At 65.6% G+C, this 115343-nt stretch carries 80 protein-coding genes, 1 tRNA gene and 18 pseudogenes (2 of these 99 cut by a window edge); 48 read left to right on the top strand and 51 right to left on the bottom strand.

The window, feature by feature from the left end:
• Positions 1-166: the 5' end (the start) of an AAA family ATPase gene (locus ACICHK_RS43615; RefSeq protein WP_406841878.1), read on the bottom strand. 1109 nt of this gene lie to the left of the window's left edge; only the first 166 of its 1275 coding nucleotides appear in the window; it begins with the start codon at positions 164-166; its stop codon lies off the left edge, out of view.
• A gap of 185 nt (positions 167-351) precedes the next feature.
• On the opposite strand from ACICHK_RS43615, the gene ACICHK_RS43610 reads away from it, so the two are divergent.
• Positions 352-2499 carry a P-loop NTPase fold protein gene (locus ACICHK_RS43610; RefSeq protein ID WP_406841877.1) on the top strand — a complete coding sequence of 716 codons (2148 nt, stop codon included), beginning with the start codon at positions 352-354 and terminating at the stop codon, positions 2497-2499.
• 469 nt (positions 2500-2968) lie between these two features.
• Here the strand turns inward: ACICHK_RS43610 and ACICHK_RS43605 are convergent, their stop codons facing one another.
• The 7 genes from ACICHK_RS43605 to ACICHK_RS43575 form a co-directional block, all read right to left on the bottom strand.
• Positions 2969-4051 carry a hypothetical protein gene (locus ACICHK_RS43605; RefSeq protein ID WP_406841876.1) on the bottom strand — a complete coding sequence of 361 codons (1083 nt, stop codon included), beginning with the start codon at positions 4049-4051 and terminating at the stop codon, positions 2969-2971.
• A gap of 21 nt (positions 4052-4072) precedes the next feature.
• Positions 4073-4333 (bottom strand): hypothetical protein, encoded by a 261-nt coding sequence (locus ACICHK_RS43600; RefSeq protein ID WP_406841875.1) that lies wholly within the window; start codon positions 4331-4333, stop codon positions 4073-4075.
• 167 nt (positions 4334-4500) lie between these two features.
• Positions 4501-6864 (bottom strand): AAA family ATPase, encoded by a 2364-nt coding sequence (locus ACICHK_RS43595; RefSeq protein ID WP_406841874.1) that lies wholly within the window; start codon positions 6862-6864, stop codon positions 4501-4503.
• Positions 6865-7366: 502 nt separating this feature from the next.
• Positions 7367-7732, bottom strand: a complete 366-nt coding sequence (locus ACICHK_RS43590; RefSeq protein WP_406841873.1) for a hypothetical protein — start codon at positions 7730-7732, stop codon at positions 7367-7369.
• Between the two features lie 41 nt (positions 7733-7773).
• A complete protein-coding gene (locus ACICHK_RS43585; RefSeq protein ID WP_406841872.1) occupies positions 7774-9192 on the bottom strand; it encodes a hypothetical protein in 1419 nt (472 codons plus the stop codon).
• Complete coding sequence (locus ACICHK_RS43580) at positions 9189-9716, bottom strand: RNA polymerase sigma factor (protein WP_406841928.1); 528 nt, start codon at positions 9714-9716, stop codon at positions 9189-9191. The genes ACICHK_RS43585 and ACICHK_RS43580 overlap by 4 nt, the downstream gene beginning before the upstream one ends.
• Positions 9717-10859: 1143 nt before the next feature.
• Positions 10860-11021, bottom strand: a complete 162-nt coding sequence (locus ACICHK_RS43575; RefSeq protein ID WP_406841871.1) for a hypothetical protein — start codon at positions 11019-11021, stop codon at positions 10860-10862.
• 104 nt (positions 11022-11125) lie between these two features.
• On the opposite strand from ACICHK_RS43575, the gene ACICHK_RS43570 reads away from it, so the two are divergent.
• Positions 11126-15028 (top strand): tetratricopeptide repeat protein, encoded by a 3903-nt coding sequence (locus ACICHK_RS43570; protein ID WP_406841870.1) that lies wholly within the window; start codon positions 11126-11128, stop codon positions 15026-15028.
• A gap of 384 nt (positions 15029-15412) precedes the next feature.
• Here ACICHK_RS43570 and ACICHK_RS43565 read toward each other — a convergent pair whose 3' ends face one another.
• On the bottom strand, positions 15413-17788 hold the full coding sequence (locus ACICHK_RS43565) for a UvrD-helicase domain-containing protein (protein ID WP_406841869.1): 2376 nt from the start codon (positions 17786-17788) through the stop codon (positions 15413-15415).
• Positions 17789-18012: 224 nt separating this feature from the next.
• Here ACICHK_RS43565 and ACICHK_RS43560 point away from each other — a divergent pair, with 224 nt between their 5' ends.
• From ACICHK_RS43560 to ACICHK_RS43545, 4 genes are all read left to right on the top strand, one after another.
• Positions 18013-18567 carry a DCL family protein gene (locus tag ACICHK_RS43560; RefSeq protein ID WP_406841868.1) on the top strand — a complete coding sequence of 185 codons (555 nt, stop codon included), beginning with the start codon at positions 18013-18015 and terminating at the stop codon, positions 18565-18567.
• A 207-nt stretch (positions 18568-18774) separates the two neighbouring features.
• Positions 18775-19692, top strand: coding sequence for a hypothetical protein (locus ACICHK_RS43555; protein WP_406841867.1), 918 nt, complete (start codon positions 18775-18777; stop codon positions 19690-19692).
• A 171-nt stretch (positions 19693-19863) separates the two neighbouring features.
• The gene (locus ACICHK_RS43550; protein ID WP_406841866.1) at positions 19864-20031 is read left to right on the top strand and encodes a hypothetical protein; all 168 of its coding nucleotides are present in this window, start codon (positions 19864-19866) and stop codon (positions 20029-20031) included.
• A gap of 317 nt (positions 20032-20348) precedes the next feature.
• On the top strand, positions 20349-20795 hold the full coding sequence (locus tag ACICHK_RS43545) for a hypothetical protein (protein WP_406841865.1): 447 nt from the start codon (positions 20349-20351) through the stop codon (positions 20793-20795).
• A 328-nt stretch (positions 20796-21123) separates the two neighbouring features.
• Here the strand turns inward: ACICHK_RS43545 and ACICHK_RS43540 are convergent.
• Positions 21124-21432, bottom strand: a pseudogene (locus ACICHK_RS43540) (transposase); the annotation flags it as partial.
• A gap of 231 nt (positions 21433-21663) precedes the next feature.
• On the opposite strand from ACICHK_RS43540, the pseudogene ACICHK_RS43535 reads away from it, so the two are divergent.
• Positions 21664-22584: pseudogene (locus ACICHK_RS43535) on the top strand (IS110 family transposase); the annotation flags it as partial.
• A 77-nt stretch (positions 22585-22661) separates the two neighbouring features.
• Here the strand turns inward: ACICHK_RS43535 and ACICHK_RS43530 are convergent.
• Together ACICHK_RS43530 and ACICHK_RS43525 are read right to left on the bottom strand one after the other, a co-directional pair.
• Positions 22662-23378 (bottom strand): annotated as a pseudogene (locus ACICHK_RS43530) (IS6 family transposase).
• 321 nt (positions 23379-23699) lie between these two features.
• On the bottom strand, positions 23700-24704 hold the full coding sequence (locus ACICHK_RS43525) for a LacI family DNA-binding transcriptional regulator (protein ID WP_406841864.1): 1005 nt from the start codon (positions 24702-24704) through the stop codon (positions 23700-23702).
• 275 nt (positions 24705-24979) lie between these two features.
• Between ACICHK_RS43525 and ACICHK_RS43520 the strand changes: the two genes are divergently transcribed.
• The 8 genes and pseudogenes from ACICHK_RS43520 to ACICHK_RS43485 form a co-directional block, all read left to right on the top strand.
• Positions 24980-25918, top strand: a complete 939-nt coding sequence (locus ACICHK_RS43520) for a BMP family protein (RefSeq protein ID WP_406841863.1) — start codon at positions 24980-24982, stop codon at positions 25916-25918.
• 22 nt (positions 25919-25940) lie between these two features.
• A complete protein-coding gene (locus ACICHK_RS43515) occupies positions 25941-27593 on the top strand; it encodes an ABC transporter ATP-binding protein (RefSeq protein ID WP_406841862.1) in 1653 nt (550 codons plus the stop codon).
• Entirely contained in the window at positions 27590-30073 is a 2484-nt protein-coding gene (locus ACICHK_RS43510) for an ABC transporter permease subunit (RefSeq protein WP_406841861.1), read from the top strand. Before ACICHK_RS43515 ends, ACICHK_RS43510 begins: the two co-directional genes overlap by 4 nt.
• Positions 30074-30181: 108 nt before the next feature.
• A complete protein-coding gene (locus ACICHK_RS43505; protein WP_406841860.1) occupies positions 30182-30979 on the top strand; it encodes an SDR family NAD(P)-dependent oxidoreductase in 798 nt (265 codons plus the stop codon).
• 23 nt (positions 30980-31002) lie between these two features.
• Positions 31003-31770, top strand: coding sequence for an SDR family NAD(P)-dependent oxidoreductase (locus ACICHK_RS43500; protein WP_406841859.1), 768 nt, complete (start codon positions 31003-31005; stop codon positions 31768-31770).
• 124 nt (positions 31771-31894) lie between these two features.
• Complete coding sequence (locus ACICHK_RS43495; RefSeq protein WP_406841858.1) at positions 31895-32680, top strand: purine-nucleoside phosphorylase; 786 nt, start codon at positions 31895-31897, stop codon at positions 32678-32680.
• A 644-nt stretch (positions 32681-33324) separates the two neighbouring features.
• Positions 33325-33657, top strand: a complete 333-nt coding sequence (locus tag ACICHK_RS43490) for a cupin domain-containing protein (protein ID WP_406841857.1) — start codon at positions 33325-33327, stop codon at positions 33655-33657.
• A 163-nt stretch (positions 33658-33820) separates the two neighbouring features.
• A pseudogene (locus ACICHK_RS43485) lies at positions 33821-34078 on the top strand (IS3 family transposase); the annotation flags it as partial.
• 24 nt (positions 34079-34102) lie between these two features.
• Here ACICHK_RS43485 and ACICHK_RS43480 read toward each other — a convergent pair.
• The 3 genes from ACICHK_RS43480 to ACICHK_RS43470 all read right to left on the bottom strand — a co-directional run bounded on the left by ACICHK_RS43480 (position 34103) and on the right by ACICHK_RS43470 (position 36236).
• Positions 34103-34585: a DUF6924 domain-containing protein gene (locus ACICHK_RS43480; RefSeq protein WP_406841856.1), complete on the bottom strand. Its 483-nt coding sequence runs from the start codon at positions 34583-34585 to the stop codon at positions 34103-34105.
• 70 nt (positions 34586-34655) lie between these two features.
• Complete coding sequence (locus ACICHK_RS43475; protein ID WP_406841855.1) at positions 34656-35525, bottom strand: IS5 family transposase; 870 nt, start codon at positions 35523-35525, stop codon at positions 34656-34658.
• Positions 35526-35999: 474 nt separating this feature from the next.
• Positions 36000-36236 (bottom strand): hypothetical protein, encoded by a 237-nt coding sequence (locus tag ACICHK_RS43470; protein ID WP_406841854.1) that lies wholly within the window; start codon positions 36234-36236, stop codon positions 36000-36002.
• A 1965-nt stretch (positions 36237-38201) separates the two neighbouring features.
• Between ACICHK_RS43470 and ACICHK_RS43465 the strand changes: the two genes are divergently transcribed.
• A complete protein-coding gene (locus ACICHK_RS43465) occupies positions 38202-38636 on the top strand; it encodes an IS30 family transposase (protein ID WP_406841853.1) in 435 nt (144 codons plus the stop codon).
• Between the two features lie 124 nt (positions 38637-38760).
• Here the strand turns inward: ACICHK_RS43465 and ACICHK_RS43460 are convergent.
• Positions 38761-38889, bottom strand: a pseudogene (locus ACICHK_RS43460) (IS5/IS1182 family transposase); the annotation flags it as partial.
• A 254-nt stretch (positions 38890-39143) separates the two neighbouring features.
• On the opposite strand from ACICHK_RS43460, the gene hutU reads away from it, so the two are divergent.
• The gene (gene hutU / locus ACICHK_RS43455) at positions 39144-40820 is read left to right on the top strand and encodes a urocanate hydratase (RefSeq protein WP_406841852.1); all 1677 of its coding nucleotides are present in this window, start codon (positions 39144-39146) and stop codon (positions 40818-40820) included.
• A 2-nt stretch (positions 40821-40822) separates the two neighbouring features.
• Positions 40823-41803, top strand: coding sequence for a formimidoylglutamase (hutG, locus tag ACICHK_RS43450; protein ID WP_406841851.1), 981 nt, complete (start codon positions 40823-40825; stop codon positions 41801-41803).
• Positions 41804-42052: 249 nt separating this feature from the next.
• Here hutG and ACICHK_RS43445 read toward each other — a convergent pair whose 3' ends face one another.
• On the bottom strand, positions 42053-42181 hold the full coding sequence (locus ACICHK_RS43445; RefSeq protein WP_406841850.1) for a hypothetical protein: 129 nt from the start codon (positions 42179-42181) through the stop codon (positions 42053-42055).
• 65 nt (positions 42182-42246) lie between these two features.
• Between ACICHK_RS43445 and ACICHK_RS43440 the strand changes: the two genes are divergently transcribed.
• From ACICHK_RS43440 to ACICHK_RS43430, 3 genes and pseudogenes are all read left to right on the top strand, one after another.
• Positions 42247-45000, top strand: coding sequence for an aminotransferase class I/II-fold pyridoxal phosphate-dependent enzyme (locus ACICHK_RS43440; RefSeq protein ID WP_406841849.1), 2754 nt, complete (start codon positions 42247-42249; stop codon positions 44998-45000).
• Positions 44987-45562, top strand: coding sequence for a HutD family protein (locus ACICHK_RS43435; protein ID WP_406841848.1), 576 nt, complete (start codon positions 44987-44989; stop codon positions 45560-45562). The genes ACICHK_RS43440 and ACICHK_RS43435 overlap by 14 nt, the downstream gene beginning before the upstream one ends.
• Positions 45563-45859: 297 nt before the next feature.
• Positions 45860-46108: pseudogene (locus tag ACICHK_RS43430) on the top strand (MBL fold metallo-hydrolase); the annotation flags it as partial.
• Between the two features lie 104 nt (positions 46109-46212).
• On the opposite strand, the gene ACICHK_RS43425 reads toward ACICHK_RS43430, so the two are convergent.
• Positions 46213-47028: an IclR family transcriptional regulator gene (locus ACICHK_RS43425; RefSeq protein WP_406841847.1), complete on the bottom strand. Its 816-nt coding sequence runs from the start codon at positions 47026-47028 to the stop codon at positions 46213-46215.
• A gap of 415 nt (positions 47029-47443) precedes the next feature.
• Here ACICHK_RS43425 and ACICHK_RS43420 point away from each other — a divergent pair, with 415 nt between their 5' ends.
• From ACICHK_RS43420 to ACICHK_RS43405, 4 genes and pseudogenes are all read left to right on the top strand, one after another.
• Complete coding sequence (locus tag ACICHK_RS43420; protein WP_406841846.1) at positions 47444-48802, top strand: MFS transporter; 1359 nt, start codon at positions 47444-47446, stop codon at positions 48800-48802.
• The gene (locus ACICHK_RS43415; RefSeq protein ID WP_406841845.1) at positions 48802-50295 is read left to right on the top strand and encodes an aromatic amino acid ammonia-lyase; all 1494 of its coding nucleotides are present in this window, start codon (positions 48802-48804) and stop codon (positions 50293-50295) included. Before ACICHK_RS43420 ends, ACICHK_RS43415 begins: the two co-directional genes overlap by 1 nt.
• 703 nt (positions 50296-50998) lie before the next feature.
• Positions 50999-51485 (top strand): annotated as a pseudogene (locus tag ACICHK_RS43410) (transposase).
• Between the two features lie 224 nt (positions 51486-51709).
• Positions 51710-52555, top strand: a pseudogene (locus tag ACICHK_RS43405) (IS5 family transposase).
• Positions 52556-52964: 409 nt separating this feature from the next.
• Here ACICHK_RS43405 and ACICHK_RS43400 read toward each other — a convergent pair.
• From ACICHK_RS43400 to ACICHK_RS43390, 3 genes are all read right to left on the bottom strand, one after another.
• Entirely contained in the window at positions 52965-53294 is a 330-nt protein-coding gene (locus ACICHK_RS43400; protein ID WP_406841927.1) for a putative quinol monooxygenase, read from the bottom strand.
• 49 nt (positions 53295-53343) lie between these two features.
• Positions 53344-54084 carry an IclR family transcriptional regulator gene (locus ACICHK_RS43395; protein WP_406841844.1) on the bottom strand — a complete coding sequence of 247 codons (741 nt, stop codon included), beginning with the start codon at positions 54082-54084 and terminating at the stop codon, positions 53344-53346.
• Between the two features lie 259 nt (positions 54085-54343).
• Complete coding sequence (locus tag ACICHK_RS43390; RefSeq protein ID WP_406841843.1) at positions 54344-54934, bottom strand: TetR/AcrR family transcriptional regulator; 591 nt, start codon at positions 54932-54934, stop codon at positions 54344-54346.
• Between the two features lie 120 nt (positions 54935-55054).
• Here ACICHK_RS43390 and ACICHK_RS43385 point away from each other — a divergent pair, with 120 nt between their 5' ends.
• Together ACICHK_RS43385 and ACICHK_RS43380 are read left to right on the top strand one after the other, a co-directional pair.
• Positions 55055-55528 (top strand): DUF1348 family protein, encoded by a 474-nt coding sequence (locus tag ACICHK_RS43385; protein WP_406841842.1) that lies wholly within the window; start codon positions 55055-55057, stop codon positions 55526-55528.
• 722 nt (positions 55529-56250) lie between these two features.
• On the top strand, positions 56251-56868 hold the full coding sequence (locus ACICHK_RS43380) for a UDP-N-acetylglucosamine 2-epimerase (protein ID WP_406841841.1): 618 nt from the start codon (positions 56251-56253) through the stop codon (positions 56866-56868).
• Between the two features lie 236 nt (positions 56869-57104).
• Here ACICHK_RS43380 and ACICHK_RS43375 read toward each other — a convergent pair whose 3' ends face one another.
• The 3 genes from ACICHK_RS43375 to ACICHK_RS43365 all read right to left on the bottom strand — a co-directional run bounded on the left by ACICHK_RS43375 (position 57105) and on the right by ACICHK_RS43365 (position 59330).
• Positions 57105-57773, bottom strand: coding sequence for an HNH endonuclease family protein (locus tag ACICHK_RS43375; RefSeq protein ID WP_406841840.1), 669 nt, complete (start codon positions 57771-57773; stop codon positions 57105-57107).
• 358 nt (positions 57774-58131) lie between these two features.
• On the bottom strand, positions 58132-58428 hold the full coding sequence (locus ACICHK_RS43370) for a hypothetical protein (protein WP_406841839.1): 297 nt from the start codon (positions 58426-58428) through the stop codon (positions 58132-58134).
• A gap of 434 nt (positions 58429-58862) precedes the next feature.
• Entirely contained in the window at positions 58863-59330 is a 468-nt protein-coding gene (locus ACICHK_RS43365; RefSeq protein ID WP_406841838.1) for a lamin tail domain-containing protein, read from the bottom strand.
• Between the two features lie 796 nt (positions 59331-60126).
• Between ACICHK_RS43365 and ACICHK_RS43360 the strand changes: the two are divergent.
• A pseudogene (locus tag ACICHK_RS43360) lies at positions 60127-61328 on the top strand (IS110 family transposase).
• Here the strand turns inward: ACICHK_RS43360 and ACICHK_RS43355 are convergent.
• The 3 genes from ACICHK_RS43355 to ACICHK_RS43345 all read right to left on the bottom strand — a co-directional run bounded on the left by ACICHK_RS43355 (position 61320) and on the right by ACICHK_RS43345 (position 64703).
• Entirely contained in the window at positions 61320-61643 is a 324-nt protein-coding gene (locus ACICHK_RS43355) for a hypothetical protein (protein ID WP_406841837.1), read from the bottom strand. The pseudogene ACICHK_RS43360 and the gene ACICHK_RS43355 overlap by 9 nt on opposite strands.
• 142 nt (positions 61644-61785) lie before the next feature.
• A complete protein-coding gene (locus tag ACICHK_RS43350) occupies positions 61786-62589 on the bottom strand; it encodes a hypothetical protein (RefSeq protein WP_406841836.1) in 804 nt (267 codons plus the stop codon).
• Positions 62586-64703, bottom strand: coding sequence for a ParA family protein (locus ACICHK_RS43345; protein ID WP_406841835.1), 2118 nt, complete (start codon positions 64701-64703; stop codon positions 62586-62588). The genes ACICHK_RS43350 and ACICHK_RS43345 overlap by 4 nt, the downstream gene beginning before the upstream one ends.
• Positions 64704-65501: 798 nt before the next feature.
• Here ACICHK_RS43345 and ACICHK_RS43340 point away from each other — a divergent pair.
• From ACICHK_RS43340 to ACICHK_RS43325, 4 genes and pseudogenes are all read left to right on the top strand, one after another.
• A pseudogene (locus ACICHK_RS43340) lies at positions 65502-65944 on the top strand (transposase); the annotation flags it as partial.
• A gap of 36 nt (positions 65945-65980) precedes the next feature.
• Positions 65981-66202, top strand: coding sequence for a hypothetical protein (locus tag ACICHK_RS43335; RefSeq protein WP_406841834.1), 222 nt, complete (start codon positions 65981-65983; stop codon positions 66200-66202).
• 127 nt (positions 66203-66329) lie between these two features.
• Positions 66330-66452: a hypothetical protein gene (locus tag ACICHK_RS43330; protein ID WP_406841833.1), complete on the top strand. Its 123-nt coding sequence runs from the start codon at positions 66330-66332 to the stop codon at positions 66450-66452.
• Positions 66453-66740: 288 nt separating this feature from the next.
• Entirely contained in the window at positions 66741-67829 is a 1089-nt protein-coding gene (locus ACICHK_RS43325) for a HEPN-associated N-terminal domain-containing protein (RefSeq protein WP_406841832.1), read from the top strand.
• A 551-nt stretch (positions 67830-68380) separates the two neighbouring features.
• Here ACICHK_RS43325 and ACICHK_RS43320 read toward each other — a convergent pair.
• The 4 genes and pseudogenes from ACICHK_RS43320 to ACICHK_RS43305 form a co-directional block, all read right to left on the bottom strand.
• The gene (locus tag ACICHK_RS43320; protein ID WP_406841926.1) at positions 68381-68950 is read right to left on the bottom strand and encodes an IS5 family transposase; all 570 of its coding nucleotides are present in this window, start codon (positions 68948-68950) and stop codon (positions 68381-68383) included.
• 62 nt (positions 68951-69012) lie between these two features.
• A pseudogene (locus ACICHK_RS43315) lies at positions 69013-69180 on the bottom strand (transposase); the annotation flags it as partial.
• Between the two features lie 4 nt (positions 69181-69184).
• Entirely contained in the window at positions 69185-69757 is a 573-nt protein-coding gene (locus ACICHK_RS43310) for a hypothetical protein (RefSeq protein WP_406841831.1), read from the bottom strand.
• Positions 69757-72282: a DnaB-like helicase C-terminal domain-containing protein gene (locus tag ACICHK_RS43305; protein WP_406841830.1), complete on the bottom strand. Its 2526-nt coding sequence runs from the start codon at positions 72280-72282 to the stop codon at positions 69757-69759. The genes ACICHK_RS43310 and ACICHK_RS43305 overlap by 1 nt, the downstream gene beginning before the upstream one ends.
• A 471-nt stretch (positions 72283-72753) precedes the next feature.
• Between ACICHK_RS43305 and ACICHK_RS43300 the strand changes: the two are divergent.
• A pseudogene (locus ACICHK_RS43300) lies at positions 72754-73345 on the top strand (transposase); the annotation flags it as partial.
• A 182-nt stretch (positions 73346-73527) separates the two neighbouring features.
• On the opposite strand, the gene ACICHK_RS43295 reads toward ACICHK_RS43300, so the two are convergent.
• Together ACICHK_RS43295 and ACICHK_RS43290 are read right to left on the bottom strand one after the other, a co-directional pair.
• A complete protein-coding gene (locus ACICHK_RS43295; protein ID WP_406841829.1) occupies positions 73528-74199 on the bottom strand; it encodes a nucleotidyl transferase AbiEii/AbiGii toxin family protein in 672 nt (223 codons plus the stop codon).
• Positions 74196-74564 carry a hypothetical protein gene (locus tag ACICHK_RS43290; RefSeq protein WP_406841828.1) on the bottom strand — a complete coding sequence of 123 codons (369 nt, stop codon included), beginning with the start codon at positions 74562-74564 and terminating at the stop codon, positions 74196-74198. Before ACICHK_RS43290 ends, ACICHK_RS43295 begins: the two co-directional genes overlap by 4 nt.
• A gap of 690 nt (positions 74565-75254) precedes the next feature.
• Between ACICHK_RS43290 and ACICHK_RS43285 the strand changes: the two genes are divergently transcribed.
• The gene (locus tag ACICHK_RS43285; protein ID WP_406841827.1) at positions 75255-75716 is read left to right on the top strand and encodes a VOC family protein; all 462 of its coding nucleotides are present in this window, start codon (positions 75255-75257) and stop codon (positions 75714-75716) included.
• A gap of 124 nt (positions 75717-75840) precedes the next feature.
• Here ACICHK_RS43285 and ACICHK_RS43280 read toward each other — a convergent pair whose 3' ends face one another.
• Both ACICHK_RS43280 and ACICHK_RS43275 read right to left on the bottom strand, forming a co-directional pair.
• Entirely contained in the window at positions 75841-76086 is a 246-nt protein-coding gene (locus ACICHK_RS43280; protein ID WP_406841925.1) for a DUF2283 domain-containing protein, read from the bottom strand.
• Between the two features lie 45 nt (positions 76087-76131).
• Positions 76132-76386, bottom strand: a pseudogene (locus tag ACICHK_RS43275) (transposase family protein); the annotation flags it as partial.
• Positions 76387-76423: 37 nt separating this feature from the next.
• On the opposite strand from ACICHK_RS43275, the gene ACICHK_RS43270 reads away from it, so the two are divergent.
• From ACICHK_RS43270 to ACICHK_RS43260, 3 genes and pseudogenes are all read left to right on the top strand, one after another.
• Positions 76424-76834: a hypothetical protein gene (locus tag ACICHK_RS43270; protein ID WP_406841932.1), complete on the top strand. Its 411-nt coding sequence runs from the start codon at positions 76424-76426 to the stop codon at positions 76832-76834.
• 172 nt (positions 76835-77006) lie between these two features.
• Positions 77007-78209: pseudogene (locus tag ACICHK_RS43265) on the top strand (RNA-guided endonuclease InsQ/TnpB family protein).
• Positions 78210-78672: 463 nt separating this feature from the next.
• Complete coding sequence (locus ACICHK_RS43260; protein ID WP_406841826.1) at positions 78673-79497, top strand: alpha/beta fold hydrolase; 825 nt, start codon at positions 78673-78675, stop codon at positions 79495-79497.
• Positions 79498-79742: 245 nt separating this feature from the next.
• Here the strand turns inward: ACICHK_RS43260 and ACICHK_RS43255 are convergent, their stop codons facing one another.
• The 3 genes and pseudogenes from ACICHK_RS43255 to ACICHK_RS43245 all read right to left on the bottom strand — a co-directional run bounded on the left by ACICHK_RS43255 (position 79743) and on the right by ACICHK_RS43245 (position 82650).
• Positions 79743-80135 (bottom strand): hypothetical protein, encoded by a 393-nt coding sequence (locus ACICHK_RS43255; protein WP_406841825.1) that lies wholly within the window; start codon positions 80133-80135, stop codon positions 79743-79745.
• A 92-nt stretch (positions 80136-80227) separates the two neighbouring features.
• Positions 80228-81448, bottom strand: coding sequence for an IS110 family transposase (locus ACICHK_RS43250; protein WP_406841824.1), 1221 nt, complete (start codon positions 81446-81448; stop codon positions 80228-80230).
• A 636-nt stretch (positions 81449-82084) separates the two neighbouring features.
• Positions 82085-82650: pseudogene (locus ACICHK_RS43245) on the bottom strand (winged helix-turn-helix domain-containing protein).
• Positions 82651-82949: 299 nt separating this feature from the next.
• On the opposite strand from ACICHK_RS43245, the gene ACICHK_RS43240 reads away from it, so the two are divergent.
• Positions 82950-83036, top strand: a tRNA-Leu gene (locus ACICHK_RS43240).
• A 418-nt stretch (positions 83037-83454) separates the two neighbouring features.
• Here ACICHK_RS43240 and ACICHK_RS43235 read toward each other — a convergent pair.
• Positions 83455-83850 (bottom strand): annotated as a pseudogene (locus tag ACICHK_RS43235) (transposase); the annotation flags it as partial.
• A gap of 396 nt (positions 83851-84246) precedes the next feature.
• On the opposite strand from ACICHK_RS43235, the gene ACICHK_RS43230 reads away from it, so the two are divergent.
• The gene (locus ACICHK_RS43230) at positions 84247-85482 is read left to right on the top strand and encodes an IS110 family transposase (protein WP_406841823.1); all 1236 of its coding nucleotides are present in this window, start codon (positions 84247-84249) and stop codon (positions 85480-85482) included.
• Positions 85483-85515: 33 nt separating this feature from the next.
• Here the strand turns inward: ACICHK_RS43230 and ACICHK_RS43225 are convergent.
• Positions 85516-85887: pseudogene (locus ACICHK_RS43225) on the bottom strand (transposase family protein); the annotation flags it as partial.
• A 27-nt stretch (positions 85888-85914) separates the two neighbouring features.
• Positions 85915-86664: a hypothetical protein gene (locus ACICHK_RS43220; RefSeq protein ID WP_406841822.1), complete on the bottom strand. Its 750-nt coding sequence runs from the start codon at positions 86662-86664 to the stop codon at positions 85915-85917.
• Positions 86665-86798: 134 nt separating this feature from the next.
• Here ACICHK_RS43220 and ACICHK_RS43215 point away from each other — a divergent pair, with 134 nt between their 5' ends.
• On the top strand, positions 86799-87734 hold the full coding sequence (locus tag ACICHK_RS43215; RefSeq protein ID WP_406841821.1) for a transposase family protein: 936 nt from the start codon (positions 86799-86801) through the stop codon (positions 87732-87734).
• A 504-nt stretch (positions 87735-88238) separates the two neighbouring features.
• On the opposite strand, the gene ACICHK_RS43210 is transcribed toward ACICHK_RS43215, so the two are convergent.
• The 5 genes and pseudogenes from ACICHK_RS43210 to ACICHK_RS43190 all read right to left on the bottom strand — a co-directional run bounded on the left by ACICHK_RS43210 (position 88239) and on the right by ACICHK_RS43190 (position 93813).
• Positions 88239-88439, bottom strand: a complete 201-nt coding sequence (locus ACICHK_RS43210; RefSeq protein ID WP_406841820.1) for a hypothetical protein — start codon at positions 88437-88439, stop codon at positions 88239-88241.
• Between the two features lie 425 nt (positions 88440-88864).
• Positions 88865-89026, bottom strand: a pseudogene (locus tag ACICHK_RS43205) (hypothetical protein); the annotation flags it as partial.
• A gap of 358 nt (positions 89027-89384) precedes the next feature.
• Positions 89385-89753 carry a WhiB family transcriptional regulator gene (locus ACICHK_RS43200; RefSeq protein WP_406841924.1) on the bottom strand — a complete coding sequence of 123 codons (369 nt, stop codon included), beginning with the start codon at positions 89751-89753 and terminating at the stop codon, positions 89385-89387.
• A 1084-nt stretch (positions 89754-90837) separates the two neighbouring features.
• Positions 90838-91578 carry an SDR family oxidoreductase gene (locus ACICHK_RS43195; protein WP_406841819.1) on the bottom strand — a complete coding sequence of 247 codons (741 nt, stop codon included), beginning with the start codon at positions 91576-91578 and terminating at the stop codon, positions 90838-90840.
• 1260 nt (positions 91579-92838) lie between these two features.
• Positions 92839-93813 carry an MHYT domain-containing protein gene (locus ACICHK_RS43190; protein ID WP_406841818.1) on the bottom strand — a complete coding sequence of 325 codons (975 nt, stop codon included), beginning with the start codon at positions 93811-93813 and terminating at the stop codon, positions 92839-92841.
• 979 nt (positions 93814-94792) lie between these two features.
• Here ACICHK_RS43190 and ACICHK_RS43185 point away from each other — a divergent pair.
• Genes ACICHK_RS43185 through ACICHK_RS43170 form a run of 4 tightly spaced genes read left to right on the top strand, consistent with a single transcriptional unit; the run spans position 94793 to position 106732 of the window.
• Positions 94793-104107: an amino acid adenylation domain-containing protein gene (locus ACICHK_RS43185; RefSeq protein WP_406841817.1), complete on the top strand. Its 9315-nt coding sequence runs from the start codon at positions 94793-94795 to the stop codon at positions 104105-104107.
• Between the two features lie 14 nt (positions 104108-104121).
• Entirely contained in the window at positions 104122-105162 is a 1041-nt protein-coding gene (locus tag ACICHK_RS43180) for a GSCFA domain-containing protein (RefSeq protein ID WP_406841816.1), read from the top strand.
• Entirely contained in the window at positions 105125-105832 is a 708-nt protein-coding gene (locus ACICHK_RS43175) for a hypothetical protein (protein WP_406841815.1), read from the top strand. The genes ACICHK_RS43180 and ACICHK_RS43175 overlap by 38 nt, the downstream gene beginning before the upstream one ends.
• Before the next feature lie 27 nt (positions 105833-105859).
• Positions 105860-106732 (top strand): TauD/TfdA dioxygenase family protein, encoded by an 873-nt coding sequence (locus tag ACICHK_RS43170; protein WP_406841814.1) that lies wholly within the window; start codon positions 105860-105862, stop codon positions 106730-106732.
• Positions 106733-106828: 96 nt separating this feature from the next.
• Here the strand turns inward: ACICHK_RS43170 and ACICHK_RS43165 are convergent, their stop codons facing one another.
• Positions 106829-107530, bottom strand: a complete 702-nt coding sequence (locus ACICHK_RS43165; protein ID WP_406841813.1) for a SpcZ — start codon at positions 107528-107530, stop codon at positions 106829-106831.
• A 1312-nt stretch (positions 107531-108842) separates the two neighbouring features.
• Here ACICHK_RS43165 and ACICHK_RS43160 point away from each other — a divergent pair.
• From ACICHK_RS43160 to ACICHK_RS43145, 4 genes are all read left to right on the top strand, one after another.
• Positions 108843-109562, top strand: coding sequence for a helix-turn-helix domain-containing protein (locus ACICHK_RS43160; protein ID WP_406841923.1), 720 nt, complete (start codon positions 108843-108845; stop codon positions 109560-109562).
• 97 nt (positions 109563-109659) lie between these two features.
• Positions 109660-110214 carry a dihydrofolate reductase family protein gene (locus ACICHK_RS43155; protein WP_406841812.1) on the top strand — a complete coding sequence of 185 codons (555 nt, stop codon included), beginning with the start codon at positions 109660-109662 and terminating at the stop codon, positions 110212-110214.
• A gap of 123 nt (positions 110215-110337) precedes the next feature.
• The gene (locus ACICHK_RS43150) at positions 110338-111063 is read left to right on the top strand and encodes a helix-turn-helix domain-containing protein (protein ID WP_406841811.1); all 726 of its coding nucleotides are present in this window, start codon (positions 110338-110340) and stop codon (positions 111061-111063) included.
• A 161-nt stretch (positions 111064-111224) separates the two neighbouring features.
• On the top strand, positions 111225-111464 hold the full coding sequence (locus ACICHK_RS43145; RefSeq protein ID WP_406841810.1) for a hypothetical protein: 240 nt from the start codon (positions 111225-111227) through the stop codon (positions 111462-111464).
• Between the two features lie 144 nt (positions 111465-111608).
• Here ACICHK_RS43145 and ACICHK_RS43140 read toward each other — a convergent pair whose 3' ends face one another.
• The 4 genes from ACICHK_RS43140 to ACICHK_RS43125 form a co-directional block, all read right to left on the bottom strand.
• On the bottom strand, positions 111609-111932 hold the full coding sequence (locus tag ACICHK_RS43140) for a winged helix-turn-helix transcriptional regulator (RefSeq protein WP_406841809.1): 324 nt from the start codon (positions 111930-111932) through the stop codon (positions 111609-111611).
• Positions 111933-112355: 423 nt separating this feature from the next.
• Entirely contained in the window at positions 112356-112760 is a 405-nt protein-coding gene (locus ACICHK_RS43135; RefSeq protein WP_406841808.1) for a DUF6009 family protein, read from the bottom strand.
• Entirely contained in the window at positions 112757-114295 is a 1539-nt protein-coding gene (locus ACICHK_RS43130; protein WP_406841807.1) for a phage/plasmid primase, P4 family, read from the bottom strand. The genes ACICHK_RS43135 and ACICHK_RS43130 overlap by 4 nt, the downstream gene beginning before the upstream one ends.
• Positions 114292-115343, bottom strand: partial view of a bifunctional DNA primase/polymerase gene (locus tag ACICHK_RS43125; RefSeq protein ID WP_406841806.1) — the 3' portion only. The gene runs 40 nt beyond the window's last position; the window shows 1052 of its 1092 coding nt (coding positions 41-1092); the start codon falls outside the window, past its right edge; it ends in the stop codon at positions 114292-114294. Before ACICHK_RS43125 ends, ACICHK_RS43130 begins: the two co-directional genes overlap by 4 nt.

Here is a 115343-nt window from a genome sequence, read left to right as displayed (position 1 = left end):
ACCCGCCCTGCCGCGGCCGCGCCTCCACCCGACCCTCGCGTCCCTCGGCCAGCCACCGCCACACCGTCCGCTCCGTCACCCTCGCCAAACCAGCCGCGATCCGCACGTGCAACGACGACAGACCGCCCTCACCCCGGTCCACCGCCAGCAGCCGCCGCACCACCACCGCCCGCTCCACCCGCCCCGGCCACCCACCCGTACAGAAACAGGCAAACCCGACACAGTTGGACCGCGACCTGCTAGCCACACCGTGACAGCCACCCGGTCACCCCGTGACAGCAGTCGACGGGCGTCTCATCTCCGCCCCCATTCAGGCAGCAGCACAGGTGCACAGTCGGGCACGATGGGCCGATGACCGGGGAAAGATTCTTCAACGACGATCCTGTCGACGGGAGCGCCGACGCTCCTGACCTTCTGGGGCGCCAGCAGTACGCCCAGCACGCTGTCGCACTCCTCCACCAGGTGCGCGAGCAGAGCGAGTCCGGAGTCCTCGCGCTCATCGGGCCCTGGGGCTCCGGTAAATCGTCCGTCCTGCAGATGACGATCCAGCGCCTCAAGAACGCGGCTGGCGCCACCGACACCAACCCGTGGTCGGTCGCTGAACTGAACCCGTGGATGTACTCGGACCTCGAGTCGCTGACGCTGGCCCTGTTCAGCGAGATCCGCGCCGCCCTCCCCGACGGGAACCAGTGGTCCGAGTTGCGAAGGAAGATCGGGGCGTTCGGCCAGTCGATCAGTCCGCTGGGCAAGCTCACGGGGCTGCTTGGCCTGGACTCCTCGGAGCTGATCAACCACGTAGCCGACCGGATAGCCGGAGATACCAGCGCCTCGGCCGCCAAACGCACCGCCGAAGCGGCCCTGCGCCAGGCGGCCTTGCCGGTCCTGATGGTCATGGACGACCTGGACCGGCTCACCCCTGAGGAACTGCTGGTCGTCTTCAAGCTCATCCGCCTGGTCGGCCACCTGCCGAACGTGTACTACCTGATCAGCTTCGACGAACAGACCCTGCTGGACGTCCTGCAACGGACCGACCTGGTCGGCTCGAACGACCAGCGCGCCCAGGAATTCCTGGAGAAGCTCATCCAGGTCCGGCTCGACCTCCCGGCCTTCCGCGACCGCGACATCGCCGCCATGACCACACGCCTCCTGAACGCACTACTGGACTCCCACGGGGTGTCCATGACTGCGGACCAGGAGCAGCGTTTCTCCGAGGCGTACTTCCGGCACCTCCAGGACCGGCTAAGGACCCCGCGGTCCATCAAGCGCTACTTCGGCCAGGCCGGCGCGACGCTCGGCTCACTGGCCGGGGAGGTCGACATCGTCGACTTCCTGATCGTCACCTTCCTGCGGACCAGCGAGCCCGGCGCCTACCGGATGCTGGGACGCCACCGCGCCGAACTGACCGGCACCAGCATCGACCCGGCGCTGCAGCGCGACTCCAGCCCCGGTGAACGCGCCGCGCGATGGAAGCAACGCCTACGCCAGGCCGGTGTCGCCCAGGACAACATTGACGGGATGCTCGGGCTGCTTGGCCTGCTGTTCCCCGCAGTCCAGCAGGCCGTCGGCAACGGCGGCGACCCCCGTGCCGCGGCGCGCCGACGCGGGATCGGCAGCCAGGACTACTTCGACCGGTACGTCGTCTTCACCGTCCCCGAAGACGACCTCCCTGAAGCCGTCTTCCGGCAGGCCCTCGCCCAACTGGCATCAGGAGCTGAGGGTGATGAGGCCGCACAGCTGCTGCTCCGGCTCAGAGAAGACACCCACCGCATCGTCCGGCGCATCGACCAACTGCGCGCCGACGGTCTCCCGGTACCAGCGGCCGCGCTGCTCCAGGCCATGGCCGACAACTACGGCCAACTGACGGCGCAGCCCGAAGCGATGGGCCTGCTGGGCGCCGACCGGCGGGTGCGCTCCTTCACCCCGAGCCTCCTTCTCGACCTGCCTCCTGAAGAGCGCCCTTCCGTCGTGGCCGCCATGGCCGCCACCCCTGACGGAGCAGTCCTGGCCACCCGGACCCTCCACAGCGCCACCAACCCCGACGACACCGCCTCCGAACACACGACGACCACCGAACCATGGGCCGCCCAAGCCCGCGACGCCCTCATCGGGCGTCTGGCCGAACACCTCGCACCGGCCGCCGGACGGCCCTCCTCTGACATCACCGAGCAGGACGAAACCCTGATCTGGATGTGGCGCCACACCGACCCCGCCACCATCCGCACCTGGCTACGCGACCGCCTCGACCACGGATGGGAACTCCTCCCGCTCCTGGCCGCACTCATCACGCCCCAGCAGTTCCCCTTCCCCCTCATCGACAACGACACCTGGGCCGGCCTCGACGCCCTGTTCACCCACGACGACCTCTACACCCGCCTCACACCCCACCTCAACAACTCCCCCGACGCCCCAACCCCCACCGACCAACACCAAACCAACATCCTCCAAGCACTCCGCGACCGCCGACCCGACCAACACCAAGCCACCCCCGACACCCCGTGATGGTCCGACCCTGCCCTTCGCGTCCACCCATAAGGGCAGCCACCCCCACAACAGCCAACCCGCCCAGCCCCAGCCGCCAAATGGCAGCCACTTGGTCACCTCATGACAGCAGATCAACCCGCGCCCACAGCGCATGACCAGGCAATCAACAACTGAACACGGCTGACGCACAACCGCTGCCACCAACACGCCCACTCACAGGACGGGACCCGGAAGTGATGCAGCAGTGGATCTTCGCCGCGCGGAGCCCCGTGTCCGCGCGGGCCGCAGATCGTTGGACCAGAGTCGCGTACGTGGGAGTGGACCTGATGCGCGAGCGTTGAGGGCTCTGGGCGCCGCTGCCCGGTCCAGGGCTTTCAGCCGTGGCCCGTCCCGTGCCCGCGCTCTGGCAGGGCCGGGCCACACCCCCCAGAGCGGTCCCTCAATCTGCGCGCCTTGATTTCAGCTGCCCGATCAGGAGGGGTCATCTCTACGCTCCGGCTGCGGTCGGGGCGGAGTGCTCGGTCTCCGGGACGGCGAGCGCGGCTGGTACGGGGGTCGCCGCGGTGGGGTTGAGGCGCCAGGCTGTGGTGAAGGGAAACTCGTTGTTCACCCACAGCACGCCGGCCAGCTCGGGAGGCATGTTCCAGCGCGGCGGATTGGACGGGTCGATCTCGACCGGGTGGTGGATGAACGAGTCGCCGAAGTTGAACTGCATGCTCAGCGTGGATGCGCCGCGCAGCAGGTCGTCGAGGTGCTGGAGCTCGAGGCCGGTGAACTTGTCCGCGCCTGCCGCAATGATCAGCGGGAGACCCGTCTCCTCGGCCAGGGCACGGTATTTGCTGATCTTCTTTTCGATCCCTGTGGCAACCGGCTGGGCGGAGACGACGCCGGCGATATTGCTCGGGGGGAGCAGAATCGTACGCATCCCGGGAGCGCGCATGGTCTGGCCCGTGCTCGGATCGGCCTGGAGCAGGAAGGTGTAGCCCTGGCTCCGGAAGGCGCTCTGGTGCAAAGGGGACAGCAGTACCCGCCGCAGATCCTGGGCGATCCTCTTCGCGGTACCCGCATCGGGAGCCTGGAGCGGGCCCGAGGGGTCACCGGCCACGGTGAGCACGACAGGGACCGGGATCTCCTTCAACCGCTCGACCAGGGCGTGCCACGCTTTGATCTTCGCGGATGTTCCCTTCCGCGGGCTGTGGGTGAGGACCTCGACCAGGGCAAGCGGCGTACCGTCGTCGTCGATGACGGTCCAGTCCGGTGTCAGGTTCCCCCACCGCCGCTCAAATTCGACACCGAAGCCTCCTCGGCGCAGCGCTGCGCCGGCGGCGAGCTCGATGACGTCCGGCCAGAAGTTCTGGTCGCGCCACAGGTTCGCGGCGAAGGTCTTCGCGGTGTTCTGCGGGAGGAGATCGAGTTGCTCGTCCATCCAGATGCGCCAGGGCTCGTACTCGTCCAGAACTGCCAGGTCGTAGGAGAGCATCCGGTTCTCCGGCGGGCGCTTGCTATAGCGCTTCTGCTGCTCGAGGACGAATTGAGGACCAAAGCGCCGAAGAGGCTGCTGGGTGTTCATGGGCTTGGTTCCTCTGCTTTCTTATCGCAGGTACATCGGCAGGACGGTACGCATGAGCTGTTCGCCGCAGGTAGTGATGGCCTCGAAGTCTCTGCGGTTCATGACGGCGGAGTTGGGCGGGTAGTAGGCGACTGCGCTGCGCGGGACGAGGTCGGCGGGTGAGCCTTCCCCGAGACCCTCGCCCTGCGGCTGCCGACGGCACTCGTGGATCAGGTGCGTGCCGGCTGCTGGACCGCTTCCGAGGGGTGCGTCCGCAGGCTCCGGCAATGGCGTGACAACCAAACGGTGACCGTGCTGCGGTCGCAGAGCGCCGTGCCGCAGGAGCACGCCGCAGCAGCGGAGTACCGTCGCCTGGTCGCCGGTATCACCGAGCCGGGAGAGGTCTACCGGGCCGGAATCCTGCGGGGGCGGCACTCAGCCCTGCGTGGTTGTGAAGCCCCCGCCGCAGATCACGGCCCTTGCTCCTGCGCCGCGTTGACGGGCCGGTACGCCAGCGCCTGCAGCGCGTCCTGGAAGGCCGGGAAATCATGGATCGGATCGAGGGGCTCCTCGTCGAGGGTGAAGTCGCGACGCAGGGCACGGAGCTGGCTTCTGAGGTCCTCGGCGTCCACGGAGTTGTCGAGCGATGCGTCGATCTCCTCGAGTAGGAGGGCGGCCTGCTCGCGTGTCGCGGTGACGGGGTGGTCGAGGAGGAAGGACGCCCTGAGCCGCTTGATCTTGGATGTGGTGCGCTCGGTGGAGATCTCGCGCAGCGCCTTGCGCTGTCGGGTGCCCAAGGCGTGGAACAGAGCACGGAAGTTGCGGTCCAGGTCCGCTACGGCGCCGGGGTCGATGTCCTGGTCGTTGGCGAGGACGTCGAGGATGTTGCGTGCCAGTCCCACTTTGTCGAGGTGGAAGCTGTCCAGGAGGCGGATGGCGGCGTTCTCCAGCGCATCGTGCGTTCCTTCGTCGCCGTCGAACACCACGTCGCCGACGGCCAAGCCGTCCAGTTGCTTGGCCTCGGCGGAGGTGAGGAAGGCTGAGGCATAGCGCTTAACCGCGGCAACGCCGATCTCCAGTGGGATGAGGTCCTCGATAGCCAGCACGCCCTTCGGGCGGGGGCTCGTAACCTCCTCGGCCCGGAGGTCTGTGAGCTGGAGGACGAAGGCGTCGTCGATCAGGGGTTTGCCGAGGGGGCCACGGCGGAGCTTCTTGCGTGCTTCGTTGCCGGCGCGGTCGCCGTCGAGCAGAACAATGACAGCTGGCCGGTCGACGTCTCGGCCTTGGGCCAGGTAGACGAGGTAGGGGACGTGTGCTGCGGATCCAGCCGGAACGAGAGTGAGCGCGTTGAGGTCGAGGTGTTCGAGTGAGGAGACCTTCTGGCGGCGCAAACGGGCCGACATGCCGGCGAGGAGAATCTGGTCGGACATGCCTTCGAGCATGAGGTTGCAGTTGCTGATGAACGTCGTCTCGCCGACGAAGCTGCCGAAGGCTGACCGCAGGGGTTCGTAGTGGTTGCGGGCAGCGTTACGGACGACTCGGGTGCCTTCGTCCTCTTCACCTTTCTCGAGGACTCTGATGCGTTCGCTGTGGTTCTTGTCGATGAGGAAGGGCGAATGCGTCACGTAGATGACCTGGCGGGCGGGGCGGGCGGGGTCCGACGGATAGGCGAAGTCCTCGAAGATGCGCAGCAGGTCCTGCTGGCCGCTGCCGGAGAGGTAGGCGTCGGGTTCATCCATCAGGAGCACTTCACGCTGGCCGGACGCGGGCGGTTCGTGCGCCAGGTACTGAATGAAGTAGCTGAGGAAGTACTTCAGTCCGCTGCTGCGCTCGTTGGCGGAATACTGGGTGCCGGTCCGGTCTTTGATGGTGAAGACCAGATCCTGGTCGCGCAGGGTCATCTGCAGCTGGAACTGGTTGTCCTGGGTCCACCAGCGGGGGAAGTTCAGGGACTGAGCCAGTTGCTGGTTCATCTTTTCGACGATGCCGTTGGCGAAGCCCTCTTTGCCTCTGTCGACGGCGGTGAGGAGTTCCTGGAAGGCAGTCCTGTCGATCTTCGCGACCTTCAGAAGAAGCTGGTCGGCCAGGACAAGCTGCTTGTCATGCTCGACGTCGGGTTCGTTCACCGTAGAGAAGGCGGTCACCAGGCTCGGTGCAGCAGCGTTCAGCTTCTCGGTGGAGCGGAAGAACTCGGCGTTGTCCATGATCGTCTGGACCAGGGAGCGCCGAGTGTTGCGGGAACTGGTGCGCAGCGTGGACTGTTTGCCAGCGAGGTATTCGACGGGCACGCTATGCGGCAGCGCGGTGTGCGCGTCGATCTCGAACCAGCGGGGCAGGATGCGGCCGAGCGGTTCGGCGTCCTGGAGTGGGTGCTTGCTCCAGCCTGTGCCGTCGCGCAGGTAGATAACCGGCTCTTGTCCGCCGATGCGGAACATCAGGAAGGTGTCGCACTCGTCTGCGATGTCGATGCCGCAGGCGTTCGCCAGTGCTTCGCGGTCTCTGGGCTGCAGATCGGCGAACTGGAGGCCGAAGTCGGGGTAGGCCATGGCCTTGTGGACGGCGAAGAACTGGGAGTAGCGGCAGAAGTCGCCGCGTTCGATGTTCCGCCCGGTCAGTGCCCTCTGGATGGCGGCCAGTAGCTGGCTTTTCCCTGATTCGTTGGCGCCGACGACGGTGGTGACGCCCTCCTCCAGGGGCACTTTGACGAACGGGTACTTCATGCCGCCGTCGTCCAGCACGTCCCAGGGGTGCGGGGTGAAGCTATCGCTGGCCTTGCGGAGGTAGTCGTAGTTGAACGAGCGGAAGAAGCGGATGTATACGGCGGAAATGAACATTCAGGCCTCGTTCCGGCTCGCGGTGCTCAACGGGCGCAATGCTACGACCAGGGACTGACAACAGGGGGAGAGCAGCTGTGGTCGGACAGTGCGCGGTCGGTCCCCTATGGCCCCGCGCACTGGTGCGTGGGTGTGCCGTGGAGGGTGGCGCCTACCGCCCCTTCAAGGGGTTGGGCCTGCACCAGGCACCGGGCATCTTCCGACTGCAGCCCGGTGTAAGTACTGAGCAAGGCGCATCTCCAACGCCGCTAGAAGAGACGATCAGGGGACAGCGGCATCTCCAGCCGTGGGTGGTGGGAGGCAGATGCTGATGGCTCCATCGCGTGGGTCTCCTGCAGCCAGCACCACAATTGAGGGGCTGACCCATGAAGGATGCGCTGCGCGCCGTGCGGTGCCCGGACATCCCCCAAGGCAGACGAAGCGGGCAGGACCGCGGCCACCGCCGGGGCGGACGGCCCGCCCCGAAGGTCCACAGAGGGCCGGTTCTGCCCAAAAGTGATGGTCAGGGCACTGGTGGTGTGCGGGGTGGGTGGGCGGCGTCCTGGTAGGGCCAGGTGTAGCGGGTGACGGCGTTGTGGGTGAGGCCAAACAGTTCGCACAGGGTGCGCGGGTCGGTGTCCGCCTGGACCTCGTCGACGATTCGGTCGTCGCGCAGGAGCAGGCTGGAGGAGGGGTACTGCAGCCACAGCCAGGGCCGGCTGACGGGCCGGGTGGTCAGGGCGGTGCGGAAGTTGACGAGGAAATAGGGGTTGGCGGTGTGGGGCCAGCGGCGATGGCGGTGGGCGAGGTAAGCGGCCAGACGTGCGCGGACCGGCTCGGCAAGAAGGACGGGCAGCTGCTGTGTGCGCTCCCATCCCTGGCGGCTCATGCACACGACCGGGCCGCCACCAGCGGCCGCGCTCTCCTGGTTCACTTTGTCCCAGTGGTTCCCGGCATGGTGCTTTCGAACTCGACGAGGACGGCGGCTTGGTCCTCGGAGGAAGGGGGCTCGTGCAGGGCGCGGGCGAGGCAGCGTCGTGCCACCTCGGGCATTCCGGCCCGCATGGCCTCGCGGGCGGCCTGGCGGAGCTGGTCGACGACCCAGGGGTCACCGTCGGGGCGGGTCTCCACCAGATGACGGGCGGCTGCGGAGGGCCCGAGCCCGGCGTCGATGATTGCCTGAGCAGCAACACCGTGCAGAACCAAGCGTACGGCGTCGGGCATCGCCCGGTAGACGGCAGTGGCGATGACCGGATGGACAAACTCCAGCACATCGCTGCCGGTGAGGATGCGGGTTTCGCGGAGTCGGTCGGTGGCGTTGGCGGCTTCCTCGGCGCTGAGGCCCGCCACGGTCGCGGCGATGGCCGGGGAGATGGAAGTGCCGAGGACGGCGGCGGCCCACGCCATCCGGACTGTGAAGGAGTCCAGGCGCTCCAGGCGGGTGATGAACGCCCTGCCTCTGCCTGCGGCAGTTTGGTTGCGCAGATTCTCGGATTGCACGCCCTGGACGAGCTTAGAGGTGAGTTCGATGATTTGGGCGGGTCCTGTCCACAGCCACTCGTGCTCCCCGTGCTTTTGCAGCAGGGACTGCAGGTCTTGAATGACGTTCTCAGCGGCGACGATTACCTCGACCTTGGCAGGATCGTCGCCGGTCACGGTTCGGCACCCGTCCCAGGACCCGGGCCGCTGGTGCTGGCCGAAGTGCGAGGCCGCAGGTGCGGCCTCCCCCGTGTCGGGCAGCGAGACCCGCTGCAGAGAGGTGGCGCCCAGGACGCAGGCGAGTGCCAGCGCGGAGCTCTCCTGGGGCGCGCTGCTGTGCAGGCGGCTGACTTCCTCGCGCGCGTCGGCGAGGGTACGGTCGGCTTCCCGGCCATTGGCGGCTAGCAACTCGTCGGCTTCTTTGCGGGTCGCGGCCTTGATCTGCGGCGCCACGTCGTCCTTTGCCGACGTGCCGAGTTCCGAGGCGTCCTGGCATAGCGCCGCAGCCGAGTCCGGCGCCGAGAAGTCGTTCGACGCGGACCTCATGCTGGCATCGAGATTCACGACGTGGCGCCAGTCCGTGTCGCTGTCGGCGCGCAGTTCTGCGTGGTCCAGTGTCTCCTGGGCGCCGGGCACCTGATAGCGGGCAGCAGTGAGCAGCCACTGCTTCGCGGCGGGCAGGTCGCCGCGGTCCAGGTGCTCCAGGCCCCGCAGGTAGGCATCGTGGCCGAGGACGGCACGATCGGCCTCCCGGTCCAGGTCAGCGGCTTCCTGAGGACTGAGGTGATCCAGGCTGTCCATGACCGCAGCGAAGCCTGTGGCCAGTTCGTCTTCGGTGACCTCGAGGTGCTGGTCCTTGTCGGGAGTCACTGGCGCACCTCCTGCGGCACAGTTGCGGGTCGGTAGGAGTCCATGGAAGGCATGGTTCGCAGCATGGCCATTGCCCTCTTCAGCAGCTTCTTCACCGTATTGACACTGATGCCCATCTCGGCGGCGGTCGTAGGGACGGTCAGGTCCTCAAGGTGATGTAGGCGCAGCGCCTGCCGCTGCCGCTCTGGGAGACCGGCCAGCGCTTTTTCCAGGTCCAGGCGTAAAGGGTCTGTTATGTCGGCGAGCAGGGGCCGTACGGCCTCGACCAACCCGGCCAGGTCCTCGTGCTCCACCACGAGCTCCTGCCTTCCCGGCCGCTTCTTCCAGAAGTCGGCGATGCAGGTCCGGGCGATGGCGTACAGGGCCTGACTTGGGTCGTCGTATTCGGTAAGGAACTTCTCGAACTTTCTGAAGAACAGCCGCCAGATGTCCTGGCACACATCTTCTGCTCCTGCCCGTTCCCCGACCCTTCGCATTGCATGCCGTAGCAGCCGCGGGTGCTGAGCTCGATAGAAGGCCTCCATGGCCGTGCGGCGTTCGCTGCCGTCGACCAGACGGCCTGGGCCACCCTCCGCCGAACTCACCGGCGCTGTTCCTCGCCTGCCGATTCGATATTCCGGGTCTCCCCCGCGAACCTGGCGGGCGCGCCGAGATCAAGCGACCATTCCCCGCCCCCGCAGCGATGCCTCGCTCGCACCGCCCGGCCGTCCCCAGCCAGCACACCGGCTACCTCCGCCATTGCCCGACGCTGCTCCCGGGCCAGTTTGACCCGGCTACGGAGCACCACGCTGACCAAGCCACCCAGGCCGGCGATCGCCCCCCAGACGGCCTCGGCACCCACCGAGTGGAGCACCTCGGACCTCCCACCCTTGCTTTCCTGAAACCCTGACACCCCCTATACCGGTCCCAGACCCCATAACCGGGTACCCCGCCCGGAAAAATTCTCTGCGGCGGCAGTGGGATCGCGCTGACGCGCCCCGGCCGTCGACGACGGTCCCGGACCTGCCCGGTCTGACGTCGCATGGCTCCCGCCTTTGCCGGGGCGACTGACGCAGCCGGTACCGGACTCCGGGGACACGCCGGGAGCCGGAGGCCGGGAACGGGAATGGCCTGCGTGGTCCTGGTGCGTGCGAGCAGCAGGAAGTTCAGCAATTGGCCCTGAACAGCGCACAAGCCGGAACCCGGCGCTGCGCCCCAGCCTGCTCACTCTCTGGGCATCCCGGCCCAGGATCGATGGTGCGATGCCACGTGCAGTCCGCACGCCAAAGGCCGCACAGAACCCAGACGCGCATGAGGAACGATTTCCCCAGCCACTGCGGACGAGCACGCTGCGGTCGAGTGACACTGACTGGCACATCCGGCCGGAGCAAAACTGGCGACAAGTGCGACCAGCGCTGGGCGCCACGATCCGTAGGGCAGCCGCGGGTACGCCTTGCTCACGCTTGGCCCCTGTCATCAGGGTAGCCGCGCGGGCCACAAGCCTCGCTAGCGGCGCTGACCTCGTCCTCATTTCGGGTGGTGTCTCGGCGAACGATCTCGAAGCCGCCCTCTCCAGGACAATGACCGAGGCAAACCAGAAAAAGTCGTCCTCGTGGCCAGCACCGTCCGCTATGCAGGGCTGCGCCCGCCAGGAGATCCTGGCGGGCACAGCCCTGCATAGCGGACGGTCAACGCCGTTGCAGCCCGTGCCAATAGCGAACCGCTCGGTGGACGGCTACCGCAAAGCTGATGCCTGCCGCGCCCAGTTTCAACGCGAGGGCAGCTTCGGGGAGCCAGTCCCGAGCGGTATCGGCGTGGGTGAGGATGATGGTCAAAATCGTCGTCAGCATAATCGCTCCTGGGTCGATTCGAGGGACTGGACCGACCGTGCCGCGCTGCCCGTCCAACGTGGTCCAAGATGGAAACTGGACATCTGCGAGCAGGGGAGAGCGAGTTGCAGGAGGGAGAGTTGGCTCCGTCACCGGAATCCTGGAACACGGTCCTCTTCGAGCTGTACAAGCTGGTCGAACGTCCTGGAGTCAGGGCTGTTCAGGATCACGCAGACCGGGCTGGCGCTGGGGGAACGCTGTCGAAGGCCACAGTGGGCAATCTCCTCAACGCGACCACGAATCCCCGTCGTTCCTCGGTCGAGGCCTTCGTCGCCGGGTGCCTGCACTACGCGCGTTCCAGGAAGCCCCCCATCGATCTGCCCGGCGAAAGGGACACGCAGAACTATTGGATGAGGCGTTACGACCGCGCTGCCGAAGGGCGGGTCGGCGCGCGGGGTGCAAGAGCGTCGGCTGTCAGGTCGGCCTACCACGAACTGGTGCTGTGCATCGCGCCTCCCGAACTTCTTGGGCGAAGCGCAGAATTGGCTGCGCTTGCCGAGTTCTGCACTGACCCGGACGGCCGGTCCCATCTGTGGTGGAGGTCGCAGGCCTGGGCGGGCAAGTCAGCGCTGCTGTCCTGGTTCGTGCTCAACCCACCTCCTCGGATCCGTGTCGTCTCGTTCTTCATCACCGCCCGCTTCGCTGGCCAGAGCGACTGGCTCGCGTTCACCGATGTCGTGATGGAGCAGATCGCGGAAGTCCTGCGCCAGCCGCTGCCCGCGTACCTGCCCTACGCCACCCGGGCGGCACACCTGCGGCGCATGCTTGCCGAGGCCGCGCTGTACTGCCGCGAGCGGGGCGAGCGGCTGGTGCTGGTGGTCGACGGCCTGGACGAGGACCGGGGGGTGACCGCCGACCCCGACTCGTACAGCATTGCCGGGCTGCTGCCAGCCGAGCCACCGCACGGCATGCGCGTCGTGGTTTCGGGCCGGCTGAACCCGCCGTTGCCCCGCGACGTTGCAGCCGACCATCCCCTACACGACGTGGGGTCTGTGAGAACGCTGCGGCCTTCCGAACACGCCCGTGTCGCCCGCAACGACATGGAACGTGACCTCAAACGGTTACTCAACGGCACCTTGCTGGAACAGAGCCTCCTCGGGCTGATCACTTCCGCCGGTGGCGGCCTTACCGGCGCCGACCTGTCCGCGTTGACTGGTGAACCCGTCTGGAGGATCAAGGATCACCTGCACGCGATGGCCGGACGAAGCTTCGTAGCCCAGGCCAGCGGCTGGCGACCGGGCACCGAATCCCTCGCATACGTCCTCGGACACGAAGAGATCCAGGAGTCGGCACGCCAGCACCTGGAGGACGCGGGGATGGCACGCTACCGGCAGCGCCTGCTCGCCTGGGCGGATCGCCACCGTTCCGAAGGCTGGCCTACCGGCACGCCCGAGTACCTGCTGCGCGGCTACTTCAGCATGTTGCGCGAGACCAAAGACCTGCGCCGGCTGGTGGCATGCGCGACCGATCGCCGCCGCCACGACCGCCTCGCGGATGTCACCGGTGGGGACACAGCGGCACTCAACGAGGTCAACTCCGCCTACGAAGCACTGCTGGCGCACGACCCCGACAATCTGACCACCCTGGCGGGGCTGGCCCTGTACCGGAGCGGGATCGAGCGGCGGAACGCCAACGTTCCCGTCGGCCTGCCTTCGGTGCGGACGGTGCTCGGCCAGTCACTCCGGGCGCTGGCGTCGGCCCAGTCGATCCCCGACCCGGAGCGGCGTATGCAGGCGCTTCTGGGGATGGCCGAACCCCTCACCGCCGCGGGCAACATGGAGCACGTGGAAGCGCTGGTTGACTCGGTGGAAGACGCCGAGTCGCAACTGCAGTTGCTCTTCTGCGTGATCGCGTGCTTCGGCAAAATGGGCCAGCAGGCCGCAGTCCGGTCCATGTTGGACCGGGCCGCATCACTCATCACGTCGTTCAATGACGTGGAACGTCAGCTCACCTCACTGGTGACGCTGGTGGAAAAGGCCACGGACGCGGGCGAGGACGGTGAGGCGCTCCGATGGGCCGAACATGCTGTCCGCGTGTGCCAGGGCTGCTTGCGGCAGGAGGCGCACCGGGCCGCGTACGCACGTGCGTCGGCGTACGCCGGAGACTGGCACGCCGCCGAAGCGGCGGCGCGGTCGATCGACGATGAGAACGAGCAGGGCACTGTCTTTGTCGCGCTCGTGACCGCCGCAGTCCGGCAGGGCGACATCCCGAAAGCGGAAAGACTCAGCCACGCCGTACAGGTCGAACCAGGGCGGTCCGCTGCGCGTAGCGAGGTCGTGCGCGCCCTGATCGCGAGGGGCGACCTCGTACGCGCGACGCGGGCATGCCAGGCGATCTTCAGGCCTGAGAGGCTGGCGGATTCACTCATCGGCGTGGCCGGGGCGTGGCAGCGGGCCGGCCACACCGATCGAGCGCTGTCGGCCGCCGATGAAGCGCTGGCCGCCGCACGTCAATGCACCGACCGGGCCCAGGTGGTGGGGCTGAACGGTGTCGTGCCGCTCTACACCGAAACCGGCGCGCACGAGCAGGCGCGCGCCGTGTGCGACGAAGCAAGGGCAGTCGCGGAGTCGATCCGGCCCGACGATAACCGGCACGGGGCCATGTCGTCGATCGTGGCAGCCGGTGTCCTCGTCGAAGGAGAAGAGGCAGTCGAGTCATGGTGCAGGACCCGGGCGGAGCCCAGTGAACGTTTGGTGTTGATGACGGCTCTGGCCCGGGAGCTGGCCTCGGCGGGTGAATTCACACGGGCGGGGAAGCTGGCCGACGAGATCGAACGCGACGCACGTGCGGTGTCGGATCCCAGGTCGTCGGCGCTGAGTCTTAGCAGGCTGTCCTGGTGGACCTCAGAGGCTGGCGATCTGCACGCTGCCTGCGCCGTGGCCGAGGAAGCTGCAGCGCAGGCGGTGCGGATCACGGACCCCATCCGCAGAGAGAGCGCACTCAGCGGGGCGATCCAGTGCCTGGCCCGAGCAGGGGCGACCCGACGTGCCGAGTCGCTCGCACGCTCGGCCCCTGGAGGACACACGGCTGTCCCGTTGGCGAGGGGGCTGATTCGGGGAGGCGAGGTGGAACGCGGAGAGTCGGTCGTGCGCATGATCGACGATCCTTGGAAGCTCGCCGACGGGTTGGGCAGGATTGCGTCCGCGCTCGCCGACGTGGGCGAGTACGAGCGTGCCGAGCGCATGGCCAGGTCGGTGGGGGACCGTTTCCTATGTGCCACTGCACTGGTCAGAACGGCATCCGCGCTGGCATTTGCCGGAGAAGAAGGCAGGGCCCGCAGCCTGATCGATGAAGCCGAGGCGGCGATCCGGGTGATGGGGCACAACCTCGGCATGGTCGAGCACTTCAAGATCTTGGCAGGAGCAGCGGTCCGGGTCGGGGATCGGGACCGTGCGCTGGCCATGGCCGACGAGGCCTTGAGAATCATGCCGAAGATCATCAGCGCGGACCGAAGATGCGCCGGGTGGTCATGGATCGCCGAAATCTTCGGTCTCGCGGGAGACCCGTCGGGTGTGGAGCAGGTGGGCACAATGATCGCCGAGGACGACCACACCGAGGAGGTGGAAGACGACGAACTGGCCGGGTACCTGGCGATCGCCCTCGCCCGGGCAAACAAGCCGGATCGCGCGGAGGGCGTGGCCCGGTCGATTGCCGACCGGCTGCAGCGCGCGAAGGCGCTCACCAAGGTGGCCATCCTCTTCGCGCGGGCTGGCTACGTCAACCGAGCGGAATCGCTGGCCGCCTCCATCGAAGACCGGCAGCAGCAGTCCATCGCGCTGACGGCGCTGGCGGAGGTGACCGCACCGGCTGTCGCAAGGCGGCTTCTCGCAACGGCGCTGCGCTCGATGCCCTGGGACGACGGCCTGCACGTGTTGGCCCGGCTGGCTCCCGAAGCCGTGCACGCCCTCGCTCGTGAGGTGTTGCGGGACCACGCCCGCGACGTACAGACACCCGCAGCTGACGAGTAGTCGGTGCCGTTTGTACTCAACGTTCCTCGCGCCCTTTTGCGCGCTCTAGCCATCCTTCTTCGGGATACTTCGCGTGGGCCGCTGCTCCGGAGCCTGTCCCAGCACTCACCTCTTCCCGGCTCGACCTACGCCGAAGCCACCTTGGCGACAAGGCGCCTGCGCCACTTCTCCAGGCGCTTCACGGTCCGATACAGGCCCATCGGTTATGGCGATCACTGCTGGGGAGAGGCAGGATCGAGTGAGTCGAGCGCTCCGCGGCTGGCGGGCACCGAAACCTGCAGCAGGACGGGGCAAGGGCACATTGGCCGTGCGTATCCACTCCAGATAGCAGACCAAGTGGATCCGGCGCAGGTGCCGCTCGCTGTGGGGTGGGCCGTGAGCGGGCTACGCGGGGCGGCCCCGCAGGTGTGCGCGTAGTGCCGCACGCAATGGGGGCAGCGGGGTCCGGGCACCGAGCATGGTGAGGAACTCCGGGACCGTCCAGCGGATGAGGGCGCCTTGGCGGGAGAGGTAGAAGCCGACGTCGTGGATGGCGTAGCGGTCGTCGTAGTCGAGGAGGAGGTATCCGGCGAGTTGCTGTACCTCGTCGCGTCCGACGCGGTGGGGCCGGGTGAGGGCTTTGCAGTCGATGAGGAGGCCGTTGGCGATGAAGTCGGCGTCGGCCTTGACGTCGGCGCTTCCGGCGAAGGTCGGCCCGCATACGCGCTGCTGGGCCGGCAGGCTCCGCAGGGGGGCGAAGGGCTTGTCTGCGAGTTTCATCTGCTCGTCGATATCGTCGAGGACGTAGCTGGGGACGGCACTGGTGACGCCCTTGACAGTGGTGTGCTCGTCGACCTGGGCGAGGAGGTTGCGCTTGCGGGGGAAGGAGCCGTTTCGGTAGACGGCTTCGAAGAAGCCGGTGACGAAACAAAGCCTGGTCAGTTCGTCGTCGTCGAGTCGTCGGGACGTGTCTGTCAGGTGGGCGTGGAGGCGGCCCAGGACGCTGGTTCCGATCGTGTGGAGGTTGGCGCGCACTGCGGGGGCGGGTGCTCCGTCGATGGGCAGGTCGCTGCCGATCAGTTCGACGCCGGCGATCGCTGCGGGTCCTGGGTCGGAGCCGAGGCTCAGGCGCAGCCGGTAGTCGATGGTGTGGCCGAGGGCGGCGTAGTCGGGGCGGCGTTCGTTCATCGGCTGGACGGGGTGGGGCAGGCCGCGGATGTGCTGGAGGTAGGAGGCAATGACGCGTTCGGGGTGGGGAAGGTGCCTGGCCAGGAACGTGGACATCGGGGAGCGCGGGTATTTCAGCTGTCCGGTCAGTGGCAGCCGGGCCAGCGCGATGCCGTCGGGGGTGGCGTCTGCTGTCGCGGCGGCGGCGTGCGTCTGGAGCCGTTTGATGCCGGTGATGTCGAGGTGGGTGCGGGCTCGGGTGACGGCGACGTAGATGAGGCGGGCGGCGGCCGGGTGGACGTTGCGCGGTAAATCGTCGTCGGGTGGGGTGAAGCCTGCTCCGATCCGTACCCGGTTCCACTCACGGCCCTTGGCCTTGTGCACGGTGGACACGACGACGCGGGCCTGTGCCTCGTCGCTCATCCGCTGGACTGTGCGGATAATCTGTTGGGGGCCGTAGGTGTCCACGAGGTCCACGATGGCTTTGAGGTCGGCGGCGGCAGAGTCCTGCTCGGCGTACTCCTGCACCTCGCCCCAGGAGGAGAACAGCGCGAGGTCGTGGTGGGAGGTGCGCCGTCCGGCCTGCAGGTCGATCGCCGCTTTCGCGATGTTTAGCAGGGGCTTCCCGCCGCCGACCAGGGCGACAGGCACGCCCCGGTCCAGGAAGCGCAGGACCTCGGCGAGGGCGTCGGCATTGCCCCGGCACAGCACCGCGTCGGGGACGTCCACCTCGGTCACCTCGGACGATTCGGCGCCGTGGCCGGTGAGCTGCATCGTGGATGTGGCCGCGCGGAGCCAGTGGTTGGCCACCTGAGCGATGGCCGGCCCGAACCGGAAGGACTGGGTGAGCTCCATCTGCGCGCCGGGAAACCCGCTCATGATGTCCTTGGCGTGACGCCATTCGTAGATCTGCTGGGAGGGATCGCCGACGCAGACGCGCTGGGCGTCCTGCGCGAGGAAGATCTCCTCGAGGACCGGGTTCGTGTCCTGTGCCTCGTCCAGCAGGATGTAGTCGGCGCGCAGCCGGGGCCGGGTGAGCGCCCACATCTTGAGGTAGTGGTCGTGCTTGAACGGCAGCGTGCCGCTGGGTGAGCAGATGTCGTCCCAGGCCCACCGGGCCCGGGGCAGCAGGAGTTTCGCGAGGTATTGCTGGCCGTGGTCGTCGAGGCCGTGGACGGTGCCCAGATGACGTGCTGCGACCTGCTCTTCGGTGGAGTAGCAGACGTGCTTGACCATCTCCATCACCAGGTGAGCGAGCGTCGTCACCTTCAGCCGGCGCCCGCCGACGGCGAGGTCGCGGTCGATGCCCAGGAGCTGCGCGGTGCGCCACAGGGGCATGTGCTGCGTAGCGTCCAAGCGGGCCTTGAATCGGCTCCCGAGCGCCCGGTAGGCCAGCCCGTGGGACGTGCTGCAGTGCACGCTACTGCCGAAGCGGGTCCTGGCCTCTTGCGCGATGGGCCTGTTGAAGGCGATGTACATGCCGCGGCGAGAGGTTGCGGCACCCATCATCACCAGCGTCGAGGTCTTTCCCGTACCGGCACCTGCCACCAAGGCAAGATCATGGCCGGCAGCGAAGCTGTCCCGTGCTGCCGCCTGTTCCTCAGTCGCCTTCACTGCCACCCCGTCGTCCCCTTATCCCCAAGTCTGCTGCTTGCTACGGCTGCCAGTAGGCCTCGGCCGGACCGGCTTTCGGCTGGTGGGCAGCATGGCAGCGTGCACTGACACCTTGTCAGCGTGAAGGGCACAGAAGTTTGGGGTTTCGAAGAGGCGACCGGAAAGTACGGTGTCTTCGGCTTCGCCATGCGCATTCCCGGTTGCCTGCGTCGAACGGAGTACCCGTGCCCCAAGGCATCACCATCGGTGCGACCCGCTACCCCACCAAGGAAGCCGTCCGCAACGTCTGCCGCGGCATCGTCCAGCGATACGGCGCAGGTTGTGACATCACCGACCCCGACGACGATGCCTTCTGCCGCGACCTGCTCGAACGCCACCCCGAATACGACCTCAAGCGCGGAGTAGGCATAGCCCACTTCCGCGTCATCGCCCACACCGACCACGGCCGCAGAAGCGTCGGGATCGCCCTCGTGCGGCTCGACGGCGAAGTGGCCGACTTCTCGTGGAACGCCTGCCTGACGCCGTTCAGCCAGCGCACCCAGGTGCTGGCCGCCCTGCGCCACGCGGTTGCCGAACAGGTGACCAACGCACGGAACGCGGCACTCAACTCCGGACAACCACTGGTCTGCTCCGTCACCGGAAAACCGATCCCGTCCGCAACCGAGCTGCAGGGTGGGCCTTGTCCCATGGTGAGGTTGCCGACGCTTCAGTCCCAGTTCCCAGAGCTCGCTATGACTGCCGGACGCGAGCAGATGTCATACCTCGGCTTCCTCTCCTAACTCCTCCTCGCCGAGGGCGACGTCCGGGGCCGGAGCCGCTCGGAATACCGCTGACCAGCCCTGCGGGTACAGATTGAGCAGTGGGAACTCGCGTCAAGGCTTGGTCTCTGCGAGGGACATTGAGATCCGGTAACGGGATACGGAAGAGGCTCGGTCACCAGGCAGTATGGCCAAGCCTGTCCGCGTACCGACCCGGGAGCTCCACCAATGCGCCGCGTTCTCGTTGCTTCCGCCCTAGCGGGGATTGTCGTCACGGTTGCGGCGGTATCCGGCTGCTCCTCCGCCGCGTCCACCTCGGGGCAGAACGCCAGTGCGGACGTGAGGGTAGGCGTGTGCGTGATGGCCGAACCCTCCGATCTACAGGGCCATCAGATCAATTCGGCATCCTGCGCCATCACGGTCAGCAATCGGGCTGCGTCCATGCGGGCCTACACGATCGATCTCACCTGTACCAGCTCGGAGAGGACGACTCCCTTCGCTGCGGGCTCGATGCTGTACTACGTGCCGGCCGGACAGCACACGATCTCCAGTACTGGCATAGCAACGAGCGGCAGCGACCAGGACATGACCTGCCAGACGCGGTCGGCCAAGGTGCGCGACCTGGCATCCGACGACGGGAGTCCAGAGCCGTGGCCGTCGCCCTCGGGTGCTCTGGCTGACGCTCTGGATGCGACTGGCCCGGATGCCACGTCTACGCCCAAGGACCCTGCAGCAGACGCGGCCGCATCCGCACAAGCCGAAGCATCCCAGTCCGCTGCCGCCGAGGCGTCGGCCTCGGGCAGTGCGGCTCGCGCCACTCTCCAGCACCGGGCGTTGGCCCGTACCTACACGCTTGTCGACTACGCAGTGAAGCTCACCAACGTCGACCCCTCCGGGTACGACGTTGACGACCAGCAGATGTACATCGCCGGCACGGTGACCTCCCACTCCTCCGATACCGGCACAATGAAGCAGTTCGGCCTCGTAGTCACCCTGCTGCGCGCGAACGGCTCCGTCGACACCAGAGGGACACTGTGTGTCGAGCTGATGGGCGGCACCTCCGACATGGTTGACACCACCACAGACGGCGGCACACCCGACTGGTCCTCGATCCGTATCACGCGCAGCCCGTCGACGCCGTGCTGACGAAGCCAGCGGTTGTTGGCATTCGTCCGGCCCTTGGGAGTGTCGAGACGAAGGCCGCAAACCGCAGCGATCTATCACGCACGCTGTAGGTGAACCGGAGCATGGGCACCGCGCATCGCCTTCCTCGACGCGGTCAAGAACGTCACACGGGCCACACTGTCGCCCGATTCAATGCGTTCTCGTACGCCGTCAAGTTCGTGCTGGTCCCTATCTGGATCGCGCCGTCCCGTACGCCGCGCTGAGGGGGAGGCACCCGGGCTCGGGCCCGCCTCCTTCACCAAGTTCCTCTACCTCACCGTCCTCGCGCTGGAGCCCGTCACGGCGTACGGCATCGAGTAGGCTCTCAGCCCGCAAACGGCGGCATTACACAGTGAGGTGCGACCGCTGGAGCAGCGGTACCCGCCGCTATGATCCGCGTCGTACCGAATGCCAGGTGGCGACCCCGCTTTCATCCCCCACAGAAACCGGCCGAACAGCGCCTGCCGCAGTCACCTCGCTGAATGTGAAAGGCAGCCATGACCCGCTGGTTCCGTCCTGCCATAGCCCTCTGCGCAGCCGCGCTCCTCGCCGCCGGCTGCAGCAGCCGAGCCCCTCAGCCTGCTGCAGCAGCCCCCACGGTCACGGTCACCCAGACCATCACGACCACCCCCACATCGATGCCAGCACCTGAAGCCAGCCACACTTCGGCCACCCCCACGCCGACCGTCTCCTCGACGCCCGCGGCAGCCCCGGCCCCCACTCCGCAGGGATCGGTCGCCCTGACCGAATGGCACGACGGCGACGCGACGAACAAATGCGTCAACGTCATGACCGCCTACGAGAACCGCTCCGACACCGCAGTCATCTCCATCACCCAGAAGTTCCAGACCCTATACACGCCCAAGCACGTTGACGGCGAGTACCCCGACGACGTGGACGGCCCGGTCAAAACACTCACCCAGGACGCGGGCATCCCCCCATACGGAACCCGGACCCTGTACTGGCAGGTGTGCGCGCCCGAACTGGCTTCCAAACAGAACCCCGTTCCGCCGGACGGCACCGACTCTTTCATGTCTGAGATCGGCGCCCAGCCTCGCGCCACCGCCTGGGACTGGGCGCAGTAGATCGCCCCGGTCGCGGCTAACGATGGAATTCCACCCCTTCACCGATCGCGCTCTTTCGGGCTTGGAGGAGACCCAGCCGTCCGTCCTCAATTTCGAAGCAGTCGGATGCGGGCACCGCCGGCCTGCTCGGTCTTCTCCTCGAATACGGATGGAAGGTTCCACGCCCCAGCCCTCAGTCGCGCTGCAACCGGCCAGCCCTCCGGCCCCTTCCCCTGGGAGATGATCACCGCCCGCCTCGAAGGGCGCGGACGCACCTGGATGCCCGACAGCACCTTGACCGTCGATGACCAACGTTCCATCCGCACGAAGGCCGGGGTAAGACCGTGTCCTATGTGGTGAGGCGGACGAGTCGTTTGTAGCAGCAGAGGGCGGCGGCGAGGCCGAGGAATGCCAGGTAGTTGCGGGGATTGCGTTCGTAGCGAGGACTCAGGCGTCGGTAGCCGGAGAGCCAGGACATGGTTCGCTCGATGACCCAGCGACGGCGCCCTAATCGTTCGCTGGACTCGATGCCTTTGCGTGCGATCCGGACTCCGATGCGTTTGCCGCGTAACCATTTCCGCAGGTCGGCGCGGTCGTAGGCTTTGTCGGCGTGCAGGCGTTGAGGCTTGAAGTGGCGGCCGTTGCGGGGGTCGTGTCTCCTTACGTTGTTCCTGAGGGTTGATTCCGGTCACTCGTAGGATCGGAAGGCCCAGGGATGCTGGGTGTGGCTGCGTGTCTCCAGCCCGGTGGTGGCTTCAAACGATTGGCCGCCCGGCATCCCGTGACGACTCGGCCACTCATTGGGATGCGCGGCAAAAGATCGCTTGGTAAGGACACGCTGGCGAGGTCGTCTGCTGGGACGGATTAAGGAACGACTTCGGAGGCGGCCGTGCCCCAACTGTGGGCTGGTGTGGATGCAGGCAAGGCCGAGCACCACTGCGTGGTCCTCGGTGCTGACGGCAGGCGGAAGCTGTCGCAGCGTGTGGTCAACGACGAGAATGCATTGCTCAAACTGATCAGCGATGTGCTCGAGTTGAGCGATGGTGAGGCGGTGACGTGGGCGATCGACCTCAACGCCGGCGGAGCTGCGCTGATGATCGCGCTGCTCACCGACAACGGGCAAAAGGTCCTCTACATCCCCGGCCGCACCGTCCATCACGCTTCTGGCTCCTACCGGGGCGATGGGAAGACGGACGCGAAGGATGCCTTCGTCATTGCAGATCAGGCGCGCATGCGCTGTGACCTTCAACCAGTACACCGCGGTGACGACATCGCGGTCGACCTGCGATTTCTCACCTCGCGTCGCTTGGATCTGGCTGCGGACCGCACGAGAGCCATCAACCGGCTGCGGGCCCAGATGCTGGAGTACTTCCCAGCTCTGGAGCGAGCCTTCGACTACAAGGAGTCGAAGGCGTCCTTGGTGCTGTTGACGGCCTACCAGACTCCGGCTGTCCTTCGGCGGATAGGGAAGAACCGGCTCGCGACCTGGTTGAAGAACCGCAAGGTCCGCAATTCCCAGCTGATTGCTGCCACCGCGGTCGAGGCCGCCGAGGCCCAGCACACCGCCGTGGCTGGAGAGAAGGTGGCCGCCGCGGTGGTGGCCAAGCTCGCGCGGGAGGTGATGGCCCTCGATACAGAGATTGCCGAGACCGACGCCCTGATCGAGAGCCGGTTCCGCGACCACCCACACGCCGAGGCCCTCTTGAGCATGCCCGGCATCGGATCCGTCCTGGGCGCCGAATTCATCGCCCACACCGGCGGAGACATGAGTGTCTTCGGGAGTCCCGACCGCCTCGCCGGTGTCGCCGGCCGGCGCTGTCACGTTGTTGGGTGTGTGGGTGTCTGACGGTGTGTCGGGGCATGGTGGGCCTGCTGTCCAGGCGGTGTTCAGGCCGTGGTGGGTCGGCTGGCAGCGCCGGTGATCTGGTCCCAGACAGCGAAGCGGATGGTCATTTCGGCGCGGTGCTGGGTGGCGGTCATCAGGTGGCGGCGGGGCCGGAAGTGGGGTGAGATGCCGCTGAAGGCGGACAGGAAGCGCTGGGCCGCGCCGACGCTGCGGAAGCCTTTCATCGCGTGTTCCCTCTGGCGGGTGGGCTGGTGGCTGTTCTCCGCCCGGTTGTTCAGGTACTTCGACTGCCGGTGCTCGACCGAGGACATGACCTCGCGGTGGGCGGCGCCCTAGGAGCGGAGCTTGTCCGTGACGACCACCCGGGGCACCGTACGGGCCTTCTTCATCAGGCGGCGGAAGAACCGCCTGGCCGCGGCAGTATTCCGGCGGTCCTGCACGAGGATGTCCAGGACGTTGCCGTCCTGGTCGACAGCCCGCCACAGGTACTTCAACTCGCCATTGATCTTGATGAAGACCTCGTCCAAGTGCCATTTGTCACCGGGCTGGGGCCAGCGGCGGCGCAGTCCATTCGCGTAGGCCTGGCCGAACTTGGCGCACCAGCGGCGCACGGTCTCGTAGGAGACGAGGACACCGCGCTCCAGCATCAGCTCCTCGACCTCGCGGAAGCTGAGCGGGAACCGGAAGTACAGCCACACGCAGTGGGAGATCACCTGGACCGGGTACCGGTGCCCCCTGTACGACGGCGACGCACTCATCACGGATGCCCCCTCCCAGCATGACCAACCACAAGATCATCCCACCCAGTCAGACAACGTGACAGCGCCGACGAATGACCCATGGTCGAAAGATGCGCGCTTGCCGACTGCCTGAACGTGGGCTAGCTTGCATCCAAACGTTTAGACAGAGCGGTGAGCGCGCCGTTCCCCGTAAGAACACGGCGGCAGCGCACTCACCTCGACCCTGGCGTGGCAGCCCTCATCACCTTGGGGCGGCTTCTCAGGGACGGGGGGTCGGCAGCCCCCTGGGGGCTGCGTGCCTTCCATCGGAAAGGGGCAATGTCGGCAAAGTGCACTCTTTTACAACTGGTGGACGCTCCTCCGCGGAACGAGGTTCATGGGGACGACGTGGCTGGCGTTTTCCTCGGTGGATGCGGCGGAAGGTTCTTGGCCAAGGAGAAGTCGTACCGCCAGCTCGCCGAGCATGGCGAAGTCCTCCTGCACCACGGTAAGAGGTGGGGCCGTCAGCTGGGTCTGTTCCGTTCCGTCGATCGAGATCAGAGAGAGATCGGTGCCGATGCGCCGGCCGCGTTCGAAGGAGGCTCTCATGACACCTAGGGCGAGTTCGTCGGTGACAGCGCAGATTGCTGTCACGTCGGGGTGCTCGGTCAGGAGCCGGGAGGCTTGTTCATATGCCTGCTGCCGTAGATCACGGTCGCTACATCGCACCGGCGGGATCCACTGTGGCGCGCCCTCGGCAGCGAGGGCGTCGAGGAAGCCACGGGTTCGTGTCTCGATGGGACCTTCGTCCTCGCGCGGGCCGCTCAGGCAGGCAATGCGTGAATGCCCTTTGGACAACAGATGCTCTGCCGCCAGGCGCCCGCCGGCGGCGTCGTCCGCGACGACTGCAGGGATGTTGAGGTCGATCTTCCGGTGGACGGAGGTGACTGGCATGCCTGTTTCAAAAGCATGCCGGAGCCCTTCAGGTACCTGATGGTCGATGGGGACCAGCAAGATGCCTTCGACTTGCAACTGGAGGTAAGTGTCTACGTACGCGGCCTGCCGGGCGTGGTCGAAGTGGGAGCTGCCGACGAGTACTCTGAGATCACGTTTGTATGCGGCGTCTTCGATGGCTCGCGCCATTTCGGAAAAGAAGGGGCGGGCTAGGTCCGGGAGGACAATACCGAGAGTTGACGTCTGCTGGGTCTTAAGTGCTTGCGCGAGGGCATTTTTTCGGTAACCTAGGGTTTTCATGGCTTCGAGAACGCGTTTTCGTGTTTCCGGTGCCACCGGCCTTGGGCCATCGTTGACCACATAACTGACGACCGTCCAGGATGTGCCCGCGAGTTTCGCGACTTCCTTCATGGTCGGACGTCGACGCCGCGGTGCTGATTCAGGTTTTTCGACTGTCACCGGGAAAATTTCCCCCTTCCTCTATTGACTGCTTCAAGTTCACACTATCACACTCATCTAAACGTTTAGATAAGGAAGGAGGGCGTCAGATGAGAAACCGTCTTAGGCTGATACAGCTGGCGTCGGTCGGAGTCGCGGCAGTGGTCGTGACAGGGTGCGGCACAAAGCCTGCGGAGCAGCACAGCAGGGCGAGCGATGCCACATCGGCGGCGTACCAGGCGTGTCTGGTGACGGACACCGGCGGCATCGACGACAAGGGCTTCAACGCCTCGGCCTGGGCCGGCATGCAGGAAGCCCAGAACGCAGGCGCCGCCAAGGTCAAGTACGTCACCTCCCAGTCGGAGGACGACTACGTGCCGAATCTGGCAAATCTCGTCGCGCAGAAGTGTGATCTCATCACCACCGTCGGAGGGCTGATGGCGCAGGCGACGGCAGATTCCTCTAAGGGAAATCCGTCACAGAAATACGCCATTGTGGACTCTGCAGGAAACGGGAAGAATATTCGAGGTCTGCAGTTCAATGCAGCCCAGAGCAGCTTCCTGGGCGGCTACCTGGCAGCCTCCTACTCGAAGTCTGAAAAGGTGGCGACCTACGGCGGCATGAATGTCGGTCCGGTCACTACCTTCATGGATGGATTCTGGGAAGGGGTGCAGTACTACAACAAGCGGAAGCATGCCGACGTCCAGGTGCTGGGCTGGAACGAGAAGACCCGGCGCGGTGTCTTCGCAGGTGGCTTCAACGACCAGACGAAGGGGCAGCAGCTGGCGACGAACTTCGCCCAGCAAGGCGCCGATGTCGTCTTCCCTGTTGCTGGCGCGACAGGCCTGGGCACGGCTGCCGCCGCGAAGTCGAGCAACGGCAAGTACTCCGTTCTGTGGGTAGACGTGGACGGCTGCAAAGCCGTTCCGCAGTACTGCAGCGTGTTCCTGTCCACCGTCTTCCGCGACGTGACAGCAGCCGTACGTAAGGCCGTGGTCGACGGATCCAAGGGGCAGGCGACGTCCCGTGACTTCGTCGGCACGCTCGCCAACAAGGGGACCGGTCTGTCTCCGTTCCACGACTTCGAGTCCAAGGTGGACGCGAAGGTCAAGGCGGAGCTCAACCAGATCCGTGCGAGCATCATCGACGGCTCCATCAAGATCACTTCACCGTCGCAGCCGAAGTGACCCGGCGGGAGCTCTGATCACGATGGCAACCACCATTCCCCGTCTGGAATTGCGGGGTATCACCAAGCGATTTGGGGCGCTGGTCGCCAACGACCAGATCGACCTGACCGTGATGCCCGGTGAGGTCCACGTGCTGCTCGGTGAGAACGGTGCGGGCAAATCCACGCTCATGAACACCCTTTTCGGTCTGTATACGCCAGACAGCGGCCAGATCGTCGTGAACGGCCAGGTACAGCAATTCGCCAGTCCCCGCGACGCGATCGCGGTAGGTATCGGCATGGTGCACCAGCACTTCATGCTCATCCCCGTCTTCACCGTCGCGGAGAACATGATGCTCGGCCGCGAATGGACGAGCGGCCCCCTCGGGCATCTCTCCCTCAGCGAGGCACGCCGCCGAATACGTGAGCTATCAGACTCCTATGGTCTGTCAGTGGATCCCGACGCCGTCGTCGGTGACCTGCCCGTGGGCATGCAGCAGAGGGTGGAGATCCTCAAAGCACTTATGGGCGGGGCCGAAGTGCTCATCCTTGATGAGCCGACCGCGGTACTCACTCCGCAAGAGATCGACGAGCTGATCCGGGTCATGCGCCAGCTACGTGAAGCCGGCACTGCTGTCCTCTTCATCTCCCACAAACTGCGCGAGATCAAAGCGGTAGCCGACCGCATCACTGTCCTGCGCCGCGGGCGGATCGTCGGCCAAGCCAGCCCGGGCGATTCCGAACAGCATCTCGCCTCCCTGATGGTGGGCAGGGAGGTGTCCCTTTTGGTCGACCGGCCAACCGCCGATCCCAAGGACCCCGTCCTTACCGTTTCCGGCCTCGAGATCGACAGCACTCTTGGCACCCCAGCTGTCGCCGGGGTGGACTTGACGGTACGGGCTGGAGAAATCGTGGCCCTCGCAGGTGTGCAGGGCAACGGCCAGGAAGAGTTGGTCGAAGCACTGCTGGGGCTGCGTCCGGTCCGCGCGGGCAGTATCGAGGTGAGCGGCTCGCCGCCCCTGGTTCTGCGCGGGGCCGCGGACGATCCGACCACAGATGACCTGCTGCGGGCCGGTGTCGGCTACGTCCCCGAAGACCGTCAGCACGACGGTCTGGTGGGCTCGTTCAGTGTCGCCGAGAACCTCGTTCTTGATCTGCACGACCAGAGCCCCTACTCCGGGCGATTTCTGATACGTCCGGCCGAAGTCGAGGCCAACGCGGCAGCACGGATCGACGAGTTCGACATCCGTACCGGCTCCGCGTCTGCGGCGGTCACCACGCTGTCCGGGGGAAACCAGCAAAAGGTGGTCCTCGCCCGCGAAATGTCCCGCCCGCTGCGCCTGTTGGTCGTGTCCCAGCCCACACGTGGCGTCGACGTGGGAGCACAGGAATTCATCCACCGGCGACTGGTCGCGGAACGGGACCGCGGGAGCGCGGTACTGCTGGTGTCCACGGAACTGGACGAAATCCTCGCCCTCGCGGACCGCACCGTCGTCCTTTACCGCGGCCGCGTGATCGGCGAATGCCCAAGCGGCGCTACCCGCGACGAGGTGGGGCTAATGATGGCTGGCGGATACCGGGCCCAGCCCCGCGCCGAAGCCTCCGCGCGCGCGACGCACCTGTCCGGGGCCGACGGCGCCTCGGCTCCCACGGGCGCATCTCCCCGCGACCCTCTCCAGGAAAGCTCCCGATCATGAGCACGATCTTTGCGACGCCCACCCGGAAGCCGGATCCCAGCACCTCCCAGCCCAGGCCGTCCCGCCTCGCGGGCTTGGCAGTTCCCGTGCTCGCAACGGTGCTCGCCCTGGCGATCGGAGCCGTCATCATCGCGGCGGCTGACGAACGCGTACGCGGTGCGCTGGGCTACTTCACCAACGCACCCTCCGACACCTTGGCCTATGCGTGGTCCGCAGTCAGCGACGCCTATGCGGCCCTCATCCACGGAGCGATCTACGACCCGTCCCGATCCGCCACCCTCACCGAAGCCCTCAGCCCGATCACCCAGACCCTGACCCAGGCAACGCCCCTGGTACTCGCCGGACTCGGTGTGTCCGTCGCGTTCCGCAGCGGCCTATTCAACATCGGAGGCCAAGGCCAGACAATCGCCGGCGCGATGGCCGCCGGCTACGTGGGCTTCGCCGTCGACCTCCCGATCGTCATCCACCTCCTGGCCGCACTCGCTGCAGGCCTGGCCTTCGGTGCGCTATGGGGCCTTCTCGCTGGGGTACTGAAGGCACGGGCCGGCGTGAACGAGATCATCACCACGATCATGCTCAACTACGTGGCGCTGTACGTGCTGCGCTACCTGCTCAGCCTCGGCGCAGTGATCCAAGCCCCTGGCGCTCAGGCCAGCCGTACCGTGGACACCAGCGCCCGCCTGCCCCACCTCTTCGGCGCCGGCTTCCCCCTCACGGCAGGCACACTCCTCGCACTGGCCGCCGCCTACGTCACCCGCATGCTGTTCACCCGCACCACGCTGGGTTTCAAACTCCGCGCGGTGGGCGCGAACCCGGCCGCTGCCCGCACCGCCGGCATCCCTGTCGACCGGCTGACGATGACAGCCATGGCGCTGTCGGGAGCGCTGGCCGGACTCGCCGGAGCCACCCTGGTCCTGGGCGGCAGCACCTCCTACCAGATCACTCCAAACATCGACTCCGGTATCGGCTTCGTCGCCATCACTGTGGCCCTGCTGGGACGGCTCAACACCGGCGGCATCCTGCTGTCCGGACTGCTGCTCAGCGCACTCAACGTGGGCGGCGCCTACATGCAGTCCGTCACCAATGTTCCCGCCGACATCGTCACCATCATCCAGGCCCTGATCATTACCTTCATCGCAGCACCCCGACTGATCAGCGCAGTCTCACGGCTCAAGCTGCGCGACAGCGACCTGCTGGCCTCGGCAACCAGCCCTGCCGTCGCAGTAATGCGCCAGCGCAGCGAACGCATCCCCCGCCACGTCACCGTAGGCGCGTTGCAAATCGCAGCCGCTGTCGCAGCAGCCGTTGTCTTGTTCACCAGCAGCCGAACCGCACGGCCCGCCCCCGTCTCCTTCTCCCTCGCCGACAGCACCTTGAAGACACACCCGTGGTTGATCCCCACTCGCGAAACCGTCCTCGTGCTGTGTGCCCTTGCCCTCTTGGCCGGCATCGGCCGCCTCACCCGGCGACTGCCCGCTCTTATCTGCGCCCTTGGCAGCATCCTCCCACTGATCATGGGCGTCATCCTGTGGTCGATCGCCGGTACGACTCAGGGCATCAACATGGTTTCTCTTCTTCAGGGAAGCCTCTTCCCCGCCGCGATCCCACTCATCTTCGGCACACTCGCCGGAGTGATCGGAGAACGTGCGGGATTGGTCAACGTCGCCCTCGAAGGCCAGTTGCTCCTGTCAGCCTTCGGCGCCGCCGTCGCTGGCTCCCTCATCGGAACCTGGGCCGGTCTCGCGGCAGGCATATTCTCCGGTGCCTGCATGGCAGCCCTCCTCGGGCTACTCGCCATCCGCTACCTCGTCGACCAGGTCATCGCAGGTGTCGCCCTGAACCTTCTGGCCCTCGGACTGACCAGCTTCCTCTACCTCTCGGCGCTGAGCCTGCACGCCAGCACGCTCAACTCCCCTGCCTACTTCGGCGTATGGAGCATCCCGGGACTGAGCGCTATCCCCGTCGTAGGCCCCGTGCTCTTCAGCGGAACCATCTTCCTGTACCTCGCCTACACCGCCGTCGCAGCCTGCGCCTACGCCCTGTTCCGTACCAAGTGGGGGCTGCGGGTCCGTGCCGTCGGAGAGCACCCGCGCGCCGCTGACACCGTCGGTATCAACGTCCGCCGCACTCGCTGGCATGCTCTTCTGATCGCCGGTGCCCTTGCCGGCCTCGGCGGCGCATTCCTGACCATCGGCACCGGATCCGCCGGAACTTTCCAGATCAGCATGTCCGCCGGCAAGGGTTACATCACCCTGGCCGCCGTCATCTTCGGCCGCTGGCGGCCTCTCGGCGCTGTCGGCGCCGCCTTGCTGTTCGGCTTCGCCGACCAGCTGCAGAGCCTGCTGTCCCAGGCCGGAGCCCCCATAAATTCCAACCTGCTCCTGGCCCTGCCCTACGCGGCAACCCTGCTGGCCGTAGCCGGCTTCGTAGGACACGTCCAGGGGCCCGCCGCCGGCGGACAACCCTATGCCGGTCGGTGAACCGCCGCCTCTCCCGAAGCCCGGCTTCCCACCACCAAGGCACCCCCAGAGCCGCACACACCTGGCCTGACGCGCCACCACACCACCCGAACGAAGGGACAACTCTCCATGACAGAACCACCCCTGACACCAGCGGTTCGCGACCTGCTCGACCTCACAGACCGTGCGGTCCTGGTGACGGGAGCCAGCGGCGGCATCGGAGCTGCCACGGCCGTACGGCTCGCTGAAGCCGGAGCCGTCGTGGTCGCCCATGCCCATGCCAACCCTGCGCGCCTGGACGACGTGCTCGCCGCCTGCCGCAGATGGGGCAATGAAGCACACGCCGTCACCGGCGACCTCTCCACCCCCGAAGGCGTCGAGCACGTGGTCGATGAAACGGTACGCGCCGCCGGGGTCGTCCACGGAGTGGTGAACAACGCGGCACTACAACCACTGTCACCGCTGGCTGACATGAGCGTCGCCGAGTTCGACGACGTCTTCGCGGTGAATGTACGCGCCGTAGCGCTCCTGACCCAGTACTTCGCGAACCACGCGGCCATAGCGGGCCAGCCTCTGAGCATCGTCAACATCTCCTCGATCGAAGGAGAAATCCCTGCACCCCTGCACAGCCACTACGCGGCATCCAAAGCGGCGGTCATCATGCACACCCGTGCCGCCGCCCTCGAACTCGGCACCTCGGGCATCCGCGTGAACACGATCTTGCCCGGCCTGATCCACCGCCCGGGCATCGAGGAAGCATGGCCTGACGGCGTCGCACGCTGGCACCGCGCGGCCCCCCTCACCCGGCTGGGCACAGGGACCGATGTCGCGGACGCCTGCCTGTTCCTGCTGTCCGAAGCCTCTCGCTGGATCACTGCCGCGACACTTCGCGTCGACGGTGGCGTCAACGCCAACCAGCCCTTCTGAACACCCACCCGCAGGAGAAGACCATGCTGCAGAACCGAGTCGTCGTCGTCACCGGAGCCGGTGGAGGCATCGGCGCCGGAACCGCCGAGATCCTTGCCGAAAAGGGAGCCAAACTCGTCCTCGCCGACTTCAACCGGGATGCCCTGGATGCCGTGACCGCACGGCTCTCCGCATACCCGGTAATCACCGTCGACGGCGACATCACTGACATCGACCACATCGACCAGCTCGTGCACACCGCGGTCGACAAGTACGGCCGCATAGACGGCTGGGTCAACAACGCCGGAATGATCAACCTGTCCTCCGCGTTCGACCTCAGCTCCGACGAAGCCCGCCGTGAACTGAACGTCAACGTCGTTGCAACCCTCGAGTGCGCCAAGGCTGCAGCACGCCAATTCATCGCCCAGGGCGGCGGTGGTCGCATCGTCAACGTCGCCTCCAACGCAGGCAAGGCCGGCTACCCCAACATGGTCATGTACAACGCGAGCAAGGCCGCCGTCATCAGCCTGACCCGCACCCTGGCTGCCGAATGGGCACCGGACGGGATAAATGTCAACGCCGTCTGCCCCGGCGGCGTCAACACCCCGATGCTGCGCCGCGTCGCCGAGTCCATCGCCACCCGCACGCACGAGGACGTGGAACAACTCCTGAGCACCATGCATCCCAGCCAGCTTGGACGCCACATCACCACCAGCGAGATCGGCGCGACTATCGCCTTCCTCTTGAGTGACGCAGCTGCCATCATCCGCGGCCAGTCCATCAACGTCGACGGCGGCGACACCCCCTACTAACCAGCACCGCACACCACGCCACGGGGAGCGGCCAAGTGCCGCTCCCCTCCGAGACACGACTCTCACACACCAGGCCGCACACCCGAACCGCAGCGCATTCACAACCCCAGGAAGGCCACCCATAATGCTCCCTCCCGCCCTCTCCGCCGCCACGCGCCTGCGTGAGCTGACGGGCGCCGAGACCCACGACGTCGCCCTCGTGATGGGCTCCGGCTGGGCTCCCGCCGTGGACGCCCTCGGCACCCCCGAGGCCGACTTCCCGGTCACCGAGCTGCCCGGCTTCCCGGCACCGGCCGTCGAGGGGCACGGCGGCAGGATCCGCTCGTACCGGATCGGCGACAAGCGCGCCCTGGTCTTCCTCGGCCGCACCCACTACTACGAGGGCCGCGGTGTCGCCGCCGTCGCGCACGGCGTCCGTACCGCCGTCGCCGCCGGCTGCAAGACCATCGTCCTCACCAACGGCTGCGGCGGTCTGCGCGAGGGCATGCGCCCCGGTCAGCCCGTGCTGATCAGCGACCACATCAACCTGACGGCCACCTCGCCGATCGTCGGCGCGAACTTCGTCGACCTCACCGACCTGTACTCGCCGCGGCTGCGCGCGCTGTGCAAGGAGGTCGACCCCACGCTGGAGGAGGGCGTCTACGCCCAGTTCCCCGGCCCGCACTACGAGACCCCCGCCGAGATCCGGATGGCCCGTGTCATCGGCGCCGACCTGGTGGGCATGTCGACGACCCTCGAGGCCATCGCCGCGCGCGAGGCGGGCGCCGAGGTGCTCGGCATCTCCCTCGTCACCAACCTCGCCGCCGGCATGACGGGCGAGCCCCTCAACCACGAGGAGGTTCTGCAGGCTGGACAGGACTCAGTGACAGAGATGGGCTACCTGCTGGCGCAAATACTGGACAGGTTGTAGAAGAGGCAGATCGTCGTACCCCTACACGTGTCCATTACCCAGACTTCGTCCGCCACCAGATATACCCGAAATCTGACTGCTCAGGAGTTACCGAGGATCGGCTGGGCCCTCCTGCGTGACGACAGGCCCTTCACCCTCCGCCCACCCGTCGTCCAAGCCGCTGACCAGGGCGAGGCTGATCTCGGTCCAGACCCGAAGCAGGCTGACCCGGTGATGCTCTGACGCTCCGCTCGGGGACTGCGGCGACGTCATTCTCGCCGACGGCCGGGGCCAGCCGCCTGCGAGGTCTTCGCTCGACGGGTCGGCGAAGCCGGGTCCGGCGGGCCGCCAGCGTCATACCGACCAGGTAGCGTCGCTCACCGAACCAAGATCTACAGGAGCACCGCACCAATGGCATAGCACGACTGCATACCGGCCGACGCGATATCGAAGTACCCGCAGCTCAGGAGCCTGACGAAGGCCGAGGAGAGAAGTACCTGCAAGAGCGGCGGGCCGCCTGGACCAGCTATGAGCGGATGAAGGTTGATCAGCGCTTCGCCCAGATCGCGCACCTGAAGCGTCGCTGGCGCTGTCGAGTGATGCTTCGCTGATTAGCTCGTAGTGTGAGTGATAGCCCGCAATCCATATCTCAGGAGATCACAATCATGCAGAAGCTTTCCCTCGAAGCCGAGGCTCGTGAACAGATGGAACGTGCTGCAGAGGCTTCTACTGGCCGCAGCGCCAGGACTGTTTACGGAGGGCATGAACACACGCTGCGCCAGACTGTTCTCGCTTTGACCGCTGGGACCGAGTTGGCGGAGCACGAAAACCCTGGCGAAGCGACCTTGTTGGTGCTGCATGGACGTGTACGGCTTGTCAGCGGTGACACTTCATGGGACGGGCGTACTGGAGACCTCATCGTCATCCCTGTGGCCCGCCACAGTCTTCAGGCACTTGACGATGCGGCCGTACTGCTCACTGTCGCGAAGCGGGCCTGACTGTTGATCGTGAAGATAGAGCTGATGTCCTCCGAGCCCTGCAGGGCCCGGAGGACATCAAAAATGGGTCTGCTGCAGGTTTGGGTGACAGGTTGACCTGCCCCAGGTCCTGGGTTCCAGTTCTGGTGGCTGACTGACAGTCCTTCACAAAAGGCCGGCAGTCATGCTTCGTCCCTGTCTTCCGGAGTTCCGGGCGCGTGCTATCGCGCTGGTCCGCGCCGACAAGCAGGCCAAGCAGACTTCGGTCGGGCTCGGAATCCATCCGGTCACGTTGTCGAAGTAGTTGCGCCAGGACGGCATTGACAACGGGCAACGACCGGGAACGCCGTCGAGCGAGTCCGCTGAGCTGCGGGCCGCTCGCCAGCGGATCCGTGAGCTGGAAACCGAGCTGGGAATCGTCCGGCAGACAGCGAAAGGACTCTGTCTGCAGTTCCGTGAGCCCGGTTCAGCAGGACCGGTAAATCCCCTCGGGATCATCGTGAGCCCATGCGGCGTACTCCTCGAAGCCGAGGTTGCCGATGCTCAGGTTTGCGTGGACGTCGTGGACCCCTGCGGGGACGGTGCGGAACTCACGGCCGAGCTCGGTGAGCTGCTCGTAGTCCTCGTCGTCCACGCACTCCTCCCGCGTCAGCGTGTTGACCGCCAGCAGCGGGTGGCTCTCGACCTGCATGGTTGTCCGGTCGGCGAGGAAGACGACGGCCAGGTTCTCATCGGCGCAGACCGCGTTCAGCGCCTCATCAACGGTCGCTTCCGCCCAGGCCAAGTCGTCTATGAAGTGGACGTGTGCGTCGTACTGCCTGTCCCCCCCCCCCCAGGGCTTCATCAGCACCGCCGTCACGTTCTGCCACGCTTGGTCGTCGTGGTATCCGGTCCTGACGACCAGGACGTCGAACTCATCACGGCCGGTGACAGCGGGCAACGCTCTCATTGATCCTTCTCCTCGGTGACGGTCGGTGAGCCGTGCCCGACTGTCTCAGAGGTCGTTTTCTCCCGTTGTTTCATCCCGGAATCTGGTGTTTGGTCTTTGGTGTCGGGACGCGCCAGGAGATGGTGTTCTCACTGGTGAGGCGGCGGGCCATGAGGTCGGTCATGGCTATGTGGATCATGGCTTCGGAGCGGACGGGCAGGGTTTCGTAGTCGCGGGCCAGTCGGCGGTGGAGCATGAGCCAGCCGTAGGTCCGCTCGACCACCCACCGCTTCGCAATCGGGGTGAATCCCCTGGTCCCAGGCCTGCGTTGAGTGATTTCCATCTCGATGCCGAGGCCGGCGGCGTGCTCGACGAGGTGGTGGCGGTAACCGCCGTCGACCCACACCTTGCGGATGCGGGGGTGTTCGGCGGCTACCTGGTCCAGGAGTCGGGTGCCGGCGACGGAGTCCTGCACGCTAGCCGCGGTGACCAGCACGGCAAGGAGAAGGCCGATCGTGTCGGTGACGATGCTCCGCTTCCGCCCGACGATCTTCTTCCCGGCGTCGATGCCCTGGCTGGAGGCGGGCGCGCTGGTGGAGGTTTTCACGCTCTGCGCGTCGATCACGCAGGCCGACGGTTCGGCCTCCCGTCCCTCCTTCTGCCGCAAGAGCTGCCTGAGCAGGCCGTTGAGCTGGGTGAACACGCCTTCTTGCTGCCAGCGGGCGAAGTAGCCGTAGACCGTGTTCCAGTGGGGGAAGTCGTGCGGGAGGTAGCGCCACTGGACGCCGGTGCGGTCCACGTACAAGATCGCGTCCATGATGTCGCGCAGGCCGTGCTCGGGCGGCCGGCCGAAGTCCAGAGCTCTGCCGCGGCGCTCGAAACGCCAGGCCGCCAGGACCGGCTCGATCAACTCCCAGCGGGCATCGGACAGATCACTCGGATACGGGCGTCGCTTGGCCATGCTTCCGGGGTACTGCCCCGACCCGAGTGCGCCCAGTCGCGCCGAATCGGCGCTCGAAGCACACAACCTCGAGGACCGGGCATCCTGGGATGAGACAGGATTGCGGCCCTTTCCGCCCCATCAGCAACATCCCCTGACCCACAGGTATCGACGGCCTCCAAGACCTCGCCTGCACCATCATCCATCGCCCAGAGAATCGCCTGATAACCAGGCAAGACAGGTGAAAACGACCTCTCACAGGCCGTTTTCGAGTATGCGAGTCCGTAGCAGTTCGAACGAGACTCGGCCGTACATTGCCCTCTTGAGTGTTTTCACCCGGTTCACGTGGCCTTCAACGGCGCCGGAGCTCCAGGGGAGGGAGAGACCGGCGGTGACGGCGTCGAGGTCCTAGCGGAGGAAGCAGGTGAAGCCCTTCATGGGCTTGGGTGCGTCCTGTTCGGCCTGCCGGATTCACTCCAGCATGAGGTATCCGCGCTAGTGACGGACCAGGCCGGCGAAGGCACAGGCGAGGTCGCAGGCCCGGGTGAGGTCCGGGCAGGCGAGCCGGACCTGAATGAGGCGCTCGTTCTGGCTGTCGGTGAGGGTCTCGCGGGGCCTCATGATCCAGGAGGTGATCTTGCGGGGGCTGGGGATGTCGGCCCGGACCGGTTCGGCGGTGCCCGCGCGCAGGGCAGCAAGGTGTTTGCGGACGACCTGGCAGCAACTGCTCATCGCTGTTCATCTGATCAGCGTTGCAGCCACCACCAACAAAACGGGCCCACCCGGAACATCTTCCGACGTAGCGGTCAGGCAGCTCCGGCGAAGGCGATCCCGCTGTCTGTGTCCTCGGAGGTGGCTGGGACAGGCGATATGGAGTGCGACGAAACGGTTTGCAGGCGGCCGCCGTGTAGAGAGGCGACCGCCTGGTCCTGCCGTGGCTGACCATCACGGCAGAGAGCCGCCCTTACCGGAACAGAGAGTGAGAGGCGACGTGACACCTGATCGTCCCGCAATCTTTTGCCCCCAAGGCAACGACTCGCCCGGAGGCAGTCGCCACCGACGAAAACCCACTCGTCTGCACGCAGGAAGGCCGGTGCATCGTGTCGTACCCGACGTTGCGTCGTTGAGCCGATCGGCGCGTGTGACATCAACGCCTTTGAAGCTGTGCGCCGTTTGAGGGCCCAAAACCTCGTAAGAATCGCGCTCAAGGCTAAGGAGGCAAAAGGGTGCACGGCCACCAGCCGCACACCCTGCGCTCCGGCATCCGGCCGACGCCCGGGAAGCGATGTGTCCGCTCTCCAGGACAAACATTCAGGGGCAAGGGCGCTCCGCGCCTGTGCGCGGGCTTGCGGTCATCGCTGGGCACGGCACGAGGTCCTCACTCCTGCGCCCCGCTGACGTGGCGAGGTCCCCAACCCGCTAACAATGAGGAGCAGCGGCAGCCTGGACCGACTCCTCCTCCTCAAAATCCCCAGGCCACTCTTGATGCCCCGATGGTGTCCTGCTGCATGTGAGTGATGATCTATCTGGCCAGCGAACAGGGGCATCCGTAGTCTTAAGTACAGTCCGACCCTGCCACTGCTCTGGCAGGGCCGGACCACCCGGTGAGACCGTGGCAGCATGACCTCGCAAGCAGAGGCGCTGTCGCGTTGTTGGGTGCGTGGGTGCCTGATGGTGTGGCGGGGCCCGGGTGAGCTCCGCCGCGAGGGTGACGCCGTTGACCGTGGGACCATCCCCTCGCGTGTGGGGAGCAGGAGGGCCGTGACGGCGCCCGCGCCCACTACGGGGGATCATCACCGCTCGCGGGGATGATCCCACGCCCAGCGCGCTCGCGATGACCTGGCCGTCCTGCTCTCCGCGCCTACGGGGATGTTTGTCGGTGACGGCTGGAAAGTGGACCAGTTGCGGCGCCTGGGTTCTGACACTTGTCGCAACGTTCCTTGATCATGAGGGGTGTGTTGATGGCGAGGCGGGGACGCAAGCGCAGGCTGGAATTCGAGGCCGCGTACGGGCGGCTTCTGGCGGCTGGAGTGGGCAGTGTCGAGGCCTGCAGGCGCCTTGGGACCGGGCGTAAGGCGGGCTACCGGTGGCGGGCGGAGAACGGTGGCGTGCAGCCGGACCACCTGCCCGAAGCCTCGCGTTCGGGCAGGTGCTTGTCGCTGCTGAAGCGTCGCAGGATCACCTCGCTGCGTGCTCGTGGTCTGGGCGTTCGGGAGATAGCGGCCTGCTCGGACGGTCGCCGTCGACGGTCAGCCGTGGGCTGCGGCGCAACAGCCGGCCGCACGAATACGGCAGGTACGACGCCGATCTGGCCCGCCACCGCGGCCGTGAACGGGCCGCACGTCCCCGACGCTCCAAACTCTCCACCGATCCCGGCCTCAGCGCCGAGGGACAGGCCGGACTCGACCTGGAATAAAGCCCCGAGCAGAACGCCACCCATCTCAGGAACCGCCGGCCTGACCGTCCCGAGCGGCACCTTTGCCACGAGACCATCTACCGAGCCCTCTGCCAAGGCGCCAGGGACGGTTTGAGCAGGACGTTGACCAGGAAGCTTCGCACCGGCCGGCCGTTGAAGAAGAAGCGTCGCCGTGCTGACCAGCGCATGCCCCGATTCGTCGCCTCCGCCGTCCTCATCGACCGCTGGCCCCAATCGTCGAGCTGCGCAAGCGTCTCGGCGACCGGGAAGGCGACCTGATCGTGGGCGTCCGCAGCCAGTGCGCGGTCGCCACGATCATCGACCGACGAACCCGCTGTCACAGCCTCATTCCGCTGCCGGACGAACACTCCGCCGGCCAGGTGCGCGGCGCCCTCGTCGCCGCCCTGAACGCACTGCCGGAACGGGCACGCCGGAGCCTGACCTGGGATCAGGGCTCCGAGATGATCCGCCATCACGAACTCGCGCCCTGCTTCACCGACGGGATCTTCTTCGCAAGACCCGTCAGCCCCTGGGAGAGAGGCATGAACGAGAATGCCGACGGCCTGGTCCGGCAGTGCCTGCTCAAGCGCACGAACCTGTCTCTCCACACTCCTGACGATCTCCGTGCGGTCGAGCAGCGGCTCAACAACCGACCCGGCAACATTCTGAGCTGGCAGACTCTGGCCCAAGCGTTCACCGAGGTTCTGGCACTCTGAGCTTGCAATGTTGCGACGACCATACGAATCCGCCGCGAGCCAGTCGGCGCCGTCCCGGGTCGTGGCAACTCAGGCGATGAGCTGGTCGACGTAGGCAGAATCAGCCCGAACCTGGATAAAATGATAGGCCCTTCGTGTCCACTGCTACGTGTCTCTTCCGCCCGTTAATCAACTTTGCGGGATTGCAGCCGCGGGCCGTCAGGCTCACCGTGGACGCGCCCATGACCGACTGCGAATCGATGATCACTTTGACCGGTTCATTGATTCCTAATGCGGTCTGTCAAGCCGCGAGGGTGGTGGGTAGTACGGGTTCGTAGGTTCGTCCGTCGCGTAGGAGGGCCCAACCAGCCTGATACCTGAGGCCGCTTCGGGGAGAGCTTGACGGGCTTTGACCCAAGGCCCGACCGCGTTCTCGGATCCGAGAACTCAGATCGGTGTCTCTGGATCTCGCCGAACTCAACGTCTGTCATGGAGGACGCAAAAGATCGGATCGCCGCAGGAGGCACCATGATCAGCGTTCCCGCCAATTTCGACGAGATCCGGGCCCCACGTGGCTCCACCCTGAACTGTCTTGGTTGGCAGCAGGAGGGCGCCCTGCGGATGCTCATGAACAATCTTGACCCCGAGGTCGCTGAGCATCCAGAACACCTGGTCGTCTATGGCGGCACCGGCAAGGCTGCCCGCAACTGGGCCGCCTACAACGCCATCGTTCGCACCCTCAAGACGCTGAAGAACGACGAGACCCTTCTGGTGCAGTCAGGCAAGCCGGTTGGCGTCATGCGTACCCATGAGTGGGCGCCACGGGTACTCCTGGCCAACTCCAACCTTGTAGGAGACTGGGCTAACTGGGAGGAGTTCCGGTCTCTGGAGGCCCAGGGCCTGACAATGTACGGGCAGATGACCGCCGGCTCCTGGATCTACATCGGCAGTCAAGGCATCCTTCAAGGCACGTACGAGACCTTCGGTGCGGTTGCGCGCAAGAAGTTTGACGGAACCCTGGCCGGGACCATCACCCTGACCGCCGGTCTTGGTGGCATGGGCGGTGCTCAGCCGCTCGCTGTGACGATGAACGGCGGGGTCGCGATTTGCGTTGACTGTGACCCGTCACGTATCGAACGCCGCATCGCCCACCGCTACCTCGACATCGCTGCGAACTCCCTCGAGCACGCGCTTCAGCTCGCCGTTGAGGCCAGGGACGCCCGCAAACCGCTGTCCATCGGTCTCATCGGAAACGCCGCAGAAGTGTTTCCCAGGCTGCTGGAGGTTGGCGCGCCTATCGACATCGTGACCGATCAGACCTCGGCGCACGACCCTCTGTCCTACCTCCCCCTGGGTGTGACAGTGGAAGAGTGGCACGAACAGGCCGGCAAAGACCCTGCCCACTTCACCGAGCGCTCCCGGGCGTCCATGGCCAAGCATGTCGAAGCCATGGTCGGTTTTCTCGACAAGGGCGCCGAGGTCTTTGACTACGGGAACTCCATCCGCGATGAGGCCCGCAAGGCGGGCTATCAGCGTGCGTTCGACTTCCCTGGCTTCGTGCCGGCCCACATCCGCCCGCTATTCGAAGAGGGCCTTGGCCCATTTCGCTGGGCTGCGCTGTCCGGAGACCCGAAGGACATCGAGGCCACGGACAGGGCGGTTCTAGAGTTGTTCCCGGACAACGAGCACCTGCATCGCTGGATCAAGATGGCCGGTGAACGCGTGGCCTTCGAGGGCCTGCCAGCCCGTATCTGCTGGCTTGGCTACAACGAGCGTCATCGCGCGGGTCTTCGGTTCAACGAGATGGTTGCTTCTGGCGAGGTCTCCGCTCCTCTCGCTATCGGCCGTGACCACCTGGACTCCGGTTCCGTCGCCTCGCCCTACCGCGAAACCGAGTCGATGCTGGACGGTTCCGACGCAATAGCCGACTGGCCACTGCTCAACGCCCTTGTGAACACCTCCTCAGGGGCGTCCTGGGTTTCCGTCCACCACGGCGGCGGCGTGGGTATGGGCCGCTCCATCCACGCGGGTCAGGTGTGCATCGCGGACGGCACCGAACTCGCCGCGCAGAAACTGGCCCGCGTCCTCACCAACGACCCTGCTATGGGCGTCATCCGTCACGTGGACGCCGGTTACGAGCACGCCACCCTCGTTGCGCAGCAGCGAGGCGTGCGCATCCCGATGGCGGAGGTGGGAGGGAAGTGAGTATGGATCACACCGTGACCGTGGCTGCAGACGCGGCCCCAAAGTCCTGGTCGGGCCGGGACGACGGCCCGGGAAAGGACAATCTGCGATGGCACCATGTAGTAGGCACAGACGCTCAGCATGCCGAACCATGCGACGCAGCGCTTGTCGGCTTCCGCAGTGATGAGGGAGTGCGGCGGAACAAGGGCCGTCAGGGTGCGCGGAACGGCCCGCGCGCGCTGCGCGACGCCCTCTCCTCCCTGGCGCTACCAGCAGCGATGCGGATACTCGACGTCGGCGACATCGAGGTAGGTGACGGCAACCTGGAAGGCGGACATCAACGCCTAGGCGCAGTGATCACCCCGCTTCTCGACCGACGCCACCCCGTCCTGGTGCTGGGGGGCGGCCACGAGGTGGCCTACGGCAGCTACCTCGGACTCGCCCACAGCCGCGCGCTGCGTGAAGGCAGCCGTCTTGGAGTACTGAACCTCGACGCCCACTTCGACCTTCGCGACGATGCACAGGCCAGCTCCGGGACACCATTCCTGCAGATGTCGCGGAACGAGACACAGCACGGACGGCAGCTCAACTATTGGGTGCTCGGTGTGAGCCAGCCAAGCAACACGCAGCGGCTATTCGACACCGCGGATGCGTTGGGCGTGCACTATCTCCAGGACGTCGAGTGCCGCCTGCTCGATCTGCCTCGTGTAGACGGGTTTCTTGATGAGTTCCTCGACAGCTGTGACGTCGTGCACCTCAGTATCGATCTCGATGTGCTGCCCGCCGCTGTTGCTCCGGGTGTCAGTGCCCCAGCTGCCTACGGCGTACAGATGGAAGTCATCGAGCACGCATGCGCCAAGGTGGCAGCGAGTGGCAAGCTGGCCGTCTGCGACATCGCCGAACTGAACCCGGATCTCGACATCGACAATCGCACGGCGCGAACCGGTGCCCGCCTGATCCACCGCATCCTGACATCGAAAAGTGCGCCGACTCTGCAGGAGTGAACAAGGCGAGGCCCAAGGGCGGGTCGGGAGCGCACCAGTGCCTGCATCCGTCGCCACCAAGTAATTTGCCAGGCTGCGAAAGGACAGCCGCAGCCTGGCAATCCGCCTTTGCCGCCAACGTTCCCAAGCCCTGGCCGTAGGAGAGATGGCAAGACACTGGGCGAGGCTCTGTGGCCCGTGACGGCCGACAGCGCGCAGCACTGTTGCAGGTGGGACGTCGGCCGCCTCACGCCCACAGCGCGAGCCGCCCTAAGCCTTGAGCTTGTCCGTGCATCTCGTCTCCTGCCCCGACGTGTCGTCGGCCCTGGCGGTCAGGCGGGCCATGACACCCTCCGTGCGCACGAGCATGTTTCCGAAGCAGTGCTCTGTACCACTCATTCCACCTTCGTCGGCCTCGCCTCATGGGCGGCTGCTGCACGACGTCGTGTGAAGGGACCATTTAGATGGACGATCGTGCCCCTCAGACAGAAATCCCCACTCCCCTGACCGCCAGCGTCTACAACAGTGTCGGCCAGATGCGCGCTGACGCATGGAGTTCGCTCGAGGAACTCGCACGCCGCTGGGCAGAGGGCCCTAGCATCGGCATCTTCGCGCAGCAAACTGCCCAGCAGCTGGAGGAACTGTTCGAACTCCTGACTTCGATCGAGAACTGCTGGGCCTTCCCTGGCAAGACAGGGTTCATCGAGCTTCGCCGGCTGTACGAACTCGGTGACCGCCAGCGATTGGCCCAGCGTGTGATGGAGTTGAACCGGGCACTGGGGACCGATGCCTACCGAAGCGCCTCACCCACCCGTGCTGGCCTGGAGGATGCAGTCGGCGAAGAACCTCACATAGGCCCGACAAAACCGTACTTTGAGGTTCTCGTGGTCGGTGATCTCGATGACACGGAAGCGGAAAAACTGCGCAAAAGGCTGTTCCACCTACGTCGCGAGGAGGACGAGTTCATCTACAGCCTCATCATGGCGTCCAGCTTCGAGGACGCGGTGATCGCGACACTGGTGAACTCCAGCGTGCAGGCCGTGGTGATAAAACATCGATTCGCCAATCGGTCCCAGCACAACTTGCAGGTGGTGCGGCGCTTCTTCGACGACCCCGTCACAGAGGACATCCTGCAGGGGCAGTCCTTCGAGCAGCGCGCACAGCTACTTGGCGACCGTCTCCATGCCGTGCGGCCGGAGTTGGATCTCTATCTCATGACGGAAGCGTCGGTGGAGAGGACCGCGGGCACGCTCAGCCAACATTTCGCGCGGGTTTTTCACGCACGAGAAGGACTGCTTGACCTGCATCTTTCGATCCTGCACGGTATTGGCGAGCGGTACAGGACGCCATTCTTCACCGCCCTACGGGCGCACAGCCAGAGGCCAACCGGCGTGTTCCATGCTCTGCCCATCTCCCATGGAACCTCAGTGATCAACTCTCACTGGATCCCAGAGATGGCCCGTTTTTACGGCCTTAACACCTTTCTCGCCGAGACGTCTGCTACCTCTGGCGGGCTAGACTCGCTGCTGGAACCCACCGGGCCGCTGAAGGAAGCCCAAAACCTCGCAGCCCAGGCGTTCGGCGCCCGGCAAACGTACTTCGTCACCAATGGCACATCCACCGCCAACAAGATAGTTGTGCAGACTTTGGTCCGTCCCGGCGACATCGTGTTGGTGGACCGGAACTGTCACAAGTCACACCACTACGGGCTGATGCTCGCCGGCGCCCACGTGGTTTACCTCGACGCCTATCCGCTCGATCATTACGGCATGTATGGAGCTGTGCCGATAAAGGAGATCAAGCGAAAGCTGCTGATGTTGCGGCGAGAGGGTATCCTGCACCGCGTTAAACTGCTCCTGCTCACCAACTGCACTTTCGACGGGATCGTCTACAACCCGACGCGAGTGATGGAGGAATGCCTGGCAATTAAGCCAGACCTTGCATTCCTGTGGGACGAGGCATGGTTCGCTTTCGCGCGCTTCCACCCGGTGTACCGCCGACGCACTGCGATGGCCGGCGCACAGGATTTGATCGATCGCTTCCGCGACGCGCGCTACGCCGACGAGTACGCCGCACACAGGCAGCAACTCGGCGACAACCCGGATGACGAGTGCCTGCTCGACCAACGCCTCATGCCTGACCCCGACACCGCCCGCGTCCGAGTGTACGCCACCCAGTCAACGCACAAGACCCTGACCTCGCTGCGCCAGGGGTCCATGATCCACGTTTTCGACCAGGACTTCAGGCACAAAGTGGCGGAAACATTCCGCGAGGCGTACATGACGCATACGTCGACCTCTCCCAGCTATCAGATCCTTGCCTCCCTTGACCTCGGGCGGCGTCAAGCCTCACTGGAAGGCTTCGAATTGGTGCAGAAGCAACTCGAGCAGGCGGGAGTTCTCAGAGACGCAATTGACCAGCACCCACTTCTCAGCCGATACCTGAGATTCCTTACCACCCCCGAACTCATACCGGCACAGTTCCGATTGTCCGGTATCGATCAACCACTGAGGACCGGACTGTCGAGAATGGCAGCGGCTTGGGAAGAGGACGAGTTCGTCCTCGACCCCGCCCGGGCAACACTGCACGTGGGGCTCACCGGGATTGACGGAGACACTTTCAAGCATGAATATCTAATGGACCGCTATGGTGTTCAGGTCAATAAGACTACACGGAACACCCTGCTCTTCATGACCAACATCGGAACAACCCGCAGCGCCGTCGCCTATCTCATCGAAGTGCTCGTCAAAATCATTGAGGAGTTGGAGGGGCGAATCGATGAGATGAGCCCTTCAGAGCGCACCCTGCACCATCGACAGGTATGTTCGCTCAGCGATCCGTCCGCCGGCCTGCCCGACTTCAGCGCATTTCATGCAAGATTCCGCCCCGCCATTCATACTTCCGTGGGGGACCTGCGCGAGGCCTTCTTCCTCGCGTACGACGCCAGCCAATGCGAGTACATGACGTCCGAGCAAGCCTCCGAAGCCATCGCAGACGGCCGTGAAATTGTTTCGGCAACCTTCGTCACACCATACCCCCCAGGATTTCCCGCGCTGGTCCCGGGCCAGCTGATCAGCGAGAAAGTACTGGCCTACATGCAGGCACTGGACACCCGAGAAATACATGGATACCGCCCGGAGGCGGGCTACCGCATCTTCACCGAATCCGCACTGAAACGAATAATGCCCGAAGAAGGAGTTGACAATGGAGATCTTTAGGTCGAATGAGCGCACAACTGCGGCGTGGAAAAACGGGGGAGGCATCACCCGGGAGGTTGCCGTAGGGCCACCGGGGGCTGGAATAGACAATTTCACCTGGCGTGTCAGTCTGGCCGACGTTTCACGCAGCGGCCCGTTCTCCATTTTTAATGGTATCGACCGGACCATCACTTTGGTCGACGGGCCGGGGATGAAACTCGTGGTGGACGGCGTACCGCACGAAATATACCCCTACGAACCCTTCACCTTCTCTGGCGATGCAGTCGCTGAATGCATACTTCCTGGCAGCCCGATTGTCGACTTCAACGTCATGGTCAGGCGCAGCAGGGCGACGGCGCAGGTAAGGATGGTGCGCGACCGAGTGCCTATACAACCCTCTTACGGTGACTGTGTGCTTGCCATTCCGCTCACTGGTTCAGCCGTCCTCCAGCAGGCCGATGTCACCCTCCAACGACTCGACGCGGCGCTGCTCTTGGACGGAAGCCAAGACACCATCGACGTCACAGGAGTGACGGCTGTCGTCACGCTCACTGCCGCGCCGACCAGCCCGACCTTCGACTGACAGCCGCGACACGAGGCGAACTGGTAGGCCCCCTCGATGCGGGCCAGGCACTCGCGCTTCCACATCGACTCGGTACTGGAGAGACTCAGGCCCGCTCGCCCCAAAAGCCCCAGCCAGCAGACGCCATAGCATACCCGTGCGTTGACCGGCCCATGTGCAAGTCTGGCTTGAGGGGCGGGCGATCTGCGACGAGCACCTATCACGGACGGCTGGCGCAGGCACTATCGCCTAAAGCGCAGGCGGATCCAACCGTTGACACGGGGCGCACACCAGCGTGGATGGCCGAGGTCTCTCCCCGTGAAGCTTGACGACCTCTACAGTGGCGAAGTGGTGACAGCTCGCGGCCCACCGGCTGTGCGCAGTTTGGCGACTGTGACGATCGCGAAGGTCATGGTCAGCCCGATGGACAACAATGCCTACCTGCTGCGCTGCCGGACTACCGGTCAGCAACTGCTGATCGATGCCGCGCATGACGCCTCCACGCTTCTGCGTCTGGTCGGCGACCGCGACCTCTCCGCAGTGGTCACCACACACCGGCACCATGATTAACCGAAGCCGACGTCCGGCCCCGCCTTCACGACTGCACGAAGCGGGCACTGGTCGAGACGGAGGTCGCACAGCCCCCTCTTCACGAGGTTCATCTGCGCGCATCAGTCGCTGGCCCTCCTTGGGGGGCGGCCGGAGACTGCGGCCGTCAGCTGCGTTGCACCCCGTTGCAGGACTTCCCACACATAGTCCGCATCGTGTCGGCGGTAATGCCGATGCCATGTGCTGCTGAGCGCTGCTATGGGCCGTGCGTTGTGGTCGAATGCTGCCACGCCCATCGAGCGGAATCCTTTGGAGACCAGCTCGACCTCCTCCGACCAGCCGCGTTCACGATCGCGGGAGAGCAGGCTCAGTAGTTCAGTCAGCGAACGCGGGCCCTTGCCGGTGCGAGTGATGAGGTTCCCCGGCGGTGGGAAGAGCGCACCGATCTGCGCGTCGGTGGAATGGGCCAGGATGGCGCGGCCGTTGGCCGTCAGGTGCGCCGGCAGTCGAACGCCGATATCGGTTATGAGGCTGGGTTCCTTCTCGTCGGAGCGGACCCTGGCCGGGCGTTCCTTGAGGAGGTAGACCGTCTCCGCGCCGTGGAGGATACCCAAGTGAACCGTTTGACCAAGCCGTTTGGACAGGCTCTGGAGGATGGGTCGTGCGAGTCGTTCCAGAGGTTCGTGCCGCAGGTAGGCGGAGCCAATTTCGAAGGATGCGACACCGAGGCCGTACGCCTGCTCCGTGGCGACATAGGTGACGAAGCCGCGGTCCTCCAGGACTCTGAGGATGTGATAGGCGGAGGACGGTGGGATGCCGAGGTCCCGGGCCAGCGCCGCAACCCGGACCAGACCGGAATGGCCTGCGAGGTACAGAAGGATGTCCAGCGCGCGGCCCACGGCCGGCGACGTGCTGGATGACGTTCCGCGTTCACTCACCCTTTCACCTCTTGGCAAGACATGTACGACAGTGGATATTGCCGGTGTTTCTTCGCGCTGAGTCGTTGATGGCGGCCACTACTGACGGGTGACCGCCTCCGCGCAGACCTCAAGGAACCAGCGCACAGCGTTCGCGCCTTCGCGATTGCAGCTCAGCGAGCGGACTCCTCAGTACCGCTGGACCTGCCGTCCTGTCCCGACCTCACGCACCCGGAACCACGGCGTTGCATCACCGAGATGAGGACCATAGCTCAGGGCAGTGGGCGCGCTGGCCTCGCACCTGACGACCTCGAGCTACCTGCACTGTGTCCGCGAGGGAGGCTACAAGTGAAGATTCCTATTCACCTATTGTTTACATGCTTAACTTCATGCATGCTGACGCCCATCGCGCATCAAGAGCTGCCAGGAGGCGTTCATGGCAACAGGCACGGAGGCGGAGGGGCACCGCATCGCGGCCGCTCCGTCGGGCACCGTCCCGAAGGAGCCGCTCAAGGGCTTCCACCTTCGGGTGACAGCAACAACGTTCGGAGCAAACTTCTCCGACGGCTACGCTCTCGGCATCATCGGCGCGGTCCTACCAGCGCTCACTGCAACCATGCACCTGTCTGGCGTCTGGCAGGGACTCCTCGGTGCGTCCGCGCTCATTGGGCTGTTCTTCGGCAGCATCTTCCTCGGCCGGGTGGCGGACATCATCGGACGCCAAAAGCTCTACCTGTACAACTTCGTGCTGATCAGCATCGCGTCCGCAGCCCAGTTCTGGGCACACACTCCCCTGCTCCTTTTCCTGCTGCGGCTCGTGATCGGCTTCGGCCTGGGCGCGGACTACGCCGTCGGTCCGACCCTGCTGTCCGAGTTCGCCCCCCGCCGGCTGCGCGGCGTCCTGCTGGGCTCGCTCACCGTGCTATGGACCGTCGGATACGTGCTCGCCAACATCCTGGGCACCTACCTCCCGATCAGCGACACTGCCGCACACTGGCTGCTGGCGAGTGGAGCACTCCCCGCCCTCCTCGTACTACTCCTGCGAATCGGAATCCCGGAGTCTCCGAGCTGGCTTGCCGCCCGCGGCCGTACCGCTGAAGCCACGGAGATTCGCCGCAAGTACCTCGGACAATACGAAGCCACCGCCGAGGACGTGCCGGCCTCGGCCGCCGAACAATCGCCTCCCGCCCGCTACCGCGAGCTCTTCGCCCGCGGCCAGGCGACCAAGACCTGGTTCGGTGTCATCTTCTACAGCGCCCAGGTGCTTCCGTACTTCGCGATCTATACGTTCATGTCACAAATCCTTGAAGCCATGAATATCTCTGATGTCGACACCCAGAACCTGACACTCAACCTGGCCCTACTTTTGGGTGGCATCATCGGTCTGTGGCCGGTGCAGCGGATGGGCCGCCGCCCGTTCACCATCGGCACTTTCGCGATCCTCACGGTCTGTCTGGCAGCCATGGCCGTCTTCAACGGCACCTCCGGATGGGTGCTGATGACCCCGTTCCTCATCTACACCTTTGTCATGGCTGGCGCATCCAACATCACTCAGATCTACCCCGCCGAACTGTTCCCCACCTCGCTGCGCGCCTCCGGAGTCGGATTCCTCAACGGCACCAGCCGGATCGCCTCAGCAGTGGGCACCTTTGTCCTACCGATCAGCCTGAACCTGCTCGGTGAAGGCTGGTCCATGGGCTGTATGGCGCTGGTGCTACTCATCGGCACGCTGGTCAGCCTCGTCTGGGCACCTGAGACCCGCGACACTCTGACCGCCGAGGACTGGCACCACTGATGACACACAGCCAAATCATTCTCGACGGGCGCTCACTCAGCGCCGCCCAGGTCTCCGCCCTCGCCCGAGGCCACGCCCAGCTTCTGCTCGACACGAAGGCCCGCGAGCAGGTACGGGAGGCTCGGCAGATCGCCGAACGGATCACAGGGCGCCGCCGGGTCTACGGCTATACCACCGGTGTGGGCGCCAATCGGACGGCCAGCGTTCCGGACTCCACGGTAGACACTTTCGGAATGCGGCTGCTACGCAGCCACAGTGGCGGTATCGGACCGGTGGTCCCGGACGAACAAACCCGGGCGATGCTGACAGTCCGACTGAACCAGCTTCTGCGTGGCGGGGCAGCGGTCGACGTCGCCGTGCTGGACCGCATCTCAGAAGCACTCAGTCGAGGTTACCTGCCCACTGTGCATGCCCTGGGCGCGATCGGGACCGGGGATCTCTCCGCCCTTGGTGAACTCGGTCTTACCCTGGCCGGAGAGCTGCCATGGCGGGGAGGCTCCGGACCTGCTCCCGAACCCCTGACGCTGACCCGCTGGGACGCCCTGCCCTTGATGTCCAGTGGCGCTCTGACCATAGGCCAGTCCGCCCTCGCCGCAACTGATCTGGGTCTCCTGCTGGATCAGGTGCCGCTCGTCGCCGCGCTGACCCTAACCGCACTGCATGGCTCTACCGAGCCGTACGCCGAGTATGTCCACGAGCTGCGTCCACATGCCGGCGCGCAACGGCTTGCGGCGCGGATGCGTGAGTTGCTGGCCCCTGCGGCCTGGGATTCCCCTCTGGTGCAAGACCCCTTCGGGCTGCGCTGTCTGCCACAGGTGCACGGGGCAGCGCTGGACGCTTGGTCCGCGCTGGACCACGTGCTCACGGTGGAGATCAATGCTGGCGTAGAGAATCCATTGCTCAACGTCGATGCTGAGGACTATCACCACCACGGTGGTTTTCACCTGGCCCAGCTAGGGTTGGCCCTTGACCAGTTGCGACTGGCGCTGCTGAGCACGGCAGCACTGTCAACGACCCGCCTCGGCATCCTCCTTGAACCAGCCTTCACGACACTGCCGCCCTTCCTCGCTGATGCTGATCACGGCAGCAGCGGGCTGATGATCACCGAGTACGTTGCACAGTCAGCGTTGGCTGAACTGCGTGGCGCGGCGCAGCCAGCGTCACTTGGCCATGCAGTGATATCGCGCGGAGTCGAGGAGCATGCGAGTTTCGCCTCCACCGGTGCCCGGCGATTGCTGGAGTCAGTGGAGCACTTCAAACTCGTACTGGCCTGTGAACTGGTCGCTGCTGTCCGCGCGCTGCGGATGCGCGGCTTGTTTCCCGCGGGCGATGGCGAATTGCGCGGGTTCTACGACCGGGCTGCGCAGCTGCTGGACCCGTCCGTCGCCGACCGCAACCTCACTGCGGACGTCGAGACGGCGGCGGCGATGTTGGCTGCGCCTCGAGAACTGCACTGGACAGTGAAAGCCCCACAAAAAGCATCCGAGTATTGACGACGCCGCAGGAGACGGCTCGGCGGCCGATCACTGACTTCGGCTTGTCAGGGTGAACTTTGTTGAAATCTCTGATGAGTCTGGGGCGGTGGCCCTATCACGTGCTGTGTGAGATACACGGATCGGGGCGAGCTGAGGGCTGCAGGACGCAACCGTCGGCAGACTGTGCGGATGCAGGCGGCCGAGCTGTTCGAGCAGAAGGTCAAACCATCAGAGGTCGCGCAGCAACTGCATGTGAGTTAGAAGCCGGCTTACCAGTGGCACCAGCTGTGGCGGGACGGTGGTGTGCAGGCTCTGGCCTCCCGCGGCCTGAGCGGTTCGCGGTGCCGTCTGTCCTCGCGCTGTCTGGAGAAACTGGCCGTGTATCTGGAGCAGGGCCTCGCCGCGCACGGCTGAATGGAGGACAAGGTGTGGACCGCGGCGTGGGTGGCGACGCTGATCAGCAGGAAGTTCCACGTCTCCTAGAGCGTCTTGGGGGCCACTCGGTTGATGCACCGGCTTAGCTCCAGCCCGCAGGTCCTTGCACGCGGGTCGCCGAGCGCGACGAGCAGGCCGTCACCGCGTGGAAGGAGGAGACCTGGGACGAGGTAGAAGAGCCCGGGCAGCCTGCGGCGGCTACATCTGCTTCGAGGACGAGGCAGGCTTCACCCGCCGGCCGCCCAGTGAACGCACGTGGGGGGGGCGGCGCGGCCGCACCTCTCAAGTGACGGTAAGCGGCCGACGCTCGGGACACCTGTCCGTGGCCGGGCGGATCGTCATGTGCCCCGGTTCCCGGACCCGGCTGCGCCACCGCCTGCGCACCCACCGAGCGGGCAAAGACAACTGTCGCAGCATGGGTGAGCGTGACTTCATCGAGCTGGTCGATGGTCCACCAACTCGTCAAGGCTCCGGTCGTGCTGGTACAGGACCGTCTGAACACCCACGTCTCCCGCGCCATGGGCGAGCTGATCGCCGAGCGTGAGTGGCTGACGGTGTTCCTGCTCCCCACGTACTCACCCGACCTCAACCCGGTCGAGTGGGTATGGGCACACGTCAAGCGCAGCCTGACCAACCTCGCCGTCGTCGCCCTCGACCGGCTCGAAGCACTCGTACGCAACCGACTGAAGCACCTTCAGTGCCGGTCCAAAACCCTCGACGGCTTCATAGCCGGCACCCCCGGCATGACCCTCGACGAACCAGCATCACTTTGACGAGCCGAAGTTATTAGCTTATGGACTGATTCCGAGGGGATGGAGTGACGGTGTCGAAGAGGTGCCAGGTGTGACTGCGGTTGGCAGGTCTAGAGGGGGGCGGGTGGGGCGGGATGCTGCTCGTTCCTGTCTCATCCCAGGATGCCCGGCTTTCAGGGCCGCGCACTTCCGTCGTCGTAGCTGTGCGCCTGGGCGCACTCGGTCCGCGGCGGTACATCACGAGCATGGCGAAGCGGCGTCCGTATCCGAGTGATCTGTCCGATGCCCGCTGGGAGTTGATCGAGCCCGTGCTCTCGGCCTGGCGCTTCGAGCGCCGCGGCAGGGCCCTGGACTTCGGCCGGCCGCCCGAGCACGACCTGCGCGACATCATGGACGCGATCTTGCACGTGGACCGGGCCGGCGTCCGATGACGCTACCTCCCGCACGACTTTCCGCACGGGAACACGGTCTGCGGCTACTTCGCCAAATGGGCGAACGAGGGAGCGTTCGCGCAGCTCAACGGCTTGCTCCGGCAGCTCCTACGGGAGAAGGAGGGGCGGACGGCCGAGCCGTCGGCCCGCGTGATCGACACGCAGAGCGCCAAAACCTCCACCAGCGCCCCCCTCTCCGGCCAGGGCATCGACGCGGGGAAGAAGATCGTGGGCAGGAAGCGGAACATCGTCACCGACACCCTCGGGATCCTGCTTGCCGTGCTGGTCACCGCGGCGAGCGTGCAGGACTCCGTCGCCGGCACCCACCTCCTGGACCAGGTCGCCGCCGAACATCCCGGCATCCGCAAGGTATGGGTCGACGACGGCTGTCGCCAGCACCTCATCGGGCACGCAGCCACCCTCGGCATCGACATGGAAATCACTCAACGCAAGCCCGGGACCAGGGGATTCACCCCCATCCCGAAACACTGGGCGGTCGAGCGGACCTACGGCGGGCTCATGCTCCACCGCCGCCTGGCCCGCGACCACGAAACCCTGCCCGCCCGCTCCGAAGCCATGATCCACATCGCCATGACCAACCTCATGGCCCGCCGCCTCACCAGCGAGAACACCATCTCCTGGCGCGATCCGACACCATAAACCAAACACCAGATTCCGGGATGAAACAACGAGAGAAAACGACCTCTGAGTGTGGACGACGAGGTCCGGCTGGGGCCTTTCACCCGGGTTCCAATGCCGATGCCTGTGAAGCATCCGCTCTGCCGCGCTCTTGCCGCCGACCGGGCCAATCCGGGCAGCAAGATCGGGGTATCGCCGGATAGGGCCAAGAACTTTGAGGCCACTGCAGGGCTTTCCCGCAGGGACAGACTCAAAGGCGAAAGCACAGTCGGGTTCCGGGCAGTGCGGAGAGGGTGGGCGGATCCTCCCGGACGTTCGTGCGCGCCTTGGGAAAGAACACTTTCGTGCGTGCATCACCCGTGGCGGCATCCAGTGTCCTGATTCCATGCGAGTCGGGCGAAGAGGCAACTTCGGGTCAAGGCGAGGGGCGTCAGTTGGCCGGGGCCAACTCGGCCATCAGGCTCCATCCACCTTGCTCGGGAAGGTTCGCATGAATGAGTTCGGGTGTCCGGGCGATCGCGTCGGCCATCGCGGCAAGCCCTGCCCTGAAGTGGTCGGACTGCACGTGGACAGCGCCTGCCGTGTCATCCACGAAGCCTTCAAGCAGCGTGAAGGTGTGCGGATCGTCAACGTCACGGGACCAGCGAAAGAAGAGGTTGCCCGGCTCCGCGCGGGTGGCCTGCGTGAACGGGCTGACCAGGGACAGCCAGTCGTCAGTGCGTTCGTGACGGACGGTGAAGCGTACGGCTATGAAGATCATGGTGTTCAGCATGGCCCGCACGTTGATCGGTTACGAGCGGCACCGCCTGTCATTCCGGCGCTGCCGGAAAGGGGAACGAGGCTGCGGCATGAACGAGGAGTGAGCTGATCTGGCCACTGCGGGTTCGGAAATCCCGTAGGGGGAGTGCGACGGAGAGTGCGCGGTCCGCACGATGAGGCAGCGGTACGGCGATGCAGGTGTGGGCGGGGTCGACCTCGCCGATGGAGACTGCGACGCCCCGGCGTCGGATGCCGGCGGCCTCAGCCTCGAAGCGTTCCTCGTCGGTGATGGTGCGATCGGTGAGACGGTCCATGCCATGGCCGGTGAGGTAGCGGCGGCGGGCGGCCCGAGACAGTGATGCCAGCAGCATTTTGCCGTGTGCGGTGGCGTGGGCTTTGGTCTCTGGTCCCACTGTCCAGGGGCTGTCCTCTGCGGTGAGACGTTCGCTGGTGTCGACGACGGTGATCTGGCCGTCGTGGTAGGCGGTGAAGTACGCCTCGGCTCCAGTGATCCGCGCTACCAGCGTCAGCAGCATGCCAATTGCGTGATCATCGGCCCCGAGATGCCGTCGGAAGGAACGGTGCAGCGCAGGAGTGCGCGGGCCGGGGCTGTACCCCTGAGGTCCCCGGGCCAGGTAGCCGTGCGCGATCAGCGGCCCCAGCAGGTGGTAGGTCGTTGACAGGGAGCAGTCGGCGAGGCGGGCGAGTGCTTTCGCGCTGAGGGGCTGTGGCGCGTCGATGACGGCATTCATCAGGGTCAGCGCGCGGTCAACAGACTGTGGGCTGGTCATGGCTGTCATTCCCTTCGGGCCGTGCTGAGCTTCGAGGGCATGGCCCCCTTCTGCTGGCTCTGTCCGGCCGACATCGGCTGCCCGACGGGTTCGCATCGGGCCGTGCTGGGGCCCGCTGAGCGTCGCGGGCGCCTCATCTCAGCGACCGCCTGTAGCAGCCGAGGGGGTGCCTTCCGCCTGCTCACGTTGTGGACCTGTTTCGGTGACCGGTGGCTAGCGCTGTGTGAAGGCGTCTGGCGCTGCGGACAGTGCTGCCAGTTCAGCGAGTGAGCCGAGCGTCGGTCTTCTTCGTCTGCTGGTGCGCTTGCAGGAGGAGGTGTGCTGCCTCGCGTGCCTGGCGCGCGGGCTCGGGAGTGCCGGTGATGGCGGATGTGGTGATGGCCCCTTCGGCTAGCAGGTTGAGCTGGTCGGCGAGCTCTTCCGGTCGACCGGCGGCCGCGACAAGGCTGGCGAGGTAGTCGCGGAAGGCTTGTTTGTGGTGCCGTGCCTGATCGGCGACGTCGGGTGAGGTTCCGCCGAGCTCGCCGAAAGAGTTGATGAAGGCACACCCGCGGTAGCCGGGTTCCGAGAACCACTGGTGCAGCCAGTCGTACACGGCGAGGACCTGCTCGTCCGGTGTGGCGTGCGTGTCAACGTAGCGGGCGAGGGCCTGGCGCCACGAGGTGTCCCGCCGCTGCAAGAACCGCAGCACGAGTGCTTCTTTGGAGGGAAACAGCTGATAGAGGCGCTTGAGCGAGACGCCGGAGGCGCTGCGGACCGCATCCATGCCCACAGCCTGGATGCCCTGGGCGTAGAAGAGCTCCTCGGCTGCCTTCAGTACCTGTTCCTGCGCTGTCTCACGGTCCAGCATGTCCACCCCTTGCGCGGAGAACCATCGTTCTCTACTCTACAGGACAGGGAGAGAACGATCGTTCTTCCGTTGAGGTGGGACTCCTCCGCCTCATCTACGAGTCCGTATCGAGGAGCCGACATGACCGACACGACCCGCCCGCCGGTACCGCCGTTCACGCGGGAAAGCGCGATCGAGAAGGTCCGCCTGGCCGAGGACGCGTGGAACTCCCGCGACCCGCAGAAGGTGTCGCTGGGCTACACCGCCGACTCTCGCTGGCGCAACCGCTCGGAGTTCGCCACCGGCCGGGAAGAGATCGTCGCGCTGCTGAAGCGCAAATGGAACACCGAACACGAGTACCGCCTGATCAAGGAACTGTGGGCCTATGACGGCAACCGCATCGCGGTGCGCTTCGCGTACGAGCACCGCGACGACGCCGGCAACTGGTACCGCTCCTACGGCAACGAGAACTGGGAGTTCGACGAGCACGGGCTGATGCACACCCGCCACGCATCCATCAACACCCTGCCGATCGACGAGTCGGAGCGCCAGTACTTCTGGCCACTGGGCCGGCGCCCCGACGACCACCCCAGCCTCAGCGACCTCGGCTTCTGACCTGCGCTTTCGCGCCTTTACGTCTGCCGCCCGAGGCAGACACTGCGCACCGCACGCAGGTTCCCATACAGGGCTGCCGGTGAAAGGTACCCCCTCACGCGGCAGTTGGGAGGTGAACGGGCGGGAGGCCCAGCGCAGTCATCATGGTCTCAGCCTCGCCGCCTTTCCGCTCACTGCCCCAACTTCCGGAAGGCCTGGCCGACCAGGAACCGCCCAGCGGCTGCCCGCCGCAGCCACAAAGCAGCTACGTCGTCGGCGGATACCGAGAGCGGAGGGCAGGCACCCGCCCACGCGTTGCATCCCCGTGCGCGCTGGCCGCTCGCAAACCGCAGTGCAGCCCGCGTATCAAAGCCGTCCTCCTCTCCCCCGGGCCGGGATCCGTCCACCTCACAGGGAACATCACCATCACATACGGTCTTCAAGGGTGTGATGCGTGTCTTCGTGCACCTGGCTTTGTTCACGAGTTTGGGTTCTGACTCGCTTTCCGGGTTCTGGCTCACTTTCCGGGCTCTGTCGCTGATTTTTTGGGGTGGGGTGACGATCATGAGCAGGCGGGCATCACCTGTGCGTGGGGGATGTGGTTCACCTCGCTGACCTCCTTCTTCAGGTGGCCGGAGTCGAGGTACAAGAGGTTGTTCTTGGGGACGCTGAGGTCCGTCTTGCCGTGCGGTCCACGATGGAGTCCGGCCGTCTGCCCGGGATGTGGATGAAGATCCTCGCGAGTGCACTGCTACTACCAGCTATGTCTGGTGAACCGTCCCGTTGCTGGTCGGCAGGTGCGACTGGACCTGCAGGCACGTCGTCTCCTGTGCAGCAACATCAGTTGCGGACGTCGAACCTTCGCCGAGCAGATCCCGGACCTAACGCGTCGACACGCACGCCGCACGAATACCCTCACCACTCAGCTCACCGACATCGCCCTGTTCCTGGGCGGACGCGCCGGCGCTAGTCTCTGCGGGCGCCTGACCGTCACCTTCAGCCGACTGCTCAGCCGCGCCCGGCTGGTGATCACCGACTCCGGCGGAATCCAGGAAGAAGCAGCCGCCTTCGGACTGCCCGTCCTCGTCACACGAGAGAACACCGAACGAATCGAAGAACTACAGCAACGGGTGGCCCGGCTGGTCGAAACCCGCGAAACAGACATCGTGGCAGCAGCGAAAGACGAACTCGCCCACGACCACCACGACCCCGGTGATGACGACCAGCCCCGGCCATACCCGAACCCCTACGGAGACGGCCGCGCCGGCGAACGCTGCGCCGCCGCGTGCGGATGGCTGCTCGGCCACACCGACCGGCCCGCGGAATGGCAGCCCGCAAAATTCGCTGACGCTCACGCATGATCCGGCTGCCGTGCTCACGCCGGGCAGCTTCGCCGCCAATGCCGTCGTCGCCAACGACAGCCACGGCGAACATGCGACCCTTCATCGATCTCCAGGACGGAGACGTCGAGACCGTCCGCGCCCGACTCGAAGACCAGCAGCGTCCCGGAGGTGAGCCAGAGCCGTTCGTTTGGCAAACCCGGACATGAGCCCTTGCTGGTGTTGGTTCCGGTCGCGGGACGGGGCTGCGGGGCATCTCAGGCCAGTGGCACGGCCAGTTCCTCGTCCGGGCACTCTGCCGCGGCCTGTTGCAGCGCCTGCAGCTCTGCGGCATCCACACTGAGCTGCCAGCGCGTTTTGACGCTCACCCAGTCGGCCACGTAGTGACACAGGGCATCGGCAGCCGGCGGCATCCAGGTACTGGGGTCCTGATCGGCCTTCTGCCGGTTCGTCCGGGCCGTCACCGCCACCAGGGAACGGGACCACCCCAGATCATTGGCGTAGGCCTGCCTGCGCTCGGGCGTCCAGTCATAGGCACCGGAGTCCCAGCTCTCCGCCAGCGGCACCATGTGATCGATGTCCAGGCCGGACGCCCCGCTCACGAGGACATCGTCGTAATAGCTGAACCACTGGCCGCCGCTGAGGGCGCAGTTGACGCCCTGGGTCGGCGCCTCGACCGCCTCGTCCTTCAGCACCTCCATGCGGGTGTTGCAGCCGTCCTTGTCGGCGTCGATCCAATGACGGAACTTGCTGCGCTCGTAGCCGGTCCTGACCTCCTCCGCCACAGGGAGCTCAGCGATCAACTCGCGCACACTCCCCACCCGGGCCGGTTCCTGGACCTGTGCCGCAGCCGCAGCCGCAGGCAGGCCACCGGCCAGCGCCACCGCGGCCAGCGCGCAGATCAGCGTCCTCTTCTTGATCGTCATGCGGCATGACTACCGAAGCAGAAACGATCACCCCGCGACGGCGCCACCACCACTCACCCGAATGCGGCAAACCACCACCCCGTGCAGCACAGCTCCGCCCTGCCCCTTGCAGCTCACCCTCGTGCGTGGTCCGGGCCGGTCATCCCCTCTCGCCAACGCCGTCGCTGAGCGGGATGCCCGGCAGAACGGCACGGACCTGTCCTCTGCGATCACCGTTGACCAGAGCTTCGCCTCGCACATGGTCGGCCGACATCGCGGGACGGCTACCAAAGGCAGATGTAGCGAGCCGGTGCCAGTCAGCGGGCCAGCGGCGGGTCGGCCGGTCGTGGCCGGGGCGGCAGCAAGGGTGTGGCTGCGGTCAGGGTGTATCGCCGGAGTAGTAGAAACGGCACGTCACACCCGGGCCAGGCATGCGGGATTCGCTGAGGTGCGGGTCGTACAGGGCACGGCCTCCGGGCCACCGACCGAGTTCGGTGGGCAGGGCCACGCCGTCGTCGACCTCCTCGCTCCGCCATCCGTGGATGTCCAGCAGCAGGCCGTCCAGCGGTCCGCCGATCAATGCGGCGTAGGACCGGCACGGGAGCGGGCCAGGATTGGGGTCCTCATGGTCAGCACCGTAGACCCGACCGTTCAGCATCTGCTCATTGCCGTTCATCTGATCAGCGTTGCAGCCGCCACCGACAACGCGAGCTCCCCCAGCACCTCGAGTCTGCTCGCATGGCCGATCGTTGCACCTTGCCATGGACCGGATCAGGTGCGCCGGTGTCCGGACCAGCCGCCGACCTTCTTCGCAGCCTGCCAGGCTTCCGTCTCCCGACGGTGACCTGCTTGGTCCTCGCGTTCGCCGGCTTCAGGCTGCTGTTCAGCAGCGGCAGCCTGATTCTGGCAGTTCTCGCACCAGTGCGGGTGCACCTCGCGCGCCGTGCTGCAATCCCGTACAACGGCCCACCGGCCGTCACCGAACTTGCTCCCGCAGTTCCGGACAGGACGGTGGGACGGGCCGCAGGTGACCTGCCCGGCCCACCCCGGCTTCACCGCCGCTCGCCCGGCGAGGAGCGGACCGGGCGAACGGCGATGGTTCAGGTCCGGTCAGTGGTGGAAGTGGCGGCGGCCCCAGGAGAAGGCGTCGATGAAGCGGCCGTGGTCGTTGCGCAGGATGGCCCGGTCACGGTCGTTGTTCCACACGTAGGCGCGGCGGTCCTGGAACAGGTCGGTGCGGCTGTCGCGGCCGATGCCGGTGTGGACGCGGACGGTGGAGCGGCGGCCGAGTCGGTAGTGATCGAAGGTGTAGGTGTGGCCGTCCGTGTCCTCCAGGGTCCAGCCGTCCAGGTTCACGCTGTGGCGGCTGTTGTTGGTGATCTCCACCCATTCCTGGTTCAGGGAACGGTTGGAGCGGTCGTCACGGCCCGGGGAGTCGTACTGCACCTGGCTGATCTCCACCGCCTGGCGGTAGGGGCGGGGGTCGGCGGCAGATGCCGGGACCGTGATCGCGGCGGTGACGGCCGCAGCACTCAGTGCGGCGGCGGTGAGGCGGCGGGCAGACGTGGATACGGTCATCGGGAATCCCCCTGCATCGTGCGGGCACAACCTCAAAACGCCATGTTGGGTGCCAGGTTGTGCGGTGTGTGGGTGGCGGCCGGCCGGCCGCGCATTCACACCCTGCCCGTAGGGCTGCTGGAAAGTGAACGCGATCCGCGGGGCGTTACCGATCAACCGCGCCACCGTGACACTTGAATGCAATAGCCATTCATTTTGCCGGTGCACGAAGTTGACGCAGGTCGGGCTTCAACAGACCTGCAGCGCTTGGCCATCCGGCCCTGCCGCCTGACACTGCCACCCCATCGAATGCCCAGCTGTCACCCGAAAGTGAGTAACAGCCCCTTTGTCCGGCCTGTGGCTCGAGGCGACGAAAAAGACCCTGCCCCGCGGAACGGGACAGGGTCTTCACAGAGCGCCGGGCAGGCCTTGCACCTGCATCTCCCCGCAGGAAGCGGGACGTCTTTCCTTGGACCACCAACGCATCACCCACCGGTGCGACTTCCGCCGACCAGCTCAAGATCAATCGCAGCGTATGCCCAGATCAGTGCAGCAGGCCAGTGCCACGCACGCGCGCACCCCCGTTACCGTTTTCGTGGCTCCGCAATGGGGCTTCCGGCCTTCGGGTCCGGCATGACTCCCCCCTCCTGTTGTTGATGATCCGGGGGTGGTGTCACCGGGCTCGGAGGCATCGACGAATCGCTGATGAGGGGCTTGAGCGTCGGCTTCACCCGAGCCGGAAAAGCTCTCCGTAACGTGGGTGTGGTACCTCGGTGTCGTGGCAGGCCGGACGAAAGCGTGATGGAGGGGCCTGCACGTGATCGATACCGGCGACATCGACGTCTTTTTCGGCCTGGACGTCGGCAAGGGCGAACACCACGCCACCGCCGTCACCCCGGCCGGGATGAAGGCCTTCGACAAGCGTCTTCCCAACACCAAGCCAAAGCTGCGCGAACTGTTCGCGAAGCTGAAGGCCAAGCACGGGACGGTGCTGGTCGTGGTCGACCAGCCGGCCTCGATCGGGGCCCTCCCGCTGGCGGTCGCCCGGGACATGGGCTGCCCGGTCGCCTACCTCCCGGGCTGACGATGCGGCGGATCGCCGACCTCTACCCGGGCGAGGCCAAAACCGACGCGAAGGACGCGTTCATCATCGCGGACGCAGCCCGAGCGATGCCGCACACGCTGCGAGCGATCGACGGCGAGGACGAGACGATCGTCGAGCTGGAGATGATCGTCGGGTTCGACGACGACCTGGCCGGCGAGGCCACCAGGGTCGCGAACCGGCTCCACGGCCTGCTCACGCAGATCCATCCGTCGTTGGAGCGGGTTTTGGGGTCGCGGTTGCAGCACCCAGCTGTCCTGATGCTGCTGGAGCGGTTCGGGTCACCGGCTAAGATCCGCAAGGCTGGGCGGCGACGGCTCGTCACGCTGTTACGACCGAAGGCCCCCAGGATGGCCGAGCGCCTGGTCGGGGACATCTTCATCGCGCTGGACGAGCAGACCGTCACGGTTGCGGGGACCGAGGCGGCCGCGCTGATCGTCCCGAGCCTGGCTGGCTCTCTGACGGCCGTGATTGACCAGCGCAAACTGCTGGCCGGGCGGATCGAGGAACTCCTGGAGACCCACCCTCTTTCGAAGGTCCTGACGTCGATGCCAGGAGTCAGCGTCAGGACCGAAGCTCGGATCCTGATCGAGGTCGGTGACGGCAGCACCTTCCCGACCGCGGGCCACCTCGCTGCCTACGCCGGTCTCGCCCCCGCGACCCGCAGTTCCGTGTCCTTGATCCGTGGCGAACAGCCCTCACGGAGAGGAAACAAGCAGCTCAAGCGAGCTTTCTTCCTCTCCGTGTTCGCGGCCTTGGGCGACCCGGCATCGCGGGCCTACTGCGACAAGAAAATAGCCCAGAGAAAGCACCACACCCAGGCCCTGCTCTGCCTCGCAAGACGCCGGGCCGACGTCCTGTTCGCCATGCTCAGCGACGGAACCTTCTATGATCCTCAACCCGCCAGATCAGCTTGAATTGCCGAGAACCTGGCGGGCCTCGGTCCACACCCGCTCGAACTCCTCCGCAGAGATCTCGGCCGCTCCGGGCTGGTCCTGCCAGCTGTCCATCGGACCTTCAGCGAGGACCCCGAACTGCCGTTCATAGCTGAACATGGCGGCGAGATCGGCATGATCACGCAAGTGCAGCACCTCTTCCAGAGAGGCCGCCGTCACCGGACGCGACTCCTGCCTGCGGACTTCAACCTGCCGTGCTGCCCGACCTTCACCATCGGCCTCGAAATACAGCCACAGATCTTCGTCCTCGTAGTAGGTGCGGAACCAGGTCGTCATGCCGCCATCCTGGCTCAGCACCTTGACCAAAGAGATAGGGGCACCCCCGCAGCACCTGACCTCAACCCGGTTGAGGGCATCTGGTCGGTCCTGCGACGCACCACCCCGGCCAACCGCGCGTTCACCGACCCCAAAGGCCTGACTACCGCTGTCCGGCGCGGCTTACACCACCTCCAATACCGCCATGCCGTGCTGCGGCGTAGCCGCGCCGGACGGTGATCTGCTCCAACAGCCGGCCATCGCAGCGCAGGTGCCAGGCGATCGGACCGTCTTCGAGAGTGACGCTGTCGGGGTGCCACGCGACGTGACGTTGCGAGACCCGCTCCAGGAGGAACTCCAACTGTGTGCGGATTAACGTCAACCGCTCGCCGTTTGGCACGGTGGAGAAGTACACACAGTCGGGCACCGCCCTACGAATCACCATGTTTGCGACTTGCACCTGACGCAGGTGATGCCATCTGCGCAAGGAGACTGCAGGTTCCGGGAGACTGACGAGATTACCGTCCCAGGTCAGGCACGGTAGTAGCGACTTCGGACGGCGCCAGCGTGCCTTTTTCTGTTCCTGCATCAGCTGGGCGGCGGCCGCGCTCGCGCTGTCGGCGAGTGTGCGGGCCGCCATCCACGTCTGTGTTCCGGAGTGGTTGCTGTAGGCGAAAAGCCTGAGCGTCCGGGTGTCGATCATGACGTGGTATCGGCCGATACGCCGAGGCAGGGCAAGCCGCATCAGTTCCTCGGCGGGCTTGGTCTGGACGTCGCCGTGGAACGCTGCTTCTTCGACCAGCTGGAGCATCTGGTGGATAGCCAAGGCTTCGCTGACATCGTGGTCGGTGAGGTAGGCCTTGATCGCGCTGGGTATCACCTGGACCTTGTTACGCAGCGCGCGTGCCTCGTAAGCGGAGAGGTTTTGCTCGCGAGTCCACATGAGCTTTTCTGAGTGCGAGTTCACGCCTGCTCTCCCTTCACGCGCTGTGGGAGCTGTTTCGTCACGGAGCGCGCCAGTGCCAGGGAGGTGGTCGCGGCTCGCGGTGGGGGTGTGGCCAGAGTGCTTGGATCGTGCCACAGCATCTGCCACTCGATCAGGTCAGGCAGGACCACGAGTCCTGTTAGACCGTGCGCGGTGAGTGCTGATGCAGTGTCACTGAGCTGGCCCGCGTCTACGTCATGAGGGGCGCGGTTCAGTACGCCGAGGACCGGCATTGGCGGCAGTTCGCGGATCTGGCTGGCCAGGTCGTGCGCGATGGCCGTTCCCTTTCGGGGGGTTTCCTCGTACTCGATGAGGTCCTTGAATGGTTCGAGTAGATCGTCGTCATGGATGAACGCGATTGCCCAGCGCGATCGGTGCTTCTCCCATGGAGCGAGTCCCCACTCCTTTACGGCGTTGGTTTCAGTGTCCGCGAGGAACGCCTTGAGGATCGCCGACCATTCGTCCTCGGTCTGTTCTCCAGGTGCGAGGCCTGCCTCGAGGCGCTCGCGGTGCCGCTTGGCCCATCCGGCCGTGGCGCGCGCCCAATGGTCCGGATGCCGGGCAAGCCCCTCAGCATGCAAGAACTGCAGAAAGTCGGTTCGCCAGGCGTCCAAGACGCCGCCCTCCTGGGGCACATGCTCCCCGACCGGCCAGCCTACGGTCTCATCCTCATCGTGGTCGTCGTGATGCGAGGAGCCCATTCTCGTGCGGGCGGAGAGGTTGAACTGAATCTGCTCCCAGTCGCTCCACCATTCCTCGATGCCCTCGAGGTCGGAAGCGTCGTAGACAGCCGCGTTGCCGTCCTCGGCACGCGCGGTGACGTACAGGGCGAACATCCTGTCGAGGAAGGACATCGAAACTGTGACGGGATCTGGTTCCGGTGCCCTCCACTGGACGTACGCGTCGTCGAGCCACTGCCACATCCGCACGTACTCTGGGCGCCCGTCCACGACCTTCGTGTCAGTCCAGAGTGATCTGCCGCCGGAAAGACGGTCGGTCAGCACGGCCAAAACGAGATCACTGTCGCCGACCAGATACCGATGCTGCCATCCGGCATCGACAACGACAATGTCGTACTGCAAGTCCCGGGAGCGAGAGACCATGTTCCGGGCTTCTTCGGGATCGGATGGCACCAGGCCCGTGGTCAGTGATCCAGCGCCGGTAAACGTGGGCGGCTGCTGGTCTCCGAACAGCTGTATGGCGCTACTGGGATCGTCGCTGCCGAGCAGCAGCACCCGGCTTCCCAAGCGCGCCAGCCCTCCCGCGAGGGCCAGAGCGGTCGTCGTACTGCCGGACCCGCCACGGCCGTTGGCCGCCGTCACGGCAACCACGCTGCCGCCCGACGTCCGGGCTGGACCCACCGCCCGTGGTGCGATGCGTGCCGGGCTCGGTCCTTCGAGCTTTTCCACCGATGGCGGCAACGATCGCGCATCGAGCCGGTGCTGAACGAACAAGCCGGGCCTTCGCAGCGTGCGGCTCCACCGCGTGGCCTCGCCGAGAGCAAATGGACGGCTCAGCAGTTCGAGTGGGCTTCCCTCCACGGGCTGGGGGAGTGGCGTGGTCCACAACGGGGTCCCGCCCACCGTCCTAATCAACGCATGGGCCTGCTCCAGGGCCTCGCGTCCGGCCCTGTACGCCCGGACCCGCGCAGTACGTCCCTCCCCCACCACATGCTTGACCCGCACCGTAATTCGCGCGTTTTGGCCGATCAGCCCGAGCACGAGGTCCTCATCCGGCTTCAACCACGGGCGCAGCCACGGCACACCCGACACCGTCAGGCCCACCTGAGACGGCAGGACGCGGGCAAGAATGAGAGGGACGTCGGCCTCCTCCAGCCACAAGGTCAGAGCATCTACGCTCGGCGACGCCGCGGCAACACCGAACAGCGTGTCGGCCGACACCTCTTTGCCAGGGTCGAAAGTGGGGCGGGACAGGGCTTGAAGTACTCCCCCCTCCAGCAGCTCCTGTACCCAGTCCGCAGCATCTGGGACCAGGCCCTGATGCAGCCCGTGAGCCCTATACCACTCTAGCGCCACGGCCCGGCCCTCGCCCGTGTACTTCTGCCTCAGCCGGGCAATATCGCGTTCCGCTGCCACGCCCATCCAATCTGCAGCGCGACTGCCCGGACCGGCGCGCCGACAGACGCCAGCAAACACCTATCAACTGACGTCGCGATTCGCGTCTTTCCGCCGAGAACGCACTCGCGGGTCCGGGCCGCGTCGTGCAGGCAGGGGCAGCAGTGTCTGCCAACCCGCACTCTACCGATCCACGCAGACCGACCCAAGAACTCGTACAAGAGATGCTTCTTGCTGATCGGTACGAAGGATCGCCCTTCGGCTGCGGCGTGACGTCCGATCGGCAAGGAATCAGCTCTGCCAGGAGCACGGTCCGCCATCCTGAGAAGAAGCTGCCCGCACGGCCAGGCACCTGCTGGTCAGCCTGGTCGACGAGGAGTGGGGGCGCCGCTACGGCCCTCCGCTCCGCCTGGGCAAAACCTTCACCCGCCCCAGGACCAGGATACTTACCGCCGGCAACGACGCCTGCCGCCTGCTGGAACGCCTCCACCAGCGCGAAGCGGGCTACCGGCTGGGCCTGCAGGCTGAGGTGCTGAGGCAGATCGTCGTGCAGAACTACTACTGCGACGCGGCAGGCTGCCTGCGCTAGCGCGCCGCTGACGACGACAGGCTGCCGTCCTCTTCCTCGGCAATCGTCTCTCCTTACAACACCGCGGCGCGCTGTATTCGCCATGGGCACATCATCAACTGGAAGGGGTTCGCTGCGCATGTCACTGAGACGTCTGCCTCCGGCAGCGTGAACGTGATCACGGACGTGGCCACCACCTCGGCGGCCACGAACGATGGCGAGGCTTTGCCCGGCATCTACACCCGCCTGGCTGCCGAACGGCGTTGCTTCTTCTGACCGCCGGGCAGGCCGCCAACAGCCCCAGTTCGTCCCGGTGCTGAGCAAGGTGCGGGTCCGTCTGCCCGTCGGACGCCCGCGCACCCGGCCCGCCGCGGTGGCCGGCGATAAGGCCTGCCTCTCCCGCGCCAACCGTGCCCACCTGCGCAAACGCCGCATCAAGGCGGTCATCCCGGAGAAGAAGGACCAGGCCGCCAACCGCAGGAAGAAGGGCAGCTGGGGTGGCAGGCCCGTCACTCACGACGCCGATCTCTATCGCGATCGCAACACGGTCGAGCGGGCCATCAACAGGATGAAGGACTGGCGAGGCATCGCGATCCGCTACGACGAAACGCCCGAGAGCTACCTCGCCGGACTCCATCTCCGCGCAGCGACCATCTGGATCAGCAGCATCCTGAAGCCCATTGATCACAACTGAAGACAGGCCCTGGAACTGTCCGCGCCGACCATCGCCATGACACGCACCCTGCTGAACATCGACGCCGCTACCTGCTCCCACCACGACGGCGACACCGAGCAGATGTGCCGCCATACCGTCGCCATCTTGACTGGACTGCCCGCCGACTGCCTTACCGGCCTGGTCCGATGCCGCGCCCTAGACCTGTACAAAGCCATCCCCGCCCAGCACCACCACGAACGCGCCGTCCAGGAGCTGCGGGAGATCCTGGCGGCCTGAAACGCCGGATCCCCGCCCCAACCGGAGAGTTCCCCACGACGGAGTCATTTACGGCCATCTCTGCAACGGCGTAGACGAACGACAGGCGGAACGAGCCCTCGCGACCGTAGTCACGGACGAAGAATGCATGCAGTACATCGGTACCCTCAACACCGGCACCCTCAGCATCGCTGCCCAGCGACGATTCACCCCTGAGCATCACATCCGCAGCCCCCGCCTCACCCGCGACGAAGAGGGCGGCCTCTTCTGATTCCGCTTCAAAGCCGCAGACAGGTCATAACGCCCACCCGATCGCATAACGCGCGTCCGACCACCCGGCTCACCTAGTAATCGCGCCGGTCCTGTGCTGCGGCTCGGTACTACGCCGCACGGCTGGTGAACGAACTTGACCGCTGTCGCGCGTAGGCTGCCGGGCATGGGTGCGACAAAGCAGCAAATGGAGCTGGAGTTCGGGCAGGGCTGGTCTTCTCGGAGTGACCATGTGTGTGCAGGATGCCTTAGGGACCCGGTGCTCATGAAAATGATCTCGAATTCCGCCTTGGACGACAAGGAGTGCAGCTTCTGTGGCGAGAGTCCTGCCGCGGAACTGGACATTCTCACCGAAGCGTTCGTCGAGGGGTTGAAAACCGAGTACGGCAACGCCGACGACGAAGGGGTCCCTTACGACAGCGGGGAGGGTGGCTACCACGTCGCCACTACCTGGGACACCTGGGATCTGGTAAACGAGTACTACGACGCCTTCGCCAATGATGCAGTCAGGGAGGCCGTCTGCGAAGCAATCGGCGACCAGACGTGGACCGAGACTAACTGGCAGCTCCTGCGCTACAACGACCAGCTCACCTCCAGCTGGCAGAGCTTCTGCGAACAGATCCAATACAAAACCAGGTATGTCTTCTGGCTCCGCCGCGACGATGCCGACCAGGAAGAGGAACGCTGGGGGGAGATCCCTGCGGGACGCATCCTTGACCAGATCGGTCAGCACATCCTGGACTTGGACTTGGTACGGAAAATCCCCGCAGGCACCAAGCTGTGGCGCGCTCGCGAGGTACAGGACAGCGAGGTGACGACAGCAACTGGTTGGTGCGCCGCCGACCTCGGCACCGCGCCCCGCAAGTTCGCACGAACCTCCAACAGAATGAGCCCCGCCGGAATCCCGATGTTCTACGGCGCATTCGATCAGGACACCGCCGTGCAGGAGGTGACGCGCGGCGAGCAGCTACGGCTGGCAATAGGAACCTTCGAGCTTTCCCGCAGTTGCACGGTGGTCGACTTCACCCGGCTTCCAAGCATTCCGTCGATCTTCGACGCTGAGTACAGCTACCAGCGGCGCACCCTGCTGTTTCTGCGTCAGTTCGTTGCCCAGATGGCCCAGCCGGTTCGGGACGGCTACGACCAGATCGACTACGTACCGACTCAGGTGGTCGCGGAGTTCCTCCTCAAGGTCTTCAACCCGGACGACCCCATTCAGGGGCTGGTCTACACCTCATCGTTGAACCAACAACCTTGTGCGGTGTTTGACCTCGACAACAGCCGTTGCGTGGAACAGACGACAGGATGGGACACCCAGCCGAAGCCCCACCTCGGGCTCGTCCCCGGATCCGTTCGAATGGTCGAAGCCAACAGCTGACCACACGACATCCGAGGCAGAAGAAACTGCTCACCCACCGCACACCACGTCAGCGATAAGGCGGTCGCCGGCAGGCTCTACGCCACAGCAGCTCGGCGCGGAAGAAGGCTGCCCACTGGTGAAAAAGGTGGCGGCTGGCCTTCGCATGGCCGCAGGCTTGTTGCAGCGTCTCCAGGGCGATGCCGTGCTTCGCGCTGTAGGCGTCCAGAAGCTTGTGAACGTAATGCGGCCTCATGGGTTGCCTGGTCGGACGGAGTCACGTCGGCAGGTGGGCACGGCTTGAACGGTGCGGGAAGCACCTCACCAAGTGAGGGGTCAGTGCTGCGTATCCAGCCAAGGCCAGATGAGTGCAAAGCTTGCCGTTGGACTGCGCTCCCCCCGCACTGCTGATCTACGGCGGTCTGGCTCTGTCGATCCGCATGCCGCTTTCGCGGGTAGCTGTCCCAGTCCGCGTCCAAGATCACATTGCATGCGAGATCCCTGCCGACGAGGACTGAGCTAAGGGAGTACGTCGACACCAGGGGGTCTACCTGGCGTTCTAGGGTCCGTCTTCAAACGGATCTTGCCCGGAGCAGGAGTGACGCGAGGCTGACTGCTGCTTCGTAGGAGGTGGCGGTCTTGTCGTATCTGATGGCGATGGCGCGGAAGCTCTTGAGGCGGTTGAAGCAGCGCTCTGCGAGGTTGCGTCGGCGGCAGATCTGCCGGTCGAATACCGGTGGCCGCGGTTGTGGTGGTGTCGCTGCTGGTCGGTCTCTTCCGGGATGGTGTGTGATGCCGCGTCGGCACAGGTAGGCACGGTATTCACGCGAGCTGTAGGTCTTATCCGCGATGACCTGACGGGCCTGCAACGCGGCCGGCCGAGGCCGGTGCGGGGGATCCGGATCCCCTTTCTGGAGGGGGCGTACGCAGACGCTGTCGTTGCGTTGACCGGGTGCCAGCAGGACCGTGAGAGGTCGTCTGCGGCCGTCGCAGACGAGGTGGATCTTTGTGGTCACGCTTCCCCGTGATCGGCCAAGGGCGTGATCATCCGGTTCGTTCGGCCGGTGAGTCCCCTTTTTTGGCTGGTGGCGGCCGCGTGCTGGTGGGCGCGGACGACGGTGGAGTCGATCTGGACGAGCCAGTCGATATCGTCAGCCGCGTCGGCATGTGCCTGGACCTGTTGCAATGTCCAGGTGAACACGCCCTCCAGGGCGTAGCGGCGAAAGCAAGTGCAGACCGTCTTCCACGGTCCGTAGTGCTCCGGCAGGTCGCGCCAGGAGATCCCGGGCCGAATCTTGTAGACCATCCCGCTCCCATGACGACGTGGAGGTGAACGAAGCCGTTGCGAATCTCGCCTGAGGCTGTCAGGCAGGCGGTCAGCGCACTTCGACGGAGTACGAGGCGCCGGGGAACTCCCATCCGTCGGTGCCTTCGCCGATGTCTTCCACGATGATGTCGTCGATGAAGTGATCCTCGAACTTGTCGTCGGTGAGTTCGCCGGCGAGCCAGAGTTCCTCGATCACCTCCCAGTTGCCCCGGCTGCCGTCGATCCGCAGGGGCGCAGCGTCCACGGTGCCGCGGGTGCGTTCGTCGTCCCCGGTTTTCACGACTCCGCTGATCTCGTACTGGCCCTGCTTGATGTGGTCGGGGATCGGGTCGGCGGGGACTATGGCGACGTTCTCGTAGGCGGTGTGGATGAGGGCGCGGTAGCTGCGCCGGACGTTGTATTCGGGATCGGACAGCCAGTTGAGAAGGGTCTTGGCGGTCACGTCGAGGCCGGCTGTTTCCAGGGCCTGGTAGCCGCGGTGGGTTCTGGTGAGCTGGCTGAGCTGGGCGTGCCAGTGCTTGGCGTTGTACGACGAGAGCTGGTGGCGGGGGGTGACTTGAGCGCGCAGGAGGTCGGTGAGGGCGGCTCCGAGGGAGTTGCCGTATCCGGTGGGGCCGGCCATCAGTCGTCACCTTCGGGGATGATCTCGCCGGCTTGGACGAATTTGGCCTTCACTTCGCCGAAGCCGGTCCCGATCCGGTATGTCGCGGGCGGGGTGGTGTCGGGTGTCCAGAAGATGGCCGCGTCGACGTTGCGCAGCGCGACGAGCGTGTGGCCTTCCTGTACGGCCTTGAACGCGACGGTCCAGTGGCGGACCGAGGCCTCGGCGACCATGCTCATGCGCCAGTCCGGCCGCCAGAATGGCGACTTTTGTTCCGTGCGCTTGGGCCACAGCAGACGCAGTGCGATCGACAGCCGCGTCTTGTACGTCTTGTACGGCTGACCGCCGACCTGGACGAGCTCGATACGCGCTTTCCGGGACGCCTCGTAGAAGGGCTTGAACAGGGACTCGTTAGCCTTGCCCGTCCAGGAGTCGTGGATGGCCGGCATCGCCGGGAGGTGGCCTTCGCGGACGAGCTTCGCGAGCTGCCTGATGTGTGGGGTGGTGACCCAGACGCGGCCCTGCTCGTCGGGCCGGTCGATGGCCCGTCCCAGCGGGTGCGGCGTGTCAGTGCGGTTCCACTCCGGGATATCGATGAGGTAGATCCCGGCACTGGCCTTGTCGTACGCCTCAAGGGGGCCGGTGTGCAGGAGCTTGTTCGGGGCGAGCGGGACGGCCGAACACGCGGACGGGAAGCTGCCGTTGCGGTCGATCAGGCACAGCACGCCCGCGCCGAACGAGTCGGGCACATCGAGCTGATCACGCCGGACACGCTTCCCGTTCTCCCGGATGTAGGGCACGCGCGTGCTGGTGACGTCGGGATGGACCCAGCGCGGCTCACCGTCCATATGCTCACTGATCAGCGGCCACGGACCGCTGTCCCGGTCTTCGGTGCGGATGACCGGGATCGGGTGCATCTTCGAACGCTTCACCGCGTCTTTGAGGAGCTTCAGCGCGGGGAAGGGCGCGCCTTCCGGCTCGTCCTCCTCATCGCCCGGCTGAAGCTCCACTTCTGCTTCTGTGTCGTCTTCGTCGTCCGGGACGTGCGCGCTGCCTGCTGCGGGCTGGGCAGCGGCGGGCGGCCCGGGAGCGCCGACGGACACCGCGGTGCTGTAGGCGTTCAGCGCGGCGGCGAGGCGGCGTCCCTCGGCGTCGTCCGGCAGCCGTTGCGGCGCCGTAGCCGTCTCGGCCAGGGACGGCCCGAGTTCGGCAAGGGCTTTCTGGTCGCCGCTTGCCAGCGCAGTGCGCAGCGCGGCCAGGACATGCGTGACCGAAGCTGGCAGCCCTTGCCGGGCGCCGGAGGTGTAGGGGAGTGCTGCTTCGGCCAATTCGTGCTCCACTGTGCTGCCCAGACTCTGGGCCTGGCCTTCGCCGCTCGTACTGGGGACGGGGGCGGGGCTGGCGTCGAGGAAACGGGCGTGCAGTAGGTCGGGGCACAGGTACGCCGAGCCGATCACTCCGAAGTCCCGTTCTGACACCGTTACCTGGACTTTGCCGGGGTCTGTGGTCGCGGTAAGCGTCAGCAGGACGTCGGCGTCCAGGAGGCCGAGCAGCGTGGGGTCGTCGCTGTCCACGATGGCGAGGACCGGGACGTGCAGGGTGCGCGCGAGGGAGGCCAGGACCTGGGAGGCGTCGGGGAGATGCTTCCCGGACAGCGGCAGGCGCGGGCTGTGGCTGGCCTGAAGGCGGTCCACGACCACGAGGGCCAAGCCCTCCATGTGCGGGGCAGTCTCCGCGATGTCCTCGGCAGTCAGGTTGCTGCCGTCATCGATCATCAGCAGATCGCCCGCCTGGACCAGCTGATGGGCTACCTGCTGCTCGTGCCCGGTGAGACGGCCCTGTTTCAGGCGCGGGTAGTCTCCCCCGGTCTCCGCGGAGAGGATCCGGCGGAAGACGTCGTCCCGGTTCGGTCCCGACGCCGCGTACAGGACGGTACGGTGCTCGACGAGCGCGGTCGTGCGTGCGGCGGCCAGGCCCAGGAGGCTTCCGCCGACGTTCGGGGCGGCCGCGACGAGGGTCAGCCGCCCCGGCTGTAGGCTGCCAATTGCGGTGTCCAGTCCGGACAGCCCGAATGTGGGGCCGACGACCGGTCCGGAGCTGAGCACGGAACCGATGGTGTCGCCCAGCGTGGCGAGCCTGCGCGGCACGCTGCCGCGACTCTGAGTTCCCTGGCTGTTCACCGCACCTCCTGCGGGACCTGCGCTGGCGTGCGCGGTCTTATCGGACGAGGGAGCACCTGACGGGGTGTCGACGGGGAGTAGCACAGCGACTGGGGTACGGCTGCGCCGGAGCACCTGCGGTTGCCCCTGGGCGGCAAGCGTGATGAGTTCACCGAAGTCCTTTTGTGCCGCGCTCAGCACGTGGGACGGGAACGCGTCGGCTTTGCGGGCTACGGGAAGCCGGTCCAGGGGCGCCAGTAGAGCACGGTCACCGTGCTTGTGGATCAATGTGGTGCGCCCTTCCTGCTCGGCGTACTTCACAAGGGTGTAGAGCGCGTTGCGGGCCTCGGTCGCATTCATCGCGGTCTCGTCGTACTGCCGACTCACTCACCCTCCCAGGGTGCTCAACTCTCTTATAAAGATACCAGAATCCACCTCTCCAATTGATTGAAGTCACACATTTTCCTGAGGAATTAACTCACTGGTGAAGGCCATCGGTGTGAGTTGACGGTTCGGCCCCGGGAGACATCGGTACAGCGGGTGGCACTAAAAAACGATCATGGTCAGGGTGTAAGTGCGCTGACTCGGTTCTCGTACTCGCGGCGGGCCTTGCACTGGGCCGGGACCGCGGGGACACCCTGGGCACCGTCGAGCGGCTGGCAGCGGGCGAGGAGTTGGGGGTGGCACCGCGGGGGCGATGGTCACGCACAGGATGTAGCCCTGGCCGCGCCGCACGGTCGCCCTGGTCGAGTGTGGCCCGCTCGGCGGGCTCCAGCTCGGCTAAGCGGAGGAAGTCGGCGACCTTGCCCGGCATGTCGAGGGCAACCGGAATTTTCGGAGCCGGAACGTCCTCCTCGAAACCGGCTCATCTACGTGGCTCTGACGGTCACCGCCGAGGACCGGCGGAAGATCCTGGGGCTGTGGGCCGGCGACGGCAGAGAGGGCACCAAGCACCGGCCGCGCATCCTCACAGAATTCAAGAACCGCAGCGTGAGCAATGTGCTGATGCTGGTCTGCGACGGACTCAAGGGCCTGCCCGAGGCAGTGGAGACGGTTGGCCACGGACGATCGTGCAGACTGCGTGGTCCACCTGCTGCGGAACTCCTTCCGCTATGCGGCTCGCCAGGACCGGGACAAGACTGCCAGGCTCCTCAAGCCCGTCCACACCGCGCTGGCCGAGGGAGCCGCCTTCGAGCGGTCGCATCATCTGCACCACCAACGGCGATTGAGTCGGTCAACGCCTGCATCCGCCGTCAAGGCCCACGGACACTTCCCCAACGAACAGGCTGCCCTGAAGTACGTCTACACGGCCGTCATGTCCTTTGACCCACCGGCAAGGGCAAGGCCTTGAAGCATGCGCTGGAAGACCGCGCTGAACACCTTCGACGTCACCTTCAACGGCCGCCTCTACACGGCACGCCAGTACCCTCCGGCTACACCACTCGTTTGACAGACCTAGCTCAGATGACGTAACCACGGCACCTTCCACACCGGCTCGAGGGAGCGGACTCGGTCGCGTGGTTCATGTCGCCCGCTTGGCCCCAGCCTGCGCGTGTGCTCAGTCGACGGCGAACCAGCCGCGAGCCAGCGCCAGTACGTATGCGCGGCGATCGATGGATCGCCGTTCGACTCTCAAACCTCGTCCGAGTTCTCCTCTGCATACAGGCGCGCGTCAAGCTCGGCTGCCCAGGCGAGGGCCCAGGCGCGCAGGTCGGTCAGTTGGCCGGGATTAAGACCGTAGTCGGTGAAATCCTCGTCATCCCACCATTCGGCACCATTGAGCCGGTCGCGCAGATCCTCGAGGCTGAACTCATAGCGCGCGTGGCGACGGCCGAGCATTTCGAGGTCAGCGGCGGTGCGGTGCTGGGAAGCGGCGTGGACGTCGATGAGGTCGCGGACCGCGCCGCGGTCCGCGAGCGCGCGCACCTTGGTGCCAATCACGTCGTCGAGGGCCAGCACCGGTCCATACTCGGTCTCAACGGGTGCCGTCCAGAATGCCTCCTTGAGGACATCCACCTCGCATTCCTCTCCGGATTTAGGGTCCGCTGCGATGAGACGACCGGAGAGGGCGCCCGTCTCGATCTGGCGGATGCGCCAGCCGCGGGTGGTGAGTCCCTCACTGACCACAGCGACGATCTCGGCGATCGAGGCGGGATTCTCGGTGGCTACGTCGAGATCCTGGCTGAGGCGGTCGACCAGGCCGTGGGCTTGGACGGCATATCCCCCTGTGATCACCAAGGGATACGAGGTGCCGATCGCGAGTACGTCGGCAAGGAGCCGGCGGTGCAGGTCGGTCAGATTCACGCGGCCGGTACGCTCCGGACCGCGGCTAGCTCGGGAAAGGCGGCTTCCCATGCCTCCCGCAGCGGCCTGCTGATCAGGGTGCACAGCACCGGCCACTGGCTGACCAGCAGATCCTGGTTCAGAAAGGCGACTAGGTCTTGGCGCTGCCCCTCGGCCAGGACGGTGCGGTAGAGGCTCATCCGCGAGCGCGGCTGCTCCACGTCGTAGGAGCGGCGTCCTGACCAGGCCACATGCAGCGGCAGGTCGACCGACCCGTGGGTGGGGCCGGTCAGGTCCTGAAGGCGCGCGGGCAGCCGCTTGGCGTACTGCTCGCGAAGCAGCTCGAACGCGTTCGGCACCGGGAAACGAGAGGAGCTGAAAGCCATGCCCCGATTATCGCCTGCCAGGCCGGGTGGGACACGGCCGACGCCCGAACCGGCGCACCCGACAGCCAGATCCTGGCTACAGCGGCGGCATGCCAAGGCAACATCGGGGCTGGCCCGCCATCACGCCAGAAGCCGGTCCACGCCGTCGATGGCTGACATCAGCCGCTGGCGCGGTCCGCTGCCCCTAGCTTCTTTCCACACCGCATGTGGATTGGATACCAGTCCCCGGCCGCCAGCGCGAATTCGACGTAAGCCCTTCCCAATGCGTCGAGACGTACCCAGGAGCGATCGGGGCAGGAGGTTCGGTCACTTCGGACAACCGCCGGACCATGAACAGACCGATCTCAGCCGTACAGTGGGTAGCTACGGCGGCAAATAGATCTTCCTGATCGAAGAAGTGCCGATAATCAGCGTTGCGCAAGACGCCAATCTTCTTGCTCACTGAGCGCAGCACAACCGAACCGGGACTGTTGATGCGCGCCAGCCAAAATGCTGCTTCCGTGAGGCCTCACGCAGGTTTCCGTGATGGTATCCCGCCCCTTCATCTGCCCTCCGGAATCGAGGCTTCGATTTGAACGATTTTATCCGACACCGATTTCCGCATTCATGTGCAACTGCCGTCAACGCCCATAGTAGTCGCCCAGCCTGGCACTGCGGTTTCGATGCTAAATCGGTGCAGGTTGCTATCGGGTGAAAGGGCGCAAGCCTTGTAGGAGAAAACTGATTCTCGGCCTGAAGCGCAAGGAGCTGGCAATGACAACCCAGGAAGCTACCCTTCACGCCTATCTGAGCTACGCGGACGCCTCCAGAGCCATCGCCTGGCTGGAGGCACTCGGCTTTGTCTCGGCTGCGCGTCAGGACGGGGAGGGCGGCCAGGTCGTCCACGCTGAGCTGCGTCTCGGAACGGCCGTTGTCATGATTGCAAGTGCGGACGCATCCTACGACGTCCCCACGTTGAATGGCTTGTCGACTGGCGCTGGCCTGTACCTGGCGACACCCGACGTCGATGACCTCTTCAGCCGCGCCGTGGAAGCGGGCGGGCAGTCGGTGTTGCCTCCGGAGGACACGGAGTGGGGCAGCCGACGTGCTCGGGTTCTCGATCTGGAGGGTCGCGAGTGGAGCTTTGGAAGTTACCGGCCTGGTCATCCATAGGCACTGCCCCATCAACACAACAGGCGGTATGTTCCCTGCGGGGATCTAGAGTTCAAGATCGTGATCCTTTTCCAACCTGTGCTGGCGGCGATGCAGGGTAACAATCGCCGGGTTGTTCCAGGGCTCAACTGCTCTCGGAGTCCAGCCGCTCGGCGGCTTGGAGCAGGTATTCGGGGAGCTTCGACGTGGCGGCTAGGACCTCCATGCCGATGAGGCGGCCCTGCTCGTCGAAGTCGAGGTTGATCATGCCGTCGACGTCGATCGGATCGCAGGGATAGGTATGTGCCGATCTCACGCTGGCCTGCGGGTCGGTGAAGTATATGTACGCCGCGTTCACGGTCTTGTCGTAGGTGACTTTGACGTCGGGCACGATGCTGTGGTCCTTTCTGTGTTGTTGGTTCCGGTCTCGTCGGTGCGCTGCGAGTTGCAGGGCGAGGACGGCCTTGACGATGGTGGTGACGCGGGTCTTACTGCAACGGAATTTGTGTAGGAGGCGCCACGTTTTGCGGGCGGCCATGGCCTGCTCGCCCAGCGCGCGGATCTTGACGTAGGAGGCGTTGACGGTTCGCTGGCCTGTGGAGAGTTTGTCCCAGTGGCTGCGGTAGGGGATGCGGACGGTGCCGCCTGCCCCCTGGTACGCCTTGTCTGCCCAGCAGCGGACACCCACTTTGATGGGGCTATTTGGATTTGGCTCTGACCGCAGTTCCGTGAATCCGCTGGTCAGCGAAGTGAGCGAGGGATCGTTTCGGCAGAGTATGTCCCGGCATGGCGAGCAGAACGCACCGAAACCCATGAAGGGCTTCGCCAGCTTCCTCCGCCAGGACCTCGACGCCGTCACCGCCGGTCTCTCCCTCCCCTGGAGCTCCGAAGTTGTCGAAGGACACGCGAACCGGTCGAAAACGCTCAGTAAGCTGGACCATGAAGCCTGCGCCCACATCTCAAGCGCATATCTCGCATACCACCCGCAGGCGGACTGCGCACTCTCTCCGGAACAAGTCGAGGCCCTCGACTTTGAGGACGCCCAGGTGCTCGACCTCGTCGACCATGGGGATCCACACGGTGGCGCCGTCCTGCCTCAGGTGTGTGCGCTCCATTCGGTAAGCCAGTCCGGCCAGTGAAACAACAATGTCCAGTCTGGGCTCCCTGACGGGTACAGGCTGGGCAGGGCGATAAGCCGCCCCTGCTGCAGGTCGGTGACGTACACGCTGGTGGCCGTCAGCCCCATCCTCTTGCCGGTGTCGAAGACCAGACTGGAGGGTCTCGCAGGCTGACCTGGAAGGGGTGGGCTGGATAATCCGTGCGTACAAGTTCCTCATGCGGCCCACCGTGGGCCAGGCCGCCGCGCTCGGCGAGATGCTGCGCGATCATTGCTCGCTCTACAACGGGGCCTTGCAGGAACGCCGGGACGCCTACCGTCATGCCTCGAAGGCGACGATCCGGTACGGGCAGCAGTCTGTGCAGCTCAAGGACATCCGGGCCGTCGACCCGGAGGGCCAGGGCCGCTGGTCGTTCTCCAGCCAGCAAGCGACCCTGCGCCGGCTGGACAAGGCGTTCGCGGCGTTCTTCCGGCGCGTGAGGCCGCAGACAAGCCGGGGTATCCGCGTTTTCGCTCGGGTAAGCGGTTTTCGACACCGTGGACTTCCCCAAGGACGGCGACGGCTGCCGCTGGAACTCCACCCCGCACGACCCCACCACCCGCGTCCGCCTCCAAGGCGTCGGACACGTCAAGGTGCACCAGCACCGGCCCGTGGTCGGCAAGGTCAAGACGATCAGTGTGAAGCGCGAAGAGCGCCGCTGGTACGTCATCCTGACCGCCGAACAGGCCCGGCCCGAACCCCTGCCGCAGACCGGTTCCGTAGTCGGCATCGACATGGGCATAGCCAACTTCCTCGCCGATTCGGGCGGTGAGTTCGTACCCAACCCCCGCTACGGGGCAAAGGCCGCCGCGAAACTCGAAGCCGCACACAGCAGGCCCTCGGCCGCCGCAAGCGCGGCAGCAAGCGACGTCGCAAGGCCGTGGAGACGGTTGCCCGGCTGCACCGCAAGGTCCGCCGTCAGCGTCTGGACCACGCACACAAGACCGCGCTCGGTCTCGTCCGTGAGCACGACTTCGTCGCGCATGAAGACCTCAAGATCCGCAATATGAGCAAGGCCCCCGCGCCCAAGCCGGACCCCGGACAGCCGGGCAGCTTCCTGCCCAACGGGGCCGCAGCGAAGGCGGGACTCAACCGCTCGATCGCCGATGCCGGATGGGGGGTGTTCCTCGCGATCCTGGCCGCCAAGGCGGAAGGAGCCGGACGGCAAGTGATAGCGGTGGACCCCCGCAACACCTCCCGGCGGTGCCCCGAATGCGGGCACACCGCCAAGGAGAACCGGCCCACCCAGGAAAAGTTCCACTGTCAGGCGTGCGGCCACAACGCGCACGCTGACACTGTGGGTGCGATCAACGTTCTACGGGCCGGGCTGGTCCGTCGCGACGCCAACCCGGCATAGCGAGAAGCCCCCCTCATCCATGAGGGGGAGGAATCACGAAAAGGCCTCTCTTCATAGTGGGAGCGGGTGAACGCGGCGCCGGGACCGAGCTTCTGCCCAGGGGCAGCCGACACGGAAAGTGTTGACCGCAGACGGTGTGCCAGGCGAACGCTGACACCAGTGAGGGGCGGCGCATGCAGCCCGAGAACACCTTGCGGTAGGACCGGGCATGCGGTGGACATACCCCTGCACCGCTTCGTCCCTCCGCAGTCACGTCGGCACCGTCATACCACCCTCGCTGCTCATCAGACACGGCGCACAACCGGTTGATCCATTGGAATGAACGCGCGACACCACGTTCCTGCGTGCGGTCGGCGCCCATTATTGAATGTTAACTTGCCGGAAAATCAATATATTTACCCCTAAATCAGCAGGGCCGAGTACTACACCCCTGGAACCGACCCTCACCCTCAGAGGAATTCCTATGCGCACACGATGCTTGAGCTGGGCCGCCGCCACGACAGCCAGCCTGCTCGGCCTACTGACGTTCTCCCTCGCCCCTTCAGCCTCCGCGGAGCAGAGCGGCCAGTCACGCCCGAAACCAACGGTCGTCCTGGTCCACGGCGCCTTCGCCGATGCATCGGGCTGGAACAGAGTCGTGAAGGGCCTCCAAAAGGACGGCTACAAGGTGGTGGCTCCAGCCAATCCGCTGCGCGGTCTGCCGCAGGATGCCACCTACATCGCTGGCGTCTTGAACAACATCAAGGGTCCTGTGGTGCTGGTCGGGCATTCCTACGGGGGCGCCGTAATCACCCAGGCCGCGGCCGGTGACCCCGACGTCAAGGCTCTCGTGTACATCGCCGCCTTCATGCCCGACCGGGGCGAGGCTCTCGGCCAACTCGCCGCCATGTCCCACGACTCGCAACTCCAGCCGGCCCTGCGCCCCGCACCGTTCTCCAACGCCAATGGCTCCACCGGCATCGAACTCACCATTGACCCGGCCCAGTTCCACAAAGTGTTCGCCGCCGATCTGCCCAAGTCCCAGACCCGGATCATGGCCGTTGAGCAGCGTCCCATCAGCGCATCCGCCTTCGAGGACGCCCCCACTGCCGCCGCCTGGCGCACCATCCCCTCCTGGGCCCTGGTCGCCAAGCAGGACAAGGCCATCGGTGCCGACCTGGAACGCTTCGAAGCCCGCCGCGCCAGCTCTCACACGGTGCAGGTCGACGGCTCCCACGTCGTGATGATCTCCCGCCCCGCGGTGGTGACCCGCCTCGTCGAAACCGCCGCGAAGGCCACCGCTTCATAGCCTCGTCTCAAGCTTTCTGCGAGCCGTCCACGCGAGCCGACGCCTGGCCAGGGTGCCCCTCTGGTCAGGCGTTGCCAGTCGTTGGAACGGAAAGCCAAGAGTGCAAGCGGCTGGGAGCCCTCACCCGAACGACCGCCTGCCATCGCCGATCGCTCGGCCCGATCAGGCGACACGATAAGGGTGGAGTCTTAATGACCGAGTCAAGTAGGTCGTGCGAGTGCAGGGGATCTAGGGGTGGCTGGAAGCTACTCCTGGGGCTGCAGGACTACGTCGGCAGCGTGCGCGTACCGATCGGGATCGTCGACTGAGACGCGGACCCGCCATTGCTGCGGGCCCCCGATGTACTTGACGAACCGGCTCTCGCCCATGACGTCACCGATTGCGAAGCGCCGATCCGCCAAGTAGAGGGTGCCGTCGAACACGGTGGTGAACGATGAGTCGCACGCGGTGCCCGTTCCGTGGTCACGGAACAGCCGCACCTTGATCAGGGTGGTTTGTGCCTGTACTCGCACGATGATGTGAGTGTCGGAGGACACGGCGGAGCGCTCGCCCAGTTCGAGATCGTCCGGTATCCAGTCCGGTGATCCCAAGGCCATGAGCGGGTGGTTGACGTATAGGTCGACTCCACCGATCTGCATGATTCACGCCCTCTCGCCGTCTCGACGAGCCGGACGCTAGCAGCCTGTGCCGACACACCGTTCCCCGAGGCCAGTGAGTTCTCATGGCTTGGTCAGACTGCGGTGGCGGCGACTGTGACTGTTTGTGTGGGCGGGGCGGTGGTGAAGGGGCGGTTGTCGCGGAGCAGGGCCCATAGGACGTCGACGCGTCGGCGGGCAAGGGCGATGACCGCAGGGATGTGCTTGTGGCCTTCGGCTCGCTTCTTGAGGTAGTAGGTGCGGTTGGGGCCGTCGCGGATGATGCTGGCCTGCGCGGAGAGGTAGAAGACTCGGCGCAGGCGGCGGCTGTAGCGCTGGGGTCGGCGGAGGTTACCGGTGCGGCGTCCGGAGTCTTTGGCGACGGGGACGAGGCCCGCCGCTGAGGCGAGGTGGCCGGCGTCCGGGTAGGCGGCCAGGTCGCCTGCCGCGACGAGGAATTCGGCGCCCAGGATGGGGCCGATGCCGGGCATCGACTCGATGACGGTGGCCTGCGGGTGGGTGTGGAAGGCGTCGCTGATCCGCCGGTTGAGCTGCTTGAGCCGTTCGTCCAGGGCCAGTATCTGTGCGGCGAGGTCTGCGGTGATGCCCGCGGCCGTGTCCTGTCCGGGCAGCTGGATGTGCTGGGCGTGCGCGGCGGTGAGGACGGTGGCGGCGACCGTCTCGGGGTTGCGCACGCCTCGGGCGGTGAGCCAGCGGGTCAGGCGGGTCTGCCCGCAGCGGCGGAGGGCGGCGAGGGTCTGGTAGCCCGTGAGCAGGACCAGGGCGCCCTTGTGGTCGGCGTAGTCGAAGGCCGCTTCCAGGGCGGGGCTGATGCCGGTGAGCACATCGTGGAGGCGGTTGAGTAAACGGACCCGGTCTGCGATCAGATCGGAGCGATGGGCCGTGAGCAGGGCCAGGTCAGCGGACAGGTCTGTGGGGACGTCGATGGGGGCGAAGTCCCGTCGCAGGCGGGCGGTGTCGGCGATGACGTAGGCGTCGCGGGCGTCGGTCTTGGCCTCGCCCCGGTAGGCGGCGGACATGCGGTTGACCGTCCGGCCGGGCACGTAGACGACCGGCTGGCCATGGTCGGCGAGCAGGGCCAGCAGCAGGGCGAGTGCGGTGCCCGTGAGGTCCACTGCCCATCGGACCTCGCTGGCCAGTGCGAGGATCTCGCTGAGGCCGGCCAGGATGACGGCCTCGTCGTTGCTGACTTTCCGGCTCCAGACGGTGGTGCCCATGTCATCGATGGCGACCCACCAGTGGTGGGCCTTGCTGGCATCGATACCGACCCATAAACGGGGCCTCTGTATCGTCATATTGGGTCTCCTCGGGCTGCGGACAGCGTGCCGTTGGTCCGAGGACACCCCGCCGTCAGCTCCGTAAACAGCGACCGATTCGCACATCTCAATCAGCGGCCTGGGTGCCCAGAAGAGCAGGGCGGCCACTCCACCGGAGCCACCGGGGGCAAGCGACTTTAGAGCCACACCCCACTCTTCCGGACCGCCAAACAACTTACGGAGCGGCTTTCATCTTCCACGCGCGGGCCGCTTCCGTTCCCGTTCAGTGCTCCGCCCGGATTGCTGGCCGGAGCGCTGAACAGAGCGTCGCGCACCGGTTGATGTACGCACGGTAAGGAGCCTGGCAGCCGACTCCGGGCCCCTCGCATCATCTCTCAGGACCCAGTTGTCGTCGGTCGCGGAGCGGCCGACCATGGCTGGCTACGAATTGTCCCGGACCAGCACGATCTGGCCGCCGGGCTGCTGGTGTGCAGTCTGGATCAGGTTGTGGTGGTCCTTCCAGGAGAAGCTTTTGCGTCCATCGGGCCGGGCTTCCGGGCAGGGCCGATAGATCAGCCGGGATCGCTCGCCGGTCTTATAGCAGGCCAGGGCTGCCACCGACAAGCGGCGGTGCGAGCGGCCCTGGACGCGGACCGCGGGGTGACTGTGGCGGGATCAGGTGTGGTCGTATGGCGGCGTTATCGAGCCGTCCGGCTTCGTCCTCGAAGACGAGCCAGGCGTCGAGCGCCGCCACGGTCCTTCCACCTGGGGCCAGGCCTCCTTCACCCAGCCAGCCACAGCACTCTCGCCCCGCTCGATCGCACGCCGGGCCGGCACCTGGCAGGTCCGACCGTGCCGCCTGAGCAAAGCGGCCACTCCCTGCACGGTGTAGCTCTGGTGGAACCGGCGTCCGATCAGCGTCTTGATCCGTGACAGGGTCCAGGTCTAGTCCGGCCAGCCGTGTGCCGGCGGTCTCTTGGCCAGCTCACGCTCCAGCACGGCGAACAGCTCATCGCTGCGCAGCGGCAGCGATGCCGGACCCTTCGAGGCCGGAACTCTCGACCCGTTCTGCGACCAGGCCCTGCGCCAAAGCGTTGTACCGACCGGGCACTTCCCCGCAGGTCGTGAGCGATAGCCGCATTCTCATCGTCCTGCCTGAACCGCTCAGCCGCTTCCAGACGCAACTTCTCGCGAAAGGACCGCCGTTCGTCGGTCAGCCCGCCCCCTTGCGCATACCTCATGCTGTCGGCATACCGCAGGGATCACGAGGCATCGGCCTCTGCCAAACCACGCTTTGAAGATCAGTAACCAGCATGGCAAGCCTCACCGACGACATCGGTCGCAAGTTCAATTGACGGGGAAAGAAACGAGGCGTTCGGGCACGGAGGCTGCTTCCTGGGGTATGGCCAGAGCATGCTGGGCACAGTAAAATGATCTCGCTTCACCAGCAGGTAGCACGTGACCGGTACGCACACAGGGCATGAGTCATCTGGTCCCTGGCCTATGATCACAGATCTCTCGGGCCGGGGGTGAAGCGCCAGGGAGTGTGGCGGAACGGGCAGACGCGCCGGATTCAAGTCCCGGTGCCCTTGCGGGCGTGAGGGTTCGACTCCCTCCACTCTCACCAAAGCTCCGGACGGGGTGGGAAGGCGGTCGCCCCGACGAGGGAACGAAAAGGCGACCGCCAGCCTGCTCCTGTCAGCAGCAGGAAACCGCTCTCCACGAATGGAGAAGCAGCTCACTCTGAACTATGCCCCACAGCCAAAAGTGATCATGACGCGTACTTGCTAGAAATACACGGACGAGTGATCGCTCTGTCTGATCTGGTCGATATGGCCATCAGGGCGTGGCGTCACCGGCAAGCCGTCCAAACGGGCGCTGTTACGCATCAGTCATGATCAGCGGATTCAATACCTGGATGCCCAGCCCCAGGCCACCTGGCGCAGGGGGCACGGCGGGCAATGCCGGTTCCGCGCGGCGCGCAGCTAAGGTCTGTCCCGTAATCGATCTTGGGTGCGTGGCTGGGTAGGGGCTCGAGACTGCGGCTACGCGCCTTGGACAAGGTTGTGGAGGCGGGCGATGCCGAGCATGGCGTGGTGGACCCCGTCGCCCTTCAGCCGACAGTCGCGGAGGATCTTCCAGGTCTTCATGCGCGCGAACACGTGCTCAATGCGGGCCCGGACTTGCTTGTGAGAACGGTTGTGCTTGACCTGCCACTCGGTGAGCTCGCCGCCCTTGGGCCGACGGTGTGGGATGACCAGCCCGGTTCCCGGATAGCCGCCGTCGGCGATGGTGATGGTCTTGCCAACGGCAGCCTTCGCCCCGGATTCCTCCCAAGCCTTGCAGTCGTTGCGGTTGCCCGGGACGGGCCTGCCGACCCCTACAACGAGGCGTGTGTCGGCATCGATCACCACTTGGTGGTTCGTGGAGTACCGGTAGTTCTAATAGCTCATCGGTGAGCTCGAGCACGGCAGTGCAAGGGCCCCGATGCGAGGTGGAAGCCTGCCGCCGTTCTGGGGCTTTGATCCCTGTGTTCAGACCGGCTCTGCCTCGCCCGTGCCCTGCCGGGCGGAGACCTTCGGTAGTTCCGGGACCTTGATCTCTCGTCAAAGACCGGTCCTGCCCGGCAGAGCTCGGATCCAGGTTTCATGTCCTCAGCCCGCCGACAGGGGCCACCTCTCAGCAGTTCGCGAGCCATGAGCTCTCCAGCAGACCGAGGTCCCTGTCGGTCGCTGGAGACACGAACGGCTCGTGAGATGGCGTGCCTTGAGCACTTCTATTAGAGCGCCGCGTGCTCCGCACAGGTCCAACCTGCAGATTCATACGGAGGCACAGGGTTGAACAAGATCTTCTGCGGCATTGACTGGGCGGAAGGGCATCACGACATAGCCCTGGTCGACCAGGACGGAACCCAGCTTGCAAAGCTACGGATCAGCGACGACAGCGTCGGCTTCCACGCATTGATGGAACTTCTGGCTCAGCACGGTGACAGCGCAGCAGAACCGATCCCGGTCGCCATCGAGACGCCCCGCGGGCTTCTCATCGCCGCCTTGCGGGCCACCGGCCGTCAGATCTACGCAATCAATCCATTGGCCGCGGGCCGATATCGCGACCGCGCCAGCGTCTCCCGAGCCAAGTCCGACGCAGCGGACGCCCGGGTTCTGGCCAACATCCTCCGGACCGACCGGCATGCCCACCGGCCTCTGCCCGACGACAGCGAAGCGGGGCAGGCCGTCGCCGTCCTGGCCCGCGCTCACCAGGACGCCATCTGGGACCGGCAACAGATGATCAACCGGCTTCGGTCACACCTGCGCGAGTACTTTCCAGCCGCCCTCGCTGCCTTTCACGGCGCTGGAAAGCCCGGACTCGACTCGCCGCGCGCCCGCGTGATCTTGACTGCCGCACCCACGCCGGCCGACGCCGCCAAGCTCACCCGCAGCCAGCTGCGCGCGTTGCTCAAGCACGGTGAGCGTCCACGTTGTGGGATCGAAGCCGAGGTCGAGCGACTTCGGGCAATCTTCCGCGCGGACTCCCTACGGCAGCTGCCGCAGGTCGAACAGGCTCTGGGACAGCAGGCAGTGGCACTCATCCGGCAGGTCGACGCCGCCTGTGTCAGCGTGGCCCAGTTGGCGGTGGCGACAGAAGAGGCATTCCTCGCGCACCCGGATGCCGAGATCATCACCAGTTTCCCAGGGCTCTCCGTGCTCTCTGGAGCACGCGTTCTCGCCGAGATCGGAGATGACCGCGAACGCTTCGCGGACGCCAGAGCCATGAAGGCATACGCCGGCGCGGCTCCTGTCACACGGGCCTCCGGCCGCAGCCACGTGGTTGTGGCCCGGACCGTCAAGAACCAGCGACTGGCATCAGCCGGGCACATGTGGGCCTTCGCAGCCCTGCGCACACAGGCTCCACGCGCCCACTATGACCGACGGCGTGCTGGTGGAGAACGGCATACCGCAGCCCTCAGGAACCTGTTCAACAAGCTGCTCGGCTGCCTCTTCCACTGCCTACAGCACCGCACGCTGTTCGACCTCGACCGTGCCTTCGCACCACCTGTGAATCTTGCTGCCTGAGCGCCTACTTGACCCGCCAGCAACATGAGATGTCTTCGACTTATCCGCGATGGTGTGGTCACGGGTCGGGACAAGGGTGCCATCGACGATCAGCACGGCGTCCGGGCGGAATCTCTGCCGGGGCTTGATCGCAAGCAGCGGCCCGATGTGGGCGATGATCCGGTCGGCGGCGGACTTGGAGATCCCGAACAAGGGGGCAAGCCGGCGGAGGGTCAGGTTCGTTCGCCAGTATGTGGTCACCAGGAGCACTCGATCCTCCAGCGGCAGACTCCACGGCCGTCCTCGTCGCACCTCGGCCGCGCCCTCACGCCGCAACGCTGTGATCAGCCTGCCGAAGCGGCGAGGGCTCAGCCCCGTGAAGAGGGCTATCCAGGACGGCTGCGAAGCGGTGATCATGCTATTCACGGCAGGATCGTCCCAGGACGGCCTGAATCAGGGAGCCAATGCTGTTGTCACTCGGGCGAGGCGGTCCACTGGCAGGGCGAAGCCGTTGGTGGGATTGCGGAACGAGTAGCGGCCGTCGTTGATCCGTAGACCGTCCCCTTGTGTGGTCCAGTGCGTAGGGCCACAGGGGCCTTGATCTTCCAGCAGAGCGGCCGCAAGTTGTTCGGGGTCTTCGACGGCGGTTCGGGCGCGTAGCGCTGCCACCAGACGTTCGGCGGCTTCGGCGGGTATGGCTGTGTCTCCGAATGCAGGCAGCAGGAGTAGCAGGCGACTGTCTGGGTCGGTGGTGGAACCGCCGGCCAAGCCGTTGTCCGCAGCCGCTGTCAACTCGGGCCAGGCCAGGCCAGGGCCCATGAAGTGGCCGTCGTCGTTGGCGAGCAGTTCGGCGCGGTCCCAGTCGGGGTGGTGCAGGAGGTAGTCGGTGCCTGCGTCTCCCTCAAGGTTGCGGTAGACAATGTGCAGGCGGCCAGCGGTGACCGGGATCGAGAAGGTGGGCCAGTCCGCGCGTCCGGTCATCCGGCGGTGGAAGTCCTCCGCAGCGTCGTAATCGGCACCGAACAGGAGCTCCTCGGCCTCCTCGCTCTGCACACAGGAGTGGAGGTGCCCGAGCCAGAACAGGGGCTCGTCGAGAAGCTCAGGAAGGTGGGCCAGAGGGCCGCCGTCGTAGCCCGGGATCTGGTCCGGGTGCATGCCTGCGCTGTTCGTCATGACGCTCATCATGCCGCTGACCTCTGTCATCGCCGCAGGAGGCTGCGGCCGACGTGATTGCCGGAGCGCAATCGCGGCTGCACCTGACCTTTACGGGACAAGCCTTACGAGCTCGTGCACGGTAGGCGGTGAGACGTCGAGCCTGGATGGTTGATCATGGTCGGGTGGTGGGGAACTCGACGCGCGCGGTGATCATCAACAATCGGCGGATCACGGGGCTGGCTGCCGGAGTGATTGCTGAACTGGTCGAGGAGATCGGACCGTTGTGGCATGAGCGTCATCAAGCGCGGCTTGCCGCTCGCCCGCGGCAGAGGGTTGTGGGCGCCGGTGCGAAGTACCGGCTGGTGTTCGTCGACCGGCTGCTGGCCACGCTGGTCCATCTTCGTCACGGGGTCACCCATGATGTGCTGGCGTGCTGGTTCGGCGTGGACCGCTCCACCATCACCCGGGCCATCAGTGAGGTGCGGCCCCTGCTCGCCGAGCGGGGTTGCACCGTCAGCCCCGACGTGCGGCTGCGGTCTCTGGCTGAGGTTGTCGACCATCTCGGCGCGAGCGGGACGACCGGCATCATCGACGGCACCGAGATCCGGGTCCGTCGGCCCGCCGCCGGACGCAAGGACCGCGACAAGTTCATCTCCGGCAAGAACAAGCAGAACGCCGTCAAGTCCATGGTGGTCACGGACGGCGAAGGCCGTGTGCTGTGGTGCAGCCCGGCCCGTCCCGCAAGCTGCGCGGACATCACCCACGCCCGCCAGTTAGGGCTGGTCAAGCTCTTGGCCGACGGGCCTGCAGTCGAGATCCTGGCTGATGCCGGCTACCAGGGACTGGGCGCCCAGACCGGTGGCCGGGTGGTGACACCACCGCACCGCAAGTTCAAGAAGAACGCCCCGGACTGGTACGAGGAGATGCACGAGCGCCAGCGCAAAGCGCACTCATCACGACGTATCCGTATCGAGCACGGCATCGCCCATCTGAAGAACTGGCGGGCCCTGGCCCGCCACCTCGGCCGCCGCGAGCACATGAGCGACACCGTCCAAGCCATCGCCGGCCTGCTGTCCCGCCAGCAGACCGCGGACCTGAACCCGAAATGGCAGATGTGAAACCGGGTCGCACCGAAGCTCGCGATGTCTCAGCGCCTACCGTGCACGAGCTCGTTAGGGGGTGGGCTTCGTATCTGTGGACTCTGAACGTCGTTGAACGATGTAGCGCGCTCAGGGTCCCCCGCCCTATGCGTTTGCCCTGAAGGCCCTGCTCCTGTCGGCGATAACAGGAGCAGGGCCCTCGCCTCTGCGCTGTCGAGAGCGCCACTGCTTCGGGGGAAGTCCGGCCGGGCCAGACCGGTGCACACGGGGTTCAGACGTGCGACGGAGGGCCTTTGGTCCTCAAGAGCCTTTTCAGTGCCGTATCTACTGACGGCGTGTTTCGTTTTCCTAGTGATCGCGTACGCCAGGCTTGAACCTGGAGCACGTGTGCTGAGGACTCCGGCTTTCGCTGCCCAGCTAGGGTTCTCAACTGCAGCCCGGCTCTGTTAACGCTCTGGCCGGGCCGGGCTGCCCCTTTTGCGCTACCGAGGGCGAGAGCAGCCGCTGCGGTCTTTGGCGTCGTCATCTCGGTGTGGCGACGGTGACGCGGATCATGACGCCGCACGGCCCCTCGGGTGTGTACTCGAGTTCGCCGTACATGCCGCCGTCAGCAGAGGGGAGCAGGTCGATGCCGAGGTAGTTGGCCCAGATGCGTAGCCGTTCCACCCGCTGCGTGTAGGTGACCCCTTCGGCGCGCGGGAGTTCGCCATGCAGATGTCCCATTGTGTCTACGGCCCACGCGAGTGGTACGTATGCGGGGGTGGAGTTTTCGAAGCTGGCGTCGTAGATGTCTCCGGCCCACAAGCTCAGCAACTGCGCGGCCGCACGCTGTCGGTGACGGTCAAGTCCGCTCATAGTGGCGACACTACCGAGTGGAGAATCCGCTCCGGTTGAAGACACCGGCTTCCGAGCGTGGCATGTCTAGACCCTCTACCATCCTGCAGACATGACCCGGGCCTGGAACCATCCTGAGCTGGTCTCATCAACAGCGGGACAGCGTAGCCCGCCCGCGCGTCAGGACCGGCCACAACCGTGACCAGGGCCTGCATCCTATGTTGCCTGGTATCGCCTGATGGCAGGCTTCCTGTTCATCAACTGTAGGCCGTATCGGACCCGCTGGTCACATCGTTTACACCATGCGCGTCGGTCTAGCTCGCCCGCCGTGGCTGGCGCGCAACACAGCTGAGGGTCCTACTTTCGCCATGGGTGCGGTCCCTCACGCGCGGCCAGGGCGGGAAGTCGGCGGGCATCGCCTGCCGCTTGATGCCGTTGTTGACGATGTAGCGCACCGCATCGATTATCTGCCGGTGGCAGTAGCCCTCTGGTCAGCCTCCCTGGCCCGCCAGCCAGTCCGGAACCGGCAGCAGATTCTTCACCAGAGCCCATTCGGAGTCGCTCGTGTCCGAGCCGTACCAGGGCTGACGATCCGGCTGGTCGGCCGCGTTCCCGAACCTGTGGGCGAGGCAGTCACACCTACGGGTGGACGAACTGGACTGGGTGACCACGACCAAGCGGCACTTCAACAACAGGGCCTTTTGATTCTCGCTGGACTCGACATCGGCGAGCTACCAAGAGGCCCTTTTTCCATGCACCCGCACCAGACAACTCACCCGAACCAGGGCCCCGTTCGAAGCCGTACGACCACGCGAGCGAATAGAGAACAGTCAGTTAGGCTTGCCAGGTTTGTCCATGCTCAGCACCAACGACGCGCTCATGTTCCAATCGGGCGGCTTCGAGGAGGCGGCGCCAGGACGTGACCAGGGGGCGACGGCGCAAAAGAGCCCGTCGTTCGCGTTCAGTCATACCACCCCAGATCCCGTACTCGATACGGTGATCGAGTGCATGGGCAAGGCACTCGGTGCGCACAGGACACCGGCTGCAGATGACTTTGGCTCTGTTCTGCGCTGCACCCTCAGCGAACAGCTCCTCCGGAGCAGCAGTACGGCACGACGCTCGCGCACCCCAGGCTTCCTGATCGTCCCCGACCACCCCGACACCGTCCTCTCCTGTTCCGACCAGCCGCCGTCGTTTGGGCAGTCGTAGTCCGCAAACCGTACGGCAACTGCGTGCGCCATTGGTGATCGTCTTATGGCCGCTATTCGGCCAGTGGCTCAGTAGCCGACTATCGCCGAATGGATGCGGACCGAGAAACGCCGGGGGTCCGGGTCTGTCCGCCTCGCTGACCCGCACGGGCGATGGCCTCGAGGTGGTTGGGACAGAGCCCGGTTCAGGCGCCCTCTTCTTCGCCCTTTGCACGGCGTGCGGGACCAGACCGAAGACCACGCTGTCAACGATCACCCGCACGGTGACAAAGTGGAACATCCGCGTACTCGAGACGTGAAAGAACGCCGAGCGTTCCTGCCGACAGTTCCTCGCCTAGGCCCCGCATAGGGTTGTTCCCATGCAGATGCCGATGTTGCTGTGTCCGTTTTTCAGCAGCTAGACGTCCGGGTGGACGTGCAATGCTTCAGCGCTGAACGGATGGAGCACTACAGGAAAGCGCTTTCGATCCTCCCTCTGTGGCAATGGCTGAGTGCCGCCGACGGAGTCTGGTGGCCTCGGAGATGCGCACTTCGGCCCGTGCGGGTCCCAGAGAAGGTGCGTTTGACTCCTCGCGGACTCGACCCGCAACTGCAATAGCGGCTGTTGTGAGTCGGATTGTGGTAGAGGTGGTCCGCAGCCGGAGTGTTCGCAAGCTTTACGGCTCTACGGGCACCAGAGGCCAGTCCTCTGTTTACGCCGGCCCCGTTCCATGGGCGTGAGCAGGAACGCGACCTCGCACTTCTGTCCATCTCTGGGCGGCCGGCGTGCTCCCCGCGCGATCAGGATTGCCGCGCCAGGAGCATTCCGACGCCCGGCCTGGCACCCGACACTGGTGCATCAGTGCTGGCCCGATCACCCGCATAGGGCGGCGGTGTCCATGTCTGCGCCGCCAGGTCCGGCTCGATGAGGGACGGCTCACCATTGATGGCTTAGAGCGCTTGGTGGGGTGACAACCGTCCCTCATGCAGTCTGCATTGCAGGAAGTTCTGGCCCAGTTTCGCCATCCTTGAGGTCTGAGAGTGACGTCCTCCGCACTGGGTCGCGGTGCTGTCGGCACATTCGTAGCCGCGTGCCCGTCTCAGCTCTGCTGCTGGGCGCTCCAGAGCTGCCACACCGTCGTTCGCACCGAGCGGGGCTGCTCGAGAACTACACGCACCGCGTGAGCGACGTCGTCGGAACGCAGGTATGCGTCGAGTTCGGGAGAACCCTCCTCACGGCCGGCGCCGATGGCGAATTCGGTCGCGGTGCCGGCCGGGCAGATCAAGGTCACCCGGGTGCCTTCAGCGCGCAGTTCGCGGTCGAGGGCACCGGCGAGGCCGACCTGCGCAAACTTTGTGCCCGCGTAGACTGCCTCGTCGGCTCCTCCCCGGAAGCCGGCCACCGAGCTGACGATCACGATGTCGCCGCCGTCGCCTTGGGCGCGGAAGCGGCGCACCGCGGAGCGCACCGTCCACACGGTGGCCAGGTAGTTGGTCTCCACCATCTCGCGCAGGTGGTCGTCCTCGAGGTCCAGGATGCCGCCGTAGGCGCCTATTCCCGCGTTGGCGACTACGGTGTCGATCCGGCCCCACCGATCCACTGCTTCGGCGACCAGGGTCTCGTTGAATCCAGGGTCTCGAACGTCCCCTGCTACCGCGACAACGTTTTCCTCACCCAGTTCGTCGACGAGCTCATCGAGCCGCTCCTTGCGGCGCGCGCCCAGCACGACCCGGGCTCCGGCATCGACCAGGGTACGAGCGGTTGCCGCACCGATGCCGGCGCTAGCTCCGGTGATCACGGCGACAGTCTTGTCGATCGCTCGCGTGGCGCTGTAAGTCATGTGGTCTCCCAGTGATGGAAGCAGGAATGTCTACTCCCGGTCGGCTTGATGCTTTGATCGCCGCTCATCGGCGTCTCGCCAGCGTAGATGCTCCATCTCGGCACAACAGGGGTGAGGACGGCCGAGGGCAGGACGCCGTTCGAGGCGAGTGCCAGAACATGGCAGGCAGCGATTCGATCCGAACATGACATGTCGCATACAGAACCCCTGGTTCGGACCTTCGGGCGAGTGTTTGGCCGACGCCAGGTCAACTGGCAGCGGCTGCCAGGGGATCGACATGGGCCTGATCCGGCGTCACGGCTGCCGAGGTTCAGCTCATCGGGCCGCGTCCAGGGCGGCCGTCCGTCACCGGACTGTCCTGCGAGATACGCGCCGATGCCTCATCGCTGCTATGTCGACACGAAGAGTAACGAGAAGATGGCCCTTTCGGGCAAGAGGAGAGAGTCTTTAGGGCGCGCCTTCAATTTTGCAGTGCTGCTTCTTTCACCACAGAAGATGCGTGATCCGGCGTGCAGCCGGACCGCCGACTGCGTGACGGGTCCGTCCCTCTGCCGGGGCCGAACGGGTCCCTATGCTGAGGGTGCCCGGCGTGGCGCCCTAGATGCCCACCCCGTCGCTGACCGGTCCGCACATGCGTTAAGCAATCGGCCAGTTGTGGAGATCTGCGGGGCTGGCCTCCGCACCTGTCCGCGCATCCTGCAAGCCAGCGGCACGCCAGGAGGTGATCGCGTCCCGAAGGCCTGTCGGTCACAGGATGACCGCGCGCCCCTCGGCTGATAGACCGAGCGCAAGTAGGCGGCTCTCCTCCAGGTCCACTGGTTCTCGTCAGCCCCAGCGCCGGGCGTTCGGCCGTGCAGGGGATGCCGACATCGTTGGATCACCGTCAGTGTTCGGCGGGAGAGAACAATCGGCACGGAGTCGAGCCCTCTCCCGATCGTCAACGTCCCACTCCGCGGGTACAGGACCAATGCCTGCGCTCAACACCAGCCCGGCCGCAGGCGGTGTGAGGAATTGAGGCCTCCACTCATGCCCGGGCGGTTCAACGAGCTGCTCAACTCGGCGCACTGACGGGCACCTCAGCGGCCGTGCAGGCTCTGCCTCTTGGAATCCAGGGCCGTCCCCTGAAGGTCAGTGATGTTCCGTTGCAAGTGCCGTGACCACGAACCGGACCAGCCGGCAACGACTCGATCCGGTTCCGCACATCAGGCCAGTGACCACTCCTCGGAAAGGCATATCCGAGCAACTGACCTGGCCGCTCAGTCAGTATTCGGCGCCGTCTACCCACGGAGCCGGGCTGTTGGGCCAAAGATCGGCACTGGACGCATCGTAGGGGGGCCAGTCCTCGCTGCGCGAAGAGGAGCCCACGACGCGCTGATCAGACACCTGCCCGGTCATCGATACAGGGTAGGTGGCAGACGAGTGCCGCTTTCGGTTACGTCCGGGCTCGGCAAATACGGAAGATCGGTCAGCTTTCGCACGCTTGGCCGGACCTTCGCCAAAACCCTCACCCGAAATGAAGAGCGGGTCAAACATGACCATCACCGCGGCAAGCAGCAGGAAGAGGAGAGGACCGAGAAGCATCGGGATCAGTACCTTGCCCAGTGGTGAACCCAAGTCGGGAGTGTCCTGTTCGTGCAGGTGCACGGTCAGACCCATCATCGCGGTGTAGTGCATACCGCTGACCGCTACCCCCATGACGAGACTGGCGCCGAGGCTGGGCAGGAATCCTCGGATGGTAACAGCGGCCCAGAGTGCGGCAGTTGCGGCCGCCACTGCAATGACCACTGAAGCGGTAACGACGAGAGGCTGGTACTGAAGAGTGCCATGGAATCTCATGCTGGCCATGCCGATGTAGTGCATGCCAGCCACGCCGAGGCCCATGGTGACTCCCGCCAGGCCGAGGCTGATACGCCCTGCGCCGAGGTACCCGACGATGAACACGCCCAGACTTACCACCGCAATGGCTACAGCCAGGCTGAGCAGTGTCAGCGGTACATCGTAGTTGATGGACACCTCCTCGACGTGGAAGCCGATCATCGCGATGAAGTGCATCGCCCAGATCCCGCATCCGAGCGCTACTGCACCCAGCGCGAGCCAGCCAGCCTTGAAGGATCGTTCCACCAAGAGGGAACGGGTGACACAGCGCAGCGCCAGGGCACCGCCCAGGCACGCCATGATGTAAGCCGATATGGGTGTGATCAACCCGTAGCTGAATCCGTTGACCGTGCCGTACATGACACCCCTTCGTGAAGATTAAGTGGAGACAGAGCTACAGGCATCCTCATGTTGTTGCAAGTTCAACAATTGAAGGGACTGCAAGCGGTGCACCATTGGCGTTGCCGCTCAACTTGATAGCACGAACACGGCAAGCAATAGATTTCCAGCATCGATGCCCAACCAGGCATGAAATTTTCCCGAATGTGCATCAATACCGAATCCTCGTCGCTTATTTTCAGCCAGTCGCCCTACAGTCACCCACCTGCGGCGACACGTGGGTTTCGCGACAGATAAAACACGTGACGCAGCTCACTGTTGACCATTTGGCGAATGTGAAATTAATGTCGGCGGAACTGAATTATTAAGTACCGGCAGAGCTAGGGAAAGCTGCTCCTCTCTGCAATCTGCGCCAACAGTCAACGGAGTTTCGTTAAGTGATGGCGACATCGAAAATTCCCTGTGCGGCGACGCAGGGCTCGCATAGGCATAGATCCCTGACCTGTTGTCGGCTTCCGAACGCCTCGCCACAATTGGACTAGGCAAGGTTTTCCAGTGACCCTGCTCTGTCGGCTTGTCCGCAGGTGCGGCCCGTTCGAGGGCTCTCCGCGAAACGAGCAGCCCACACCCTCTGAGCCGGAAAGCCGGGGCGAACCACCCGTCTAGGGAAACGGTGACGCGCCCCTGCCTGAAATTCCAAACTCTCCGGCATTGCGAAACAAAAAAATCCCGTTTCCCGCATATCCTTTTCTCGTGAAGGTCAATCCGTGCCTACCCCCCGAACAACAGCCGTCCGTCACTTGCGCACCGGAGTATTTCTGAAGTACCTGGAGTCCGTACAGGACCGGCTATGGGGCGTGGTGCAGACGGACGCAGACGCTGATGCGGCATACAACGTGCCGACGCCCGAGCGTGGGCGGGAACTGTTGAATCGGGGCGTACTAATCCGGTGCCTCCAGCTGCTTGCAGCTTCGAATCTCTTCGGCCTGCAGGAGGCGTAATGGAACCCCGCACCCACATGTCCCCGGACGGACTGCTCCAAGCCTCGGTCACTTCGACCGGCCTCGCTCTGGAGATACACCGGCAGGCTCTGCGCACACCGGGGGCAACTGCCCTCATCGACGGCGGCGTGCGCATGGACTACGCACAGCTCCAGACCGCGGCGGATGTCGTGGCCGAGACTCTGCGCCGCGAGGGAGTGACCGCCGGGCAGGCAGTGGCTGTGGCGCTGCCGCGTTCGTGGCAGTTGGTCTGTGTGATGCTGGGCATTCTGCGGATGGGTGCCCAGGTGGTGCCCGTGGATACGCAGAGCCCCGCTGATCGCCGCCGTTTCATACTGAAGGACTCCGCGGCAGCCGTCCTGGTGCATGCTGGCGTCGATACCGCACTGGAGCTTCCGCAGGGTTTGAAGGCACTCACCGTTGAGAGCGTGCTGGCCGAGGTCCCGGATGTCGGGATTCCGGTGCAGGCGCCATCCTCCGCGGGCAAGGCGTCCTTCCTGTTCTACACCTCCGGAACAACCGGACGTCCCAAGGGAGTCGAGGTACGTGACGCCGGCATCCTGCGGCTGGCCCGGCCCGGCTATATCCGCACCGAGCCCGCGCTGCGCTATGCCTGCCTGGCAAACCCGGCGTTTGACGCGCTGAGCTTCGAGGTCTGGGTTCCCCTGCTGACCGGTGGCTGTTGTGTGATCCTGCGAGAGGGGGACGTGGCGACGCCCGAGGGGTTCGCTGCGACGCTGCGGCGCGAGCAAGTGGACAGCCTCTTCATCACAACAGCACTGTTCAACGCAATGGTGTCGGCAGTACCTGACTGCTTCGCGTCGGTCGGTGAGGTCCTCGTGGGCGGTGAGCAGCTCAATGCTCGGGTGATTCGCCGCTGGTACCGGGACAATCCAGACAGTGACACTCGTTTGATCAACGTCTACGGGCCGACGGAGTCCAGCACCTTCGCCCTGTGCCACGTGATTCCACGGGACTTCGACGCCGACGTGGTCCCAATCGGCCGTCCCCTGCCAGGGACTGGTGCCGTCCTGGTGGTGCCGGGCCAGGAACGCGTCGCCGCGCCCGGCGAGGTCGCCGAACTTCTGCTGAGCGGTGACGGACTGGCGGCTGGGTACCGCAACCTGCCCGAGGAGACAGAGCGGCGTTTCGTACGACTCACGTGGCTCGACGGCGGTGCAGAGCAGTTCTACTGCACTGGTGATCTTGTGCGCGCAGACGATGAGGGTCGGGTGGAGTACATCGGACGCACCGACCGCCAGGTGAAGGTCCGCGGCTTCCGGATCGAGCCTGGCGAGGTGGAACGGCACGTCGTGGCCCACCCGGCGGTCCGACAGGCCTATGTGTGCACCCGGCGCGCTGGCCAGGAGGGGCCCAACGAACTGCTGGCGTTCCTCGTTCTGCGCCAGGAGCTGTCCTACGACGAATTCAGCAGCCACCTCACAGCGCACTTGCCCGCCTACATGCGCCCTCATCAGATTCACCTCGTCGAGGAACTGCCTCTCAACGCCAACGGCAAGGTCGACCAGGCCGCACTGGTGCAGCAGGCCGGCCAGCCCTGGCGGCCGGACGCTTCCGAGGCTGCGACCGCAACCGAAACCGAGCGCGAGGTCCTTCAGCTGGCCGAGGGCATTCTGGGGGCGACGGGCCTGACCCTTGCCGACCAGTGGATCGCCAGCGGCGGCGACTCGCTCAAAGCCCTGAAGTTCTCCTTCGCCGTCCGGCAGCGGTGGGGCTGTGACGTGACCCAGTCAGCCGTTCTGCACGGAGACCTGGCCGGCATCGTCCGGATTGTCACCGCAGGCCGCCCCGCAGAGGAAGGTGCGTACCCGGTGGCCAAGGTCACCGGAGCCCTCTCGGGCCCCGTAACGAGCGAGCAGGAGCGTCTGTGGCTTCTGCAGCGCCGCGCGCCCGGCTCCCGGGCGTACTCTGTCCACCAAGCTTTCCGCATAGACGGCCCCGTCGACGCCACCGCGCTGCGGCAGTCGCTGCGGACGGTGGTCGCACGTCATGCGGCCTTGCGGACAGGTTTCGTTCTGGGGCAGGAAGGCCTTCGGCAGCAGGTCGGCGCAGCCTACGACCCTTGGCATGATCCAGGCACACAGCGGCATTGGACCGAGCAAGAAGCGCACGCATACGCCGACGTCTTCTTCGCCGAATCGTTCGACCTGGCCGTGCCGCGCATGCTGCGTGCCTGCTGGCTGCCCGACGGTGACGGCGGAACACTGCTGCTGCATCTTCACCACATCGCCGTCGACGGCTGGTCGCTGAGCGTTCTGTTGCAGGACCTGTCCGCTGGATACGCCGACACTGCGCAGACCAGCGCAGGCCCAGATACGGCAACGGCTCCGAGCCCTCTCGACTTCGCCGCCTGGCAGAGCGAGTGGTTCGCGAAAGCGGCCTATGAGACACAGCGCAAGGAACTCCTGGCGCACTACCGCAGCCTGGAAGAGCCCCAGGACCCACTGCCCGTCCATGACAGCCGGCCGGCGCCCCGGGCGCGACTGCTGCACACTTCTCTCGACGTCGTACGCCGGGCTCAGGTGGACCAGGTCTGCGCCGAACTCGGCCTGACCCGTTTCCAGGTTCTGCTGGGCATATTCTCCTGGAGCCTGTACGGCGTCACCGGCCTGGTGCGCCCCCGCATCGCTGCACCAGTGGCCAACCGCCTGGTCCGCGAGTTCGAACACAGCGTGGGCATGATGGCGAACACCGTGCTGCTGCCCGTGGCAGTCGCGCCCAGCGAAGAGCTGCGTGCCCAGCTCATCCGCATGGGAGCCGAGAGCGGACGAGTGCTGCAACGTCAGGACGTGGCCCTCACGGACGTGCTGACCGGCGGGGAGGCCGTCGGCCACGAGACCCCATTCGACATCCTTTTTGTCCTGGAGAACACTGACTTCGAGGCACTGCGGCTGCCCGGCTGCACACAGAAGCCCCTGTGGTGGGCGGCGCCGGAGGCCAAGTGCCCGATGACGGTCTCCGTCCTCGAACACCCCGATGGGTTCGATCTGCTGTGGGAGTATGCCGAGGGCTTCTTCACCGATGAGTCCGTCGAAGCGATGGCTCAGCTGTTCCGTCGGGGTGTGGATGCTCTCGCCTCGGGAGGCCGCTCCACCGCACGGGAACTGGTCGCCCCCTTCCGCCGTTCCCTGCCCGCCCACGGACGCGGTCCCGCCCCGGAAGCAGGCTTCACCACCGTCGCCGAAGGTTTCGCACGTCAGGTTGCCCGTACCCCCCACTCCCCTGCCATCGTCACGGCCGACGGAAGTACCCTCAGCTACGCCACGCTCGACGCCCATGCCGCAGCTCTTGCTGCGGATCTCAAGACCCGCTACCCGATCCCCGCAGACGACAGTCCCTGCCGGGCAGCTCTGTACCTGGACCCGTCCGTCGAGCATGTAGTGGCCTTGCTGGCGCTGGCCCGCCTGAACATCACCGCCGTCCCCCTCGACCCGTCCTACCCGGCTGAAGTACTGCGTCATGTCCTGCAGCGACTCGACCCGCTGTGCGTACTGGTCACACCGTCCAGCACACCAGCGTTGGATGCCCTGCTCGCGGACGGCGTGGTCCGTTATCCCATCAGCCTCAGCAGCCTGGCACCCCAGCCGGGCCGTGGTGTGACGAGCTTGGACGACGAGTCCGCACGCTCAGGGAACCGGCCGCTGTACACACTCTTCACGTCCGGTTCCACTGGCGTCCCCAAGGGCGTGCAGATCTCCGACCGCACGCTGTGCAACCTGATCCAGTGGCAGTCCGGTCCTGGCGGATTGACGGCCCCGGCCGCCACACAGCAGTTCTCCATGCTGTCGTTCGACGTCTCTTTCCAGGAGATCTTCGGAACGCTGTGCACCGGCGGCAGCCTTCAGCTCATCCATCCCGCGTGGCGCCAGGACGCCCCCGCGCTCCTGGAACGGCTGGAGTCCGCCGGCACCGAGCGGATCTTCATGCCCTACGTGGCCCTGCAGCTACTCGCCGAGTACGGCGTTCGCACAGGCAGCTACCCCTCCCGACTCCGCGAAGTGGTGACTGCGGGCGAACAGTTGGTGTGTACCGACACCATCCGCCGGTGGTTCACCCAGCTGCCCGGCGCCCGTCTCTTCAACCACTACGGACCGACTGAGACCCATGTGGTCAGCTCACTGTGTCTGGAGGGCGACCCCCATCAGTGGCCTGAGCGGCCGGCCATTGGCCAGCCGGTGGCCGGTGCCGATCTGCGGGTGGTGGACTCCCACGGCGACCCGGTCCCGCCCGGCTGCACCGGCGAACTGTTGCTCGGCGGCACCATGACCACACGCTGCTACCTCGACGAACCCGGCCTTAACGACGAACGCTTCGTCGAGCTGCCAGGCGAAGGCCTGTTCTACCGCAGCGGCGACATGGCCTGGTTTGACCGTAACGGCCTGCTCCACTACGCAGGCCGCGACGACCAGCAGATCAAATTGAGCGGACACCGGCTGGAACTCGGATCTGTCGAGGCGGCGCTGCTGCGTCATCCTGCGGTGGTCAACGCCGTCGTCGCCGCAGACGGCGGCCGGCTGACGGCCTGCCTGGAGCTGCGTGGCGACACCCCGCAGACCGACGACCTGGCCTCCCATCTCTCGGCACTGCTGCCTTCCTACGTCCGCGTGGACCGTTTCCGCAGACTGCAGACACTGCCGCGCACTCCCAGCGGCAAGCTGGACCGCAAGGCGGCCCTGATTGCGCCGGGTGAGGAAATACGCCGTTCGGCAAGCGTTCGCTTCGGCCTCTCAGCGCAGGAGGCTCAGCTCACCGCTGTCTTCGAGACGGTGACCGGATCGCCGATCGAACCGGACCAGACCTTCTTCGAGGCAGGCGCCACCAGCCTCACCCTCATGCGCTTTCACCTGCGCTGCACCACAGAACTCGGCCTGCGTTTCAGCATCGCCGAGTTGTTCGAGCACGTCACCGTCCGTGCTCTGGCCCGCCATCTCGCTGGCGGGGACAGCCTCCCCAGCGGCGCTTCACCCACCGTCTCGGCCCCGCAGAGCAGCGCGCCCCTGGCGTCGGACGAGCCGATCGCGATTGTCGGCATGGCTGTGCGCGTACCCGGCGCTGCGGATCTGGCCGCCTTCTGGGACCTGGTCGTCTCGGGCGGCACCGGCATCCGGCGTTTCGACGCCCCGGACGGTGTCATCGGCGCGCACAGCACACTCGACGGGATGCTCGACTTCGATCCCGGTCACTTCGGCATCAGCCCACAAGAAGCACGCTTGATGGACCCCCAGCAACGTCACCTGCTGATGGCCTGTGTCCAGGCGTTGGCACACGCCGGCATCGCGGACACATCAAACACACGTGTAGGCCTAGTGGCCGGTGCCGGGGAGAACACCTACTTCCAGGACCTGCTGCGCGAGGCAGACCCTGCCCGGCTGCCCGACGGCTTCCAGCTTGCCCTGCACCACGAGAAGGACTTCCTGACTACCAAGGTGGCCTACCACCTCGGACTGACCGGGCCCGCCTTCAGCGCACAGACGGCCTGCTCCAGCTCTCTGGTCGCCGTGCACCTTGCGGCTGGCCTGCTCCGCCAGGCCGACGCCGACGTGATGCTCGCCGCAGGGGTACTCATCGATACGGGGCTGACCCGCGGCTACCGCTACCGCCCGCAGCACATCTTCTCCGCAGACGGGGACTGCAGGCCTTTCAGCGACGACGCCACTGGGACGGTCGGCGCGAGCGGGGTCGGGGTTGTAGTCCTCAAACCGCTACGGCAAGCGCTGCGTGACGGTGACACTGTCTATGCCCTCATCTCCGGGTCAGCGGTCAACAACGATGGTGCGGGCAAGATGAGTTACACAGCACCGTCGCTGGCCGGACAGCGTGAGGTGATCCAGGCTGCCCTGGCCCGCGCCGGACGCACCGGCAGGGACCTCGCCTACGTCGAAGCACATGGAACCGGAACCCGGTTGGGCGACCCCATCGAGGTAAGCGCGCTGCGCCAGGCGTTCGCTGTCCGCGAGTCCGGTGGCTGTGCACTCACCTCCGTCAAGAGCCAGCTCGGCCACATGGGCGCCGCTGCGGGCGTGGTAGGTCTCGTGCGCACCGTCCTGTCCCTGCACCATGACACCATCCCGCCCAACATCAACTTCCGCGCCTTCAACCCGGAGATCGGCACCGACCCCACCCCCTTCCACGTCCCCGTCCAGGCCGCCCCCTGGCCCGAAGGACGCGAACGGGTTGCCGCGGTCAGCAGTTTCGGTATCGGCGGCACCAACGCTCACGTCATCCTGGAAAAGGGCACCGGGAGCCGATCCGCCGCATCCGGCACGACATCGCAGTGCCTGGTCCTGTCCGCCTCTAGTACGGACGCCCTGACCGTCGACGCAGCCCGAATTGCCGACTACCTGCAGCAGCGGCCAGAGCAGTACGAGGCGGTGCTGCGCCACCTCCAGGCCGGGCGTCCGGCCCGGCGACTGCGAGCCGCGGCGCCTGTGGTAGACGCCGCTTCCGCGGTCCGCTGGCTGCGTTCGGTGGCCTCGGGGAACGTCGCACCTGGCGTCGAGGACCCGGACACTGCCCCGATTGCCGTTCACGGGCGTACAGCACACGACCTCGCCGAGGCATGGACGGCTGGCGGGGCGATCGACTGGCAGACCGGCCTCGTGCCGGCACCCTGGGACTTTCCTCCTCCGTCCTTCGCGCTCGCGGAGTACAACTTCGACCGCACGCCCAAGGCCGTCGCCGGGCGCCCCGAACGGCTGCCCCAGAACAACTGGCTGCACCAGCCGAGCTGGGTCCGCCTACGGCGGGCCGCCGGCATCAGACCCAACCCGGCAGCCGACCGCGCATCCCTCGTGGTGATCGTGGCGCCCGCCAGCACGCCGCTGGAAGCCTTCGCCCCCTTCGATTCCATCGCATCACGCGTGGTACGGGTGCACCCCTCCGACACGTTCAGCCGCACCGAGAAGGACGTCTTCGAGGCCGACCTCGCCGATCCCGCGTCTTTGCGCCTGCTGCTCGACGCGTTGTCCGAGGAAAGCGGCGAGGATCGCTTGACCGGCATGGAATGGGTGCACGCGCTGCCCCTGGATGTAGCCGGGCCCGTCGGGCCAGCCACGCTGGCACATGCCCGGCACGTGTGCCTGGACACAACCGCGTCCTTGGCCCAGGCATTCTCCGGCCGCAGCAGGTCGCCGCGCGTGTGGTGGCTGTCCTACAGCGCCCGTCCCGTGACCGGGCCGGTGGAGCGGCCCGAACTGGCGCTGCTGGCGGGACCGGTGGAGGTTGCCCATCAGGAGAGTGCACTGGCCGGCCACTGGCTGGACCTGCCCGACAACGACCTCACCCGCTGGGCCTCATCCGTGGCCACGATCATCGACGAAGCGCGCCGGGTGCCCCACGACCCGCCAGGCCCGGGCCTGCCCAGGCAGTTGGCGCTGCGGCAGGGCTACTGGTGGCGCGCGAGCACAATACCCATGGCCTTGCCGTCCGCCGCCGAGGTCGCCGTGCCTTCCGGTGACAACTCGGTTCACCTGGTTCTTGGCGGCACGGGTGGCATCGGCCGCGCCATCGCAGCCTGGCTGCTGGAGCACACCCGTGGCCAAGTGCTGCTGCTGTCACGAAATCCGCACGTGCCCGAAGACCTGACCCGCTGGGCCGATCGCATCAGGCTGGTCGCGGCGGACTTGGCGACCACTCCCGTGGACGAGGTGGCCGCGGCAGTCGCCGCGCTTACGCCGCGGCTGGATAGTGTGATCCATGCTGCTGGGCTGGGATTCGGCAGCCTGCTCGTACGACGCGACGCCACCGAGATGCGCGAGGCCGCCGCGGCCCGAGACAACGGCGCACTCGTCGTGGAGCACTTGATCAAGGCCTTCCATCCTGAGGTCGCGGTGTACTGCTCCTCGATGTCCGCCCTGCTCGGGGGTGTGGGCCAGAGCGATTACGCAGGCGGCGCAAGCCTTCTCGACGCGCTCACTCACCACCGCGCCGACGACAAGGACACCACGATCCGTATAGGAATCAACTGGGATATCTGGCGTGATACGGGAATGGCGACTCAGGTCCTGGCCTCGAACAGCCGCCATCAGGCCCATCTTGAGGTCGGTCTCACCGTTGAGGAGGGCAAAGCCGTATTCGCCCATGCCCTGGCCCTGCAACTGCCGCAACTTCTTGTCTCCACGACCGACATCGAAGCATCCCGCGTCTTCTACTCCCCAGCAGCGGAAGACCGCACGCAACCGTCTGCCGCTGTCGCTACACCGGCGCAGCGTGCGGGTGGCGCGTCGGGCACCGTGGCCGCAAGCAGCGCCGATCAACGAGCTCGCGCCATGGCCGAGGTGATCCAGGAGCTGCTGGGCGTGGACGAGCTGGACCCGGACGACTCGCTGTACAACCTTGGTGCGGATTCACTGACCTTGCTCACCCTGATCGCGCAGATCGAGGACGACTTCGGCGTCGAATTCGACCTGGCATCCTTCAGTCATCGGGTCAGCCTCAGCGAGGTCCTCAAGCACCTCGAGGAGTCTCTCGCACCCGCCGAGCCCACACCTATGGCAACCGAAGACATCGCTACTCCGGTGGCTTTGGACATCTGGCAGGAAGGAACCGGCTCGGCTGTCCTGTGCCTGGTGCACCCTGTGGGCGGCGACATCCAGGCCTACCGATCGCTGGTGGCCTCGCTCGGGCCCGAGCCCACCGTGTGTCTCATCGCAGACCCGGCACTCCGTAATGCAGATATGCCTGCATGGTCGGTGGCCGAACGCGCGCGCCGTTACGACGCCGCGCTCGGTGAACGTTTTAAGGGTGTCGACCGTCAACTGCACTTGGCCGGCTGGTCCTTCGGGGCCCGGGTAGCCATGGAGATGGCCAGCATCGCAGAGGTGCGCGGACGAGCGGTACAAGGGCTCTACCTGCTCGACCCGCCCCCGCCTCAGGCCGACGTCTTGGTCGCCTCATACGACGAGAGCCACCTTGAGACTGTGTTCGCCGCCGAACTCGGCAGCGGAGCATCCGCGTTGTCGAGCAACCACGCACAGGCCTACGCCGAACGACTGGCCCGCTGCTGCCGGGCAAATCTGCAGAGCCTGGGCGAGCACCAGGTGAAACCGCTCACCTATACCCCCACTGTTCTGTGGATGGCCGAACAGCCCACAGCGGGCGTACCCGCTCCCGGTGACCCGCAGGAGGCGAGCAGCCAGTGGGGTGCCCTCCTTCCCCGCTCCGCCGTGCGGCAGTCCCTGGCTACCGACCACTACGGAATCGTCGCGGCCCCGCACGTGCACGCCGTCGCCGAGGCCATCGTCTCTGCACTGGCGAAGTCGTCCACCAGTCACCAGCCCCATCGCGAGCCATAGAAGGAGAGCGCCCAGTGAACCCCTACCAGGGCCTGCCGGCCCGGTCGTTCTGGCGGCCTGCGGTCGCGGAGCCGGACCCGCTGGACATCGAACACGTCTGGACTCCCAAGTTCGCCATCGGCCAGGACGACCCGGTGATCACCACCGGCTCCTGCTTCGCTGCACGGATCGGCCCGGCACTGCTGGACTCCGGTATGGACTGGTTCGACGCCGAACCTGCCCCGCCCGGCCTGACCCGGCAGCAACGGCAGGAGCGCGGCTACGGTGCCTTCTCCTTTCGCACCGGCAACATCTACACCCCCGCGGTCCTACGTCAGTGGCTGTCCTGGGCCCTCGGCCAGGTGCAGCCGCCCCGCGACGCTTGGCCCGACGGCAACCGCTTCGTCGACCCCTACCGTCCGGCAATCGAACCGGATGGCTTCGCCTCCCCAACCGAGATGCTCCAGGCACGCCAGGTCACGCTGGACGCCATCGGCACCGCTGTCAGTTCAGCGAAGTGCCTGATCTTCACCATGGGACTCACGGAGGCCTGGCGCGACACCCTGGCGGAGACCGTGCTCCCCACCTGCCCCGGCACTGTGCGCGGCACCTTCGACGCCGAGCGGTACACCCTGCACAACTTCACCTTCGCCGAAGTGCACCGGGACATGAGCCAGGCAATTGCTACGGCGCGCCAGGTCAACCCAGGCCTACGTGTCCTGCTGACAGTCTCACCGGTTCCCCTGACCGCCACTGCAACCGGCGGCCACGTGCTGCCTGCCAACAGCTACAGCAAGTCGGTACTGCGTGCAGTTGCCGGACAGCTGGCCATGGAAGACCCGGACGTCGACTATTTCCCCTCCTACGAGCTCATCACCAGCCCCGTGTTCGCCAGCAGGTTCTTCGGCCCCAACCAGCGCACGGTGACGGCCGAAGGGGTCAATTTTGTGATGCGGCACTTCACGGCCGGGCTCCGCGGCAGTCCCGCGCTGGCGCAGCCCGCCCCCGACGGAGCGATGCTTTCAGCAGATGCCGCCTGTGAGGACGCCATCCTTGACTACTACAGCCCCCGCTAGGTTTCTGCTGCTCGGCGACTCCCACGCGGGACCCATCGGGCATGCCGCTCAGAGGGCCGGTATCCCGTTCCGGGGCGGCCCCATAGGCCCCGGACGCGACTTCACCGACAGCTTCTTCACCACCCGCGACACCCCCGCCGGAAGTGACGTCGTCTTCCGCTCGGTGGAGGCCGAGGAGCACTACCGCCGCGTCCTCGGCGAACTCGGCATCGCCGCACTGGCGGGCCTGAGCATCCCGCTGGTTGCGACGTTCGGTTTCTGTGCACATTTCGTCGCACTGCGCGAGAACTGGGATCTGTACCGAGACCGCTCGGGCCTTATCCCGCCCGCATTCCTCTCCAGCTCCTTGTTCGACGACATCGTGCGCGCCATCGTGCGTGACGCCCTCGCGTTCTACACCCATGCGGTGGGCCTTGGACTGCACGTCCTCGCCGTAATGCCGCCCCAACGGGTCCCCGGCCAGGCTGATCCCGTGGTGTTCATGGCTGCCCAAGAACGCATCCGGCTGGCCGTCACAGAAATCGGCGCCGACGTCGTGGACCTGCGCCAGCGAACAACTGGCCCTGACGGGCTGCAACGCCCCGAACTTTGTGAAGCCGACGACGAAGTCCACGGCAACCTCGCGTTCGGCCGCATCATCCTCGCCGAACTCCTCGAACGAGGCCTATAAACCCACTCGCCTTTCTGGAGGCCAATCATGGAGCCATACGAAAGCGAAGCACTGGCGGCGGTGACCACCCGTCCCGTGCATCCTTACCGCACTCTCACGGTCGAGCGGATCACTCCCGTTCTGGGCGCCGAGGTCTCAGGGGTGGATCTTTCAACGGAAATACCGGCTGCTCAACTGGATGAAATACGCACCGCGTTCCGTGATCACCACGTTCTCGTCTTCCGCCACCAGACCATTACGGCCGAAGACCACAAGCGCTTCGCCGCCGCCTTCGGCGAACTGCGTCCTGTCAACCCGCCGCCGCCCAAGGGCGATCCCTACATCCTGGAAATCCGCACCGCGTCCGCTGCAGTTGACGTGGACGGCAACGGCTGGCACGCCGACGGCACTGCCGACGCCGAACCGTCGCTGGGGTCGATGCTTTACATCACCGAAGTCCCCGAGCCAGGCTGCGGAGGCGACACCATGTTCGCCAACATGCACCTGGCGTACGAGATGCTCTCACCGGCCATGCGTTCGCTGCTGGATCCGCTCACCGCTGTCCACGACGGCGCCCAGGCCTTTGAAGGCTCCACGCCGCCCGCGGATTACGTGATTCCCAGAACCGAGCACCCGATCGTCGCCCGCCACCCCGAGACCGACCGCAAGCTTCTCTACGTCAACAAGGCCTACACCAGTCGCATCCCGCAACTCTCCGCGCCGGAAAGCCGTGCCCTGCTCGGCATGCTCTTCGACACCATCGCCGGCAGGCCCATCCTGCACTGCCGTGTCTCCTGGACCCCGGGAACCCTCGTCTTTTGGGACAACCGATGCGTCCAGCATCACGCTCTGTACGACTACTACCCCTACACCCGCTATGGTCAGCGCGTTGCCATCAACGGTGGTCCCGTCAAGGGCTAGCACGACGGTGGTGGCGTGAACAGAACTTTCGTTCTGTTCACGCCACAACCGTGCGGTATAGGACGCTGTATGTGATCGCAGCGGCGAAACGCACGCTCACGTAATCGTCCGAGCACGTGTCACTGCCTCCGAAAGACCGTCGCGCAGTCGCTTGCGGGCCTCGTCCGCGGCTGGCCCCTTGATGCCGTCCGAACCTGCGTAGGCAGCGATCCAAGCCCTTACGAGGGCATAGGGCCAGGCGCGGGCGTAGTCGTCCCCGTGGCCGGCAGAAAAGGCCCGGGCATAGGCGGCGGCGTTCGCGATGGCATTCGACTCGGCGTACACCCGTTCACCTGTCTCCGTGTTCATTCGCGCATAGGCCTCGCCGTACTGCTGGGCCTCGTCGGGGGACCAGCCGCGCGAGCGCGCGTAAGAGGCCGCAGCCGACGAACCCCGGGCGTGTACGCCTTCACGGGGATAGCCCAGCAAGTACACCTCGCGCAGGGCCGGTTCCAATACCGTGTGCCAGTCGCTTTTGCTGATGGATTCGCCAGTTGCCGCGCGGGCGTGCATCGTACGTACAGCCTCGTGCGGGATCGGGTCCCTGCCCTGCAGTGTGGCCGCCTCCCCGATGAGGTCGGCCACCGCACCGGCATGCCAGTGGTGGACCGCGACGAATGGCGCCTCAGCAGTAGCCTCCAGCGGTCTCCAGGTGGTACCTGCCTGATCGGCGAGCACCTCGCAAATCTGGTCCAGCCACCCCGGTATGGGTGCTGGCTGAAGGAGTTCCGGTGAGACAGGCGGTTCGATGGTGATCACAGCCTCTCGGATGTTCTGAGGTCGAAAGTGCATGGGCTGAGTGACAGGTGACGGCCACCGGGGGCCGGGGTATCCGTTTCAGGCGCGATAGCGTGACATGTCGGCGACGCGCCCGTCGTGAAACGGTTCCGCGGGGAACGGTGGCCCCTACTGCATCTGCTGACGCTGGTCATCCCCCTGTGTGAGCGCGGGAACCTGTCCGAGATCACGACCGCCGATACATCGACAGTCGCCTTACAACGAGATCGCCTCGGTGCCGGGCAGGGGGTCGGTCATCGCAACGGCCGGTGTCGTCGCTAAAGGCATCGGCCGAGACTGAAGGGTTGGTGCTGATGACCATCGCCAAGGAACATTCGTGGTGCCTCAGGGACGAACTGGCTTGCGACCTCAAGGTTCGAAGCTCTGCCGCCCACGCTCAGCACACCATTGATCATGCCGAAGATCTGTGGCGGGTGACCAGGGACCTCTCCTCGATCTCCGTCGTATCCGCGGGTGCCCGACTCATGCAACCAGCTGTTCTGAGGGTGGCCGCCGCAATGGCCGCACATCGGACCGGTGGGGTCTGGTGACAGACTTAACTGAGGCTAGGGCCGCAAGCCTGGAAGTTCACCTTCCAGCCGAGCCTGGGCCGACGCCGTGCGGGGCCACGCTTCAATGCAGCTGTTGCAGCCGCCGACGCGGATTACCGCCAAGGAAGGAGTCCTGTGCGTTCCAGCGACCCGCTTCGGCGGCCTGCAGCGCTCCAGATTTTCAGCGCGGGGGGACACAAGCAAACCTGGAACGCTGCAGGTGGCTGATCCGAACCAATCAACCGTTCCGCCTACCTGTCCGAAGCACTTTCGCTTCGTTGCCGGTCGGGCAGGCACTGTCAGACCGGTCGTACAGGCACTGTCAGAATGGCAACGGACATCTGCGACGGGCAAGGGCAGCAGAGCCTTCTTGCCCTCAAGGGCTTTTTCCCTGACTTGGTAGGCATTTATTGTGCTGTGAGTGGCCGTATGCAAGGCCGGTTCGAGGCCTTAGTGGTCGGCTCCGGAAGTTCTTCGGAAGTTGATCATGCGGCGAAGTGGAACGAGGATTCTTCCTGATGACCGGCGGCGTGCCGGTCGAGTCTGGCCAGCGGACTGTCCAGGTCGGAGGTGGTGAACTTCCCCGATGCGGCTGGGCTTCCACACACGCTTGCGGACATCGGGCCACTGGCCGCGTTCAGGCCGAGCCGCGTCGATCCTCCCCGTGCATCTCGCACGCGCTCTGATCATCCGGACGACGTGACACACTGGGGCTCAGGCAGCGGTGAACGGGGGTGATCCGGTTGGGTCTGGAGATCGAGAGCCGACCATCGGAGCTGCCGTACATCGAGCGGGTGTGGCGCAGCCGCAGCGACAACGTGGGCCGGATGACGTCGATCGCGACATCGCACTGGGAGCTCGTCTTCTGGGAGCAGCACGGTCAGGTCCAGGCGGTCGTACTGGGCCCGGAGCCCAAGGCGTGCCTGGCCCCCGTCCCCAAGGACGCCACGTTCTTCGGCATCACCTTTGCCCTCGGCACCTCGATGCCTCACATACCGATCAGCCGTCTCGTGGGCAGTAGCGCGGAGATACCCGACGTGACGCGGCGCTCCGTCTGGCTGAAGGGCTCCGCTTGGCGCCCGCCTGATTACGACAACGCGGAGGCGTTCGTACGGCGCATGGTGCGTGAGGGCATCGTGGACTGCGACCCGATCGTGCCCGCCGTGCTCGACGGCGCCACCCCCGAGGTCTCCGAGCGCACCCTCCAGCGGCGCTTTGTCTCGGCGACGGGCCTCACCCGGGGCGCCATCCGGCAGATCCACCGCGCCCGTGAGGCGGCGGTGATGATCCAGGAGGGTGCGCCGGCCCAGGACGTCGTGCACAGGCTGGGCTACTTCGACCAGCCGCATCTGGTGCGGTCCTTGACCCGGTACATAGGCCGGACCGCCACTCGGCTGAGCGCTCCGGACAGGACGGAACCCCTGTCGCTTCTGTACAAGACCTCACCCTCGATGCCCGCATAGTCTTCCTGGCGTAGCCGACGGGGTCGGCTCGTCCTGGTCAAAGGACCGCTCCGGGCCTGAACCGGGCATACGACTCCGAACTCATAACGGAGGAAACATGCGCAAGGTCGTTTCGGGCCTGTTCGTCTCGCTCGACGGTGTCGCCCAGTCGCCGAACGAGTGGCAGTTCGCTTTCGACGAGGAGATGGGCGCGGTGCTGGGGGAGACGCTGGAGACGGCCGACACGATTCTGCTGGGCCGGGTGACCTTCACCGAGTGGGCCGGGTACTGGCCGACGGTGAACAGTGGCGAGGACGCCGGTTTCGCCAAGTGGATCAACGATTCGCCCAAGTACGTCGTCTCCTCCACGCTGGACAGTGTCCAGGACTGGGCGAACAGCACGCTCATCAAAGGCGATCTGGCGGCCGCGATCGAGGAGCTCAAAGCGGGCATGGGCAAGGACATCACCGTCGCGGGCAGCCCGACGCTGGTGCGTTCGTTGCTGGAGCAGGATCTTCTGGACGAACTGGTATTGCTGATCCACCCGGTAGTGGCCGGCGAGGGCCGCAAGAAGCTGTTTGCCGATGACGCCGCCCTGAAGAAGTTGCAGCTGGTGAGCGCCCGGCCGACCAGCAGCGGAGTGATCATCGCGATCTACCGTCCGACGCGCTGAGCGCTGCTCGGCGCGGGCGTAAGCCCACGAGACGCTCCAGCAGCAGGAAACGGCAGGCCCAAACCCAGTGCGGCAGGCTTCGGCCTGCCTGCCTTGCCCGTTGCCACCGTCTGTCCGATAGTCTTGCGCGCCTCCGAGCGCGAGCGGCTGAAGAAGATGGCCTATGGTCACAAGTCCGAGTACCGGCTGCGGATGCGTACGCAGGTGGTGCTGCACGCGGCCAGGGGACGCTCTAACGCGCGGATCGTCCGCGAGACGGGGTTGCATCTGGACACGGTCCGCTGCTGGCGCGACCGGTTCGCCGGGCACGATCTGGCCGGTCTGTCTAACCGCGAGCGGTCAGGGCGGCCACCCTCGTTCACTGAGTTGCAAGTGGCCCAGGTAAAGGCCCTGGGCTGTCGGTTGCCTGCCGAGAGCGGTGGGCCGCTGGCGCGCTGGTTATGCCCGGAACTGGCCCGCGAGGTCGTCGCCCGGGCGATCACCGGCTTCACCGTGCGCCGCTGGCTGGCCGACGACGCGCTCAAGCCCTGGCAGTACAGGTCCTGGATCTTCATCACCGATCCCGACTTCAGGATCAAGGCCGAGCGGGTGCTCGACTTGTACGCCCGCATCTGGCAGGGCATTCCGCTCGGCGAGGACGAGTACGTCATCAGCGCGGACGAGAAGACCTCCATCCAGACCCGCTGCCGGCTGCCACCCCACCCTCGCCCCCGGCCAGGCAAGAGCGAGCACGCCCACCACATCTACGGCCGCGTGGCGGCGCCCTGGCCTACCTCACCGCCTACGACGTCCACACCACAAAAGTGTTCGGCCGCACCGAGCCACGCACCGGCGTCGACCCGTTCATGAACCTAGTCGCCCAGCTCGTGAGCACCGAACCCTACGCCGGAGCGAAAACGCGTGTTCTGGATCGTGGACAACGGCTCCTCCCACCGCGGTCAGAAAGCCGCAGACCGCCTGACCGCCGCCTTCCCGAACGCGGTGATGGTCCGCACCCCCGTGCACGCCTCGTGACTGAACGAGGTGGAGATCTACTTCTCCGTCGTGCAGCGCAGGTCGTCTCGCCCAACGACTTCACTGGCCTCGCCCAGGTCGCCGAACGGCTCCGAGTCTTCGAACACCGCTACAACGCCACAGCACAGCCGTTCCGGTGGAAGTTCACCGCCTCCGACCTGGACGATCTGCTGCTCAGGCTCGACCGGCACACCACCAATCACCACGAAGAATCATCTGCCGGGCCAGCTACATGATCAACCCCGAAGAACTTCCGATGGCACCCAGCGAACACTGAGCGTGCGCAAGGTTCAGTGTTGTTGGTTCCCTGTTACTCCGATAGAGATACCAGTGGCGCCCGCGGGTTTCTCCCGCGGCTGCTGCACGTTCTGGATGCTCGCTCATTCTTCACGCGTCGCGTGCCGGGCCCCCCAGTCACCCAGCGCTTCCAGAACCGGTGAAAGATCTTCGCCGATCGCAGTGAGCACGTACTCGTGGCGTCTGGGAGAAAGAGAATACTGACGGCGCTCGATGACCCCGTGCTTCTCGAGTTTCCTCATCCGTTCGGACAGCGTTGCAGCGGGAGCACCTGTATTCGCCTGGATCTCGCTGAACCTGTGCGTACCGAAAACGAGCTCCCTGATGATAAGCAGGCTCCACCTGTCTCCGACGACCGCAAGGGCATCCGCGATGGAGGAAACTCGGGGTTTTGGACCGTTCGCCAATTTCCTCTTCTATCTCACTTTTTCCGAGTCCCGCTTCACCCTGCAGCGCGGGAGGCAGAGACCAGCTGATGCTATCCGGCAGGAATGATTCCGATTCAAGAGCTAAAGTTGAGATGTGCACTGTGGGCCGTACGTGAGTGTCCGATGGGGCCAGTCAGTGGGTGGAGCGAGCTCTTTTCCTTCGTGATCAAGAAGCGGATCTGGCAGCACCAAGCGCTCTACGAGAGCAGAGGCTGAGCGTTCGGTGAGCGGTCGCCCTGCACCACCACGATTTGTATGCTGCGCGGACAGGCACATGAAGGACGTATACCGGCACGCAGGCCCCTCCCCCGGCCAACCGCCAACGAGAGCGCGGTCAGAAGGTTCGGGCACGACTTCCCAACACCGGGCAGGAACGTGAAAGCCACGGAGCGGGCACTGCGCTCAATCAGCTGGCAGCACTATTCCGAGCGCGACCATGGCGGGGGATGCCGGGCCGCCCTCGGATCGCTCAGTCTTGTAGCCCTTGACCTTCGGAGCGACCGTGCGTGGATCAATCGCCTCTGACGGAGCTCCCGTCTCATACAGCCCAGCAGGCTGCTGATCACGATCATGCGGCAGAAGCCAAAACACGCGGCGCCTGAAAGTACCTGAGGCGCGTGATGGCTTCGCGTCCTTGCCCAGGATGGCGTAGCCGACCATGCGACCGTCGCGGTGATAGGCAGGCTTCCCCCGGCGCGAGTGCAACCGGTCCAGAGACTGGCGCACGTAGTCAAGCGGCGTCGGGTCCTCGAGCCACACGAGTTCGGTTTCGTGGGCGATCTCTTCGGGGTCGATCAACGCGCTCACGGCTGCCGCTCCTCGGTATCCGGGTCGGTAACCAGGCCGATGCCCGGATAGTACTTGCGTGAATTGGACAGAACCATGTCCTTCGGTGAGGCCATACCCAACGCCTCGCGCACCCTGGCAGCAAACGCGCGGGCTGAGACGGGATTGGCGCCTTCAAAACCGCACCAGCGAGTGTACGCGCCGTACAACTGAGCCTGCTCGGCTCTGACCGAGTCCTCCATCTTGCAGGACTCGGTCAGGAACCTGCCGACGTGGTCCTCCGTTTCGGCGTAGGCAGTCGTTGCGACCTGGACCCTTACAGGTCCTGCCAGGTCCTTCTCACCGGCGAAGTAACGGCGGGCACCGTCCACCAGCCAGGCAAGGATCCCTGGGCCCTCCTCGCGCACGAGGACGCTGGCAAGGTTGTCGATCTTGCGTTCCTCAGGAACCACCCGTTCGAAGGGAATCAGCCTCATCCGGCGCCAGAAGGCGAAACCTCCTGTGTTGACTTCGGGCCTGTGGTTGCCCAGCAGCCAGAGTTTGTGTGTCGGGTGGAAGGAGAAGAAGTCCTGTCGCATCCTGCGGGCTTTGAGCTTGTCACCACCCGTCAGGAGCTTGACCCGGGCCTCATCGAAGCGGTCGCCGGGCTTGAGTTCCGAGCAGACGATGATGCGACGTCCGTGCAACTCGGCAAGGTCCGTGGGGTGGCCCTCAAACACCTTGGCCATCAGGAAACCGGGCGGGGCCGCGTCGGCATAGTCGCCCATGAGCTGCAGCATCACGTCCAAGAGCACACTCTTTCCGTTCTTGCCCTGTCCGTACAGGAACGGCATCACCTGGGCGCCGACGTCTCCAGAGATGGAATACCCCAGAAGGAGGTGCAGGAAATCCGCGGTGCGGCGACCTTCAGCGTCAGTACCGAACGTGTCATCGAGGAAACGTTGCCAGCGCGGGGTGGGCATAGCGTGGGGGGCAACGGTGGTGGACCGGGAGTGGTGCTGTGTGGCTGGGTCAGGAGGCAGCAGCGCTCCACTGCGCAGGTCCACGACACCTTCGGGGGTGCACAGGGCATAGGGATCGGCGTCAAGGAGTGACGCATTCATCACCATTCCGGGAGAAGCTTTGGCCTGCATCAGAAGCGCGTTCATACCTGACGTGGATAGCGCGCGTCGGCGATGTCGGCGCAGTTCGGGGGTGGTGTAGGTGCCTGTCGGATCGGCGGTGGCAATGGCCTCGGCCATCTCACCCACTGCCCACAGGACGGTCTCCTCCTCATCAAGCTGCCAGCGGTGCCCGGCCCAGCGATACCACCCCAATCCAGGAATGTGACGGTAGTCACGACCGTAAAGCTGCACGAACAACTTGGCGTTTCCCCGGTCGCTCAGGGAGTCCGGCAGTAGCCCTTCAGGAGTAGCTGCCTGGTGGGGGGCCACTGGAGCCACGGCCTGAGGGGGAACACCAGGAATCACCAGGGCTTGCTGGATGGGTCCTTGAAGGATCTGTTGCGCTGCGGCCGCCGGGTCGAAAGCGCCCGGACCGCGTCGGGTCGGGGTCATGCAAGGTGTCCTTCAATGTGAAGCGGCCGCCGGGTCCCAGCATCGAGCCCGCTTCGGATGATCTGGGTCGAACGCTTTCCCTGGCCGGGGCGGGCATAGTCGGCGGCGCTCTTGAGGATGCGCTCCACGTCGGCAATGGTGGCGTAACCGCTGGCCACTAGCCCGCCGGCTGTGAAAGCGGCGCGGTTGAGCTTGTCGGAGAATCCTGCCCCTTCAGGAGCCGCCACGCAGGCAATCACCTCGCGGAGCGCAGCCTCCAAGATCTGCGCGGCGCGGCTGCGACCCCCGCCCGCCGCAATCACGGCTTGCCGGGCGCGCTGGGGCAAGACTCGCAGACGGGGAGATGAAGCCTGCTGAGGCATGTCCAGATGCCCGGTGCGTGTCAGTTCCACCGCCAGCCACTCGGGGAGCCTTCTGGGGGCTCTCACGGTGCCGATCGGAAGGTAGGTACCAGCGCTGGTCGTGGTACCAGGAGCAACGATGTAGCCACCGTTGGCCCGGACGTCGACCTGCCACGCCAGCGCACGGCCCGTGCTGGAGCCTGTGGAGCACTTGAACCGCCGCCTGTCATCAGCGCGATACCAGATGTGCAGGCCGCCCGACGGGGTCCGCACCCTGAACGTTTCTTCGTCCTCTGCCGGGTCTTCCTTTCCTCGCAGCGCGGCAAGCAGAGCAAGCGTGTGGAATCCGTGCTCGAGGCCTTCGAGATCAACGAGGTCATGAATCGGGATACCTGGCAGAATCCTGTCTCTGCTGGGTAGCAACTTGGCGTGGGCATCGATGTCCAGGACTACAAGACCTGCCGGGGCGCAGGCGATCCCGACACCGAAAAAGGGGTTACTGGTCCACCAGGCGTCGATGCGGTCCGCGTCTGTCGTCGCAGCATGGAAGCCGTGGCACCAGCGCCCTGCGGCGATACATGGACAGTTCACATGACTGTGGCTGTTCTCTCGGCACTGAGGGCAGTTGCCCGCAGGGGTTTTACGGCCTGGGGCAAGCGGGAGCACCGGCCAACCCTGCGCGGCACACCAGCGGGCGACGCTCAGCA

Source organism: Streptomyces sp. AHU1 (genome assembly GCF_045343905.1).
In the GTDB taxonomy this organism is placed as follows: Bacteria; Actinomycetota; Actinomycetes; order Streptomycetales; family Streptomycetaceae; genus Streptomyces; species Streptomyces triticiradicis.
Note: the sequence above shows the minus strand (reverse complement) of the source record. Positions and strands in the feature narration are given on the sequence as shown.

What these genes read in the sequence shown, in the direction of transcription:
- ACICHK_RS43310 (WP_406841831.1), bottom strand. Translation starts at nt 69,757, where the DNA reads ATGGCCGGCCCCACCGGATACGGCAACTCCCTCGGAGCCGCCCTCACC.
- ACICHK_RS43445 (WP_406841850.1), bottom strand. Translation starts at nt 42,181, where the DNA reads ATGAGTGGTACAGAGCACTGCTTCGGAAACATGCTCGTGCGCACGGAG.
- ACICHK_RS43610 (WP_406841877.1), top strand. Translation starts at nt 352, where the DNA reads ATGACCGGGGAAAGATTCTTCAACGACGATCCTGTCGACGGGAGCGCC.
- ACICHK_RS43480 (WP_406841856.1), bottom strand. Translation starts at nt 34,585, where the DNA reads ATGAGAGCGTTGCCCGCTGTCACCGGCCGTGATGAGTTCGACGTCCTG.
- ACICHK_RS43515 (WP_406841862.1), top strand. Translation starts at nt 25,941, where the DNA reads ATGGCAACCACCATTCCCCGTCTGGAATTGCGGGGTATCACCAAGCGA.
- ACICHK_RS43255 (WP_406841825.1), bottom strand. Translation starts at nt 80,135, where the DNA reads ATGCAGATCGGTGGAGTCGACCTATACGTCAACCACCCGCTCATGGCC.
- ACICHK_RS43260 (WP_406841826.1), top strand. Translation starts at nt 78,673, where the DNA reads ATGCGCACACGATGCTTGAGCTGGGCCGCCGCCACGACAGCCAGCCTG.
- ACICHK_RS43505 (WP_406841860.1), top strand. Translation starts at nt 30,182, where the DNA reads ATGACAGAACCACCCCTGACACCAGCGGTTCGCGACCTGCTCGACCTC.
- ACICHK_RS43415 (WP_406841845.1), top strand. Translation starts at nt 48,802, where the DNA reads ATGACACACAGCCAAATCATTCTCGACGGGCGCTCACTCAGCGCCGCC.
- ACICHK_RS43440 (WP_406841849.1), top strand. Translation starts at nt 42,247, where the DNA reads ATGGACGATCGTGCCCCTCAGACAGAAATCCCCACTCCCCTGACCGCC.
- ACICHK_RS43375 (WP_406841840.1), bottom strand. Translation starts at nt 57,773, where the DNA reads ATGACGATCAAGAAGAGGACGCTGATCTGCGCGCTGGCCGCGGTGGCG.
- ACICHK_RS43435 (WP_406841848.1), top strand. Translation starts at nt 44,987, where the DNA reads ATGGAGATCTTTAGGTCGAATGAGCGCACAACTGCGGCGTGGAAAAAC.
- ACICHK_RS43395 (WP_406841844.1), bottom strand. Translation starts at nt 54,084, where the DNA reads ATGACCAGCCCACAGTCTGTTGACCGCGCGCTGACCCTGATGAATGCC.
- ACICHK_RS43550 (WP_406841866.1), top strand. Translation starts at nt 19,864, where the DNA reads ATGCGTTCTCGTACGCCGTCAAGTTCGTGCTGGTCCCTATCTGGATCG.
- ACICHK_RS43330 (WP_406841833.1), top strand. Translation starts at nt 66,330, where the DNA reads ATGCAGTACATCGGTACCCTCAACACCGGCACCCTCAGCATCGCTGCC.
- ACICHK_RS43355 (WP_406841837.1), bottom strand. Translation starts at nt 61,643, where the DNA reads ATGACGACCTGGTTCCGCACCTACTACGAGGACGAAGATCTGTGGCTG.
- ACICHK_RS43185 (WP_406841817.1), top strand. Translation starts at nt 94,793, where the DNA reads ATGGAACCCCGCACCCACATGTCCCCGGACGGACTGCTCCAAGCCTCG.
- ACICHK_RS43470 (WP_406841854.1), bottom strand. Translation starts at nt 36,236, where the DNA reads ATGAGCAGTTGCTGCCAGGTCGTCCGCAAACACCTTGCTGCCCTGCGC.
- ACICHK_RS43210 (WP_406841820.1), bottom strand. Translation starts at nt 88,439, where the DNA reads ATGGGACATCTGCATGGCGAACTCCCGCGCGCCGAAGGGGTCACCTAC.
- ACICHK_RS43580 (WP_406841928.1), bottom strand. Translation starts at nt 9,716, where the DNA reads ATGGAGGCCTTCTATCGAGCTCAGCACCCGCGGCTGCTACGGCATGCA.
- ACICHK_RS43130 (WP_406841807.1), bottom strand. Translation starts at nt 114,295, where the DNA reads ATGACCCCGACCCGACGCGGTCCGGGCGCTTTCGACCCGGCGGCCGCA.
- ACICHK_RS43555 (WP_406841867.1), top strand. Translation starts at nt 18,775, where the DNA reads ATGCGCCGCGTTCTCGTTGCTTCCGCCCTAGCGGGGATTGTCGTCACG.
- ACICHK_RS43170 (WP_406841814.1), top strand. Translation starts at nt 105,860, where the DNA reads ATGGAGCCATACGAAAGCGAAGCACTGGCGGCGGTGACCACCCGTCCC.
- hutU (WP_406841852.1), top strand. Translation starts at nt 39,144, where the DNA reads ATGATCAGCGTTCCCGCCAATTTCGACGAGATCCGGGCCCCACGTGGC.
- ACICHK_RS43390 (WP_406841843.1), bottom strand. Translation starts at nt 54,934, where the DNA reads ATGCTGGACCGTGAGACAGCGCAGGAACAGGTACTGAAGGCAGCCGAG.
- ACICHK_RS43385 (WP_406841842.1), top strand. Translation starts at nt 55,055, where the DNA reads ATGACCGACACGACCCGCCCGCCGGTACCGCCGTTCACGCGGGAAAGC.
- ACICHK_RS43365 (WP_406841838.1), bottom strand. Translation starts at nt 59,330, where the DNA reads ATGACCGTATCCACGTCTGCCCGCCGCCTCACCGCCGCCGCACTGAGT.
- ACICHK_RS43490 (WP_406841857.1), top strand. Translation starts at nt 33,325, where the DNA reads ATGCAGAAGCTTTCCCTCGAAGCCGAGGCTCGTGAACAGATGGAACGT.
- hutG (WP_406841851.1), top strand. Translation starts at nt 40,823, where the DNA reads ATGGATCACACCGTGACCGTGGCTGCAGACGCGGCCCCAAAGTCCTGG.
- ACICHK_RS43220 (WP_406841822.1), bottom strand. Translation starts at nt 86,664, where the DNA reads ATGACAGAGGTCAGCGGCATGATGAGCGTCATGACGAACAGCGCAGGC.
- ACICHK_RS43400 (WP_406841927.1), bottom strand. Translation starts at nt 53,294, where the DNA reads ATGATCTTCATAGCCGTACGCTTCACCGTCCGTCACGAACGCACTGAC.
- ACICHK_RS43290 (WP_406841828.1), bottom strand. Translation starts at nt 74,564, where the DNA reads ATGGCTTTCAGCTCCTCTCGTTTCCCGGTGCCGAACGCGTTCGAGCTG.
- ACICHK_RS43525 (WP_406841864.1), bottom strand. Translation starts at nt 24,704, where the DNA reads ATGAAGGAAGTCGCGAAACTCGCGGGCACATCCTGGACGGTCGTCAGT.
- ACICHK_RS43510 (WP_406841861.1), top strand. Translation starts at nt 27,590, where the DNA reads ATGAGCACGATCTTTGCGACGCCCACCCGGAAGCCGGATCCCAGCACC.
- ACICHK_RS43475 (WP_406841855.1), bottom strand. Translation starts at nt 35,525, where the DNA reads ATGGCCAAGCGACGCCCGTATCCGAGTGATCTGTCCGATGCCCGCTGG.
- ACICHK_RS43495 (WP_406841858.1), top strand. Translation starts at nt 31,895, where the DNA reads ATGCTCCCTCCCGCCCTCTCCGCCGCCACGCGCCTGCGTGAGCTGACG.
- ACICHK_RS43575 (WP_406841871.1), bottom strand. Translation starts at nt 11,021, where the DNA reads ATGCTGACGACGATTTTGACCATCATCCTCACCCACGCCGATACCGCT.
- ACICHK_RS43250 (WP_406841824.1), bottom strand. Translation starts at nt 81,448, where the DNA reads ATGACGATACAGAGGCCCCGTTTATGGGTCGGTATCGATGCCAGCAAG.
- ACICHK_RS43420 (WP_406841846.1), top strand. Translation starts at nt 47,444, where the DNA reads ATGGCAACAGGCACGGAGGCGGAGGGGCACCGCATCGCGGCCGCTCCG.
- ACICHK_RS43595 (WP_406841874.1), bottom strand. Translation starts at nt 6,864, where the DNA reads ATGTTCATTTCCGCCGTATACATCCGCTTCTTCCGCTCGTTCAACTAC.
- ACICHK_RS43545 (WP_406841865.1), top strand. Translation starts at nt 20,349, where the DNA reads ATGCCAGCACCTGAAGCCAGCCACACTTCGGCCACCCCCACGCCGACC.
- ACICHK_RS43590 (WP_406841873.1), bottom strand. Translation starts at nt 7,732, where the DNA reads ATGAGCCGCCAGGGATGGGAGCGCACACAGCAGCTGCCCGTCCTTCTT.
- ACICHK_RS43155 (WP_406841812.1), top strand. Translation starts at nt 109,660, where the DNA reads ATGCGCAAGGTCGTTTCGGGCCTGTTCGTCTCGCTCGACGGTGTCGCC.
- ACICHK_RS43335 (WP_406841834.1), top strand. Translation starts at nt 65,981, where the DNA reads ATGACACGCACCCTGCTGAACATCGACGCCGCTACCTGCTCCCACCAC.
- ACICHK_RS43190 (WP_406841818.1), bottom strand. Translation starts at nt 93,813, where the DNA reads ATGTACGGCACGGTCAACGGATTCAGCTACGGGTTGATCACACCCATA.
- ACICHK_RS43605 (WP_406841876.1), bottom strand. Translation starts at nt 4,051, where the DNA reads ATGAACACCCAGCAGCCTCTTCGGCGCTTTGGTCCTCAATTCGTCCTC.
- ACICHK_RS43370 (WP_406841839.1), bottom strand. Translation starts at nt 58,428, where the DNA reads ATGAACGGCAATGAGCAGATGCTGAACGGTCGGGTCTACGGTGCTGAC.
- ACICHK_RS43500 (WP_406841859.1), top strand. Translation starts at nt 31,003, where the DNA reads ATGCTGCAGAACCGAGTCGTCGTCGTCACCGGAGCCGGTGGAGGCATC.
- ACICHK_RS43195 (WP_406841819.1), bottom strand. Translation starts at nt 91,578, where the DNA reads ATGACTTACAGCGCCACGCGAGCGATCGACAAGACTGTCGCCGTGATC.